The 97360-nt window shown below is 71.1% G+C and carries 79 protein-coding genes; 41 read left to right on the top strand and 38 right to left on the bottom strand.

Annotated elements, in window-relative coordinates; genetic code table 11:
* Window positions 1-330 precede the first annotated feature (330 nt).
* Window positions 331-603, bottom strand: a complete 273-nt coding sequence (locus AB0I59_RS38155; protein ID WP_061260186.1) for a TFIIB-type zinc ribbon-containing protein — start codon at window positions 601-603, stop codon at window positions 331-333.
* Window positions 604-700: 97 nt separating this feature from the next.
* The gene (locus AB0I59_RS38150) at window positions 701-1840 is read right to left on the bottom strand and encodes a phosphotransferase family protein (RefSeq protein ID WP_358141057.1); all 1140 of its coding nucleotides are present in this window, start codon (window positions 1838-1840) and stop codon (window positions 701-703) included.
* A 22-nt stretch (window positions 1841-1862) separates the two neighbouring features.
* Between AB0I59_RS38150 and AB0I59_RS38145 the strand changes: the two genes are divergently transcribed.
* On the top strand, window positions 1863-2762 hold the full coding sequence (locus tag AB0I59_RS38145; RefSeq protein WP_358141054.1) for a TIGR03619 family F420-dependent LLM class oxidoreductase: 900 nt from the start codon (window positions 1863-1865) through the stop codon (window positions 2760-2762).
* A 37-nt stretch (window positions 2763-2799) separates the two neighbouring features.
* On the opposite strand, the gene AB0I59_RS38140 is transcribed toward AB0I59_RS38145, so the two are convergent.
* From AB0I59_RS38140 to AB0I59_RS38125, 4 genes are all read right to left on the bottom strand, one after another.
* Window positions 2800-3846 carry an LLM class flavin-dependent oxidoreductase gene (locus tag AB0I59_RS38140; protein ID WP_358141051.1) on the bottom strand — a complete coding sequence of 349 codons (1047 nt, stop codon included), beginning with the start codon at window positions 3844-3846 and terminating at the stop codon, window positions 2800-2802.
* Between the two features lie 155 nt (window positions 3847-4001).
* On the bottom strand, window positions 4002-4772 hold the full coding sequence (locus AB0I59_RS38135; RefSeq protein ID WP_435831175.1) for an amino acid ABC transporter ATP-binding protein: 771 nt from the start codon (window positions 4770-4772) through the stop codon (window positions 4002-4004).
* Window positions 4773-4786: 14 nt separating this feature from the next.
* Entirely contained in the window at window positions 4787-5641 is an 855-nt protein-coding gene (locus AB0I59_RS38130) for an amino acid ABC transporter permease (protein WP_061260191.1), read from the bottom strand.
* Window positions 5642-5644: 3 nt separating this feature from the next.
* Entirely contained in the window at window positions 5645-6556 is a 912-nt protein-coding gene (locus AB0I59_RS38125) for an ABC transporter substrate-binding protein (RefSeq protein WP_061260252.1), read from the bottom strand.
* A 315-nt stretch (window positions 6557-6871) separates the two neighbouring features.
* Between AB0I59_RS38125 and AB0I59_RS38120 the strand changes: the two genes are divergently transcribed.
* Both AB0I59_RS38120 and AB0I59_RS38115 read left to right on the top strand, forming a co-directional pair.
* Window positions 6872-7651 carry an HAD-IIA family hydrolase gene (locus AB0I59_RS38120; RefSeq protein WP_061260192.1) on the top strand — a complete coding sequence of 260 codons (780 nt, stop codon included), beginning with the start codon at window positions 6872-6874 and terminating at the stop codon, window positions 7649-7651.
* A gap of 54 nt (window positions 7652-7705) precedes the next feature.
* Window positions 7706-8347, top strand: a complete 642-nt coding sequence (locus AB0I59_RS38115) for a hypothetical protein (RefSeq protein WP_061260193.1) — start codon at window positions 7706-7708, stop codon at window positions 8345-8347.
* A gap of 6 nt (window positions 8348-8353) precedes the next feature.
* On the opposite strand, the gene AB0I59_RS38110 is transcribed toward AB0I59_RS38115, so the two are convergent.
* Both AB0I59_RS38110 and arfB read right to left on the bottom strand, forming a co-directional pair.
* Window positions 8354-8809: an NUDIX hydrolase gene (locus AB0I59_RS38110; RefSeq protein WP_358141047.1), complete on the bottom strand. Its 456-nt coding sequence runs from the start codon at window positions 8807-8809 to the stop codon at window positions 8354-8356.
* 17 nt (window positions 8810-8826) lie between these two features.
* Window positions 8827-9249, bottom strand: coding sequence for an alternative ribosome rescue aminoacyl-tRNA hydrolase ArfB (gene arfB, locus AB0I59_RS38105; RefSeq protein WP_358141044.1), 423 nt, complete (start codon window positions 9247-9249; stop codon window positions 8827-8829).
* Between the two features lie 285 nt (window positions 9250-9534).
* Between arfB and AB0I59_RS38100 the strand changes: the two genes are divergently transcribed.
* Entirely contained in the window at window positions 9535-10368 is an 834-nt protein-coding gene (locus AB0I59_RS38100; RefSeq protein WP_358141041.1) for a hypothetical protein, read from the top strand.
* A 90-nt stretch (window positions 10369-10458) separates the two neighbouring features.
* A complete protein-coding gene (locus AB0I59_RS38095; RefSeq protein WP_358141038.1) occupies window positions 10459-12012 on the top strand; it encodes an alkaline phosphatase D family protein in 1554 nt (517 codons plus the stop codon).
* A 73-nt stretch (window positions 12013-12085) separates the two neighbouring features.
* On the opposite strand, the gene AB0I59_RS38090 is transcribed toward AB0I59_RS38095, so the two are convergent.
* From AB0I59_RS38090 to AB0I59_RS38080, 3 genes are all read right to left on the bottom strand, one after another.
* Window positions 12086-13543 (bottom strand): FG-GAP repeat protein, encoded by a 1458-nt coding sequence (locus AB0I59_RS38090; RefSeq protein ID WP_358141035.1) that lies wholly within the window; start codon window positions 13541-13543, stop codon window positions 12086-12088.
* 138 nt (window positions 13544-13681) lie between these two features.
* Entirely contained in the window at window positions 13682-15112 is a 1431-nt protein-coding gene (locus AB0I59_RS38085) for an FG-GAP and VCBS repeat-containing protein (protein WP_358141032.1), read from the bottom strand.
* Window positions 15113-15288: 176 nt separating this feature from the next.
* Complete coding sequence (locus tag AB0I59_RS38080; RefSeq protein WP_358141072.1) at window positions 15289-16746, bottom strand: MFS transporter; 1458 nt, start codon at window positions 16744-16746, stop codon at window positions 15289-15291.
* A gap of 106 nt (window positions 16747-16852) precedes the next feature.
* Here AB0I59_RS38080 and AB0I59_RS38075 point away from each other — a divergent pair, with 106 nt between their 5' ends.
* From AB0I59_RS38075 to AB0I59_RS38055, 5 genes are all read left to right on the top strand, one after another.
* The gene (locus tag AB0I59_RS38075) at window positions 16853-17824 is read left to right on the top strand and encodes an STM4015 family protein (protein ID WP_358141029.1); all 972 of its coding nucleotides are present in this window, start codon (window positions 16853-16855) and stop codon (window positions 17822-17824) included.
* Between the two features lie 30 nt (window positions 17825-17854).
* Complete coding sequence (locus tag AB0I59_RS38070) at window positions 17855-19018, top strand: STM4014 family protein (RefSeq protein WP_358141026.1); 1164 nt, start codon at window positions 17855-17857, stop codon at window positions 19016-19018.
* Window positions 19015-19836 carry an STM4013/SEN3800 family hydrolase gene (locus AB0I59_RS38065; protein WP_358141069.1) on the top strand — a complete coding sequence of 274 codons (822 nt, stop codon included), beginning with the start codon at window positions 19015-19017 and terminating at the stop codon, window positions 19834-19836. Before AB0I59_RS38070 ends, AB0I59_RS38065 begins: the two co-directional genes overlap by 4 nt.
* 1 nt (window position 19837) lies before the next feature.
* On the top strand, window positions 19838-21154 hold the full coding sequence (locus AB0I59_RS38060) for an STM4012 family radical SAM protein (RefSeq protein WP_358141023.1): 1317 nt from the start codon (window positions 19838-19840) through the stop codon (window positions 21152-21154).
* A 95-nt stretch (window positions 21155-21249) separates the two neighbouring features.
* Entirely contained in the window at window positions 21250-22098 is an 849-nt protein-coding gene (locus AB0I59_RS38055; RefSeq protein WP_358141066.1) for an STM4011 family radical SAM protein, read from the top strand.
* 21 nt (window positions 22099-22119) lie between these two features.
* Here AB0I59_RS38055 and AB0I59_RS38050 read toward each other — a convergent pair whose 3' ends face one another.
* Together AB0I59_RS38050 and AB0I59_RS38045 are read right to left on the bottom strand one after the other, a co-directional pair.
* Window positions 22120-23274 (bottom strand): DUF6745 domain-containing protein, encoded by a 1155-nt coding sequence (locus AB0I59_RS38050; protein WP_358141020.1) that lies wholly within the window; start codon window positions 23272-23274, stop codon window positions 22120-22122.
* Window positions 23274-23600, bottom strand: a complete 327-nt coding sequence (locus AB0I59_RS38045; RefSeq protein ID WP_358141017.1) for a DUF8820 family protein — start codon at window positions 23598-23600, stop codon at window positions 23274-23276. The genes AB0I59_RS38050 and AB0I59_RS38045 overlap by 1 nt, the downstream gene beginning before the upstream one ends.
* A gap of 136 nt (window positions 23601-23736) precedes the next feature.
* On the opposite strand from AB0I59_RS38045, the gene AB0I59_RS38040 reads away from it, so the two are divergent.
* Window positions 23737-24225, top strand: a complete 489-nt coding sequence (locus tag AB0I59_RS38040) for an Lrp/AsnC family transcriptional regulator (protein ID WP_061260204.1) — start codon at window positions 23737-23739, stop codon at window positions 24223-24225.
* On the opposite strand, the gene AB0I59_RS38035 is transcribed toward AB0I59_RS38040, so the two are convergent.
* Window positions 24194-24679 (bottom strand): Lrp/AsnC family transcriptional regulator, encoded by a 486-nt coding sequence (locus tag AB0I59_RS38035; protein ID WP_063818963.1) that lies wholly within the window; start codon window positions 24677-24679, stop codon window positions 24194-24196. The two genes, AB0I59_RS38040 and AB0I59_RS38035, sit on opposite strands and share 32 nt — an antisense overlap.
* A 241-nt stretch (window positions 24680-24920) precedes the next feature.
* Here AB0I59_RS38035 and AB0I59_RS38030 point away from each other — a divergent pair, with 241 nt between their 5' ends.
* From AB0I59_RS38030 to AB0I59_RS37960, 15 genes are all read left to right on the top strand, one after another.
* Complete coding sequence (locus AB0I59_RS38030) at window positions 24921-25808, top strand: ABC transporter permease (protein WP_358141013.1); 888 nt, start codon at window positions 24921-24923, stop codon at window positions 25806-25808.
* Window positions 25805-26626, top strand: a complete 822-nt coding sequence (locus AB0I59_RS38025; RefSeq protein WP_358141010.1) for an ABC transporter permease — start codon at window positions 25805-25807, stop codon at window positions 26624-26626. Before AB0I59_RS38030 ends, AB0I59_RS38025 begins: the two co-directional genes overlap by 4 nt.
* Before the next feature lie 21 nt (window positions 26627-26647).
* Window positions 26648-27718, top strand: a complete 1071-nt coding sequence (locus tag AB0I59_RS38020) for an ABC transporter substrate-binding protein (protein WP_061260206.1) — start codon at window positions 26648-26650, stop codon at window positions 27716-27718.
* Window positions 27718-28800: an ABC transporter ATP-binding protein gene (locus tag AB0I59_RS38015; RefSeq protein WP_358141007.1), complete on the top strand. Its 1083-nt coding sequence runs from the start codon at window positions 27718-27720 to the stop codon at window positions 28798-28800. The genes AB0I59_RS38020 and AB0I59_RS38015 overlap by 1 nt, the downstream gene beginning before the upstream one ends.
* 40 nt (window positions 28801-28840) lie before the next feature.
* Window positions 28841-29629 (top strand): carbon-nitrogen hydrolase family protein, encoded by a 789-nt coding sequence (locus AB0I59_RS38010; protein WP_358141005.1) that lies wholly within the window; start codon window positions 28841-28843, stop codon window positions 29627-29629.
* Window positions 29630-29634: 5 nt separating this feature from the next.
* Entirely contained in the window at window positions 29635-30306 is a 672-nt protein-coding gene (locus tag AB0I59_RS38005; protein WP_082777517.1) for an RraA family protein, read from the top strand.
* A gap of 2 nt (window positions 30307-30308) precedes the next feature.
* A complete protein-coding gene (locus AB0I59_RS38000; RefSeq protein ID WP_358141002.1) occupies window positions 30309-31022 on the top strand; it encodes a 3-keto-5-aminohexanoate cleavage protein in 714 nt (237 codons plus the stop codon).
* Window positions 31023-31140: 118 nt separating this feature from the next.
* Window positions 31141-33516, top strand: coding sequence for an endopeptidase La (gene lon, locus AB0I59_RS37995; RefSeq protein ID WP_061260210.1), 2376 nt, complete (start codon window positions 31141-31143; stop codon window positions 33514-33516).
* A gap of 314 nt (window positions 33517-33830) precedes the next feature.
* On the top strand, window positions 33831-33956 hold the full coding sequence (locus AB0I59_RS37990) for a hypothetical protein (protein WP_358140998.1): 126 nt from the start codon (window positions 33831-33833) through the stop codon (window positions 33954-33956).
* Window positions 33953-34918, top strand: a complete 966-nt coding sequence (locus tag AB0I59_RS37985; protein WP_358140995.1) for a methionine ABC transporter ATP-binding protein — start codon at window positions 33953-33955, stop codon at window positions 34916-34918. The genes AB0I59_RS37990 and AB0I59_RS37985 overlap by 4 nt, the downstream gene beginning before the upstream one ends.
* On the top strand, window positions 34915-35571 hold the full coding sequence (locus tag AB0I59_RS37980) for a methionine ABC transporter permease (protein ID WP_061260212.1): 657 nt from the start codon (window positions 34915-34917) through the stop codon (window positions 35569-35571). Before AB0I59_RS37985 ends, AB0I59_RS37980 begins: the two co-directional genes overlap by 4 nt.
* A 90-nt stretch (window positions 35572-35661) precedes the next feature.
* A complete protein-coding gene (locus AB0I59_RS37975; protein ID WP_358140992.1) occupies window positions 35662-36513 on the top strand; it encodes a MetQ/NlpA family ABC transporter substrate-binding protein in 852 nt (283 codons plus the stop codon).
* A gap of 328 nt (window positions 36514-36841) precedes the next feature.
* Window positions 36842-37045, top strand: a complete 204-nt coding sequence (locus AB0I59_RS37970; RefSeq protein ID WP_061260214.1) for a hypothetical protein — start codon at window positions 36842-36844, stop codon at window positions 37043-37045.
* A gap of 45 nt (window positions 37046-37090) precedes the next feature.
* Complete coding sequence (locus tag AB0I59_RS37965; RefSeq protein WP_358140989.1) at window positions 37091-38698, top strand: acyl-CoA synthetase; 1608 nt, start codon at window positions 37091-37093, stop codon at window positions 38696-38698.
* A gap of 77 nt (window positions 38699-38775) precedes the next feature.
* Window positions 38776-40062, top strand: coding sequence for a S1C family serine protease (locus AB0I59_RS37960; RefSeq protein WP_358140986.1), 1287 nt, complete (start codon window positions 38776-38778; stop codon window positions 40060-40062).
* A 121-nt stretch (window positions 40063-40183) separates the two neighbouring features.
* On the opposite strand, the gene cydC is transcribed toward AB0I59_RS37960, so the two are convergent.
* From cydC to ctaD, 4 genes are all read right to left on the bottom strand, one after another.
* The gene (cydC, locus tag AB0I59_RS37955) at window positions 40184-41917 is read right to left on the bottom strand and encodes a thiol reductant ABC exporter subunit CydC (protein ID WP_358140983.1); all 1734 of its coding nucleotides are present in this window, start codon (window positions 41915-41917) and stop codon (window positions 40184-40186) included.
* Window positions 41914-43707 carry a thiol reductant ABC exporter subunit CydD gene (gene cydD / locus AB0I59_RS37950; protein ID WP_358140980.1) on the bottom strand — a complete coding sequence of 598 codons (1794 nt, stop codon included), beginning with the start codon at window positions 43705-43707 and terminating at the stop codon, window positions 41914-41916. The genes cydC and cydD overlap by 4 nt, the downstream gene beginning before the upstream one ends.
* A gap of 246 nt (window positions 43708-43953) precedes the next feature.
* Window positions 43954-45513, bottom strand: a complete 1560-nt coding sequence (locus AB0I59_RS37945; RefSeq protein WP_358140977.1) for a pentapeptide repeat-containing protein — start codon at window positions 45511-45513, stop codon at window positions 43954-43956.
* 19 nt (window positions 45514-45532) lie between these two features.
* On the bottom strand, window positions 45533-47218 hold the full coding sequence (gene ctaD, locus AB0I59_RS37940) for an aa3-type cytochrome oxidase subunit I (RefSeq protein ID WP_061260220.1): 1686 nt from the start codon (window positions 47216-47218) through the stop codon (window positions 45533-45535).
* A gap of 121 nt (window positions 47219-47339) precedes the next feature.
* Between ctaD and AB0I59_RS37935 the strand changes: the two genes are divergently transcribed.
* Window positions 47340-47705 (top strand): thioredoxin family protein, encoded by a 366-nt coding sequence (locus AB0I59_RS37935; protein WP_061260221.1) that lies wholly within the window; start codon window positions 47340-47342, stop codon window positions 47703-47705.
* Between the two features lie 181 nt (window positions 47706-47886).
* Here the strand turns inward: AB0I59_RS37935 and AB0I59_RS37930 are convergent, their stop codons facing one another.
* From AB0I59_RS37930 to AB0I59_RS37920, 3 genes are all read right to left on the bottom strand, one after another.
* Window positions 47887-49224, bottom strand: a complete 1338-nt coding sequence (locus AB0I59_RS37930; protein WP_228643013.1) for a class II 3-deoxy-7-phosphoheptulonate synthase — start codon at window positions 49222-49224, stop codon at window positions 47887-47889.
* A 394-nt stretch (window positions 49225-49618) separates the two neighbouring features.
* Entirely contained in the window at window positions 49619-50641 is a 1023-nt protein-coding gene (locus AB0I59_RS37925; protein ID WP_358140973.1) for a phosphotransferase family protein, read from the bottom strand.
* A gap of 20 nt (window positions 50642-50661) precedes the next feature.
* Window positions 50662-51540, bottom strand: a complete 879-nt coding sequence (locus tag AB0I59_RS37920; RefSeq protein WP_358140970.1) for an aldose 1-epimerase family protein — start codon at window positions 51538-51540, stop codon at window positions 50662-50664.
* Window positions 51541-51729: 189 nt separating this feature from the next.
* On the opposite strand from AB0I59_RS37920, the gene AB0I59_RS37915 reads away from it, so the two are divergent.
* Complete coding sequence (locus AB0I59_RS37915) at window positions 51730-52119, top strand: VOC family protein (RefSeq protein WP_061260225.1); 390 nt, start codon at window positions 51730-51732, stop codon at window positions 52117-52119.
* 15 nt (window positions 52120-52134) lie between these two features.
* Here the strand turns inward: AB0I59_RS37915 and AB0I59_RS37910 are convergent, their stop codons facing one another.
* From AB0I59_RS37910 to AB0I59_RS37895, 4 genes are read right to left on the bottom strand one after another with little or no spacing between them, the layout of a single operon-like run.
* Complete coding sequence (locus AB0I59_RS37910) at window positions 52135-53457, bottom strand: GH1 family beta-glucosidase (RefSeq protein WP_358140964.1); 1323 nt, start codon at window positions 53455-53457, stop codon at window positions 52135-52137.
* A 16-nt stretch (window positions 53458-53473) separates the two neighbouring features.
* The gene (locus AB0I59_RS37905) at window positions 53474-54634 is read right to left on the bottom strand and encodes a 2-oxo acid dehydrogenase subunit E2 (protein WP_358140961.1); all 1161 of its coding nucleotides are present in this window, start codon (window positions 54632-54634) and stop codon (window positions 53474-53476) included.
* Window positions 54631-55608: an alpha-ketoacid dehydrogenase subunit beta gene (locus AB0I59_RS37900; protein ID WP_358140958.1), complete on the bottom strand. Its 978-nt coding sequence runs from the start codon at window positions 55606-55608 to the stop codon at window positions 54631-54633. The genes AB0I59_RS37905 and AB0I59_RS37900 overlap by 4 nt, the downstream gene beginning before the upstream one ends.
* A complete protein-coding gene (locus AB0I59_RS37895) occupies window positions 55605-56540 on the bottom strand; it encodes a thiamine pyrophosphate-dependent dehydrogenase E1 component subunit alpha (protein WP_358140955.1) in 936 nt (311 codons plus the stop codon). The genes AB0I59_RS37900 and AB0I59_RS37895 overlap by 4 nt, the downstream gene beginning before the upstream one ends.
* Window positions 56541-57217: 677 nt before the next feature.
* On the opposite strand from AB0I59_RS37895, the gene AB0I59_RS37890 reads away from it, so the two are divergent.
* From AB0I59_RS37890 to AB0I59_RS37850, 9 genes are all read left to right on the top strand, one after another.
* Complete coding sequence (locus AB0I59_RS37890; RefSeq protein WP_358140952.1) at window positions 57218-62797, top strand: non-ribosomal peptide synthetase/MFS transporter; 5580 nt, start codon at window positions 57218-57220, stop codon at window positions 62795-62797.
* A complete protein-coding gene (locus AB0I59_RS37885) occupies window positions 62794-64305 on the top strand; it encodes a class I adenylate-forming enzyme family protein (protein ID WP_358140949.1) in 1512 nt (503 codons plus the stop codon). The genes AB0I59_RS37890 and AB0I59_RS37885 overlap by 4 nt, the downstream gene beginning before the upstream one ends.
* Before the next feature lies 1 nt (window position 64306).
* Complete coding sequence (locus tag AB0I59_RS37880) at window positions 64307-65887, top strand: condensation domain-containing protein (RefSeq protein ID WP_358140946.1); 1581 nt, start codon at window positions 64307-64309, stop codon at window positions 65885-65887.
* Complete coding sequence (locus AB0I59_RS37875) at window positions 65881-66120, top strand: acyl carrier protein (protein WP_061260233.1); 240 nt, start codon at window positions 65881-65883, stop codon at window positions 66118-66120. Before AB0I59_RS37880 ends, AB0I59_RS37875 begins: the two co-directional genes overlap by 7 nt.
* Window positions 66117-67646, top strand: a complete 1530-nt coding sequence (locus AB0I59_RS37870; protein WP_358140943.1) for a condensation domain-containing protein — start codon at window positions 66117-66119, stop codon at window positions 67644-67646. The genes AB0I59_RS37875 and AB0I59_RS37870 overlap by 4 nt, the downstream gene beginning before the upstream one ends.
* Entirely contained in the window at window positions 67643-67831 is a 189-nt protein-coding gene (locus tag AB0I59_RS37865) for an MbtH family protein (RefSeq protein ID WP_061260235.1), read from the top strand. The genes AB0I59_RS37870 and AB0I59_RS37865 overlap by 4 nt, the downstream gene beginning before the upstream one ends.
* On the top strand, window positions 67828-69255 hold the full coding sequence (locus tag AB0I59_RS37860) for a condensation domain-containing protein (protein WP_358140939.1): 1428 nt from the start codon (window positions 67828-67830) through the stop codon (window positions 69253-69255). The genes AB0I59_RS37865 and AB0I59_RS37860 overlap by 4 nt, the downstream gene beginning before the upstream one ends.
* Window positions 69256-69318: 63 nt before the next feature.
* Window positions 69319-71223, top strand: a complete 1905-nt coding sequence (locus tag AB0I59_RS37855) for a non-ribosomal peptide synthetase (protein ID WP_358140937.1) — start codon at window positions 69319-69321, stop codon at window positions 71221-71223.
* Complete coding sequence (locus AB0I59_RS37850; protein ID WP_358140934.1) at window positions 71220-74363, top strand: non-ribosomal peptide synthetase; 3144 nt, start codon at window positions 71220-71222, stop codon at window positions 74361-74363. The genes AB0I59_RS37855 and AB0I59_RS37850 overlap by 4 nt, the downstream gene beginning before the upstream one ends.
* A gap of 107 nt (window positions 74364-74470) precedes the next feature.
* Here AB0I59_RS37850 and AB0I59_RS37845 read toward each other — a convergent pair whose 3' ends face one another.
* Together AB0I59_RS37845 and AB0I59_RS37840 are read right to left on the bottom strand one after the other, a co-directional pair.
* Window positions 74471-75610 (bottom strand): acyl-CoA dehydrogenase family protein, encoded by a 1140-nt coding sequence (locus AB0I59_RS37845; protein ID WP_358140931.1) that lies wholly within the window; start codon window positions 75608-75610, stop codon window positions 74471-74473.
* Between the two features lie 36 nt (window positions 75611-75646).
* Window positions 75647-79138, bottom strand: a complete 3492-nt coding sequence (locus tag AB0I59_RS37840; protein WP_358140928.1) for an indolepyruvate ferredoxin oxidoreductase family protein — start codon at window positions 79136-79138, stop codon at window positions 75647-75649.
* A 175-nt stretch (window positions 79139-79313) separates the two neighbouring features.
* Between AB0I59_RS37840 and AB0I59_RS37835 the strand changes: the two genes are divergently transcribed.
* Together AB0I59_RS37835 and AB0I59_RS37830 are read left to right on the top strand one after the other, a co-directional pair.
* Entirely contained in the window at window positions 79314-79784 is a 471-nt protein-coding gene (locus tag AB0I59_RS37835; RefSeq protein WP_061260240.1) for an Lrp/AsnC family transcriptional regulator, read from the top strand.
* A 183-nt stretch (window positions 79785-79967) separates the two neighbouring features.
* The gene (locus tag AB0I59_RS37830) at window positions 79968-80612 is read left to right on the top strand and encodes a DNA alkylation repair protein (RefSeq protein WP_358141063.1); all 645 of its coding nucleotides are present in this window, start codon (window positions 79968-79970) and stop codon (window positions 80610-80612) included.
* 60 nt (window positions 80613-80672) lie between these two features.
* On the opposite strand, the gene AB0I59_RS37825 is transcribed toward AB0I59_RS37830, so the two are convergent.
* The 10 genes from AB0I59_RS37825 to AB0I59_RS37780 form a co-directional block, all read right to left on the bottom strand.
* Window positions 80673-80957, bottom strand: a complete 285-nt coding sequence (locus AB0I59_RS37825; protein ID WP_061260242.1) for a hypothetical protein — start codon at window positions 80955-80957, stop codon at window positions 80673-80675.
* 23 nt (window positions 80958-80980) lie between these two features.
* The gene (locus AB0I59_RS37820) at window positions 80981-82000 is read right to left on the bottom strand and encodes a LacI family DNA-binding transcriptional regulator (protein WP_358140924.1); all 1020 of its coding nucleotides are present in this window, start codon (window positions 81998-82000) and stop codon (window positions 80981-80983) included.
* Between the two features lie 49 nt (window positions 82001-82049).
* The gene (locus AB0I59_RS37815; RefSeq protein WP_435831174.1) at window positions 82050-83441 is read right to left on the bottom strand and encodes a GH1 family beta-glucosidase; all 1392 of its coding nucleotides are present in this window, start codon (window positions 83439-83441) and stop codon (window positions 82050-82052) included.
* Between the two features lie 41 nt (window positions 83442-83482).
* On the bottom strand, window positions 83483-84367 hold the full coding sequence (locus tag AB0I59_RS37810; RefSeq protein ID WP_061260244.1) for a carbohydrate ABC transporter permease: 885 nt from the start codon (window positions 84365-84367) through the stop codon (window positions 83483-83485).
* A complete protein-coding gene (locus AB0I59_RS37805) occupies window positions 84364-85338 on the bottom strand; it encodes a carbohydrate ABC transporter permease (RefSeq protein ID WP_061260245.1) in 975 nt (324 codons plus the stop codon). Before AB0I59_RS37805 ends, AB0I59_RS37810 begins: the two co-directional genes overlap by 4 nt.
* A gap of 85 nt (window positions 85339-85423) precedes the next feature.
* Window positions 85424-86770, bottom strand: coding sequence for an ABC transporter substrate-binding protein (locus tag AB0I59_RS37800; RefSeq protein WP_061260246.1), 1347 nt, complete (start codon window positions 86768-86770; stop codon window positions 85424-85426).
* A gap of 700 nt (window positions 86771-87470) precedes the next feature.
* A complete protein-coding gene (locus AB0I59_RS37795; protein WP_358140916.1) occupies window positions 87471-88934 on the bottom strand; it encodes a sulfatase family protein in 1464 nt (487 codons plus the stop codon).
* Window positions 88935-89031: 97 nt separating this feature from the next.
* On the bottom strand, window positions 89032-89850 hold the full coding sequence (locus tag AB0I59_RS37790) for an aldo/keto reductase (RefSeq protein ID WP_061260248.1): 819 nt from the start codon (window positions 89848-89850) through the stop codon (window positions 89032-89034).
* The gene (locus tag AB0I59_RS37785) at window positions 89847-90446 is read right to left on the bottom strand and encodes a TetR/AcrR family transcriptional regulator (RefSeq protein ID WP_358140913.1); all 600 of its coding nucleotides are present in this window, start codon (window positions 90444-90446) and stop codon (window positions 89847-89849) included. Before AB0I59_RS37785 ends, AB0I59_RS37790 begins: the two co-directional genes overlap by 4 nt.
* A gap of 94 nt (window positions 90447-90540) precedes the next feature.
* Window positions 90541-91419, bottom strand: a complete 879-nt coding sequence (locus tag AB0I59_RS37780; protein ID WP_358140911.1) for an oxidoreductase — start codon at window positions 91417-91419, stop codon at window positions 90541-90543.
* Between the two features lie 189 nt (window positions 91420-91608).
* Here AB0I59_RS37780 and AB0I59_RS37775 point away from each other — a divergent pair, with 189 nt between their 5' ends.
* Both AB0I59_RS37775 and AB0I59_RS37770 read left to right on the top strand, forming a co-directional pair.
* Complete coding sequence (locus tag AB0I59_RS37775) at window positions 91609-92748, top strand: hypothetical protein (protein WP_358140908.1); 1140 nt, start codon at window positions 91609-91611, stop codon at window positions 92746-92748.
* A gap of 5 nt (window positions 92749-92753) precedes the next feature.
* A complete protein-coding gene (locus AB0I59_RS37770) occupies window positions 92754-94172 on the top strand; it encodes a DUF6716 putative glycosyltransferase (protein ID WP_358141060.1) in 1419 nt (472 codons plus the stop codon).
* Window positions 94173-94976: 804 nt separating this feature from the next.
* Here AB0I59_RS37770 and AB0I59_RS37765 read toward each other — a convergent pair.
* A complete protein-coding gene (locus AB0I59_RS37765) occupies window positions 94977-97022 on the bottom strand; it encodes an HNH endonuclease signature motif containing protein (RefSeq protein WP_358140905.1) in 2046 nt (681 codons plus the stop codon).
* Between the last annotated feature and the right edge of the window lie 338 nt (window positions 97023-97360).

Raw genomic sequence — 97360 nt, 5'->3', positions numbered from 1 at the left:
ATGTCCTCGACGTACGATCCCGCCACCTTCACCCCCGAACGCGCCGGGCGCGCCGTCCGGGCCGGTGCCGCGGCCGTGCTCAACGGCTTGACCGGCATCGTGATCTGGCTCGACTAGGGAGTGTCCGACAACGCTGCCCGTCGCGAGGCGGCGGAGGAGGTCGGAGCGGAGCCTCCGGCCGAAAGCGCGATGAAGCGCGGCGAGAGGAAACGACAAGGGCCGCGATCCCTGAGAATCGCGGCCCTCGGGCTCCAGGAGCCAGGCTTCGCACCCATCGGCTCCGGGCGGTCCGGCTTCGGCCCGCCGGTTCGGCCTGCCGCTCCCGGTCGTTCAGCTTGAGAACAGCATGCCCACCCAGCTGCGGTCGCGGCGGTGGCCGTAGTGGCCGCCGTGACCGCCGTGCGGAGCGCCCCACCCCGGGGCTCCGTGCGCGGGCGGCGGTGGCGGCGCGTAGCTCTGCTGCGCCCACTGGGTCTCCAGGCGGGTCAGCGTCTCCAGCTCGCCGTAGTCGAGGAAGATGCCGCGGCAGTTGTCACACTGCTCGATGTGGATCCCGTTGCGGTCGAACGTCCGCATGTTGCCGCGGCACTTGGGGCACTGCATCAGGAATCGTCTCCTTGATCGCGTTGCTGCTCCGTACTGCTTTGTATTGCATCGTGCTGCTTTGTGTTGCTTTGGACCGCCCGGCGACCGCTTCGCCTCATGCGGGCGCGGCCGCGAGGATCCTCCGGCAGGAGGAGACCAGCGCCCGCGCCGCGTCGTCGAGTGGTCGCCCGGCGCGGCTCGCCGTCGCGACCGCTGTCGCGGCCAGTTGGACGGTCAACGCCCGGGCCGGCAGGTCGAGTTCCCTCCACGGATCGTCGGCACCGACCGCGCGCCCGCCTGCGGCGATGTAGGCCCCGAGGAACCGGTCCCATGCCGAGGTGGCGAGCAGTCCGGCCGCGAACCAGGCGGCGGGCCGGGCCAGATCCCACGCGGGATCGCCGACGCCGAGATCGTCCGGGTCGATCAGCGTCCACGTCCCGCCGATCCTGACGAGCTGGCCGAGGTGCCAGTCTCCGTGCACCAGCGCGCTCCGTCCGGCCGGGTCCCGGCCTTCCGGCGGCATCGGACGGCCCGGACGCGCCGCGTGTCCCAGCCCTTCCAGCTCTCCAGGTCCGCCCGTGGCGCTGTGGCTCCAGGGGAGCGTTCCGTACGCGCCGCGGATCTCGGGCGGGGCGTCGTCCAGCCCGTCGAGTGCGGCGACCGCGCGCACGAGGCGTGCGTGACCGCCGTCCGGGGGGAGCCCCGCGGGCAGGGGGTGGTCGTGCAGCCGGGCCAGCAGCCGCGCCCCCTCCTCCCACGGGGCGTGGTCGTCGCCGGCCTCCAGATCCGCCGGGGTCAGCGGCTCGCCCGCCGGCCAGATCGTGACGAGCCGGGTGCCCAGCCGCTCCAGGCGGAGAGGGGCGAGCATCAGGCCGGGCAGTCGCCCGGCGGCATCCAGCCGGACGCGTAGGTCCGCCTCGGAGGTCCTCTCGGGATGCGCCTTCAGCACCACATCGCCCACCCGGACCACCACGACTCCGGTGGCGTCGCCCCGCGCGGCGGCGCCGGACCCCTGCTTGAGCACCGTCACCGGGCCCTCGTGAGGTGCGAGCCGGACGAGATCGCTGATCAGCTCGGCGGTGGTCCGTCCGAGTCCTCCGGGGGACCGCCCGCCGGCCGCCCCCGCCGTCTGTGCCTCGCCCGGGTCCGGGGGGCCGGCCGGGTCTCCGTCCGGGGGTGCCGCGTCCGCCGCTCCGGCGGTGGGGGACGCTCCGTCGCGCGAGGCGATCGGAGCCGGTGCCGACAGTTCGATCACGCGTTCAGCCTATGGTGCCTGTATGAAGATTGGCTTCGCCGTACCGGTCTCGGGTTCGTGGGCGACACCGGGGAACATGAAGCGCATCGCGCGCCGTGCCGAGGAACTGGGCTACCACGAGGTGTGGACCTTCCAGCGGTTGCTCTATCCGGTCGGCCACCCGATGGGGCCGGTGTACCGGAGCGTCCAGGATCCGATCGTCAGCCTGTCCTACCTGGCGGGCCTCACCGACCGCATCCGGCTCGGCGTCGCGGTGCTGAACCTGCCGTTCGTCTCTCCCGCTCTGATGGCCAAGCAGCTCGCCACACTCCAGGACGTGTCGGGAGGGCGGCTCGACGTCGGGCTCGGCCTCGGCTGGCTTCCGGAGGAGTTCCTGGCGTCCGGCGTGCCGATGGAACGCCGTGGCAGGCGAGGGGAGGAGTACGTCGAGATCCTCCGCCGCCTCTGGACGGAGGACGTGGTGGAGCACAAGGGCGAGTTCTACGAACTGCCGCCCATTCATCAGGATCCGAAGCCCGTCCCGGCGCCGCCGATCCTGATGGGGGGCACGGCCGCCGTGGCGCTCCGGAGGGCGGGGAGGATCGCCGACGGGTGGATCAGTTCCAGCCGCGCCGATCTGGGCGCGATCGACGAGCAGATCGCCGTCGTCAAGGACGCGGCACGCGAGGCGGGGCGTGATCCCGGCAGGCTGCGCTTCGTCTGCCGGGGAGTCACCCGGGTACGCGCGACCGACGAGGGGCCGCTCGCCGGTTCCTACGAGAAGATCCGCGCCGATGTGGCGGCCCTCGGGGCGAAGGGCGTGACGGAGGTCTTCCACGATCTCAACTTCGACCCGGAGATCGGCAACCCGGACGCGGATCCCGCCGAGTCGATGCGCCGGGCCGAGGAGGCGCTCGAAGCGCTCGCCCCCACTCCGTCCTGACCTGCGCCCCGGCGGGCGCGTCGCCTCGCCCGCCGGGCTATGCCGTCATGCCGTGGGCCCGGGCGATGAGCTCGTAGGAACGCAGCCGTGCCTCGGCGCCGTGCACCATCGTGGTGATCATGAGTTCGTCGGCGCCGGTGCGCTTGCGCAGCTCGTCCAGACCCGCGCGGACGCCCTCGGCGTCTCCGTGCACCACGTTGGACAGCCGCTCGCGGACGAAGTCCGTCTCCATCGGGGTGAACGGGTACGCCTCGGCGGTCTCCGGTGAGGGGAACAGGCCCGGCTTGCCGCGGCGCATGCGCAGCCACGACAGCGCGCCCGGCATGGCCTGGCGGAGCGCCTCCGCCTCCGTGTCCGCCGCGACGGCCGCCACACCGATCAGCGCGTACGGCTCCGCGAGCACCTCGGACGGCCGGAACGAGGACCGGTAGAGGTCGAGCGCGGGCTCGGTGTTCTCCGCGCTGAAGTGGTGGGCGAAGGCGAACGGCAGCCCGAGCAGCCCGGCCAGCCTGGCGCTGAATCCGCTGGATCCGAGCAGCCAGATGGGCGGCCGGTCGTCGGTCCTGGGGATCGCCTGGATCCGCGCGTACGGATGGTCCTCGGGGAACGCGCCGTCGAGGAAGGCGGTCAGCTCGGCCACCTGCTGGGGGAACTCGTTCGGATCGATGTCGGCGGAGCGGCGCAGGGCGTTCGCGGTCGCCATGTCGGTGCCCGGCGCGCGGCCGAGGCCGAGGTCGATCCGGCCGGGGTGCAGCGCGTGCAGCGTGCCGAACTGTTCGGCGACGACCAGCGGAGCGTGGTTGGGCAGCATGACGCCGCCGGAGCCGACCCTGATCGTGCGCGTCGCCGCCGCCAGATGGGCGATGATCACGGCGGGGGAGGAGCTGGCCACGCCGGGCATGCCGTGGTGTTCGGCGACCCAGATGCGGTGGTAGCCCCACTCCTCGGCGCGTCGGGCCAACTCGGTGCTCGCCCGGAGCGAGTCGGCGGGAGTGCTTCCCTCGCCGACGGTCGCGAGTTCGAGGATCGACAAGGGGGCGTCGGCCGTCCCGCGCGGGACGCCGCGAATGATGTCCGTGGTCACGCCCCGAACAACCGGAGCGGTTTTCCGTTTATTTCGGATATCTCGGTCTTTTTGCTGTCACGGTGTGTCCGCGATCCGCCGACGCGGCCGCCGACGCCGTGATCACACGAAGCCCTCGGAGGGACCCCGCGTGATCACGGCCGGCTCGGACCGGTTCAGAGGACCTTGGACAGGAACGCCTGCGTACGGGCGTGCTGGGGATTGGCCAGCACCTCGCGCGGGACGCCCTGCTCGACCACCACGCCGCCGTCCATGAAGACCAGCGAGTCGCCGACCTCCCTGGCGAAGCCCATCTCGTGGGTGACGACCACCATGGTCATGCCCTCTCGGGCCAGGTCGCGCATGACGTCCAGGACCTCGCCGACGAGCTCCGGGTCCAGGGCGGAGGTGGGCTCGTCGAACAGCATGAGCTTGGGCTGCATCGCGAGCGCCCGCGCGATGGCGACGCGCTGCTGCTGGCCGCCGGACAGCTGGGAGGGATAGTTGCCCATCCGGTCGGACAGGCCCACCCGCTCCATCAGCTGCTCGGCCCTGGCCTTGGCCGCGTCCCGGCTCTCGCCCTTGACCAGGATCGGCGCCTCCATGACGTTCTGCAGCGCGGTCATGTGAGGGAAGAGGTTGAACCGCTGGAACACCATGCCGATGTCCCTGCGCTGCGCGGCGACCTCCTTCTCGCGGAGCTCGTACAGCTTGTCGCCGCGCTGGCGGTAGCCGACGAGGTGCCCGTCGACCCACAGCCGGCCCGCGTCGATCTTCTCCAGGTGGTTGATGCAGCGCAGGAAGGTGGACTTCCCCGAGCCGGAAGGACCGACGACGCACATCACCTCGCCCTGCCGTACCTGCAGGTCGATGCCCTTGAGGACCTCCACGTGGCCGAAGTTCTTGCAGACCTGCTCGGCCTTCACCATCAGGTCGCCCATCGGCATGTCCGTCTGTTCGCTCACCGGGAGTACCCCTTGCCGTAGTAGCGCTCGAGGTAGTGCTGCCCGATCATCATGATCGACGAAAGGAACAGGTACCAGAGGCAGGCCATGACCAGCATGGGGATGATCTGGTAGGTGTGCGAGTAGATGTTCTGCACGGTGAACGTCAGTTCCAGGTACGGGATGGCCGCGACCAGGGCGGTGTTCTTCAGCATCGAGATCGCCTCGTTGCCGGTGGGTGGTGCGATCACTCGCATGGCCTGGGGCAGGATGATCCGGCGCAGCGTCTGCGGCCTGGTCAGGCCGAGCGCGCTGGCCGCCTCCTGCTGGCCCTCGTCCACCGACTGTATGCCACCGCGCACGATCTCGGCCATGTAGGCCGCCTCGTTGAAGATCAGACCGAGCGCCGCCGCCGCGGCCGCGCTGTACAGCGCGTTGGTCTGCGCGGTGACGAACTCCGGGCCGAACGGGATGCCGAGGCCGAGAGTGGGGAAGAGGGCTCCGATGTTGCCCCAGATCAGCAACTGCGTGAACAGCGGCGTGCCGCGGAAGACCCAGATGTACAGCCAGGCCGCGCCGCGCAGCAGCGGGTTGGCGGACAGCCGCATCAGCGCGAGCATGATGCCGAGGACGACACCGCCGACCATGGCGGCGACGGTCAGCCAGATCGTGTTGCGCACACCACCGAGGACCGCGGGCGAGAACAGGTACTTGAGCTGCTCGGCCCAGTTGTACGCCTCGTTGGTGACCAGATTGTTGATCAGCATCGCGGCCAGCACCGCGACCGCCACCCCGGCCACCCAGCGGCCGGGGTGACGCACCGGTACGGCTTTGACCGCCGCGGGACGCGGCTCTGTTTCGCCGACCGACATGGATCAGCCGCCGGCGCCGTTGATCACCGGGGTGGTGATGGCGCCGTCCTGGACGCCCCACTTCTCAAGGATCTTCGTGTAGGTACCGTCCGCGATGAGCTCCTTGAGCGCGCCGAGGACCGCGTCCTTCATCGTGCCCGAGTTCTTCCCGATGGCGAAGCCGTAGGGGGCCGCGTCGTAGACCTGCCCGATGACCTCGAGCTTGTCACCGGTCTCCTTGACGGCGTAGCCGACGATGGGGGAGTCGGCGAGCATGCCGTCGATCTTGCCGGAGACCAGGTCCGCGTTGACCTCGGTCTGCCCCTTGCGCACGACCTGCTCGATCGCGGGCTTGCCGTCCTTGACGCACTTCTCGCTGCGGGCCTTGATGTCGTCGACCTCGACCGTGCCCTGCTGGACGCCGATCTTCTTGCCGCAGGCGTCGTCGGGGTTGACACCCTTGGGGTTGCCCTTCAGCGCGGCCCACGAGACACCGGCCGAGTAGTACGTCACGAAGTCGACGACCTTCTCGCGCTCGGGGTTGTCGGTGAACGACGAGACGCCGAGCTCGTACTTGCCGGACTGGATGCCCGGAATGATCGTGTCGAAGCCGGCGTTCTGGAAGTCGGCCTTGAGACCGAGCTTGGCGGCGAGCGCCTCGCCCAGCTCGACCTCCCAGCCGACGATCTTCTGGGTGGCCGGGTCGACGGACTCGTTGGGCGGGTAGGAGGCGTCGCTGCCGATGAGGATCTTTCCGTCCGCCGCGATGTTCTCCGGTACGAGCTTGGCGAGCGTGCTCTGGGCGCTGGGTGCCGGAGCGGCGGTGTCAGTGCCGGCGGTGTCGTCGCCGCCGCACGCCGAGAGGGTGAGCCCCGCGGCGATGGCCAGCGCGCCGACCGCCGCGATACGGCGCCGCGTGATTGATCGTGGAAGCACGAGGCACTCCTTGGTTCCTTCGGCCGGCTCGCGCCCGGCCGTGCGTGGGGATTCGGCCTGGTGGTGCCGGTAACCGGTGCCCGGAGCGATGGTGACGCCTCGGTCTCTGGAAACGGACACCAGGGTGAACTCTCCTCGAATGGTTTTTCGGGATGGGACACGTTATCCCAGATGTAGGAAACGTCCGCAACCCTTCCGGTGGGTCAGTCGTGTTAACGACGATCTTCCGGACCCCGTGGCGTCCGGCCGCCGGCCCCCGCCCCCTTGCCCGCACGCGTCTCGCGGGCCCGGCACGCTCCCTGACATGCTGGAGGCATGAGTGAGGGTAAAGCGATCGAATGCTGGCTGTCGGACATGGACGGTGTGCTGGTTCACGAGGGGCATCCGGTGCCGGGTGCCGACGAGTTCATCACCAAACTGCGCGAGACGGGACGACGCTTTCTCGTGCTCACCAACAACTCCATCTACACCCCCCGTGATCTGTCCGTACGGCTTCGCGCCGCCGGCCTTGACGTCCCGCCGGAGTCCATCTGGACATCGGCCCTCGCGACCGCGGCGTTCCTGGCAAGCCAGCGTCCCGAGGGCTCCGCGTACGTCATCGGCGAGGCGGGGCTGACCACCGCGCTGCACCAGTCGGGGTACGTGCTGACCGACCTCGACCCCGACTACGTGGTGCTCGGGGAGACCCGGACCTACAGTTTCACGTCGATAACGCGGGCGATCCGGCTGATCGAGAACGGCGCCAGGTTCATCGCCACGAACCCGGACCCGGTCGGGCCGTCGAACGAGGGCTCTCTTCCGGCCTGCGGCGCCGTCGCCGCCCTGATCACCAAGGCCACCGGTGTCGAGCCGTACTTCGTGGGCAAGCCGAACCCCATGATGATGCGCAGCGCGCTGAACCGGATCGACGCGCACAGCGAGAACACCGCCATGATCGGCGACCGGATGGACACCGACGTGGTCTGCGGCATGGAGGCGGGCCTGCACACGATCCTGGTGCTGACCGGAGTGACGCAGAAGGACCAGATCGACCGGTTCCCCTTCCGCCCGTCACAGGTGGTCAACTCGGTCGCCGACCTGATCGATGCCGTCTGAGTTGCCGTTCGATTCCTGCCACGGCCTGGCAGGATCGGCTGCGAAGCTGGCCCCATGAACCACGTTTACCTGGAGCTGGGACCGAAGAAGGTCTTCGCCTGCTCGCTCGACTGGCCCGGCTGGTGCCGGATCGGCCGATCGGAGGAGTCGGCGCTGGACGCCCTGACCGACTACGCGCCGCGCTATCGCGTGATCGCCGAGAGGGCGGGGCTGGCGTTCTCGCCCGGGGACCCGGTCGTGGTCGAGCGGGTTCCGGGGACCTCGACCACGGACTTCGGCGCCCCGGACGCGGTTCCCGAGGCCGACGCCGCCCCCTTGGACGCGGCGGAGGCCGGGCGCGGGGTCGCGCTGATGCGGGCCGCCTGGGAGATCTTCGACGAGGTGACCGCGGTCTCACCCGAGGAACTGCGCAAGGGCCCGAGGGGCGGCGGCCGGGACCGCGACCCGATGGTCGCCCACGTGGTCGAGGCGGAGCGCGCCTACGCCCGCAAGGTCGGTGTACGGCACAAGCCGTTCCACGGCGACCGGGAGGCCAGGGACGCCATGCGCGCCGAACTGGCGGACACCCTCGTCCGTCCGGGTGACGCCGTGACGGGCCCGGCCGTGCCGGGCGGCTGGCCGGTCCGTTACGCGGTCCGCCGCATCACCTGGCACGTCATCGACCACATCTGGGAGATGGAGGACCGCCGGTACTGACCCCGGTCAGCCGATCAGTTCGGGCAGCCGGGAGATGTGCTCGCCGAGGTAGGTCCCCAGCTCCTCGGGGATCAGGTTGATCGCGCTGATCTCCTCGGGCCGCAGCGGCAGCCGCACCACCTCGTAGTGGCCGCGGGCGGGGTCGGAGAACTCGGGCCCGCAGCGCAGCGCCACGTCCATCGTGACGAGGCGGCAGCCGTACACGTGCTGGGTCTTGACGCCGTTCTCCTGGAGGCAGCTCAGCGTGGTGAGCGGGGTGATCGCGTCGACGGTCGCGCCGAGCTCCTCCAGCATCTCCCGCCGGAGCGTGTCCTCCAGCGTGGCGTCCTCGGGCTCGACGTGGCCGCCGGGAACGGACCAGTAGAGGTCGCGGCCCGGCACGGTGCGCCGGAAGAGGATCAGCCGGTCCTCATCGCCGTCGTTATCGAGGAGCACGGCCCGCACGCTCGGGGGGAGTTCCATCTCCTCAGCCTACGTGGTCACTCCTCGCCCCGACGGAGGCGCTTGACATCGGAGCGGTGTCGTTTGGCCGTCAGGCGGCGCTCGACCGACGCCCGGGAGGGCTTGGTGGCGCGGCGTCGCCTGGGCGGCGGCGCGATCGCCTCGCGGATCAGGTGCGCCAGCCGTATCTCGGCGGCCTCCCGGTTGCGCAGCTGGGAGCGGTGCTCGGATGCCGCGACCGTGAGAACGCCGTCGTGGAGCCGGGAGGCGAGCCGTTCGAGCGCCCGGGTCCGCAGGGTGGGGCCGAGCGCGGTCGTGGTCTCCACGTTGAAGCTCAGCTCGACCCGGCTGTCGGTGGTGTTGACCCCCTGGCCGCCGGGGCCGGACGAGCGTGAGAACCGCCAGCCGAGCTCCGCCTCCGGGATCACGACCGAGCCGCGGACGTGCAACGGGCCTGGCATGGTCTCCTCTTTCTCATTCTCAGTCGTCTTATGTCGTCATATGTCGGCGTATCTCGGCGTCGTGTCGCGTACATCCGGTGCCGGAGATGGTTTCGAGATGGCCTCGGCATGGTGACGGGATGGCGTCGAGAGTGGTTCAGCGTAGCGATCCCGCCCATGGCACGATCAACTGGTTTATCCCAGTGAACCAGGCGGAGTGCGCCTCGGCGATCCCCGGGCGCCCGCGGATCACGTTCGGCGGACCACGTTCGGCGGGGTACGGAGTGTGGAGGCGGGGGCACGAGCATGACGACGATCGTCGGAGTCCACGGGATCGGCAAATACCACTACTACCAGGAGGCCGGAGGGTCACCGGGCAGGGCCGCCGAGACCATGCGGCTCAAGTGGAACGGCTACCTCGACAAGGGGCTGCGCGGCGGAGCGCCGTACGGCGGCGCCGATTACTTCTCCGAGATCGCGTACTACGCCCACCATCTGCGCCGGACCGCTCCGGCACCGGTCAGGCAGATGGCGCCGGACGCGAAGCTGGTGTTCTCCGACTGGGCGAAGCAGCTCGACGGGCGGCTGCCGAGCCAGGCGGGTGAGACGCTCACCGGGATCGCCCACCGGCTCGCCGAATGGCTGCTCGGCAGGCTGGGCGACCAGGCGGTGCGGTTCGCCGAGGACTTCTGCCCCGAGGTGGCGGCCTACCTCGGCGGCGGCGACCCGAGGACGAAGGCCAGGGACACCGTCGCGGACGTCATCCGGCGCAGGCAGCCGCGGGTCGTCGTCGCCCACTCGCTCGGCAGCGTCGTCGCCTACGAGGCGTTCTGGGCCCACCCCGACCTGTCCACCGAGCTGCTCGTCACGCTGGGCAGCCCGCTCGCGATGCGGAACGTCGTCTTCGAACGCCTGCTTCCGGTGCCCGTCCACGGCAGGGGAGCCCGGCCGCCCGGCGTGGGCCGCTGGATCAACATCGCCGACAAGGACGACATCGCCGCGATCCCGCCGGGGCTGCGCGACCACTTCGAGGGGATCGAACGCGACGTCGCCTGCAACATCGACTGGCTGGACTTCCACACCGTACGGAACTATCTGGGCTGCGGCTCGGCCAACGACTACCTGCGGCCGTACGTCTGACGCGGGCCGCACCGCACTGTTCATCAGGGGTTCCCGCGCAGGTCACAGGGCCAGCCGCGGCGTGTAAACCCGCTGGGTTGCACTCCGGGTGTGCAGACGAACACGTCACGAAGAGCGTTCCTGTCAGTGGTGACCGCCGGCGCGGGCGGCCTGATGCTCACCGGGTCGGCCCGGCCCACGCGTGGCCGTACATTGCGGGCGGATCCGTTCGCGCTCGGCATCGCCTCGGGAGACCCGACGGCGGACGGCGTCGTGCTGTGGACCCGGCTCGCCCTGGACCCTCTCGCGCCCGACGGGCTCGCCGGGATGCCCGGACGCGCCGTCGAGGTCGAGTGGCAGCTCGCCGCCGACGAGCGGTTCTCCACCCTCGTCACGTCGGGCACGGCCGTGGCCCGGCCGGAATCCGCGCACAGCGTGCACGTCGAGGCCGCCGGACTCGAACCCGGCCGGGAGTACTTCTACCGCTTCCGCGCGGACGGCCACCTGTCGCCCGTCGGCCGTACGCGCACGGCGCCCGCGTCAGGTTCCGCGGCCGGGAACCTGACCTTCGCGGTGGCGGCGTGCGCGCACTGGGAGCACGGCTACTTCACGACCTACCGGCGGCTCGCCGAGCAGGAGCCGGACCTGGTCGTGCACCTCGGCGACTACATGTACGAGTACCGGCCCGACGGGTACACGGCGGTGAGCGGCGCGGTGCGTTCCTTCGCGGGCACCACCTGCCTGACGCTCGCCGACTACCGGTTGCGGCACGCGCAGTACAAGAGCGACCCCGACCTGCGGGCCGCACACCGCGTCGCCCCGTGGCTGGTGGCCTTCGACGACCATGAGATCGAGAACAACTGGGCGGGACCGGTCTCCAGCACCGGCGCGCCGGCGTTCTCCGACCGGGTCGCCCATGCCTTCCAGGCGTACTACGAGAACATGCCGCTGCGCCGGGCGAGCGTGCCGCGAGGCGCCCGGATGCGGATCAACCGCCGCGTCTCCTGGGGCGCGCTGGCCGACTTCCACCTGCTCGACACCCGCCAGTTCCGCGACGACCAGGCGTGCGACGACGGCGACCGGGCCGGATGCGACGAACGGCTGAACGAACGCCGCACGATCCTCGGCGCGGACCAGCGCCGCTGGCTCCTGGACGGCCTCGGCCGGTCGGACGCCCGCTGGAACCTCATCGGCCAGCAGGTCCTGATGGCGCAGCGCGACTTCAAGGAAGGACCGGGCAAGGAGCTCAACATGGACAGCTGGGACGGGTACGCGGCCGACCGGACCCGGCTGCTCACCGGAATCAGGGACGCGGGCGCGGCCAACCCCGTCGTCCTCACCGGGGACGCGCACATGCACCACGCGGCGTCGCTGCGTCCCGACTTCGACGACACGTCGTCCGCCCCGGTCGCGGTCGAGCTCGTCACCTCGTCGGTCTCCAGCGACGGCGACGGCTACCGCGACGAGGCCCGTGTCGCCGAGTTGCTGCGGGAGAACCCGCACATCTCCTACATCGACCAGCGGCGCGGCTACATCGTGTGCCGGGTGACGCCCGAGGAACTGCGGGCCGAGTTCCGCACGCTGGAGTACGTCTCGCGGCGCGGCGCTCCCGCGCGGACGTCGGCCCGGTTCACCGTCCCCTCCGGCCACGGCGAGCTCACCTGACCCCGTTCCATTCGCGCGGAGCCTGCCGGGACCTCGGGACCAGGACGCCAGGCGAGGGCGTCAGGCCAGGACCTCAGGCGAAGGCGTAGCCGAAGAGGTCACCGTCACCGCCCGCGCCGGCCCCGTCGGTGTGGGCGGCGTCCTCGTACCTGGCTCCGGCGCCGCCGGTGAGCACTCGCGCGGTCGTGGGCAGCAGGCCGGTGAAGGGGCCCTTCTTCCGTTCCGTGCCGATCAGCGTCACCGTGCCCGTCGCCGCGGACCCGACCAGCAGACCGCCGTCGCCGACCCCGACCGAGAAGCCGAAGCCGCTGCCCTTCTGGCCGGTCACCAGCACGTCGTTCTCGCGGGTCAGCCCACCGGACCGCGTACCCGCGAGCACCTGGACGGCGTCCTCGCCGGGAACGCCCACGATCAGTTCGTCGTCCCCGTCACCGTTCAGATCGCCCGCCGCGAGCGACGTGCCGAACCTGTCGTAGTAGTGCGGTGTCCCCTTGAGGGTGTTCCGCGACCAGAGCTCGCTGCCGACGGCGGTCAGACCGCGGCCGGAGCCGTACAGGACGTTGACCGCCCCGTCGCCGTAGTCCATGCCGCGCACCACCGTGGACAGGTCCTCGCCGGGCATGCCGATCGCCAGGTCGTCCCGCCCGTCGCCGTTGAAGTCGCCGGAGGCGAGCGCGGCGCCGAAGGCGTCCCACTTCTCGCCGTCGCCCTTCACACCCGGGCTTTCCTGCGTGTAGACCCCCGCGTACCGCTTGCGCGGGTCGATGACCGTGACCACCCCCGAGCCGGACCGCGTGCCGCCGTCCCCGGGAGCGCCCACCGCGAGCTCGTCGTCCCCGTCGCCGTCGAAGTCCCCGGTCGCCAGCGCCACTCCGAACTGGTCCGTCTCCCCGGGTTCCTGGCCCACCCAGCTCGTCGCCTGCGTGATGAGCCGGCCCTTCCCGTACGGCTCGGCGCCCCCTGAGCCGAAGATCCCGACACCGCCGCCCCCGTCGAGGCCGGGGACGCCCACGACCAGCTCGTCGTCGCCGTCCCCGTCGAGGTCACCGGCGGCGAGGGCCGCCCCGAACCGGTCGGAGCCGTACTTCCGGCCGAGAAGGGTGACATCGACCGTCCCGACCTCCTTCAGGCCGTGCGGCGTGCCGTACAGGATGTGCACGACGCCGTTCCCGTCCGCCCCGGGCACGCGGTCACCGGAGAACTCCTCGGACGCGCCGATCGCCAGGTCGGCGCACCCGTCGCCGTCGAAGTCCCCCTTGACCAGAGCCGATCCGAACGCGTCGTCGCGTTCCGGTGTGCCGGAGACCCCGGCCGCGCCCTGGTGCAGCGTCGCGACCTTCTTCGAGCCGTGGAACAGGGTGACCGTCCCGGCGCGCGGCTGCCCGTCCACGGTGGCGTACGGCGCGGCGACCGCGAGGAACGCGGGGCACGACGCGGCGGTCGCGGGCACCGCGAGTGACGGGCCGACGACCCAGGGAGCGGTCAGGGCGGTGACCAGCGGAATCAGGACGGTGCGGCGAGTGACGCTCATGGCCGGATCGTCCCCAGTGAATCGGACATCCGGCCCACCACGATATGAACCCCCTGGGTCGGCTACTTGAACTCGGCCGCGTGTTCGCGACATCCTGAGGCGGGCAGCGGTCGGCGGTCGGCACAGACGGGGGCGCGTTCAGTTCAGCGGACGGCCGAACCCCTCACCCTGCTGCTCGGGGGCGAACTGCGTGCCGGGCTTCCCCACCCCGCCCGCGCCGCTCCGCTCCGGACCTCCTGCGGGAGAGAGCACGGTCACGCGTTCCTCGGCGCGGGTGGAGACGATGAGCTCGGCCCCGCCGTTCCCGTCGAGGTCGGCCAGGGCCACCTCCTGGCCGAACCCCTGGAGGAAGTCACCCCGGACTCCGGCGGACCGGAGGTCGAACACCTGGGCGCCCCGCGTCGACAACCCGTCCTCGCCGCCGTACAGGACGAAGGCCGCCCCGGCTCCGCCGCTCGCGCCGACCGCGACGTCGGCGTACCCGTCGCCGTTGACGTCGCCGACCGCGACCGCCCCTCCGAAGCCGCTCGTGTCCGCGGGCGGCCGCGGCATGCCGGGAGACGTCAGCGTCCACAGCGCGCGCGTGCCCCGCAGGCCCTCGGCGGAGCCACGGCTGACGTAGATCTGGCCTCCCTCGTCCTCGGCGTCGGCGTAGGCGTTGCCCGCGACCACGTCGCCGTAGCCGTCGCCGTCGAGGTCGCCGATCGCCACGTCGCCCACGCCCCAGCCCGGGAACGTTCCGGGCAGGCGGCCCGCCAGTCCCGACCGCGACCCCCGGTACACCACACCGGTGCCCTCGTCGGCCGGGTCGTCCTCGGAGTAGACCACGGCGAGGTCGGCGTACCCGTCCCCGTCGACGTCACCGGCCGCGAGAGTGGCGACGCGGGCGGTGGGGCCCATGACGGTCTTCCAGGTCGCCGTTCCCTCGCGGACCGCCTTCCCTCCGGAGGTCACCCATACCGTGTCGAAGGTGGCCACCGCCAGGTCGTCGTGGCCGTCGTGGTCGAAGTCGCCGACGGCCAGCGCGGCGCCGAATCCGATGGTGCCCTCGGGCTGCGCCGGCGTGACGGTCTGGTCGGTGAGTCCCCGTCCGCCGCCGAAGGCGATCGCCACGGATCCCGTCCGCCCGCCCTTGCCCGGTGCGCCGATCACCAGATCGGCGTATCCGTCGCCGTCGATGTCTCCGGAGGCGAGGGTCGCGCCGAATCCCTCGCCCTTCACGGCCGCGCCGCCCCTGCCGATGACGTGCCGGTCCGCGCCGGTCACGCCGGTCGTGGAGCCGTACACCACGTTCACGTGACCGGCGCCCTTCGCACCGTTCACCGTTCCATCCGGTGCGCCGATGACCAGGTCGGCGTACCCGTCGCCGTTGTAGTCATGGGCCTTCGCGGCCTTCCGCGCGCTCGCCGCCGGTGTCGCCGTGGGAGCGCCGATAACCGGCCCCGGGCCCGCGGGCGAGGCGGCCACCGGCGTGGGAGGCGCGGAGGCGCCCGCGCCGGAGTTCGCCGCACAGGCCGCCGTCGTGGCGGCGAGGACACCGGCGAGGAGGCGGGGCGCGAATCTGCCCATGACAAACCTGCCCATGGCAAATCTGCTCGTGACAGACCTGCCCATGACAAATCCGCTCAGAATGGTCGCGCGCACCAGATCACGATAGGAGCCCGTGCGGCTCCGCGTCGCCGTACCGGAACATCGGCTTCTTCGGGACGGCGCACGTGCGCTCTCCCGCCGCCCCGGTCGCCTGATCAGTCGGTGCGCTCGAGCGGCGGCGCCGCGATCCCGCAGTGTGTACGGCCGGCGGGCGCGGGAGCCACCACCAGCACGTTCGTCCTGATCGTGGAGAACGCGAGCGCGGCGGAGACGGCCAGCATGGCGGCGCTGACCAGCATCGCCGTGTGGAAGCCGGCGGTGAACTCCTCCGGAGAGTTGTACGCGCTCCCGGTCAGGCCGACGAGCGGGGGGATCGCCGCGACCGCGAGCAGGCTGCCGGTGCGGGCCACGGCGTTGTTGATGCCGCTGGCGAGGCCCGCGTACCGCTCCCTGGCCGACGCCAGGACCGTCGCGGTCAGCGGGGCGACCGCCGCCGAAAGGCCGAGGCCGTACAGCGTCGCCGCCGGGAACACGTCCACGAGATAGGTGGAGCCGGGGCCGATGCGGCTCATCAGCAGGATCCCCGCGGCGCACGCCAGGATGCCCACGGTCATCGGGATCCGGGGGCCCACCCGCCTGGCCAGGTCTCCGGCGCGGGCCGACAGCAGCAGCATGAGGATCGTGACGGGCAGCATCGCCGATCCCGCGGCGATCGGTGAGAAGCCGGAGGAGACCTGGAGCTGGACCACGAGCAGGAAGAAGACCACGCCCATCGCCGCGTACATGATCATCGTGACGATGTTGATGGAGGTGAAGACCCGGGAGGAGAAGATCTGCACCGGGACCAGGGCCTCCGGTGAGCGCCGGACCTCCAGGACGGCGAAGCAGGCGGCCAGCACCAACCCGGCGACCAGCGCGACCCTCCCGGCGCCCGGTTCGATCAGGCCGTACGTGACGCCCGCGAGGGCCAGGGCGGCGAGCGCCGATCCCAGGACGTCGAAACGCCCCGAGGCCGCGGTGTCCCGGCTCTCCGGCACGTGCCGGACGGTGACCAGGACGGTGACGGCCGCGATCGGGACATTGATCAGGAAGACCCAGTGCCAGCCTGCCGCCTCCACCAGCCAGCCGCCGACCAGCGGCCCGACGGCGGCGGCGACCCCGCCCAGGCCGGACCACAGGCCGATCGCGCGGGGGCGGTCGTCGTGCGGGAAGCTCGCCTGGATGATCGCCAATGATCCGGGGGTGAGGAGCGCGCCGCCGATGCCCTGGAGCGCACGGGCGATCACGAGCACCGGGACGTTGGGAGCCACGCCGCACAGGGCCGAGGCCAACGCGAACCAGACGATGCCGACGAGGAAGATCCTTCGCCTGCCGAACCGGTCGCCGAGCGAGCCGCCGAGCAGGATCAGGGCCGCCAGGGTGAGCGTGTAGGCGTTGATCGTCCACTGGAGATCGGACATGCCCGCCCTGAGATCCCGGCCGAGCGTGGGAAGGGCGACGTTGACCACGGTGCTGTCGAGCATCGCCATCCCGGATCCGAGCACGGTCGCGAGGATGGTCCATCGCCCCGTGGCGGACCGGAGCCGGATCTGGTCAGGTTCCACACGGCCCATCATGGTCCGTGGCCGCGGCCCGCGTGAGGGGGAGGTCTCCGATTCGGGAAGTGTCGGCGCGCTCTGGTAGGACAGTCCCGCAGCTTTCCCCGGCGAGGAGTTCGGCATGGCGGAGTACGACGAGAACGAGGGCTACACCCGGGACTACCGGGATCGGTACGCGGGCCTTCAGGTCACGCAGTTTGATCCGGATGACGAGACCGGTGACCTTCCGGCTCCGGATTCGGTGGCCTGGCGGCTGTCGGCCGAGGTCTACGATTCCAACCGCGACTATGCCGACATGTTCGCCCGGTTCATGGAGCGGGTGGACACGACGAAGGTCTCCGCCGTCGTGATCGGCTCCTGGCAGGAGGCGTACGACACCTCCTCCGAGGAGGTGGTTCGTCTCCTGGTCGACAACGCCGCACGCTTTCCGGCGTTGCGTTCCCTCTTCCTTGGCGCGATGCCGATGGAGGAGTGTGAGATCTCCTGGATCCACCAGTCCGACGTGACGCCGCTGCTTGAGGCGTTCCCACTGCTTGAGCGGCTGGATGTGCGGGGTGGCACGGGGCTCGGGCTGCGCCCGGTCCGGCACGAGTCGCTGAGGACGCTCCGGCTGGAGACCGGTGGCCTGCCGGGTGCCGTCGTCCGCGCGGTGGGCAATTGCGATCTTCCTGCTCTGGAGCATCTGGAGCTGTGGCTCGGTGTCGAGCAGTACGGCGGCGACGCCACTCTTGGCGACATGGAGGAGATCCTTTCCGGCGTGCGGTTGCCCGCGCTGCGCTACCTGGGGCTGCAGGACAGCGAGATCGAGGACGAGATCGCCGCCGCCGTGGCGACCGCTCCGGTCGTCGCCCGGCTGGAGACGCTCAGCCTGTCCATGGGCATGCTCACCGACGCCGGTGCCGAGGCGTTGCTCACCGGCCAGCCGCTCACGCACCTGCGGCGGCTGGACCTGCACCACCACTACCTGAGCGACGAGATGATCAAGCGCGTCCAGGAGGCGCTGCCCGGCGTCGAGGTCGATCTCTCCGATCAGGAGCAGGGCGAGGACGACGGCGACGGCGAGGTCTGGCGCTACGTCGCGGTGGACGAGTGAGCGGTCTGGACGAGTGAGCGGTCCGAACGAATGAGCGGTGGACCGGCGCGGTTCGCCGTCGTCGGCACACCCGGCGACCGCAGGGTGACGATGTTCGGCGACGCGGTGGTCCGCCACGGCCTGCCCACGCCGATCGTGATCCCCTGGTGCGATGTCCTCGCGGCGGGTGAGGCGCTCATCCCGCCCGGCGCTCTGGTACGGATCGACTCGCCCGGGGAGGACGCGCGGGCCGACGCCCTGCTGCGCGGCCCCGGCGATCCGAGCCGGGTCGCGGGCGGCGCCCGGTGGTACCGCACCTTCACGGCGGGCCTGGCGCGGGTCCGCGATCTCACCGAGGCCACGCCGTCGGCACACCTGCTCGGCGACCCCGGCGAGATCGCGGTGATGTTCGACAAGCGACTGACCCACCGGCGGCTCCAGGCCGCGGGCGTCCCCGTCCCGGACGCCCTGCCCGGCCCGATCTCCTCGTACGGCGAGCTGCGGGAGGCGATGGCGCGGCGGCGCTGGGCGCGGGTCTTCGTCAAGCCCGCCCACGGCTCGTCGGCCTCCGGCGTGATCGCCTTCCAGGCGCACGGAGCCCGGGTCAAGGCGGTGACCTCGGCGGACCTCGGCCCCGGCCCGTCGCTGCACAACTCGCTGCGGATCCGGACGTACGAGACCGAGGACGACGTCGCGGCGATCGTCGGCGCGCTGGCTCCCGACGGGCTGCACGTCGAGCGCTGGTTTCCCAAGGCGTCCATCGCGGGCCGGGCGTTCGACCTGCGCGTGGTGTGCGTGGCCGGGACGCCGACGCACGCCGTGGTGCGCGCCAGTCGCAGCCCCATGACGAACCTGCACCTCGGCGGTGTCCGCGGCGATCTCGACGCCGTCGCGGGCAGGCTCGGGGACGCGGGATGGGACCACGCCATGGACGTGTGCGCGCGGGCCGCCGCCTGCTTCCCGCGCAGCCTGGCCGTCGGCGTCGACCTCCTGGTCGCGACCGGCTTCCGCTCCGTGGCCGTCGCCGAGGTCAACGCCTTCGGTGACCTGCTGCCCGGCCTGCCCGGTCTCCCCGGCACTCCGGGCGCGGGCCTCGACACGTACGCCACGCAGGTCGCGGCCGTGCTCGGAGGACGGTTCGCGGCGTCATCGGTGCCGGAGCCGCGGCAGGAGCCGGGCGAGCGGGGCGAGGAGGAGACGGCGTGCGTGACATGAACACGGTCGTGGGCAGCCACGACATCCTGCTGGTGACACTCGACACGCTGCGGTACGACGTCGCGGCGGAGCTGGCCGAGGCGGGACGGCTGCCCAATCTCGCCCGCGTCCTTCCCGGAGGGCGCTGGGAACGCCGCCACAGCCCCGGAAACTTCACCTACGCCGCGCACGCCGCGATGCTCGCCGGATTCCTGCCCACACCGGCCGAACCGGGGCCGCATCCCCGGCCGTTCGCCGCCGTGTTCCCGGGCAGCGAGACGACCGCGTCCGGCACCTGGGTCTTCGACGCGCCCGATCTGCCGTCGGGCCTGGCCGCGGCGGGCTACCACACCGTGTGCGTCGGGGGAGTGGGTTTCTTCAACAAGCTGACCCCGCTCGGCTCGACCCTGCCGGGGTTGTTCGCGGAGAGCCACTGGGCGCCCGAGTTCGGCGTGACCTCGGAGCGCTCCTTCGAGCGGCAGATCGACTGCGCGGAAAGGGCGCTGCGCGATGCCGGGCGGCCGGTGTTCCTGCTGCTCAACGTGTCGGCGCTGCACCAGCCGAACTGGTTCCACCTGGCCGGGGCGACCCGCGAGCACGGTGACACCCGGGAGAGCCACGCCGCCGCCCTGGAGTACGTGGACCGGCACGTCGGGCGGCTGTTCGCCCTGATGACGGCGCGCCGACCGTGTTTCGCGATCGTCTGCTCCGACCACGGCACCGCCTACGGCGAGGACGGCCACACCGGCCATCGGATCGGGCACGAGGTGGTGTGGACCGTCCCCTACGCGGAGTTCGTACTTGACCGGGCCACACCGCCCGCGCCGACCGGAGAGTGATGTGAACCAGACCGAGGACGGCACCGGCCGTCCGTACCAGGGCTATGTGTACGCCTACCCGCACAAGACGGCCTACCGGGAGCTCGACCCGCGCCCCCGGCTCCGTGACGTGTGGGCGGGGGAGCGGACGGACGCCCTCTTCCTCTACCTGCACATCCCCTTCTGCGAGATGCGGTGCGGGTTCTGCAACCTGTTCACCCGGACCGGCGCGCCCGAGGAGCTGACCTCGGCCTACCTGGCCGCCCTCGAACGGCAGGCGGAAGCCGTACGCGACGCGCTCGGGGAGAACCCCCGGTTCGTCACGGCCGCGATCGGCGGCGGTACGCCGACCTATCTCAGCGCGGCGGAGCTGACCCGGCTGTTCGACCTGACCGAACGCATCATGGGGGCTGACCTGCGGGCCGTCCCGCTGGCGGTGGAGACCTCGCCCGCGACCGCCACTCCCGACCGGTTGGCCGTCCTGGCCGAACGGGGCACCACCCGCGTGTCGATCGGCGTGCAGAGCTTCGTCGACGCCGAGGCCCGCGCCGCCGTACGACCGCAGCGGCGCGCCGAGGTGGAGGCGGCCCTGTCCGCGATCCGCGCGCAGGGGTTCGAGGCGCTGAACATCGACCTGATCTACGGGATCGACGGTCAGACCACGGACTCCTGGCGGTACTCGCTCGACGCCGCGCTCGCCTGGCGGCCGGAGGAGCTGTACCTCTACCCCCTGTACGTCCGGCCGCTGACCGGGCTCGGGAGGCAGGGGCGGGCCTGGGACGACCAGCGGCTGGAGCTGTACCGCGCCGGTCGCGACCACCTGCTGGCGGCCGGATACGAGCAGGTCTCGATGCGCATGTTCCGCCTTCCCGGCCACGGCGGCGCCACGGAATACAGCTGCCAGACCGACGGCATGGTGGGTCTCGGCTGCGGCGCCCGCTCCTACACCCGTGACCTGCACTACTCCTACGAGTACGCCGTGGGCGCCGGTCACGTCCGGGCGATCATCGACGAGTACGTCCGGCTGCCGCGCGAGGAGTTCGAGGTGGCGAACGTCGGATTCCGTCTGGACGACGAGGAGCGGCGGCGCCGGCATCTGATCCAGTCGCTGCTCCAGGCGGAGGGGCTCTCCCGTTCCGACTACCTGAAACGGTTCGACGCCGACGTGCTCGTGGACTTCGGCGGGGAGCTCGCACGCTTCGCCGAGCGGGGATGGCTGGAGGCGGACGCCGTCCGGCTGCGGCTCACCGCCGAGGGGCTGGCCTACTCCGACGCCATCGGGCCCGCGCTGTTCTCGGGCCGGGTCGTGGCGCTGATGGACGGTTACGAGGAACGGTGAACGACAGGATCCGGCTCCCGCTCGTGCTCTCGGACCCCGGTCTCCGCTGCCGGTCGGAGACCCGGCCCACAGGGGGTCGTGACCAGGATGGGCATCTGTCGATCCTGTACCGGGGCCCGCTGGCGAGTTGCGACTACGACTGCGCGTACTGCCCCTTCGCCAAGCGGCGGGACAGTCCGGAGCGGCTGCGTGCCGACCGGGCGGCGCTGGAGCGCTTCACGGCGTGGGTGGCCGGGCGCGATCATCCGGTCTCCGTGCTCTTCACGCCATGGGGCGAGGGCCTGGTCCGCTCCTGGTACCGGAAGGCCATGGTCGAGCTCAGCCACCTCTCCCACGTGCGGAGGGTGGTCATCCAGACGAACCTGAGCTGCCGCACCGGCTGGCTCGACGAGGCCGATCTCACCCGGCTGGCGCTGTGGGTGACCTGTCACCCGAGCCAGGTGGCCTACGACCGGTTCCTCGCCAAGTGCCGCGACCTGACCGGACACGGCGTACGGCACAGCGTGGGCATCGTCGGCCACCCCGACCACCTCGGCACCGCCCGCAGACTGCGGGCCGACCTGCCCGCGAGCACCTACCTGTGGGTGAACGCCGAGGAGGGGCGCGTGTACACCGACGACGAGGCGGCGGAGTGGGCCGTGATCGACCCGCTGTTCGGCTACAGCCGACTCGCGCACGCGAGCGCCGGGCTGGCCTGCCGTACCGGTGAGACCGTGGTCTCGGTGATCGGCGACGGCACGGTCCGGCGGTGCCACTTCGTCCCCGAGGTGATCGGCAACCTCTACGACGGGTCGTTCGACCGGGCGCTGCGGCCCCGGCCGTGTCCCGCGGCCACCTGCGACTGCCACATCGGGTACGTCCACCTGGAGCCGCTCGGCCTGTACGACGTGTTCGCCGGCGGGATCCTCGAACGGATCCCGGCCGGGCGGCCCGCCCGGGCCTGAACGCGCGTCGCGAGGCGGTGGTCAGGTCTCGCGCTCGGGGCGGTACTCCTCCTCCGTGACACCGAAGGTCCAGGCCACGCCTTGCCGCGCCCGTACGACCCATGGGGGCACGCGCAGGAAGTAGGTGCGGCGGGTGCCGTCCGGCTCGGGGGTGGAGTTGACCACCTCGACCATGAGGACGTCCTCGTCGTCGGGCAGGGCGATCCGCCACAGCACGCCCGTCTCGTCGGCGTGGATCGGGGACGCGCCGGAGTCGGCGAGGTAGCGGTCATAGCCGAAGTGCTCCAGCATGACCCGGCGCAGCTCGGCGTTGCTCTCGGAGCGGATGCGCCCGGCGTCCAGCGTGGCCATGGTCGCGCCGAAATCGGCGGGGACGGGCATCCCGTGCCACGCCTGCAGCGCGAAGCCGTCGGCGAAGAGCATCGCGGGGCCGTCGGCCCGGTGGAGGCGTCCGAGGTCGTCGAGGTGCAGCTCCACGGGCCGCTCGCACAGCAGCGCGACGCGTTCGAACGGCCACCACCATCCGGCCGCCCGCGCGACCTGGCAGAGGGCGCCGAGCGCGGACCGCTCCGTCTCAGCGACTCCGGACAGGATCTCGCGGACCACTCCGGCGTCGGGCGCGAAGACGCAGAGCCACGCGGCGTCGTGCTGGCCGAGGACGGCGTCGAGCGTCACCCGGCGCAGCAACTCGTCCGTCTCAGCGATCGCCCGCCGGATCTCGAGGACCAGCCGGTTCACCGGGGGCCACAGCTCGCCGCCGCTCGACGCCCAGGCGCCCGACCAGCCGGCCGGGCCGAGCGCCTCGTGGACGGCGCGGCGCGCGCGTTCCCACGGCCCGGTGCGTACGGAGTCACGGACGCTCCGGCCGGCGGGAGCCGTACCGACCTGGGCCAGGACCTGGTCGGCGGCCCGGTCGAGCCCTGCGGCGATGATCGCCGCGCGCGCTTCCGGGCCGCCGGACAGCGCGGCGGCCGCGACGGCTCCGGCCGCCGGGGAGTCGAACCAGAGGATGTGCTCGGGCTCGGACAGCCCGGCGTCGCGGTAGGCGCGCCGTACGCCGTCTTCGGCGGCGGCACGGTCGGCGGGGCCGGTGGCGAGCGCGGCCTCGCGCCAGGTGACGGTCACCTCGGCCGTGGTGAGGGACGTGGTGAGGGACGTGGTGAGATCGGTCGTCATCAGTCGGCCACCACGCGGAACGCTCCGGGGACGTACTCGCGCTGCCTGATCACGCGGTACCACCCCTTCGGGAGGGAGATCGCGTCGTGCTCCTCGTGCACGAGCCGCCCGCCCGAGGGCAGGTGCAGGAAGCCGGGGTTACGCGGGCTCGGATCGAGCAGCAGGGTGCCGGGACCGGGGATCGCATGGGCATGGCCTGTCGCCTCTCCCAGGGCGAGGACGAGGCGGCCACGCGCGTCTCGCGGCTGCGGTGGCAGCGTCCGCGCCTCCGTGGGCACGGCCTCCTCGGCCACAGGAACGATCAGGATGTCTCCCTGCCGGTACACGACGGCCCCTTTCGGTTGCTGATCGCGAAGATAGGGGACACGGCTGACATTCCGCACACTGTCCGGCCATTGCCGTACGGCTCGTAGGCTGACATGCCGATACGTGACGGGACGGGACGGCCACCGGGAGGCACACGTGATCGACGATCTGGATCGCCGGATCATCCAGACGCTCACCCGTGACGGGCGCGCCCCGTACACGGCTCTGGCCCGTGAGCTGGGCATCGCCGAGGCCACGGTCCGCCAGCGGGTCGGCCGCCTGCAGGAGAGCGGTCTGCTGCGCATCGTCGCGCTGTGCAACCCGCTCACGCTCGGCCATCAGTCCGTCCGCCTGATGATCCGGGTGCGCGATCTCACGCCCCGGGCGGTGGCCAAGAGCCTGACGGACATGGCGATGATCAACCACGTCGCCCTGTGCGCGGGCAGCCAGGACATCTTCGTGGAGGCGACCTGCCGGGACCAGGCGCAGCTCGTCCGCCTGCTCGATGAGATCCGCATGCTGCCCGGAGTGTCCGGCGTCCAGGTGCTCCTCCTGCTGGAGCTGTTCAAGGACTACTCGTGGAACGGGCTCTCCTCGGCGGTGGGCCGGGGCGTCACCGCGGAAGAATCTGATCACCTGGCCTGACCGGCACCTCGCGGAACCCGGCCCAGAGATAGGTGTCCTTGAGCACTTCGAGGACCGTCAGCGCCTCCGCGTGCTCGACGCCGTTGATCCGTCTGACCCGCTCGGTGAGCAGCTCCGCGAGGTGGCTGATGTCCTGGCACCGCACGTCCGCGATCAGGTCGTAGGGCCCCACGCAGGAGGCCACGTACTGCACCTCCGCCATCCGGGACAGCTCGCGGGCGACCAGCGCGACGGGGATGTGCTGGACCCTGACCGCGAGGTGGACCTCCAGCTGGCCCATCTTCACCGCGTCCGTCATGCCGACGACCTGGACGACGCCGCGGCGGTTCAGGCGCCGGAACCTGGCCCGTACGGCGGCCTCGGACAGTCCGATGGAACGGCCGATCTCGCCGAACGAGCGGCGTCCGTCGACGCGCAACTGGTCGATGATGTGCCGATCAAGGTCGTCGATCATCACATGCCCCTTCGGCGGCTGATTTCCCAGGCGTTAACCCGCCCTTAGCGCGATTTTCGTCAGAATAGCGGTCCCTTTCCGCTGATATCGCACCTGCCGCCTATGGTGACAAGGACCACTCAGGGCCAGCATTGGTGCCCATCCGCTCCAGGTCGTCCCCGCCCGACCGCCGGTGTTCCTCCCGGGAGCGTAGAAAGGACTGATTCATGTATCCGACGTCGCCTGCCCCGGTGGGCGTCTCGTGACGTCCACGGCCGTGCCGGGCACGACCGGCGCCCCGGGCGTGCGGCGCCTGGCGCTCTCCGCCGCGATGCTGGCACCCGCGGGTGTCGTCACCCTGGCCCTCGTGGTGGCGCCGCTGGTCCTCGTGATCCGCAACAGCTTCGCGCGGACCGACGCGTACGGGAACGTCCAGGGCGGTTTCACGCTCGACAACTACGGCCGGCTCGCCGACCCCGTCTTCCTGAAGGTCCTCGGCTACAGCCTGGGCGTCGCCGCGGCCACCACCGTCGCCTGCCTCGTGCTCGGGTACGTGGTCTCGTACTACGTGGCGAGCCGGCCCCCGCAGCGGCAGCTCGGGCTGCTCCTCCTGATCATCGTTCCCTTCTGGACGGACTTCCTCGTCCGGACCTTCGCCTGGATCAACCTGCTCAGCCCGGGCGGGCCGGTGAACAGCGTCACCGACGCGATCGGCCTGACGAGCGGCCCGGCCGGATGGATCCCCAGCCAGGGCGCCTCCTTCATCGGCCTCGTCTACGCGTTCCTGCCGACCGCGATCTTCCCGATCTACGCCTCACTGCGCGGCATCGACCCCTCGCTGAGCGAGGCCGCCCGCGACCTCGGCTGCGGGTGGTGGCGGGTGCACGGCAAGGTGCTGCTGCCCATCGCGCGGCCCGGACTGCTCGCCGCGTTCCTGCTGGTGTTCGTGCCGACCCTCGGCGTCTTCGTCATCCCCGTGCTGCTCGGCGGAGGCAAGGACCAGCTGGTCGGCAACCTGATCGTCACGCTCTACACGGAGTTCCGCGACCAGCCGATGGGGGCCGCGGTCTCCGTCCTGCTCCTGGTGCTCCTCCTGGCGTGCCTGGCGGCGGCCGGCGTGGTCACCCGGCGGTTGAGGAGGAAGGCATGACGCGCGGCAAGCCACGGGTCCACGTGATGGACCGGATCTCGGCCTGGCTGGCGCGCGGGGTCATCGCGTTCCTGTACGTGCCGATCGTCGCGGTCGTGGTCCTCTCCTTCAACGCCTCCGACGTCACCTACCGGTGGACCGGCTTCAGCACCAAGTGGTACGCCGAGCTCGCCGGGGACACCGACCTGCTGGCGACCCTGCTGACCAGCGTGGAGGTCGCGGTGCTCGCCGCGACGCTGGCCACGGTGTGCGGCCTGCTGGCGGCAATGGGGCTGAACCGGCTCCGGTCGAGGTTCCGCGGCGTGTTCATGGCCGGGCTGTTCCTCCCGCTGGTGGTGCCGGAGATCGTGCTCGGCGTGGCGCTGCTGTCGATCTTCGGCGCGCTCCACGTCGGCCTGGGGATGGGCACGCTCGTCCTCGGCCACCTGGTGGTGACCCTCCCGTACGCGGCGCTGATCGTCTTCGGCGCGTACGGATCGCTGGACCCGTCGCTCGGGGAGGCCGCGGCCGATCTCGGCTGCCGCGGCTGGACGGCGTTCCGCAAGGTCACGTTCCCGCTGCTGCGCCAGGCTCTCGCGGCCGCCTGGCTGCTGAGCTTCACGATCTCCTTCGGGAACATCGTGATGTCCACCTTCACCAACGGGGTGGGCTCGACCACTCTGCCGCTGCGCGTCTACTCGCTGCTCAAGGGCGGACTGACCCCTGAGATCAACGCGCTGGGCACGCTCCTCGTCCTGTTCACCTTCCTGATCATTGTCTGCGTCGGGGTTCGGCAGATGCGTCAGGTCCTCACCGGCGGCAACCGCTCGCCGCAGTGACGTACTCCGAAAGGGACCATCATGCGTAGAAGCATCCTCGCCACCGCGGTGGCCGCGACCTTCCTCCTCGCCACCGGCTGCGGGGCGAGCGGGTCGGACTCCTCCTCGGGGGGCTCCTCCGGTGGCGGCACGCTGCACGTGTACGCCTGGGCGGGGGAGATCCCCGACTCCGTCGTGAAGGGCTTCGAGCAGGAGACCGGCATCAAGGTCACCCTCGACACCTTCGACAGCAACGAGACGATGACCGCCAAGCTGAGCACCGGCGCGTCCGGATACGACGTCGTCGAGCCCAGCCAGTACTCCGTCCAGCAGTTGATCGGGCAGCAGCTCATCGAGCCGCTCGACCACTCGCGGATCCAGGGCCTGGACAACCTCGCCGAGAAGTTCCGGAACCCGAGCTACGATCCCGGCCTCAAGTACAGCGTGCCGTGGATCTGGGGCACGACCGGTCTCGCCTACACCGACGCGTGCGTCAAGGAGCCCGTGACGAGCTGGAAGATCCTCTTCGACCAGAAGTACAAGGGCAAGGTCTACATGCTCGACAACATGCTGGCCAGCTACATCGCCGCGCTCCAGGTCACCGGATCGCGGGCCACCACCACGGACGAGGCGCAGATCGCCAGGGCGACGGACGCCCTGCTCGCGCAAAAGCCCGTCCTCGCCGGGTACAACTCGACGAACTACGCCCAGCTCCTGTCGACGGGCCAGGCGTGCGCCACACAGGCGTGGAGCGGCACCTCCATGGCCAAGGCCGTGCAGTCCGACTCCAACGTGCACTACGTCCTCCCCGAGGAGGGCGGCTCGATCTGGACCGACGGCCTGGCCATCGCCAAGGGCGCCAAGAACGTCGACGCCGCGTACGCGTTCATCAACTACCTGCTCCGCCCGGAGGTCGCGGCGAAGGCCACCGACGACGGCGCGTCGGCCAGCGCCAATGAGAAGGCCCGCGAGCACATCAAGAACACCGACGCGCTGAAGAACGCGGCGGTGTACGCGCCCGACGAGAGCATCGCGAAGGCGGACTTCCTGCTCGACCCGGGTCCGGCGATCCGCCACTTCCAGCAGGGCTGGACGAAGGTCAGGGCGTCCTGATGGCACGGGCGACGGCGCCGGCCGTACGGCTGACCGGTGTGGCCAAGTCCTTCGGCGAGGGATACGCGGTCTCCCGCGTCGACCTGTCGATCGCGCAGAACGAGTTCTTCTCGATCCTCGGTCCCTCCGGCTGCGGGAAGACCACGCTCATGCGGATGATCACGGGTTTCGAGACGCCGACCGAGGGCGAGATCGAGCTGAACGGAGTGCCCGCGTCGGGCCTGCCGGCCCACAAGCGCGACCTCAACATGCTCTTCCAGAGCTACGCGTTGTTCCCGCACCTCGATGTCTACGAGAACGTCGCGTTCGAGCTGAAGGTGCGCAAGAAGGCGCGTGACTCCGTGCCGCGTGCCGTCCGGGACGCGCTGGCCCTGGTCCGGCTGGAAGGCTACGAGAAGCGCAGGATCAGCCAGCTCTCCGGAGGCCAGCGGCAGCGGGTCGCCCTGGCGCGGGCCCTGGTGTCGCACCCTTCGCTGATCCTCCTCGACGAGCCGCTCGGCGCGCTCGACCAGAAGCTCAGGGCCGACATGCAGCTGGAGCTGAAGCGGCTCCAGCGGGAGGTCGGGGTGACCTTCGTCTACGTCACCCACGACCAGGAGGAGGCCCTCACCATGTCCGACAGGATCGCGGTCATGGAGGCGGGGCGGATCCTGCAGGTCGACACGCCGAGGGCGATCTACGAGTCGCCCGCCACCCGCTTCGTGGCGAACTTCATCGGCACGTCCAACTTCCTGTCCGGGCGGCTGGCCCGGGGCGGCACCGCGCTGGCGGTGGACGGGCTCGGCGAGATACCGGTGCCGCGCACGGACCTGCCTGACGGCACCGGCGTCCACCTCGCCGTGCGGCCGGAGAACGTCCGTGTCACCGCCGCGGGCACGCCGGTGGAGAGCGGCGCCGTGTCGCTGCGGGCGACTCTCCGGCAGGAGGTCTACCTGGGCAGCGGCGTCCGCTACCACTGCGCGCTTCCCGGCGAGCTGCCCTTCGTCGCCGAAGTGGCGGGCGCCCAGGGTGACGCCGTCGCGGTCGGTGACGAGGTCGTCGTCAGCTGGTCGCCCCAGCGGTCCCGGGTCCTGGCCGAATAGCGCGGCAGCGCCGCACACGAACGATCAAGGAGAAACCAGAGTGAAGGTCGCCGTCGCCCAGTTCGAACCGAGCGGGGATGTCGCAGCGAATCAGGCCGTAATCGAGGACATGGCCCGCCAGGCCGCCGAGGCGGGAGCGCAGGTCGTGATCTTCCCCGAGGAGGCGATGATCCCGTCCGACGCGGTGGCGTCGCTGCCGGAGGCCGCCGCCGCGTACTGGTCCGGGTTCCTCGGCCACCTGCGCACCACCGCGGCCGGTCTCGGCGTCGCGCTGATCGCCGGAGGCTTCGAGGACAGCGGAGCGGCCCTGCCGTACAACAGCGTCGCGGCCGTGGACGCGGACGGCCAGGTGCTCGGCGTCTACCGCAAGATGCACCTGTACGACGCGTTCGCCTACCAGGAGTCGCGGTACGTGATGCGCGGGGACGACGGGCCCTGCGTCGTGCGCATCGGTGACTTCAACGTCGGGCTGGTCAACTGCTACGACGTCCGCTTCCCGGAGTTCACCCGCTCACTCGTGGAGATGGGGGCCGACGTGCTCGCGGTCTCCGCCGCCTGGGTACGCGGGCCCCTCAAGGAGGACCACTGGCGCACCCTCGTGCGCTGCCGGGCGATCGAGAACACCTGCTGGGTGCTGGCCTCCTCGCGCAGCGGTCCGGACTGCGTCGGCCAGAGCCTCGTCGTGGACCCGCTGGGCGTGGTCCGGGGCGCTCTGGGCGAGGAGCGGCAGGCGCTGATGACCGTCGAGATCACCAAGGAGCGGCTGGACCACGCCCGCGCCACGGTGCCCGTGCTGCGCAACCGCCGCATCATCGTGGGAAAGGTGTGAGCTCCGTGCCCCTCATCATGCGCGACCTGCCCGGACGGATCGACCCCTCGCTGCTCGAACGCGCCGGCGCGGTGGACTTCGCCACGCTCGGCCACTATCTGGAGGACGGCTTCACCGGTCCTGAGCTGCGCCGCCTCGCCGGGGACCGCCGCGTGGTCGGCCGCGCGGTCACGGTACGGATCACGCCGACGGACTCCACGATGCTGCACCACGCGGCGGGCATCGTGGAACCCGGAGACGTGGTCGTCGTGGACTGCGGCGGCGGCCTGCGGCACGCGCCCCTGGGCGAGGTGGTCGTGAACGCGCTCGCCGCCAGGGGTGCCGCCGGCGCGGTCGTCGACGGGACGTGCACCGACATCGACGCCCTGCGCGCCCTCGGCCTCCCCGTCTACGCCCGAGGCACGTCGCTGCTCACGACCAAGCTGCACGGCATCCCCGACGGGGGCCTGAACATCCCCGTGAGCTGCGCCGGCGTCACCGTGCGTCCGGGCGACGTCGTCCTCGGCGACGCGAACGGGCTCCTGATCACCCCGGCCGACCGGCTCGTGGCGGTCCTCGACGAGGCGCTGGCCGACGACAAGGAGGAGCCCGCCCTGGTGGCGGAACTCTGGCAGGGCAGACCACTCGGAGAGCTGACCGGCGCCACCACCACCCTGCACGACCTCATGAAAGGCTGATCGTGTTCATCAAAGCCGCCATCAACGGCGGGCGCGCCACCTCCGAGCACGCCGCGACCCCTGTCACCGCCGAGGAGATCGCCGCCGAGACCCGGCAGGTGATCGAGGCCGGGGCCGACGTGGTCCACCTGCACCCGCGTGACTCCCGCGGCGAGCAGTCCATCGCACCCGAGGACGTGGACGCCGTCATCGCGGAGGTGCGGCGGGTCGCCGGCGGTGCGGTGGTGGGCATCACCACCGGCCTGTGGACCTGCCCCGGCGGCCACCCGGAGAGGTACGACCGCGTCAAGGCGTGGAACGTGCTGCCGGACTTCGCGTCGGTCGCGTTCTGCGAGGAGGGGGCGGCGGAGACGGCGGAGTTGGTCGTCGCGCGCGGCATGATCCTGGAGAGCGCGGTGTGGAGCGTGGAGGACGTGCCCGCCCTGCTCGCCTCCCCGACCCTGCGGGACAACGTCCGTGTCCTCATCGAGCCGATGGACGAGGACCCCGAGACCGCGGTCGAGCACGCCCGCGCCATGGCCGCGCTCCTGAAGGAGGGCGGCGTCGAGTGCCCGCTGCTCTACCACGGCGACGGGCCGACCGTCTGGCCGGTGCTGCGGGCCGCGCTCGCCGACGGGCATCAGGTGCGCATCGGCCTGGAGGACGGCCTGACCCTTCCGGACGGCCGCCTGGCGGCGGGCAACGTGGAACTCGTTAAGGCGGTGCTCTCGCTGTAGGCGGCAGCGGGCCGATTACACAATTACGATCGCTCACAGCGAACTCGCGCAAGCAAGGGAACACAGGAAGGCTCTCGTTAGTTGAGTCGGCACAACTCAACCTTTTGGGAGCGACCAGATGACAGAGATCCTTCCCGTCCTTCCCCTCGACGACGAGGTCGTCCTGCCCGGCATGGTGGTCCCGCTCGACCTGTCGGACGCCGAGGTCCGCGCGGCCATCGACGCGGCACGGGCAGGGAGCGGCGAGAGCAAGGTGCTGCTGGTGCCGCGCGTCGACGGCCGGTACGGCGCGGTCGGCGTCACCGCCGTGGTCGAACAGGTCGGCCGGTTGCCCGGCGGCGAGCCCGCCGCCGTCGTGCGCGGCGTGAGCCGGATGCGCGTGGGCACCGGGACCACCGGCCCCGGCGCGGCGCTCTGGGTCGAGGCCACGGTGCTGGAGCCGGTCGCCGCCGGTCCCCTGGCCGACGAGCTGGCCAAGGAGTACAAGGCGCTCACCACCACGATCCTGCAGAAGCGCGGCGCCTGGCAGGTCGTCGACGCGGTCAACCAGATCGAGGACCCCTCCGTGCTCGCCGACAGCTCGGGATACGCCCCTTGGCTGACCACGCCGCAGAAGCTGCTCCTCCTGGAGAGCCCGGACCCGGTCGAGCGGCTGGAGAGGCTCGTCGGCTGGGCGCGCGACCACCTCGCCGAGATGGACGTCGCGGAGACCATCCGCAAGGACGTCCAGGAGGGCATGGAGAAGCAGCAGCGCGAGTTCCTGCTGCGCCAGCAACTCGCCGCCGTACGCAAGGAACTGGCCGAGCTGAACGGCGACCCCGCGGACGAGGAGGAGGACTACCGGGCCAGGATCGAGGCGGCAGATCTGCCGGAGAAGGTCCGCGAGGCCGCGCTGAAGGAGGTCGCCAAGCTCGAACGCACCTCCGACCAGTCGCCGGAGACCGGCTGGATCCGCACCTGGCTGGACACCGTCCTGGACATCCCGTGGAGCACCCACACCACGGACGCGTACGACATCGCGGGCGCGAGGGCGGTGCTCGACGCCGACCACACCGGGCTCGACGACGTGAAGGACCGCATCGTCGAGTACCTCGCGGTGCGCAAGCGCCGGGCCGACCAGGGCCTCGGCGTGGTCGGCGGCCGCCGCAGCGGCGCGGTGCTCGCGCTGGCCGGACCGCCCGGAGTGGGCAAGACCTCGCTCGGTGAGTCGGTCGCGCGGGCCATGGGCAGGAAGTTCGTCCGGGTCGCGCTCGGCGGTGTCCGGGACGAGGCGGAGATCCGCGGCCACCGGCGCACCTACGTCGGCGCGCTGCCCGGCCGGATCGTCCGCGCGATCCGCGAGGCCGGGTCGATGAACCCGGTCGTGTTGCTCGACGAGATCGACAAGGTGGGCTCCGACTACCGCGGCGACCCGACCGCGGCGCTGCTCGAGGTGCTCGACCCGGCGCAGAACCACACGTTCCGCGACCACTACCTCGAAGTCGAGCTGGATCTCAGCGACGTGCTCTTCCTCGCGACGGCCAACGTCCTGGAGCAGGTCCCCGGCCCGCTGCTGGACCGCATGGAGATCGTCACGCTCGACGGCTACACCGAGGACGAGAAGGTGGCGATCGCCCGGGACCACCTGCTGCCCCGCCAGCTGGAGAAGGCCGGGCTGACGCCGGACGACGTGGCGATCGACGACGACGCGCTGCGCGGGCTCGCGGGCGAGTACACGCGGGAGGCAGGCGTCCGGTCGCTCGAACGGTCGATCGCCCGCATCCTGCGCAAGGTCACGGCCACGGTGGCGCTCGGCGAGGCCGAGCTCCCGGTCGCGGTGTCCGGCGACGGCCTCGTGCCCTACCTCGGCCGGCCGCGGCACGTCCCCGAGTCGTCCCTCCCCGAGTCCCGGCAGCGTACGGCGGTGCCCGGCGTGGCGACCGGCCTCGCGGTCACCGGCGCGGGCGGCGACGTCCTGTACGTCGAGGCGTCGCTCGCCGACCCCGAGACCGGCTCGACCGGCGTGACGCTGACCGGCCAGCTCGGCGACGTGATGAAGGAGTCGGCCCAGATCGCGCTGTCCTACCTGCGCTCGCGCGGGGTGGAGCTGGAACTGCCGGTCGGGTCGCTCAAGGACCGGTCCGTGCACATCCACGTCCCGGCGGGCGCCGTGCCCAAGGACGGGCCCTCCGCGGGCGTCACGATGACGACCGCGCTGGCCTCGCTCCTGTCCGGCCGCCCGGTCAGGAACGACGTCGCGATGACCGGTGAGGTGTCGCTCACCGGCCGGGTGCTGCCGATCGGCGGGGTGAAGCAGAAGCTGCTCGCCGCCCATCGGGCCGGGATCACGACGGTCCTGATCCCGGCGCGCAACGAGCCCGACCTGGACGACGTGCCCGCGGACGTGCTGGCGGACCTCACCGTCCACGCGGTCGGCGACGTCCGCGAGGTGCTCGACCTCGCGCTCACGCCCGCCACGGCGACCCAGACGGTGGCCCGGAACGCCGCCGCCTGATCGGCCGCGATCCATCTCGTACGGCTCGCGCTCCGCTCCTGGGGGCGCGAGCCGTACGCGTGCGCGGACGGGAGGCGAGGGAGCGAGGCGAGAAGGCGGGGCCGGCTCACAGGAGGTAGGGTGTGGATGTGAGATAAACCACATTGATTGTCGGGAATTATTGGAATTCACCGCCCTGGTCCTCTGTTGGTGATGACCGTGAACGTGATGTGCGACGGAGCCATGGCCCTGCGGGAGCGGGGCGTCATGATGTGCGGCTGTCGCCCGGCCTGAGCCCCAATTCCTTGATCGTTTCTCGCTCCGAAGGCCTGTTCATGAATTCCCCCACGAACTTCCTCGTCCTGCGCCGTTTCAGCCACCTGCCGTTCCCTCCGGGGACCCGCCGGTCGTGCTCGTCCACCGTCGCCGGCGTCGTCATCGTTCCTGGGGAAGTCTCGTGATCAAAGTGTCCGGTCTGCGCAAGGTCTACGGCTCCGTCGTGGCCCTCGACGGCGTGGACCTCCACGTCCGCAAGGGTGAGATCTTCGGTGTGCTCGGGCAGAGCGGCGCCGGGAAGAGCACCCTGCTGCGCTGCGTCAACCTGCTCGAACGCCCGACGGCGGGGGCCGTCACCGTCGACGGGCGGGAGCTGACCGCCCTGGGCGAGGGGGAGCTGCGCCGGGCGCGGCAGGGCATCGGCATGATCCACCAACACTTCGCCCTGCTGTCCTCGCGCACCGTCGCCGGGAACGTGGCCTTTCCACTGGAGATCATGGGCATGCCCCGCGACCGGCGGGCCAAGCGGGTCGTAGAGCTGCTGGAACTGGTGGGCCTGACCGGAAAGGCGAAGGCGTACCCGGCGCAACTCTCCGGCGGCCAGAAGCAGCGCGTCGGCATCGCCCGTGCGCTCGCGGGCGAGCCGTCGGTGCTGCTGTCGGACGAGGCCACCTCGGCGCTCGACCCGGGGACCACGCAGTCGATCCTGGCCCTGCTCAAGCGGCTCAACCGCGAGCTCGGGCTGACGATCCTGCTGATCACGCACGAGATGGACGTGATCAAGGCGGTCTGCGACTCCGCGGCCATCATGAGCGACGGCCGGATCGAGGAGGCGGGGCCGATCCCCGAGCTCCTGGCCAGGCCGGGGTCCCGGCTCACCCAGGAGCTGTTCCCGCTGCCGCCCGCGGAGCCGGGCAGCGTGACGATCACCTTCACCGGCACCTACACCGGCCGCGCCGACGAACCGGTCGTCTCCCAGGTCGTACGGAAGTTCGACGTGGACGTGAACATCCTCGGCGGCGCGCTGGAGGACGTCGCGGGCGTCTCGGCCGGACGGCTCCGCGTACGGCTGACCGGTGAGGAGTCCGGCGCGGCGCTCGGCTACCTGCGCGACCGCGGTCTGCTCGTGGAGGTGGCTTCCCGATGACCTGGTCGGACATGAGCCCCCTTCTGTGGGAGGCCACGGGGCAGACCGCGCGGATGGTCGTCTGGTCCACGCTGTTCACCGTCCTGTTCGGGCTGCCCCTCGGCGTCGCGCTGGTCGGCACCGACAGGGGCGGGCTGTTCCCCGCTCCGGTCGCCCGCCGGATCCTCGGCCTGGTGGTCAACGTCGGCCGTTCGCTGCCGTTCATCGTGCTGATGATCGCCGTCATCCCGGTGACCCGGTTGATCACCGGCACCACCATCGGCACCGGCGCGGCGGCGGTCCCGCTCACGATCGGCGCCGTGCCGTTCTTCGCGCGACTGGTGGAGACCGCCCTGCGCGAGGTCGGCAGGGACGTCGTCCAGGCCGCGCAGGCCATGGGCGCGAGCCGGGTCACGATCGTGGGCAAGGTCCTGCTGCCCGAGGCGCTGCCGGGCCTGATCGCCGCGCTCACGGTCACCGTCGTCACGCTCATCTCGTACTCGGCGATGGCGGGTGTGATCGGTGGAGGCGGCCTGGGCGACCTCGCGGTCCGCTACGGATACCAGCGGTTCGAGACCGCTCTCATGATCGTCACGGTCGTGGTGCTGATCGTCCTCGTGCAGGCGGTTCAGAGCCTCGGCGACGCCGTCAGCCGTCGGCTCACCCACCGCTGACTTCACGCCCTTTCCCCTTCCCGCCGCCCGGCTCGACGGGGCGGTCCCGTTTCGTCACCCAGATTTCGTCACACAAGGAGTGGTCACACCATGCGCAAGATGTTCGGGCTCCTGCTCGCCGTCGGGCTGTCGCTCGGCCTGGCGGCCTGCGGCTCGTCCTCGTCCTCGTCCTCGTCCTCGGCCGACACGGCGTCGGCCTCGGGCACGGCCGCCGCGAGCGAGCCGCTCAAGATCGGCGTGAGCCCGGTGCCGCACGCGGAGATCGTGAAGTACGTCGCGGACAACCTGGCCTCCGCCGCCGGGCTGAAGCTGGAGATCGTGGAGTTCAGCGACTACGTGCAGCCGAACCTGCAGCTCCAGGACGGCCAGCTCGGGGCCAACTACTTCCAGCACAAGCCGTACCTCGACGACTTCAACGCGTCCAAGGGCACCAAGCTGAGCTACGTCACCTCCGTGCACCTGGAGCCGCTCGGCCTCTACTCCAAGAAGGTCAAGGACGTGGCGTCGCTCGGGCAGGGCGCGACCGTCGCGGTGCCGAACGACGCGACCAACCTCGGCCGGGCGCTCAAGCTGCTGGCCGACAACGGCGTGATCACGCTGAAGGACGGCGTCGGCACCGCCGCGACCGAGCGTGACGTCACCGGCAACCCCAAGGCGATCAAGTTCCAGCCGCTCGAGGCCGCCCAGCTGCCCCGGTCGCTTGAGGACGTCGACGCCGCGGTCATCAACGGCAACTACGCCATGGAGGCGAGCCTGAACCCCGAGAGCGACGCGCTGGTCCTGGAGAAGGCCGAGGGCAACCCGTACGCGAACGGCCTGGTGGTGGCCGAGGGCCAGGAGAGCGACCCGCGGATCGTCACGCTGTCGAAGCTGCTGACCAGTCCCGAGGTGAAGCAGTTCATCGAGCAGAAGTACAAGGGCGCGGTCATCCCCGCCTTCTGATCCCGGCTGATATCTCGGACATAAATGGGCGAATCATTCGGTTGCTTGACTGAATGATTCGCCCATGGTGTCAGCGGACGACGTACGACTACTACGACGTCCTGGGTGAAGTCGGCCGTCAACGTTGGGGCCCGCACGGGGACACACTGCCGTGGGTGCGGTTCGTCCTGCGCTGCCACCATATGCAGGCGCAACGCGTCCAGCGGCGGCTGGCGGAGGCCGGGGAGGTCTGGATGCTCCTTGAGGAGCGGGCCGACGCGGAGAACCTGCACCCTCGCTGCGTCTCGGCCCTTTACCGGGCTTCGTCTCCCGGCGGCTGCGCAGGAGCATGTACCAGTCCGACGAGTCCCTCAGCCAGGGTCAGGCGGCACGCGACCTTCGCGATCTCGTGTCCCGCGACTGGCTGCGGCCGTACGGCGAGACCAAGGGGCGGTTCTACGCGCCGGGGCCGAAGATGCTGGCGATCAGGGAGGATTTCGCCGGCCGGGCCACGCCCCTGCGCGATCCTTATGCGGGTTTCGCGATGAAGTGAGCGGACACTTCCCAGGCTCGATCGTGCAGATTAATGTTCGGTTCTATGCACCCGGGAGCCGTCGCCGCCCTCACCCCCGACAAGCCCGCTGTCATCGTCGTGAGCCCCGAAGCCGGTACGAGCTCACAACCCGCCGGAACCGCCGAGTCCGGACCGGCCACCACCCGCGTGGTCACCTATCGAGAGCTGGACGAGCAGTCCAACCGCCTCGCGCATCTCTTCCGCGCGGCGGGTCTGCGGCCGGGCGACCAGATCGCCTTCATGCTGGAGAACCATCCGCTGTTCCTGGTGGTGGCCTGGGCCGCGCACCGGTCCGGCCTGTACTACACCGCGATCAGTTCCCGGCTGGGGAGCGACGAAGTCGCCTACATCGTGGACAACTGCGACGCCAGGGTCTTCATCTCGTCGGCGCGGCTGGCGGAGGTGGCGACCTCTGTCACGGAGGCCACGCCCAAGGTCGAGATCCGGCTCATGATGGACGGCGTGGCCCCCGGATTCACCTCGTACGAGGAGGCCGTCGCGAGCCGGCCCCCCACCCCGATCGAGGACGAGTGCCAGGGCTCGGACATGCTGTACTCCTCCGGAACGACCGGGCGGCCCAAGGGGGTCAAGCCCGTCCTGACCAAGGCGCCGCTCGACACTCCCGGTCCGCTGCTCCAACTGATCCAGTTCCTGTTCGCTCCCGGCCCGGACAGCGTGTACCTCTCGCCCGCGCCGCTCTATCACGCCGCTCCGCTGCGGTACTGCATGTCCTTCCTGCGCCTCGGGGCGACCGTGGTCGTGATGGAGCGGTTCGATCCCGAGCAGGCCCTGCGGCTCATCGAGGAGTACGGCGTCACGCACGCGCAGTGGGTGCCGACCATGTTCATCAAGATGCTGCGCCTGCCCCCCGAGGTGCGCGGGCGCTACGACATCTCCTCGCTGACCTGCGCGATCCACGCCGCCGCTCCGTGCCCGATCCCGGTCAAGGAGCAGATGATCGAGTGGTGGGGACCGATCGTCCACGAGTACTACGCGGGCACCGAGGGCAACTGCTTCCTCTACGCCGGCTCCGAGGACTGGCTCACGCACAAGGGGACGGTCGGGCGGCCGCTGCTGGGGGTCGCGCACGTCTGCGACGAGGACGGGAACGAACTGCCCGCGGGCAGGCACGGCACGATCTACTTCTCCGACGGCCCGCGGTTCGAGTACCACGGCGACCCCGGCAAGACGCGCTCGGTGCAGGATCCGCAGGGCAGGGGCTGGACCACGCTGGGCGACATCGGCTACCTGGACGAGGAGGGCTTCCTCTACCTCACCGACCGCCGGTCGTACATGATCATCTCCGGCGGCGTGAACATCTATCCGCAGGAAGCGGAGAACGTCCTCGCGCTGCACCCGAAGGTCGCCGACGTGGCGGTCTTCGGCGTGCCGGATCCGCTGATGGGAGAGGCGGTCAAGGCCGTCGTCGAGGCGGCCGACCCCGCGGACGCGGGACCGGCGCTGGAGGCCGAACTGATCGAGTACTGCCGATCGCGGCTCGCGCACTACAAGTGCCCGAAGTCCGTCGACTTCAGGGACGAGCTTCCCCGCCACCCCACGGGCAAGCTCTACAAGCGGTTGCTGCGGGACGAGTACTGGAAGTCCGGGAACGTGGCTGATCGCTTAGCGTGACCTTACAGGGCGTTTGGCATCGTGGACGTGTACCGGCGGGAGAGCCGGAAGACGCAGCGGCCACGAGGGGGAAGACGATGAGCTCCGAGGAGCGGACGCCCGAGAACGAGAACACGACGGGCCACGGATGGAGCCAGTTCGGCAGCACCCCGCCCCAGCACGGGCAGTACGGGGCCTACGGCCAGTACCCCCCGCCGCAGCAGGGTGACACGGCGGCGTTCGCCGCGTCCCCGTTCCAGCAGCCCGTGAAGCGGGCGTGGAGCGGTGGGCAGAAGGCGGTGGCCGGGCTCGCCCTCGCCGCGGTGGCACTGGGCGGCGGGGTCGCGGGGGCCTTCGTCGCGAACAGCTTCGACAACGGCGGGACGGTCATCTCCTCGCCGGTGCTCCCCGTGTCCAACAGCTCGGGGAACACCATCGTGGCGGTGGCCAAGGCCATCCAGCCGTCGGTGGTGTCGGTCAAGGTCAAGACGCGGACCGGCGGCGGTGAGGGGTCGGGGGTCATCCTCTCGGCCGACGGGCTGATCCTCACCAACAACCACGTCGTCTCGGAGGCCGGACAGGACGCGTCGGTCACCGTGAAGTTCAGCGACGGCAAGACCGCGTCGGCCACGGTCAAGGGCACCGACCCGGCGACCGACCTCGCGGTCATCCAGGTCCACGACGTCTCGGGTCTCACCCCCGCCAGCCTCGGCGACAGCGACAAGCTCCAGGTCGGCGACTCCGTGCTCGCGATCGGCAGCCCGCTGGGCCTGGAGGGCTCGGTGACATCCGGCATCGTGAGCGCGCTGGACCGCACGCTCACCGAAAGCAGTCAGGACCAGCAGCAGCAGCCCTTCCCCTGGGGGCAGGAGCAACAGCAGCAGCCGGCCCAGCAGGTCACCATCGGCGGCATGATCCAGACCGACGCGGCGATCAACCCCGGCAACTCCGGCGGCGCGTTGGTCAACGCGGCGGGCCAGGTGATCGGCATCAACACCGCCATCGCCACCTCGGGCTCCAGTGTCGGCAACATCGGCGTGGGCTTCGCCATCCCGATCAACACCGCCAAGATGGTCTCCGAGCAGCTCATCAAGACCGGCAAAGCGACGCACGCCTTCCTCGGTGTGAGCGTCGCGGACGCGACCGGCGACACGCCCGGTGCGGTCATCGCCTCGATCACCAAGGGCAGCCCCGCGGACAAGGCCGGCCTCAAGGAGGCGGACCTCATCACCAAGATCGACGACACGGTCGTCGGCGACGCGGAGACGCTGGTGGGCGTCATCCGCCGGCACCAGCCCGGCGACAAGATCGCCGTGACCTACACCCGCAACGGCCGGCCCTCGACGGCCACCATCGCCCTGACCGAGAACAGCAGCACGAGCTGACACCCCCCCGCCGTCCCCGCCCGGGGACGGCATCCGTACAGGGCGCCCCCGCACGGGGCGCCCGTACTGGTGTCCGGACGGGTGGTGCCCTCAGGCGAGGGCCAGAGGATGCGGGGGCAGATCAGCGGGACGAGGCCCGAGACGACGCGGTCAGGGTCTCCGACTCCCACAGATCCCGGTAGTACCCGGGGGCCGAGACCAGCTCCGCGTGCGTGCCGCGCTGCGCCACCCGGCCGTCCTCCAGGACCACGATCTCGTCCACCTGCTCCAGGCCGCGCAGGCGGTGGGTGACGAGCAGGGTCGTCCGGCCCCGCGTCGCGTCGAGCAGGTCGGCGGTCAGCGCGTCGGCCGTCTCCTCGTCCAGTGCCTCGGCCGGCTCGTCGAGCAGCAGTACGGCCGGATCGAAGAGCAGGGCCCGCGCGAGCGCCAGGCGCTGGAGCTGGCCGCCCGAGACCGTGCGGCCGTCCTCGCCGAGCACCGTGTCCCACCCCGTCCGGTCCGCCCACGTGTCCAGCCGGGCCCGCCGTACTGCCTGGGTGAGCTCGCCGTCCGACGCCTCCGGACCGGCCAGCCGCAGGTTGTCGCGGAACGACGCCTGGAACACGTACGGATCCTGGGTCAGCCCGGTCATCGCCGCCCGGACGTCGTCCGAGGCGTAGGAGCGGATGTCGACCCCATTGATCGTGATATGTCCTGACTCGATGTCCACGGTCCGCATCAGCGCGGACAGCAGCGTGCTCTTCCCCGCGCCGCTCGGCCCGACGATGGCCACCCTACGGCCCGGCGTGAGGGTCAGCCTGACCCCGTCGAGCGCCGGCTCGCGGTCGCCGTGCCGGACGACCAGGTCCTCCACCTCGACGGTCACCGGGGCCTCGGGCGGGGGCGCGGGGCTGGCCGGCTCGGCCACCACGACCGGGGTCGCCTGGATCTCCGCCAGCCTGCGCAGCGCGGCGCCGACCCCCGCGAAGCGCTCCCCGGCCGCGGCGAGCGGCAGCACCGGTTCGAAGGAGACCAGCGCGGTCAGCGCGAGCACGGCGGTCGCCACCTGGCCGAGCCCGGCGGCCTGCGCGATCAGCACCACCGCCGCCACTGTCGATCCCTGGATGAGGACCCCGAGCCCGAGGGCCGCGGCGTTGATCCTCGCCTGGCCCCGCTCCAGCGCGGAGAGACGGCCCTCCGCCGCCATACCGTCCGAAAGTGCCTGTCCCTTCGCGTCGTACGCGGCGAGATCCGCCGCGCCGTGGACCAGGTCGGCCACCCGGGCGGCCAGCTCGGCCCGCGCGGGAGCGATCCTGGCCGACCAGCGGCGGGCGGCGGCGGCCGTACCGGCCGGGAGCAGCACGCCGGCGAGCAGCAGCCCGAGGGCGAGCACCAGCGCGCCCACGGGCAGCAGGAACGCCCCGATGACGATGGCCGCGACCCCGGTGAGCAGAGCGGCGACGGCGGGAAGCAGGCAGCGGACCAGCAGATCCTGGACCGCCTCGGTGTCGTCCACCATCCGGCTGAGCAGGTCGGCGCCCCGCTGGCGGAGCGGCCCTGCGGGGATGAGCGACTCGTACAGCCGCTCGCGGGTGCTCGCCTGCGCCCGCAGCGCCACGTCGTGCCCGGTGAGCCGCTCCGCGTACCGCAACACGCCCTTGCCGGTCGCGAACGCGCGCACTCCGACGATCGCGACCGACAACGCGGCCAGCGGCGGCTGCTCGGCGGCCCGCGTGATCAGCCACGCCGCCGACGCGATCAGCGCGACCCCGGCGAGGTCGGCGGCGGAACCCGCGAGGGCGGCGACGACCAGCCTGCGGGCCATCCCCGGGGCGAGGATCGTCCTGCGGAGCCCGGCTCCATGGGGGGCGCTCATCGGGCATCGCCTCTCTCCGCCGCGAGGGCGTCGGCTTCGCGATCATGTCCGCTGTCGTGCCCGTTACCCCGCCCGTGGTCCTGGGGGCGGTCCGGGACGATCCGGCCCCCGCCGATGCGGACGACCCGGTCGGCCAGGCCGATCATCGCGGGCCGGTGCGCCACCACGATGGCGGTACGGCCCTCGGCCAGCGTGCGGGTGGACTCGACCACAGCGGCCTCGCTGCGGCCGTCCAGGCGGGCGGTGGGCTCGTCGAGCAGCAGGACCTCAGCGGAGGGGCGGCAGAACGCGCGGGCCAGCGCGACCCGCTGGCGCTGTCCCGCCGACAGGTTCACGCCGCGCTCGCCGAGCACCGTCTCGTAGCCATCCGGCAGCGCCTCCACGAACCCGGCCGCCTGCGCCGCGGCGGCGGCCGTACGGATCAGGTCGGGCGAGGCGGAGCCGCCGAGCCCGATGTTGTCCGCGACGGACATGGCGAACAGGTGGGGCCGCTGAGGCACGAAGGCCAGCCTGCGTCGCCATTCGTCCAGGTCGAGGGTGGCGAGGTCTACCCCGTCGACCAGCACCCGGCCCTCGGATGGTGTGACGAATCCGAGGAGCAGGTGCAGCAGCGTGCTCTTCCCGCCGCCGCTCTCCCCGACCAGCGCGACCCGCTCGCCGGGCGCGACGACGAGCGACACGTCGTCGAGCGCGGGCTGGTCGCGGCCGGGATAGCGGACCGTGACGTGCTCCAGCCTGATCTCCGGCGCGCGGGACGCTGAGGGGGTGTGCACACTGTGGTCCGGCACCGGAGAGACACCCGGCCGGGTGGCCGGTGTCCGGTCGGTGGCCGCCTGGTCGGGCTGTTTCTCTTCAGGCTGTTTCTCGTCGGGCGGGGCGAGGAGGGCGAACGCCTCGTCCGCGGCGGCCACGCCCTCGACCGACGCGTGGAACTTGGTGCCCATGGCACGCAGCGGCAGGTACGCCTCCGGAGCGAGCAGGAGGACGAGCAGGGCAGTGTCGAGGTCGAGGGAGCCGGACAGCAACCGGAGGCCGACGGGGACCGCCACCAGGGCCAGCGAGAGCGACGCCACGAGTTCCAGCACGAGCGACGACAGGAAGGCCACCCGGAGCGTCCGCATGGTCGCGGCCCGATGCGCGGCGGCCACGTCGCGGATGACCGAGGACTGGTACCGCGCCCGGCCGAAGGCCCGCAGCGTCGGCAGACCGCGTACGACGTCGAGGAAGTGGCCGCCGAGCCGGGAGAGGGCCCGCCACTGCCGCTCGGTCACCGTCTTGGTGGTCCATCCCACCAGCGCCCCGAAGACCGGGATGAGCGGCAGCGTGAACAGGACGATCAGGCCGGTGGCGAGATCGGCGACGAAGAGCCGGGCCAGAACCGCGACCGGGACGACGGTCGCGACCGCGACGGCGGGCAGGTATCCCGCCAGGTAGGGGTCGAGCGCGTCGAGTCCACGGCCGACGAGGGTGACCAGCTCACCGGAACGCGGGCCCGTGAACACGGTCTCCTGGAAACGCTTCATCAGGCGGGCGCGCAGGACCGACTTGACTCCGGTGGCCGTACGGCCGGCCGAGACGCCCTGGATCCAGCCGAGCAGCCCCCGGAAGAGCACGACCACGACCAGGGGGAGGAGAACCGCCACGGCGAACCGGCCGGACAGTACACCCGCGAGCAGCTCGGCCTGTACGAGCACGAGCAGGCCGGCGAAGACCGCGGCGGCCAGGCAGACGGCCAGATGGCGCCGGACGGCCGGTTCCGCGCGGGCGAGCCGCAGGAGATCCTTGTGCATATATCCCTCAGTATTCCCGAACTCCCGCAGTGCCCCCGACGTGCGCATTGTCGTCGGGCTGACGACACCGCAGGCGATCTCGAGGTCACGAGACCACCTTGGCATCCGGCAGGGCCGGTGCCGGGTTCGGGGCGGGTGTTGGGCGGGCCGGGACGACCCTCGGCCGGTCAGCGGGCGAGCACCAGGGGCGGCACCCGCGTGGGGTCGTCGGCCGGCGCGCTCGACGTCCTCCGCGGATCAGGCGGATCAGGCGGGGGAGCGGCCGGGACGCCCGTCGTCCTCGTCTCGGCGTACGGGCCCCCGCAGCGGGCTCGCGCGCACACCGGCCCGAGCGGTGACACCGGTACGGCCGCCGCGCGTCGCGGGGAAGCCGTGGCGGGTGCCGGGGGACGGCTCCTGCGCGGGAACGCTGGTCCCCGGTCCTGGCGGGCGGCGCGCGGCATGCTGGGGGGCGGAGGAGGACCACAGGAAGCCTCCGGCGGCGACGGCGGCGACGAGAACGAACCAGGCCAGCGCCCGGCCCGTTCGCAGTCCGTAACCGGACACCAGCCAGTACGCGCCCAGCGCCATCCGGGTGGCCGGGCGGGCGGCGGTGATCCGCCGCATCTCCATCGCGCCGAAGGCGAAGTCGGTCGCGGTGCGGTCGTCGTCGACCCTGAGCCCGGCGTACAGATGTTTCAGACGTCCGGGATCGACGGCGCGCCGCGTCGGGCCGAACCGCAGCGTGTGCTCGTCGGCGAGGAGTTGCCGCCTGCTCCACCACCGCACGGGCGGCCAGCTCAGCCGGAGCTGGACCCCGCGCGGGGTGGTGGCGAACACGCAGCCGGTCAGCCGCAACCGCCCGGGGTCGGGCACACCCGCCAGATGGCATCCGGCCAGATCCACGCCCGTCAGGGAGAGCCGGTCGACGTCGAGCCGCTCCAGGGAGAGGACCCGGACCCGTCCGGCGCGGCGGACCACGCTCGCCTGGCCGCGGGAGACGAGCCCGCGCAGGTCCACGTCGGCGTCGTCCAGCCGCAGCACCAGGCGCCCCGTGACCTGGGCGTTGCGCAGGTCGATCAGGCACCCGGACGCGTCGATCTCCAGCTTGCCGTCCGTACGCGCCCCGGCGAGCACAAGGCGCCCGGCGACCGACGAGGGGGACAGGAAGGCGCCGCCGGCGAACCGGGCGCCCTCGAACGCGGCCGCGCCGTCGAAGGCCGACCTGGACAGGGAGACGGCCTTTCGGAATCTGGCGCCACGAAACCGGGCCTCACCGTGGAACCGGGTGCCGTCGAACGAGGTGAACCCGGTGAAATCGGCCTGGTCGAAGGAGGCGGACGACAGGCACGCGTCGCCGAAGAGCGCGTCGCTGCCCACCCTCACCCGGTCGAAGGACGCGTGGCCGTGGACGCGGGCGCCGTGCATCGACAACTCGCGGGCGAACGCGGTCTCCGCGAAGGAGACGTTGCCGGTGAACCTGGACCCGAAGAACGACGCGAGGCCGTCGAAGCGGGCGCGGGCGAACGACGCGTCGCCGAGGAACTCCACCCCGGCGAAACGGGCGGGAGAGGTGAAGCGCGCCAGGTCGAACCGGGCCCGGCCGAGAGATCGGCAGGTCGCGGCGAGCACGAGGTCGAGCAGTTCCGCGCCGACCAGGGTGCCGCGCAGGTCGACGCCCTGCCCGGGAGAGAGGGCCCGAAGGCGCGAATCCAACTCGTCGGGGCCCAGGTGGGCCAGGCAGCGTCCGTACGGCTGATGGGCGGCGCCGGCACATCCGTCGTGGGCGCACGTGATCCAGCCGACGTCGAGGAAGCTCGGGGGCATGGAGGAGTCATACCCACATTCACGGGCGTCCGGGATCGATGACGTCCCGCTTGCCGCGGTCCAGGTGCTCCGTGCCGGGAACCCGCGGATAGCGCAGGTCGAAGACGGGACGCTCGGACCTGATCGGCGGGATGGTGAGGAAGTTGTGACGTGGCGGCGGGCATGACGTGGCCCATTCCAGGGAGTTGCCGAACCCCCATGGGTCGTCCACCCGCACCCGTCTCCCGTGCCGTGCCGTACGCCAGACGTTGTAGAGGAACGGCAGGGTCGAGATGCCCAGGAGGAACGCCCCGCAACTGGAGACGACGTTCAGCGTGGTGAAGCCGTCGGACGCGGCGTAGTCGGCGTAGCGGCGTGGGAAGCCGTCCACGCCGAGCCAGTGCTGGACGAGGAACGTCATCTGGAAGCCGACGAACAGGCTCCAGAAGTGGATCTTTCCGAGCCGGTCGTCCAGCATCTTCCCGGTGAGCTTGGGCCACCAGAAGTAGAAACCGGCGAACATCGCGAAGACCACGGTCCCGAAGACCGTGTAATGGAAGTGGGCCACGACGAAGTAGGTGTCGGTGACGTGGAAGTCCAGCGGCGGTGAGGCGAGGATGACGCCGGTGAGGCCGCCCAGCAGGAACGTCACCAGGAAGCCGACGCAGAAGAGCATCGGCGTCTCGAAGCTCAGGTGGCCGCGCCACATCGTGCCGGTCCAGTTGAAGAACTTGATCCCGGTCGGCACCGCGATCAGGAAGCTCATCAACGAGAAGAACGGCAGAAGCACCTGCCCGGTGGCGAACATGTGGTGCGCCCACACTGTCATGGACAGCAGCGTGATCGAGATCGTCGCGCCCACCATGCCGACGTAGCCGAACAGCGGCTTACGGCTGAACACCGGGATGACCTCGGTGATGATCCCGAAGAACGGCAAGGCGATGATGTAGACCTCGGGATGCCCGAAGAACCAGAACAGGTGCTGCCAGAGGATCGCTCCGCCGGTCTCCGGATGGAAGACGCGGCTGCCCATCTTCCGGTCGATCTCCAAGACGATCAGGGCCGCCGCCAGCACCGGGAACGCCAGGAGCGCCATGACCGAGGTCAGCAGGATGTTCCACGTGAAGATCGGCATCCGGAACATCACCATGCCGGGCGCGCGCAGCCCGATGATCGTGGTGACGAAGTTGACCGCGCCGAGGATCGTCCCGAGACCGGACAGGGCGAGGCCCATGATCCACAGATCGACGCCGTGGGACGGGCTGAACTGGATGAGCGACAGCGGGGCGTAGCCGGTCCATCCGTACGCCGCGGCGCCCCCCGCGGTTCCGAAACCGGCCAGCACCATGATCCCGCCGAACAGGAACAACCAGTACGCCACGGCGTTCAGGCGGGGAAATGCGACGTCCGGCGCCCCGATCTGCAGCGGCATGATCGCGTTGGCGAAACCGGCGAACAACGGTGTCGCGAAGAGCAGCAGCATGATCGTGCCGTGCATGGTGAAGAACTCGTTGTACTGCTGGTTGGTCACGAACTGCAGTCCGGGTGCCGCCAGCTCCGCCCGGATGATCATCGCGAACAGGCCGCCGATCAGGAAGAAGCAGAAAGACGTGATGAGGTAGAGATGCCCGATCACCTTGTGGTCGGTGGTGGCCAGCCAGGAGATGAGCCGGGCCCCGGTCCGGATCCGCTCCTTGGGCGCCGGGCGCGAGGCTTGCGTGGTCATGGCGTCTCCTGTCCCCGAAAAGGAGGCTTCCAGCCGTCATGTACCCGTCCGGCCACGGATGGAATGCTGGGCAGTGGGCAAGGGGTTATGCCCGCTGAGACGCAGACGAAAGGAGTCGCCGATGGCGACCATCGAGGTAACCGAGAAGAACTTCAACGAGATCGCCGACAAGGGCATCGTGCTGCTGGACTTCTGGGCGTCGTGGTGCGGCCCCTGCCGTACGTTCGCCCCGATCTTCGAGAAGGCGTCCGAGCAGCACGACGACATCACGTTCGGCAAGATTGACACGGAGGCTCAGCCCGGTCTGTCCGAGGGGTTCGACATCACGGCGATTCCCACGATCATGGCGATCAGGGACGGCATCGTGGTGTTCGCCCAGCCCGGCGCCCTGCCCGCTCCGGCGCTCGACGACCTGATCAAGCAGCTTCGGGGGCTCGACATGGACGCCATCCGCGCCGAGATCGAAGCGGAGATGAAGCAGAAGTAGGCGCGTCCCGGGCCGCCGACGCGGCCGGGCTCTTCGAACGGCAGGCCTGCCCTGGCCGGCCTGCCACGGCTGATCGCACGGCCCCGCCGAGGGCCGCCGGTTCATGAGTGTGCGCTCGGAACCGGCGGCTCAGTGTCGACCGTTTTCAGCCGCGCGCCCGCCGTTCAGGACCGCCCGCGGTTCAGGACTGCGAGCGGTACAGCTCCGCGACGCGGAAGGCCAGGTCGAGCGACTGGCTGCGGTTGAGGCGCGGGTCGCAGGCGGTCTCGTACCGCAGCGACAGATCCTCTTCCACGATCGGGTGCCCGCCGCCCACGCACTCGGTCACGTCGTCACCCGTGAACTCGATGTGGATGCCGCCCGGGTGCGTGCCCAGCGCGCGGTGCACCTCGAAGAATCCGGCCACCTCGTCGAGCACGTCGTCCAGGTGGCGGGTCTTGTGGCCGCTCGGCGCCTCGAAGGTGTTGCCGTGCATCGGGTCGCAGATCCACGCCACTGTGGCACCGCTCGCGGTGACCTTCTCCACGAGAGTCGGCAGGGCCTCGCGGACCTTGCCCGCGCCCATCCGGCTGATGAAGGTGAGCCGCCCGGGCTCGTTGTCCGGGTTGAGCTTCTCGACCAGCGTGAGCGCCTCCTCGGGCGTCGTCGTCGGCCCGAGCTTCACCCCGATCGGGTTCTGGATGCGGCTGAAGAACTCCACGTGGGCTCCGTCGAGCTGCCGGGTGCGCTCGCCGATCCAGACCATGTGCGCCGACACGTCGTACGGCAGGCCGGTCCGGGAGTCGACCCTGGTGAGCGCGCGGTCGTAGTCGAGGATCAGCGCCTCGTGCGAGGAGTAGAAGTCGACCGTGTGGAACTCGTCGGGCTCCGGGCCGCAGGCCCGCATGAACGCGAGGGCCTGGTCGATCTCACGGGCGAGCTGCTCGTAGCGCCGTCCGGCAGGGGACTCGGCCACGAAGTCCTGGTTCCAGGCGTGCACCTGGCGCAGGTCGGCGTAGCCGCCCTTGGCGAACGCGCGGGCGAGGTTCAGCGTGACGGCCGAGGAGTGGTAGGCGCGCAGCAGGCGGCCCGGATCCGGCGTGCGGGCCTCGGCGGTGAAGTCGAAGCCGTTGACCATGTCGCCCCGATAGGCGGGCAGCTCCAGACCGTCGCGGATCTCCGTGTTCTTGGAGCGCGGCTTGGCGAACTGCCCCGCCAGGCGGCCGATCTTGACGACCGGGATCTTGGCGGCGTACGTGAGCACGATCGCCATCTGCAGCAGCGTCTTGAGCTTGTTCCGTACGTTGTCGGCGGTGGCGCCGGAGAAGGTCTCCGCGCAGTCGCCGCCCTGCAGCACGAAGGCCTCACCGCGGGCCACGGCCGCGAGGCTCGCCTTCAGCTGGTCGCACTCTCCGGCGAACACCAGCGGCGGCAGCCCCTGAAGCTCGGACACGACCTTGTCGAGTTCGCCGCGGTCGGGCCAGTCCGGCTGCTGGGCCGCGGGCAGGTCACGCCAGGAATCGAGATTGATTGCGCTCACGACATACCAGGCTATTGCACACGGTCAGTGAAGACGGACGTCATGTCCACGTAGTGAGATCACGTTGATGACGTCGAGGGGCATTCGCCGGTGGTTTCGCCGCGATATCGATTCGAGATCTCCTCCGGAGTCTCCTGTGGGGTGTTCTGAAGCGTCTGATGTGGAAACGGCGTATGTGGGTAATGAGGGCGAAATGAACGTACTCGTGACCATGAACGCCGGAAGTCCCGGCCAGCTCCGCGACCCGCGTGCCCCGGCCGCGCACCCGGCCCGGCGTCGTGAACTCTCCGGAGACCCGATCAGCCGGGAGGAATCGCGACAGTACGTGCCCGATCTGGAGTATCGGCCGCCATGCGCACGCTGAGACAGGCGTTTCGCATGGCGGCGGAGAACGTCAACGCAGGACGTTCAGGGCGCGGGTGAGGGAGTCCGCCGTGCGCGTGCGGAGAGGCGCGTAGGACTCCTCCGGATACTGGCGGGGGCCGTTCTCCACCAGCATGATCAGGTAGAGGTAGGTCCGGTAGAGGGCGTCGCGGATCCGCGCCTCCGGGCCGGTCGCCAGGGTGCCTCCGGCCTCCCGGTAGCCGGCGAGCAGCGGGTCGTCGTCCCGCAGTTCCGCGAAGATCGTCGGTGTGACGAAGTCGGCGAGGGGATCGCCCCAGAAGGCCCGCTCGTGGTCGATGAGCGCCTGGATCCGCGGCCTGCCCCCCGCGCCACCGTCGTCGCCACCATCGTCGCCACCGTCCACGCCGGACAGGAACACGTTGCCCGGCCAGATGTCGAAGTGGACGAGCGCGGGCCGGGTCACCTGGTCCAGCGCGTACGCGTTGGAGTGGACGAGGCCGGCGATCTCCAGGAGCGAGGCCGGCAGCGGCGTCGCGTACCGTACGGCGTCATCGAGGATCGCCCCCACCATGACGAGGAACGCCTCCCGCCAGCTCGGCCCCGTCAGGCCCGCGTACGGATAGCCGAAGACGCCGTCGCCCGGGATCGTATGCAGCAGGGCGAGGTGGTGGCCGAGCTCGAACCTGAGGGTGTTCTCGTGGTCGGGGCCGAGCGTCGCCCGGTTCCACGGCACGCCGTCGAGAGCCGACAGGATCAGGTAGTCGCCGCCGACGAGGGGATCGTCGTAGCCCGCGTACAGCAGGTCCGGGAGGGGCACGCCGGAGCCGGAGGCCAGGTGGTACACCATGGCCTCGGTCCGCAGCAGATCACGCTCGTAGGTCAGGAGCTCAAGGTCGGGGGGAGGGCCGACCTTGAGTACCACCTGGCGCCCGTCCTCCAGGCCGAGGCGCCACACGGCGTTGGCGAACCCGTCCGGGAGCTCCTGCGCCGACACGATCCCCGTGCCGAGCGCGTCGAGGACCAGGGCGTCGAGCTGGGCGGGGGACAGCCGCCGCTTCGTCTTGCTATCCATTTGTGTTTCCCGCTGTCAGGTCAGAAGGCCGTTATCGTCCACCTGGCCTCGTGCGTGTCCCCCGGCTTGAGCACGACGAGGTCGGTGCCCGAGTTGAAAGCGTCCGGCGGGCAGGTCATCGGCTCCACGGCCACGCCCCGGTGGCCGAGTCCGGTGCCCGTGCAGACCTGCGCCCAGGGCATCACCGCGGGATCCCAGGAGATCTCCACCCCGCCCTCCGGCCCGCGCAGCCGGACCCGGCCCGCGGTCAGGCCGGTGAAGGCGTGGTCGATCGCGGTGGCGCCGAGCGCGCGCGGCTGCCGGAAGTCGTACGGCGTGCCCGAGACGTCCTCCAGGGCACGCGGGCGGAGCAACTCGTCCGTCGTCAGCACCTGCCCGGCGGGGAGGTCGAGTTCGTACGCCTCGACGTCCGGACCGGCGAGCAGCCACGGGTGCGGGCCGCAGCCGTACGGCGCGGCGTTCGTGCCGACGTTCTCCGCGGTGACCGTGGTGACCAGGCCGCTCGCCGACACGTCGTGGCGCACCTGGAGAGCCAGGCGGAACGGGTAACCGGACGTCGGCTCGATGGTGTGCGTGAGCCGGACGAAGCCGTGGTCGTCCTCGGCGGCGAACAGCTCGGCCACGGTCCACGGCACGTCGGCGACGAAACCGTGCAGGGCGTTCCCCCGGTCGGGCTCGTTGACCGGGAGCTCGTGGTGCTCGCCCTCGAAGTCGTACGCCGCGCCCGCGACGCGGTTGGGCCAGGGGGCGAGCAGGGTGCCGCTGTAGTAGGGGATCGGCCCATCCTCAGGCCAGCTCGTCACCAGGTCGCGGCCGTCGTGCCGGAGAACCCGCAGGGCGGCGCCCCGAGGGCTGATCTCGGCCTGGTAGCCGCCACCGAGGATTTCGTACTGGGCCACGGGGGATGTCCTTTCGCCAGGGAACGGTCATATCAGCGTAAGCGAGCCCAATCATCACGTATGGCCGGTGATACGCCGGAGTGGTGGGAGCGCTCCCATAGCGGGTAAGATTAAGCTGCTTTTGGCGGTAGAGTCAACTAACTAATCTCGCCTCACCGACGAAATCGCCGCACCGACGAAGGAGAATCGTTGATCGGTCACCTGCAGTGCGTTGTGCTGGACTGCCCCGAGCCTCTCGCGCTCGCCGGCTTCTATCGTTCGCTGCTCGGCGGCGAGGTGAACCGGCCCGATCCCCGCTGGGTGCTCGACGATGACTGGGCGACGCTGCACACCGGCTCCGGAATGGTTCTCGCGTTTCAGCGCGTGCCCGAGTACCGGCCGCCGCGCTGGCCGGACCCGGCCTTTCCCCAGCAGTTCCACCTGGACATCGATGTCGCGGACGTCGACCGAGCGCACGAGCAGGTCGTCGCGCTCGGCGCCGCGTCGCTGGACCCGGGCGACCTGGACCCGGGCGAGACCTTGGACTGGCGAGTCTATGCCGACCCGGCCGGCCACCCCTTCTGCCTCGTCCGAGGCTGACCGGGTGGCCCGGGGTCAGCGCACCTCGCCGGACTTGATGACGTCCCGGTACCAGAGGGCGCTGTCCTTGGGAGTGCGCTTCTGGGTCTCGTAGTCGACGTGCACGATGCCGAAGCGCTGGCTGTAGCCCTCGGCCCACTCGTAGTTGTCCAGCAGCGACCACACGTGGTACGCCTCGACGCGGGCGCCTGCCGCCATCGCACGGTGCATCGCGGTCAGGTGGTCGCGCAGATAGCCGATCCGCTCCGTGTCGCGTACCCGCCCGTCGGGGCCGGGGGCGTCCACGGTGGCCAGGCCATTCTCGGTGATCACCAGCGGCACGCCGCCGTAGTCCCTCTTGAGGCGGACCAGGATGTCGTGGAAGCCTTCGGGATAGATCTCCAGCCACTCCGCCTGCGCCCTCGGGTGCGTGAAGACCCGCTCGCCCTCGCCGTTCACGAAGATCGGCGTGTAGTACTGCACGCCCAGCAGGTCGATCGGCTCGCTGATCGTGGCGAGGTCGCCCTCCTGGATGTGGTCGCGCATCGGGCCGCGCTCCGCGATCCACGCCATGGTGTCCTCGGGGTAGTGCCCCTTGAAGATCGGGTCGAGGTACAGGCGGTTCTCCAGGCCGTCCCGGTGGCGCGCGGCGGCGAGCGCCTCCGGGCTCTCATCGGCCGGATAGGACGGGTGCAGGTTCAGCGCCGGGCCGATGCGCCGCCCGGGGTGCCCGGCGTGCAGGCGCCGCGAGGCGAGCCCGTGCCCCAGCAGCAGGTGGTGCAGCGCGACGAACGCCCGCGCGTCGTCCTTCACCCCGGGAGCATGGATGCCCTCCCGGTAACCGCAGTCCACGACGGTCTTCGGCTCGTTGATCGTCACCCAGTCCCTGACGTGCAGGGCGCCGAACACGATCTCGGCGTAGTCGGCGAACCGCTCCGCCGTGTCCCTGTTCTCCCAGCCGCCCCGGTCCTGGAGTTCCTGAGGGAGGTCCCAGTGGAACAGCGTGGCCATCGGCCGGATGCCGCGCTCCACCAGCCCCTCGACCAGCCGCCGGTAGAAGTCCAGGCCCTTCTGGTTGGGCACGCCGGAGCCGGACGGCTGGATCCGGGGCCAGGCGATCGAGAACCGGTAGCTCTGCAGGCCGAGCTCCGACATGAGGTCGAGGTCCTCGGCGTAACGGTGGTAATGGTCGGCTCCCGGCTCCCCGGTGTCGCCGTCACGCACGTTCCCCGGGACGGCGCTGAAGGTGTCCCACACGGACACGCCGCGGCCGTCCTCGGTGGTCGCGCCCTCGATCTGGTACGCGGCGGTGGCGGCGCCCCAGACGAAGTCCGATGGAAATCTCGCCGGTGAATTCATCAGGCTGGTCCAATTCTCACGTATTGAAATGTCCGGGGTTTTCCAGTGCTATCCGGAGTGCGCCGAGAAATTCCGCCGCTTCCCGTCCGTTGATGAAACGATGGTCGTAGGAAAGTCCCAATCCGCAGATTTTCCGTACGGCGAAGCCGTCGCCTTCCTGGACCACCTCGGGACGCGGCGCGGTCAGCGCCAGCGCGCACGTCTGGCCGGGGAAGACGATGGGCGCCGCCATGACGATGCCGTCGTACGTGTGCAGGGTGAGCGTGATCGCGCCGCCCCGGAGGTCGCGCTCCCGGAAGCTCCCTTCGAGCGCCGTACGGCGGAAGCCGGTCAGGTCCCGCGCGATCTCGGCGACGGAGCGGCCGGCCGCGTCCCGGACGACCGGGATGAACAGCCCCTTGCCCACGTCGACCGTCACGCCGACGTCCGCGCCGGCCGCACGCCGGGCACGCAGACCGTGCGGGCCGGGGGCCGGCGACGCGAAGAAGAGCGGGAAGACGTCGAGGAGCCCGCCCACGGCCTTGACGACCAGTTCGGGCACCCCGACGAGGACCCGGTGCCGCCGGGTCAGGTCACGGGTGACCGGCAGCGCGTCGGTCACGTCGACGTTCATGAGGGTGAACGCCGACGGGATCTCCCGGCGTGACCGCTCGACGACCTCCGCCGTCCGCCGCTGCGCCCGGGACAGCGCGATCAGCTCGCCCGTGTCGTGCTCATCCCGTACATCCGGCGGCTGCTCGCCCGTCGCCCCGCCGACCGGGCCGGCGACGAGCCCTTCCAGGTCCGCGCGCCTGACGACCTTCCTGCCGAGCGCGCGGATCCGATCCGGTGAGATGCCCAGCTCGTCGATCAGCCTCCGCGCGGGCGCGGTGATGACGATGTCGTCCCCGCCCGTGCCCGCGGGAGGATCACCGCCGGGCGGTTCGTCGCCGGGCGGTTCGTCGCCGGGCGCGAACAGCCGGGCGATGGTCTGACCGGGGGCGCACTCGGCTCCCTCCCGGACGAGCCGCCGCAGCACGCCCGCCTCCTCGGCCGCCAGTTCCTCGACCGTCTTGGAGGTCTCCACCGTGACGAGAGGGTCCCCGGCCCGTACGGCGTCGCCGTCCTTGGCCAGCCACTCCACGAGGACGTACGCCGCATCGTTGTTGTTGAGCTTCGGCACCCGGAAATCGCTCATGAGAGGGCCTCGCGTACGGCGGTCTGGATGTGGCCGGCCTGCACCAGCACGTCACGTTCGAGATGAGGAGCGGCGGGGATGACGCTGTCCGCCGAGTTGACCAGGGTGATCGGGCGGCGCAGCCCGGACCACAGCCGCGGGTAGAGCACACGCGCGACCTCGGCGCCCCACGTGCCGCCCTCGGTGCCGTCGTCGATCACGCAGACGTGCCGCGCCTCCTCCAGGTCGGGGAGGTGCGGAACCGGGTAGAGCTGGGCGGGGACCAGCAGCTCGCAGACCAGCTCGTCCTCCAGGAGCAGCGCCCGCATGGCGTCCAGCGTCCGGTGGACCAGCCCGCCGTGCGTGATGAGTGTGCAGTCGGGCTCCGCCGTACCGTCGAGGAAGACCCGTGCGGTGTCGCCGGCGAGCTCGAACCTGAACAGGTCGTCCAGGCGGTACATGTGCCGGGTGTAGAGCACCTTGTCCTCGAAGAACAGGCACGGCCGGTCCAGGGAGAACATCCGGGCGAACAGCTCGGCCGCGTCGTGGAACGGGGTCATCTCGAACAGCGAGAGGCCGGGCACCCCGATGAAGTGCTTCTGCAGGCTCTGGCTGTGCGTCGGGCCGTAGCCACGGTTGCCGCCGGTCGGGCAGCGCACGATGAGCGGCACGGGCACGGGCCTGCCGTACATGGTGGTGGACTTGGCGGCGAAGTTCGTGATCTGGTCGAACGCCAGCGCCACGAAGTCGGAGAACATGATCTCGACGATGGCCTTGTCCCCGGCGAGCGCCAGTCCGGCGCCGACGCCCGCGATGGCGCCCTCACTCAGCGGCGTGGACCTGACGCGGGAGCCGAACCGGCTGGACAGCCCCCGGGTGACCTTGAACGCCCCGCCGTACGGGTCGGAGATGTCCTCACCGAGCAGGTGCACGGCCGGATCGAACTCCATGAGGTCGTGCAGGGCCTGGTTGAGGTGCTCGGAGACCCGCGTCACGGCCGCTCCTGGAACGCGGGCGGAGGGACCACGAGGGGACGGGCGGTGACCTCGGCGGTGACCTGTCGCACCAGCGCGAGTTGCTCCCGGTCGATCCGGCCGAACCGCTCGGGGTCGGCCTCGGCGTAGCGGGCGTACCAGTCGGACTCGCGTGCCCGCTGGATCTCCGCCGGTGAGCGGGTGTCGTCGCCCTTGCTGTGCGGGCCGATCCGGTGCGTGACGAACTCGACGACCAGCGGCGACGGCTCGGCCCGCACGGCGTGGACCAGCGGGGCGAGGCCGGCCCGGATCTCCTCGACGTCGGCGGAGGTGACCCGGTGATGGCGCACGCCGAACGCGGCCGCCCGGGCGCCGATCGTCCCGGCGAGCTGCGCGGACGTCGGAGTGGACTGGGCGATGCCGTTGTGCTCGACCACGACGAGGAGGGGGAGGCGCCACAGCAGGGCCATGTTCAGCGCCTCGTAGACGGCGCCCTCCCCCCACGTGCCGTCGCCGATGTAGGCGCAGGCGAGCGCTCCGGAGCCGGCGAGCTTCAGCGCCACGCCGGTCGCCACGGGCAGGCTCTCGCCCTGGACCCCGGTGGACAGGAACCGCCGGTGGTAGAGGTGCTGGCTGCCGCCGATCCCGCCGCACACCGCGCCCTCACGTCCCATGATCTCCGCGAGCAGCCCGTACGGCTCCGCGTGACGGGCGAGGAAGTGCCCGTGTCCCCGGTGGTTGCTGAACACGAAGTCGTCGTCCCGGAGCAGCGGCGTCAGCGCGACGGGGATGTACTCCTGCCCCAGACACGTGTGCGTCGTCCCGCTGACCGCTCCCTGCTCGAAAAGCCGGAGCAGCGCCAGCTCGAAGTGCCGGATGAGCAGCAGCGACCGGAGGTCCTGATCCGAGGGGGGTGGCCGCAGGCTCGGAGGCGGTGCAGCGGTGACGATCACGGGTGGTGCGCTCCTGGGCGTCGGCGATCGAAGACGCGCTCAACCACGGCACGGCCGTTCACGGCCACACGTGTTCCTTGGGAGCGCTCCCACCGGAGCGTAGATTCGAGAGGGATCGCTGTCAATCCCCGAAGTGATGAGGTGGGCTCGCTGTTTCACCTGCCCATTCCGTGAACTGCGGAAATATCACCACTTTTAGGCTTTATTCGGTAATAACGGACTGAAACATCCATGACACTTGACGAACCAAAGGCGTAATCTCTAGCCTCCACTGCCGTGGGAGCGTTCCCACTCACATTGCCGACGTCCGGGTCCCACAGCGCGAGCGGCAGCGACCCTCCGTGCCGCGGCGATCGACTCGGTGTCGTCGGTACGGCACAGCACCGCACCACCGCACACAGCACCCGCACGCAGCACTGCCTCGAACGTCTGCCGTCAACGTCGCCGTCAGCATCGTCGCCAGCATCAGTCCATCTGATCAACCGTACTGATCACCGCACCGTTCAGAACGTCGTCAGCGCGTCGTCACCACGCGGCGCCGTCACGCATCGTCGTCGGCATCGTCGTCGGCGTCGGCCGCCGGCACGTTCGCCGCGTCCGCGCGGCAGCACTGGCGGAACCGGTCGCAAGGGGAATGTCATGTCAAGAACGCTGGAATCCGCCGAGGTGGCGGCATCGTGACGCGGACCGGGCTCTCACCGGCGAAACAGGCACTGCTCGCCCAGCGGCTGAAGGTGGCGCAGGCGGCCACCGTGACGGTGCCGCCGCGCCCGCCCGGCACCCTTCCACCGCTCTCGCACGCCCAGGAGCGGCTGTGGTTCCTTGAGCAGTACGCCCCGGGAACCACCGCGTACACCGTCGCCTTCGCCGTCCGGCTGGACGGCGAAATCGACGAGGACGCGTTCGACCGGGCACTCACCGACGTCGCGCGGCGTCACGAGAGCCTCCGCACCCGGTTCGTCACCACGGACGACGGCACACCCGAGATCGTCGTGGACGCGGAGCCGGTGGTCGAGCTGCGGCTGTCGGACGACACCGCCGCGGTACGCGAGGAACTGGACCGGCCCTTCGACCTCGAGACCGGTCCGCTGCTCCGCGCCCTCCTGGTCCGGCTCGGCCCGGCCGAGAACGCGCTGCTGCTCACGATGCACCACACCGTCACCGACGGCTGGTCCTGCGACATCGTGGTGGAGGAGCTCCTCGCCCTGCACGAGGCGTACCGGACCGGGACCGCCGCCGGTCTCGCGCCACCGCCGGCGCAGTACGGCGACTACGCGCTCTGGGAGCGGGGGCGGTCCCACGACGACGACATCCGCTACTGGCGGGAGCGGCTGGCCGGGCTGGCGCCGCTGGAGCTGCCCACCGACCTGCCGCGTCCGCCCGAACAGGGATGGGACGGCGCCGCCCACGGACTGGAACTGGACCGCGAACTCGGCGACGCGCTGGCGGAACTGGGCAGGGCGCACGGCGCGACGCCGTACATGACGCTGCTCGCCGCGTTCCAGGTGCTGCTCTCCCGCTACTCCGGGCAGCACGACTTCGCGGTGGGCTCACCCGTCTCCGGACGCGACCTGCCGGAACTGGAACGGGTGGTCGGGCTCTTCATCAACTCGCTGCCGATGCGGGCCGACCTGTCCGGCGACCCGCCGTTCACCGAGTTGCTCGCCCGGGTGCGGGAGACCGCGCTCGACGCCTACGCGCACCAGGAGCTTCCCTTCGACCGGCTCGTGGGCGAACTCGGCGTCGAGCGCGACGTCAGCAGGTCACCGGTCTTCCAGGTGATGTTCGCGCTGCAGAACTACCGGTCGGCGCCGCTGCGCACCCAGGGGCTGGGCATGTCGGCGTACCCGATCGAGGTGTCCGCCACCCGGTTCGACCTCGCCCTCTACCTGATGGAGACCGGGGAGGGCCTGCGCGGGAACATCACCTACCGCACCGAGTTGTTCACCGCCGAGACGATCCGGCGGATGGCCGCCTGCTTCGAGCGACTGCTCCGGTCGATCGTCGCCGATCCCGGCGCGCGGACGTCCGAACTGGAGATCCTCCCTCCGGAGGAACTCGGCCGAGTGCTGGCGTTCGGCGCGTCCGCGCCGGTCCCACCGGTCCCGCCGTTCGACGGTGTGCTGCTGCATGAGGTGATCGCGGCACAGGCCGCGCGCACCCCCTCGGCCACGGCCGTCGTCTCCGGCGACGTCTCGCTCACGTACGCCGAGCTGGACCTGCGGGCCGAGCGGCTCGCGCGCCGCCTGCGGGGGCTCGGCGCGGGGCCGGACGACCGGGTCGCGATCTGTCTGGAGCAGTCGGCCGGGCTCGCGGTCGCGGTCCTCGGCGTGCTCAAGTCGGGCGCGGCCTACCTGCCGCTCGATCCCGAGCACCCGGCCGAGCGGCTCGCCTACGTCCTGGCCGACGCCGGTGCCGGGATCGTGGTGACCAGCGCCGACCTGCGGGACCGCCTCCCCGACGACGTGATCCCGGTCCTCCACGAATCGGACGGCACGGAGGGTGGCACGGGGAGCGGTGGCGCGCGCGGCATCGCGGACGGAAGCCGGGAGGCCGACGGCGTCCGGGGCGCCCCGGACGACCTGGCGTACGTGATCTACACGTCCGGCACCACCGGGCGGCCCAAGGGGGTGGGGGTCCAGCACCACGAGGTCCTCGTCTACCTCGCGGGCGTCAGGGAACGGCTCGGCGTCGAGCCGGGGTCGTCCTTCGCGCTGCTCCAGTCGCTCGCCTTCGACTTCGGCGTGACGGTGTTCTACCTGTGCCTGATGACCGGCGGCACGCTGCACCTCGTCCCCTCCCGTACGGCGGGGCCCGAGCTGGCGGAGACGTTCCGCCGGGTCGGGGTGGACTACCTCAAGATCACTCCGTCGCACCTGGCCGCGCTGCTCGCGGACGCCGAACCCGCCGAACTGCTGCCCGCGAAGCTCCTGCTCCTCGGCGGTGAGGCGGCGCCGCGCGGATGGGCGGGCGAACTGGCCGCGCTGGGCAGGTGCCGGGTGGTCAACCACTACGGGCCCACCGAGGCTACGGTCGGTGTGACCACCTACGAGGTCACGCCCTCTCCGCCGCCTCCGGCCGTCTCCACGCACCCGGCGGCCTCGGTCTCATCGACGAGCCTTCCGATCGGGTCCCCGCTTCCGGGAGCGCGGGTGCACGTGCTCGACGAGCGGATGCGGCCGGTCCCGGTCGGCGTGCCCGGCGAGATCTACCTCGGCGGCGACCGGCTGGCACGCGGATACCTCGGCAAGCCCGGCCTGACCGCCGACCGTTTCGTCCCCGACCCGTACGGCGGGCCCGGGGCGCGCATGTACCGCACCGGAGATCTCGGCAGGTGGTCACCCTCGGGCGACCTGGAGTTCCTCGGCCGCCGCGACCTCCAGGTGAAGATCCGCGGCTACCGGGTGGAGCTGGGCGAGGTGGAGTCCGTGCTCGCGGACCACCCCGACGTGGCCCAGGCGGTCGTCGAACCCCGTGGCGAGCAGCTCGTCGCCTATCTGGTCGGCCATGCCGTCCCCGACCGTCCCGTCGCGCGGGCCGAGGGACCGGACGCGATCGAGATGCGCGCCTGGCTGGCCGAACGGCTGCCCGCCTACATGATCCCGGTCAGGTACGCGTGGCTCGACGTGCTGCCGCTCAAATCGCACGGCAAGGTCGATCGGGCCCGACTCCCCGAGCTCGGCGCCGAGGCTCCGGCCGCCCTCTTCGTCGCCCCGGCCACGCCGGCCGAGGAGACCGTCGCGGACATCTGGACGGACGTGCTCGACGTGGAGCGGGCAGGCGCGCTCGACGACTTCTTCACGTTGGGCGGCCATTCGCTGCTGGCCATGCGGGTGATCGCCCGGCTGCGCAAGGCGTATCCGGACCGCGCCGTCACCGTGCTCGACCTGTTCAAGCACCGGACCGTCCGCGAGCTCGCGCTGCTCCTCGAAACCGGGGACTCCGGCCCACGCACGCTGCTGCACCGGCTCACTCCCGCCAGGAAGGCCGCCTCCACCCTCGTCTGCGTGCCGTACGGCGGGGGCAGCGCCGTGGTCTACCAGCCGCTCGCCGACGCGCTGCCCGCCGACTGGGCGTTGTACTCGGTCGCCGTACCTGGTCACGAGCTGGGCGAGGAGGCCCGGCCGTTCGACGAGGTCGTACGCGACTGCGTGGCCGAGATCATCGAGATCACGGACGGCGCCTCCGGGCCGCTCGTGCTCTACGGGCACTGCGGGCTCGGCGTCATGCTCATCACCGAGATCGCCCGGCAGGTGGAGGCGACGGGACGCGAGGTGGAGGCGATCTACCTCGGCGGCATCTTCCCCTTCGCCAAGCCCGGTCGTGGTCTCGGCTGGCTCGGCACGCTGATGGACCGGCTGACCAGCGACCAGGGACGGGTCAACGCCCTCACCGCCGCCGGGCTCGACGTCGAGGATCTCGGCCGCGAGCAGATCCGGCTGATCGTCGAGAACCGGCGCGAGGGCACCCGCGCGGCCGAGCGGTACTTCACCCGGCTCTTCGAGGAGGAGGAAGCGGGAGTACGCGCGCCGATCATCTCGGTGGTGGGGGAGCGGGATCCGGCGGCCGAGTTCTACCAGGAGCGCTACCGCGAGTGGCACCGGATCACCGACACGGCGGCCTGCGTGGTGATCGACGAGGCCGGGCACTTCTTCATGCGCTACCGCGCCGCCGAGCTGGCCGAGATCATCACCGGCACGCACGCGGCGATCGCCTCGGGGCGTACGGCGCCGCTGGAAGGGCCGCTGGAACACGACGACGAGCGCACCTGGTGGCTGCAGGGCGTGTCGCGCGCACCGTCCGGTCCGGCGGACGGCCGGGCGGACGACCGGGCGGACGACCCGGTCCACGGTCCGGCGCGGCCGAAGGACGGCGCGGCGGCCCGATCGGGGCCGCCGCCGAGCATGCGCCGGTTTCTCCTGGTCGCGGCGGGCCAGCTCATCTCGATCACCGGCTCCGCGCTGACCGAGTTCGCCATCCCCATCTGGATCTATCTCACCACCGGGTCACTCGCCCGGTTCGCGCTGTTCGCCGTGCTCGGCCTGGTGCCCGGCATGCTGGCCGCGCCGCTCGCGGGCGCGATCGTGGACCGCTACGACCGCAGGAAGGTCATGCTCGCCGGAGACATCGGCGCGGGCGGCACCCAGCTCGTACTGGGCGTCCTGCTCTGGACCGGCAACCTCCAGGTGTGGCACGTCTACCCCCTGCTGGTCGGCCTCTCCGTCGCGCTGACCTTCCAGCGCCTGGCGTACGGCTCCGCCATTCCCCAGCTCGTGCCGAAGCGCTTCCTCGGCCACGCCAACGGCGTCGTGCAGATGGTCACAGGAACCGCGCAGCTCGTGGTGCCGCTGATCGCGGTCGGCCTGATGGCGGCGATCGGGCTTGAGGGCATCCTCGCGATCGACGTGGCGAGCTACGCGGTCGCCACGCTGATCGTGCTCTTCGTCCGCTTCCCGTCGTCGATGGCGTGGCGGCGCCGCGAGAGCATGCTCGCCGAGATGGCGGGCGGCATCCGGCACTCGTGGGGCAACAAGGGTTTCCGCGCGATGCTCGTCTTCTTCGCGGTGCTGAACGTGTTCCTGTCCCCGCTGTTCCTGATGATCTCGCCGCTCGTGTTGTCGTTCGCGTCGCTGGCCGACGTGGGCCGGGTGTCGTTCGCCGGAGGTCTCGGCGTCTTCCTCGGCGGGCTGGCGATGACCGCGTGGGGCGGGCCGCGGCGGCGCCGCCTGTACGGAGTGCTCGTCGCCACGCTCGCGCTGGCGGTGTTCTGCCTGCTGACCGGGCTCCGCGCGGACCTGGTGACGATCGCGGTGGGCGCGTTCGGCATGTCGCTCTGCCTGACCGTGCTGAACGGCGTCTACGCCACGATCATCCAGGTCAAGGTGCCGCAGCGGTTCCACGGCCGGGTCATCGCGCTCAACACGCTGGTCGCCTGGTCCACGCTGCCGATCGGGTTCGGCCTCGTCGCGCCGTACGGCACGGCGGTCTTCGAGCCGCTGCTCGCCCCGGACGGGCCGCTCGCGGGAACGGTCGGCCTGGTGCTCGGCACCGGCGAGGGGCGAGGGATCGGCCTCATGTACGCCTGCTTCGGCCTGGCCATCGCCACGATCGCGCTCGTCGCCATGCGGACCGGAGTGCTGCGGCGGTTCGACGCCGAGGTGCCCGACGCCCTGCCGGACGACCTGGTCGGAGTCCAGGCGCTCGGCGGCCGCGTACCGGGCGGGACCCGGCGCGACTCGAAGGAGGTGCCCGCATGAGGGGCCTGACCGCGTACACCGTTCCGGAGCTGCTGCGCATCCGCGCGGAACAGGAGCCGGACGGCGTGGCGATGATCGTCGACGGCCACGGGACGATGACGTTCGCCGAGTGGGACCGGCGGTCCACGGCGGTCGCCGGCGGGCTGGCCGGGCGCGGCGTCGCGCACGGGGACCGGGTCGCGCTGCTGTTCGGCAGCCGTGACTGGATCGACTTCGCCGTGGCGTTCTGCGGCGTGCTCAAGGCGGGCGCGGTCGCCGTGCCGCTGTCGGACCGCCTCGCGCCCGCCGAGACGCGCTACATGCTGGAACACTGCGCGGCCTCCGCCGTGCTGCACGGCCGGGATCTCGCCCCGCCGGACGGCGGTCACTGGGCCGCCGCCACGGCGGACGTCGAAATCGGTCCCGGAACCGGTCCCGGAACCGGTCCCGGAACCGGTGTCCGGCCCGCGGACCTGGCCCAGATCCTGTACACGTCGGGCACCACCGGGCGGCCGAAGGGGGTCGGCGCCAGCCACGCCAACCTGGCGTACGGATGCGTCACCCAGCCGAACCGCCGCAGGTTCGGGCACTCCCGTCACCTGCTGCACGCCTTCCCGATCGGGACCAACGCCGGTCAGACCATGCTGCTGAACGCCCTCGACGCGCGCCCGGCGGTCCTGACACCCGCCAGGTTCACGCCCGGCCGGTTCGCCCGGATGATCGAGACGTACCGGCCGGGCACCGTGTTCATGGTGCCGTCCATGGCGATCGAACTGCTCAACGCGGGGCTGCACGAGCGGCACGACATGTCCAGCGTGCTGCTGCTCGGCTCCGCCGCCGCCGCGCTGCCGCCCGCGCTCTCGGAGCGGCTGGCGGCGGCGTTCCCCAAGGCGACGGTGACCAACTACTACACGTCCACCGAGGCGGCGCCCGCCCAGACCATCATGATCTTCGATCGGGATCGGCCCGCCGCCCTGGGGCGGCCCGCGTTCGGCGGCGCGCTGCGCGTCACCGACGAGGCGGGAACCCCGCTGCCCGCCGGCGAGGTCGGGGAGGTCTGGATGCGGTCGCCCACCTCCACCCGCTCCTACTACGGCGACGCGGCCGCCAGCGCCCAGGCGTTCAGGAACGGCTGGGTGCGGATGGGCGACCTCGGCTACGTCGACGCCGACGGCTACCTCTATCTGGTGGACCGGGAGAGCGACGTGGTCAAGACCGGCGCCTTCAAGGTCTCCACGCTGCAGGTGGAGGCGGCGCTGTACGAGCACCCGCGGGTCGCGGAGGCGGCGGTGTTCGGCGTCCCGCACCCGGTGCTCGGGACCGCGCTCGCCGCCGCGATCGTGCCCAGGTCCGCCGGGCTGTCCGCGACCGAGGTACGCGCCTTCCTGATGGACCGGGTGGCCAGGCACGAGCTCCCCGAGCGGGTGTTCGTCGTCGACGACCTGCCCCGGAACCGGTCGGGAAAGGTGATCAAGAAGGAGTTGTCCGCGCTGCTCGGCGACTCCAGGCTCCATACGGAAGGCGATTGAGATGTCACTGACGCTCGTGGACGAGGGAGAGCAGGCCTCCCTCGCGCAACACGGCATGTGGATCACCGAGCGGATGGGGGCGGGCGGCCGGGTCTACCACATGCCGCTCGCCGTGTGGTTCGACGGCCCGCTCGACACCGACCGGCTGCTCTCCGCGTGCGGCGCGGTCGTCGAGGCCCACCCCGCGCTCGCGGCCGCCCTGGTCGAACGCGACGGCGCCCTCGGGAGGGTGCCCGCCGCCGTGGTCCCGCCCATCCGGTTCCAGGACGCCTCCGGGAGCGACCCCGCCGGGCTGATCGACCGCGAGACGGGCCTCGGGCTGGACCTGCGCACCGGGCCGCTCGCCCGTTTCACGCTCCTGCGCCTCGCCCCGGAACGGCACGTCCTCGTGTTCGTCGCCCACCACGCCGTCTTCGACGGCATGTCCAAGGACATCCTGGTGCGGGACCTCGCCGCCGCGTACGCGGGCAGGCCCCTGGCACCCCTCCCCATCACGTACGGCGACGCCGTCGCGGAGGAGAACGCGCGGGTGGCGGAGCGGCTCGACGCGGCGGCCGGGTTCTGGCGGAGCCGCTGGCGGGACCGCCAGGACCTGCTGCTCCCCGGGCTCACCACACCCTCGACCCGGGCCGCCGCGGGCGAGGCCGTCGACTTCGCCATCGGGCCGGACCTCGCCGCGACGGCCGAGAGGATCGGGGTCACCCGGTTCGAGCTGGTGCTGGCCGCGCTGCACACCCTGCTCCACGCGTACGGGAACGACGGGGCGGCCGTGGCCGTGGACGTCTCCACCCGCACCGAGCGGACGCGGGACCACATCGGGCTGTTCGTCAACGAGCTGCCGCTGACGGTCACGCCCGAGGGGGCGTTCGCGGGCCCGTTCGCCGGGCTGGCCCGCGCGGTGCGGGACGAGCTGCGCGCCGTCTACCGCTACCGGCAGGTCCCACTCGCCCGCGCGGTGGGCGGGGTGAGCCCGCGCACCGCGCTCACCCCGGTCTCGGTCAGCTACCGCAGGCGCGTCGGGGACGTCCCCGATTTCCCCGGTCTCGGCGTGTCCGTCGACTGGATGATGTTCAACCAGGCGGTCCGGGGCACCCTGCACCTCCAGATGGTGGACGGGCCGGACGGCGTCGCCGCGCGGTTCCAGTTCAATCCGGCGATCCTCGGGCGGGCGCACTGCCAGGCCGTGACCGGTCACCTGCTCACCCTGCTCGACGCGGTCGCGGCCCACCCCGACGCGGAGATCTCCGATCTGCCGCTGCCCGCCCCGGTGGGGGTGTCCGCGGCTTCACCGGCGCCCCAGGCTTCCCCGGTCCAGGCGGCCGGTACGGAGGCGGCAGGTACGGAGGCCGTGCCGTACGTCGAGGAGGTCGGCGAGATCTGGTGCGAGGTGCTCGGACGCACCGGCATCGGCCCGGACGAGGACCTGTTCGACCTCGGCGGCCACTCGCTGTCGATCACACAGATCATCGCGAAGGTCCGCGAGCGGATGGACGTCGAGCTGCCCTTCGACGTGTTCTTCGACGCGCCGACGATCGCCGGGGTCGCCGAGGAGATCGCCCGCATGAAGGAGGAGACATGCTGAGGGAACGCCTGGCCGAGCTGGTGTCCCAGGCCAGTGACGGGGAGCTCGCCGTCGCCGACATCCTCGCGGCGGACAGCGGCCTGCCCGCACTCGGCGTCACCTCGCTCACCTACCTGCGGCTGATCGACGCGATCGAGTCCGAGTTCGGATGCGACATCGACCTGGACGGCCCCTTCCTCGACACCCTCGACGGCCTCGCCGACCACCTGACCCGGCAGCTCGACGGCCGATGACCGGACACCAGGGCCTTCCCGGGCTGACCGAGCTCGCCCCGGAGACGGTCGAGTTCACCGGCGCGCGGGGCGGCGAGTACCCGCTGAGCTGGGGACAGCAGATGATCTGGAGCTCGACCCGGTGGCTGGACGACGGCGACCCGTACTTCAACCTGCCCTGGGCCCTGCCCATCAGTGCTCCGGGCGGAGGCGCGGGCGACCTCGCCGCCGTCCTGCGGGCCGTACGCCGTCTCGTCGAGCGGCACGAGACCCTGCGGACGGCCTACGTGGAGACGCCGGAGGGCATCGTCCAGCGGGTGAACCGCGCCGGACGGCTCACCGTCGGCGTGTACGAGGCCGCCGCCAAGCCGATGAGCGCGGCGCGGGCCCTCGCCGCGGACCTGGCCGCGACGGGATTCGACTACGCCGCCGAGTCGCCGATCCGTTGCGCCGTCGTGCTCGTCCGCGGACGGCCGCGCGCGCTCGCGCTGGCGCTGTCCCATCTGGCGCTGGACGGCTGGTCGCTGAACCTGCTCGCCGCCGAATGGCCGCGGCTCCTCGCCGGTGACGACCTGCCCGAGCCCGTACGGCAGCCGCTCGACCAGGCCGCGTTCGAGAGGGAGGGCGGGGGGGCCGCGCGCGGCGCGCAGGCGCTGCGCCACTGGCGGGCGGGCCTGGCGGCCGCGCCACGCTCCATGTTCGACTTCCCGACGAGGGAGCCCGAGGAGCCGCGGTTCGTCCGGTACGGGATGGAGTCGCTCGCCATGGCGGTCGCCGCCGAGACGCTGGCGGCGCGCTGCTCCGTCACCACCTCCAGCGTGCTGACCGTGGCGAGCGCCGCGCTGCTGGCCGCGCTGACCGGGCATCGGAAGGCGGCTTTGCAGCTCATCGTCTCCAACCGGCACGACCCCCGGATCCGGGACATGGCCGGTCCCGCCGCGCTCGACGGGCTCTTCGTGATCGACCTGGCCGCCGGCACGTTCTCGGACGCCGTACGCCGGGGGCATCGGCAGGCGATGGCCACCTACCGGAACGGGAACTACGACCCGTCCGCGGTGCGGGCCGTCCGGGACGAGGCGGCCGGGCGACGCGGCGCCGAACTCGACCTGGACGTGTTCTTCAACGACATCAGGCCGGACGGCCGCTGGCCGAACCTGCCGCCCGCCGACCCGGATGACCCCGGCACGCTGAGCACGCTGGCGGGACGGACCAGGACGTTCTTCGTCGGCGCCTACCCGAAGGTCAAGGCGCGCGCCTTCTTCGCCACCGGGGCGGCCACGGCGACATGCGAGTTCTTCGTCCTCGTCGACACGGCCTACCTGCCGAGGGAGACGGCAGAACGGATGCTGCTCGGCCTGGAGGCCCTGCTGGTCCGGGCGGCCACCGAGGAGGTGCCGCTCGACCGGGTGGCCGAGGTCTGCGGTGTCGCCCCCGTACGGCGGCCCGCCGGCTGGACCCTGATCGGCGACGACTGGGTGTGCCCGCCCGAGGGCGACGGCCGGCCGACCGGCGCCCCACCACTTGAGATGACTCGGAAGGTGACATGACCGACTCCCAGATGCGCGTGGTCGTCAACGGCGAAGAGCAGTACTCCGTCTGGTGGAGCGACCGCGAGCCGCCCCTCGGCTGGACGGCGACCGGGTTCGAGGGCTCCCGTCAGGAATGCCTGGACCACATCGAGACGGTGTGGACCGACATGCGCCCGTTGAGCGTCAGGGGCCGGGACAGGTGACCACGCCCGCCCGCCGAGAGGCGCTGCTCAGGCGGCTCGCGGACCTGCCACCGGGCCGCCGCGAGGCGCTGCTCCGCTCCCTCGGCCGCTCCTCGGAGGGGGAGTCCGCCGGGAGGGCGTGGCCGCTGTCGCCGGGCCAGGAACGCCTGTGGTTCCTCAGCCGGTTCGACCCGCGGGACACCAGCTACCACACCCCCTGGTGCGTACGGCTGCGCGGGCCGGTGGACGTGGACGCGCTCGGGGCGGCCTTCACCCGGATCGCCGAGCGGCACGAGGTGCTGCGGACCAGGTTCCGGCTGGTCGTCGACACACCCGCGCAGATCGTGCTGCCGCCCTCGCCGGTGCCGGTCGAACGGATCGACGCCCCCGGGACCCCGGATCCGGAACCTGAGGACGTGGACCTCGCGCTGGCCGCGTTCGTCAACCGGCCGTTCGACCTGGAGAACGGGCCGCCGCTGCGCGTCGCGCTGATGCGGCTGGGGGAGGACGACGCGCTGCTGTGCATCGTCCTGCACCACATCGTGGTCGACGGCTGGTCGCTGGACGTGCTGATGCGCGAGCTCGCCGAGTACTACGCGGCGCGGCGCGAGGGACGCGAACCCGAGCTGGAGGAGCTGCCCACGCAGTACACGCGCTTCGCCGTACAGGAAAGGGAGCGGGACCACACGGCGCGTCTGGCCTACTGGACCGGGAAGCTCGCGGGCGTGCCCGCGCTCGACCTCCCGGCCGACCGGCCACGCCCGCCCCGCTGGACGGGAAACGGCGGCCGGGAACACCTCCTGCTCTCCCCTGAGGAGATCGCTCCGCTGGAGCGGCTGGCCAGGGAGCTGCGGTGCACGCCGTTCATGGCCCTGATCTCCGCGTACCAGGCCATGCTGGGACTGGCGGCGGGACAGCATGACTTCTGCGTGGGCGTACCGGTCGCGGGCCGGTCCAGGAGCGAGCTCGCCCCGCTGATCGGCTACTTCGGGAACACGCTGGTGCTGCGCGCCGACCTGTCCGGGGACCCGACCTTCCGCGAGTTCCTCGGCCGTACCCGCGAGACCACGCTGGCGGGCATGCGGCACGCGGACGCGCCGTTCGAGCTCGTCCTCGCCGCGCTCCGGGTGCCGCGCGACATCAGCAGGCCGCCGCTGTGCCAGGCGATGTTCAACCTGCACAACCTGCCGAAGGGCGGCCTGCTCGGGACGGCGATGGGCGATCTTTCGGCGGAGCACCATCCGGCGCCGCCGACCGGCCATACGAAGGCCGAGATCTCCGTGGACATGTGGCGCGGCCCGGAGGGGCTCGGCGGGGTCCTCGACTACAGCGGCGACCTCTTCTCGCCCACGACGGCGCGGAGGTTCGCCCAGGCCCTCGGCGACGTCGTACGGCGGGCCGGAGCGAACCCTGACCTCCGGCTGTCCGAGCTGAGCGCGAAGTGACGAGGAAGTGACGAGTTCGACCGTGGAAGGCGCATGAAGGTGAGCGGTGGAGTGAGCGGTGAAGTGAGCAGTGTCGTAAAGGGTGTCGTAAACGGTGTCGTGACGGCGCTCGGGCTGATCCGCGGATGGCGTGACCTGAGCCCCGACGCCGTCGCGGTGAGCGGCGCGGGAGGCGAGCTGACTTTCCGCGAACTGGACGACAGGGTCGGCCGCCTCGCGGCGGTGCTGCGCGGGCGAGGGGTGGGACCCGAGGTCCCCGTGGGGCTGTGCCTCGACCGGTCTCCCGGCATGATCGTGGCGATGCTCGCCGTGTGGGCGGCCGGAGGCGCGTACGTGCCGCTCGACCCGGCCTTCCCCGAGGAACGGCTCCGCCTCATGCGCGAGGACGCGGGCATGGAACTGGTGCTGACCCAGCCCTCCGTGGACGCCCGGCTGTTCGACGGGATCCGCGACGTCGTGGAACTCTCCCGGGACGGCACCCCGCTCGGCGCGGTATCCGAAGGCCGGCGGGATTCCCACGACCCGAGGGACGGCGACGGGCCGGTGGGCGAGCTCGCCTACCTGATGTACACCTCGGGGTCCACGGGACGGCCCAAGGGGGTCGCCGTGCCGCACCGCGCGGTGGTGAACCTGCTGGAGTCCTTCGCGTCCCTGCTTGAGCTGACCCCGCGGGACGCCTGGCTCGCGGTCACCACGCTGTCCTTCGACATCTCCGTCCTCGAACTGCTGCTTCCCCTGGCCTGCGGCGCCCGGGTGGTCGTGGCCTCCGCCCACGAGACGGCGGACGGCCGCGCGTTGCGGTCCCGCGCCGTCGCCGAGGCGGTCACGGTCATGCAGGCGACACCGGCGAGCTGGCGGATCCTGCTCGACTCCGGAGGCGTACCCGAGGGGATCAGGACCCGCCTCTGCGGCGGGGAGGCCCTTCCCCGCGATCTCGCCGACGCGCTCCTCGGCGACGGCGCGCGGCTGTGGAACGTGTACGGCCCGACCGAGACGACGGTGTGGTCCACCGCCGGGCGGGTCGCGCCGTCGCCCGCGCCGGTGGACCTGGGGGAGCCGATCGGCAGGACGTCCGTGCGCATCCTCGGCCCGGACGGGATTCCCGTACCGGCGGGCGAGGCCGGCGAGCTGCACATCGGCGGCGCGGGAGTGGCCCGGGGATATCGGGGCATGCCCGCCCGGACGGCCGAGCGTTTCCTGCCCGACCCCTTCTCCGACGTGCCCGGTGCCCGCATGTACGCCACCGGCGACCTGGCGAGGATGCGGGACGGAAGGCTGCACTACCTGGGCCGCGCCGACCAGCAGGTGAAGGTCCGCGGCTTCCGTATCGAACTCGGCGAGATCGAGAGCGTCCTGCGCTCCGCGCCCGAGGTCGGGAACGCCGCCGTCGGCGTGTGCGACGGCCCGGACGGCCTGCCCCGCCTGGTCGCGTACGTGGTCCGCGGGGATGGAGGCGCCGAAGAGTTGTGGCCGGTGCTGCGGGACCGGCTGCGCCGGCACGTCCCGGAGTACATGGTGCCCGCCCATCTGGTGGTGCTCGACGCCCTTCCGCTCACTCCCAACGGGAAGCTCGACAGGAACGCGCTGCCGTCGCCCGAGTGGACCCGCGCGCGGACCACTCCGTACCGGCCTCCGGCGACCGCGCTGGAGGAGGAGCTGGTGACGATGTGGGGCGACGTGCTGGGCATCGAGGAGCCGATCGGCGTCGACGACGACTTCTTCGAGCTCGGCGGCCACTCGCTGACCGCCACGCAGATCATCGCCAGGATCCAGGCGCGGTTCACCGTCGCCGTGCCGATCGTGGTGTTGTTCGAGCACCCGACGATCGCGGAACTGGCCGTGGAGATGGACCGCCTCGACGACGACGACCTCGACCTGGCCGAGGTGGCCGCGCTGCGCGACGAGCTCGACGGTCTCGGCGCGCAGGACCTGGCGGCCCTCTTCGACGAACTGGCGCCGGGCGCATGAGGGCCCCGCTGTCCCCGACCCAGGAGCGCCTCTGGCTCCTCCAGCGCCTGTATCCGGACGACGCCTCCTACACCATGTACCTCGTACGGCGGCTGCGCGGCCCGCTCGACCCGGCGGTTCTGGAGGAGGCGTTCGCCCAGGTCGTCGCCCGGCACGAGAGCCTGCGCACGGGATTCACCGAGGAGGACGGCGTGCCCTGGGCGGTCGCCGTCCCCGCCGGTCCGGCCGGTGGCCTGGTCGAGTGGCTCGACGCGGGAAGCCGGGAGGAGGCGGAACGCCTGGTGGCCGGACGCGCCAACGCGCCGTTCGACCTCGCCGCGGGCGTGCCGCTGCGGATCGCGGTGATCGGGATCGGCCCGGACGACCACGTCCTGTGCGTCACGATGCACCACATCATCGGCGACGGCTGGTCCCTGAACGTGCTCCTCGACGATCTGGCCGAGTGCTACACCGCCCGGTCACAGGACCGGGAGCCCCGGCTGCGGCCGTTGCCCGTCCAGCCCACGGACTATGCGCGCTGGCAGCGCCGCCGGGCCGAGCGCGCCGTGCCGTACTGGCAGGAGAGGCTCGCCGACCCGCCGCCGCCCGAGCTGCCCTTCGCCACGTCCTCGGCGCATGGCGTCGCCAGGAACGGCGCGTTCCATCACGTCCGGGTCGGGGAGGACGTGGCGCGCGGCCTCGAACGGCTCGGACGCGAGCACCGGACGACCCTGTTCACCGTGCTCATGGCGGCCTACCAGGTACTGCTGCACCGCCACACCGGACAGACCGACCTCCTCGTCGGAACGGCGGTCGCCGGCCGTGATCGGGTCGAGCTGGAGCCCCTCGTCGGGTACCTCGCCCAGACGGTGGTGCTGCGCGGCGACCTCGACGGCGACCCGGCGTTCACCGACCTGCTCGTGCGCACCAGGACCGAGGCACTGAGCGCGATGAGCCGGCCGTCGGTGCCCTTCGAGCGTCTCGGGCATCCGCCCGAGACGCTGATGCCGACCATGCTGATCCTGCACAACCAGAACGTGGGACCGACCCGGCCCTTCGGTGAGCTGGCCGTGAGCCTGTTCCCGGACGGCTTCGGCCAGGCCAAGCTCGACCTGCTCACCGAGGCGTGGTGGGACGGCCCGGAGCTGGTCGTCTCCTTCTGCTACGACGCGGCGCGGCATGAGGCCGGGGAGGCGGGGCGGGAGACGTTCCGCCGGCTCGCCGACCGGTTCCTGCTCCTGCTGGAATCCGCCGTGGCCGAGCCGACCAGGCGGATCTCGGAGCTGCGGATTTGGACGGACGCCGACCAGGCGGACATCCGCGCGCTGGCCGGTGACGGCGCGGACGCGACCGGCCCCCCCGTCCCGGAGATGATCGCCGAGACGGTACGGCGCACGCCGGAGGCGGCGGCGGTGATCTGCGGCGAGACCGTGCTCAGGTACCGGGAGCTGGACGCGAGGGCGGGAGCCCTCGCCGCCGCTCTCAGGGACGGCGGTGTGCGGCCCGGTGACCGCGTCGGCGTCTGCCTGCCCCGCTCGGTCGAGGCGATCACGGCACTCCTCGCCGTCTGGCGGGCCGGGGCGGCGTACCTGCCGCTCGATCCGGACGATCCGGACGAGCGGCTCGCCTTCTCGCTCGGCGACTGCGCGGTGACGCATGTGATCACCCATCGCCCCCTGCCGGGCACGTTCACCCTGATCGACCCGCGGGCCGTGCCCGGCCCGTCGATCGATCCCCCGATCGACCTCCCGACCGATCCGCCTGTGGGGCCGATGGACGTCGCCTACGTCATCTCCACCTCGGGCTCGACCGGCAGGCCCAAGGGCGTGGCGGTCGAGCACCGCGCCATAGCGGCCCGCGTGCGCTGGATGCGGGAGGAGTACGGCCTGGCGCCGGGCGACCAGGTGGTCCAGTTCGCCTCGCTCAGCTTCGACACCCACCTCGAAGAGGTGTTCCCCACGCTCGCCGCCGGGGCCGCCCTGGTGCTGCTGCCCGAGGGGGCGGCGACACTGCCCGACCTGCTCGCTTCCCCGGCGGGACGCCGGATCAGCGTGCTCGACCTCCCCACCGCCTACTGGCACCACCTGGTCGAGGAGATCGACCAGATCGCCTGGCCGCCGTCGCTGCGCCTAGTGATCATCGGGGGCGAGCAGGCGTCCGGTGGAGCCGTGGCCCGCTGGCACGACAGTGGGTTAGGCGAGCGGGTCCGGCTCGTCAACACGTACGGTCCGACCGAGGCCGCGGTCATCGCGACCGCGACCGGCCTGGGCGGCGCCGACGGTGGTGACGGCGCTGACGCCGGCACGGCCGGCCGGCCTCCCATCGGGCGGCCGGTCGGCGCCACCACGGTCCACCTGCTCGACGGGCGGGGCGGCCCGCTGCCGAAGGGAGCCGTCGGCGAGCTGGTCATCGGCGGAGCCGGAGTGGCCCGGGGCTACCTGGGCCGTCCCGCCCTCACCGCCGCCGGGTTCGTCCCCGACCCCGGCGGCCCGCCGGGAGCCCGCCGCTACCGCACCGGGGACCGGGCCCGCTGGCGGCAGGACGGCAGGCTGGAGTTCCTGGGCCGGATCGACGAGCAGCTCAAGGTACGCGGCTTCCGGATCGAGCCCGGGGAGGTCGAGGCCCGCCTGCTCACCCACCCCGACGTGGGGCAGGCGTTCGTGACGGTCCGCGCCGAGGAGCTCGTGGCGTACGTGACCGGAACCGCCGCGCACGAGGAGCTGCGGGCGCACCTCGCGCGCGTGCTGCCGCGCCATCTCGTCCCGACGGCCTGGATGACCCTCGACGCGCTGCCGCTCACGGCACGCGGCAAGACCGACCGGGCCGCGCTGCCCGAACCGGTGCGGGCGGCCTCCGCCGGGCAGGTCCCCCCGCGCACGGACGCGGAGCGGCTGGTGGCCGGCACCTGGGAGGAACTGCTCGGCGTGGAGGCCGTGAGCGCCTTCGACGACTTCTTCGCGCTGGGCGGCCACTCCCTGCTCGCGACCAGGATCGCGGCCAGGCTGCGCCGTACGACGGGGGTGGAGGTGCCGGTGCGGACGATCTTCGAGAGCAGGACCGTCGCCCAGCTGGCGTCGGCCCTGGAGGACCTGCTGATCGCCGAGCTGGCCGGGATGTCGGACGAGGAGGCCGAGCGCCTGCTCTCCACCTCGGAGGCGTGACAGCGCGGCGGATACATGCCGTCGTGTAGCCGGGGTGTACCAGCGAGTTGCTGGCCGACCGTGTGCTCGCCGTACTCGTCGGAAGCGTCGGTGCCGCCGCCTCGCGGTCAGCGCGCGAGATGGCGGCTGATCACCAGGCGCTGGATCTGGTTGGTGCCCTCGAAGATCTGCATGATCTTGGCCTCGCGCATGTAGCGCTCGACCCGGAACTCCCGCGTGTACCCGTACCCGCCGAAGACCTGCACCGCGTCGGTGGTGACCTTCATGGCGGTGTCGGTGGCGACCAGCTTGGCGACGCTCGCCTGCCTGCTGTACGGGAGGCCGGCGTCGCGGCGGCGGGCGGCGTCGAGGTACATCGCGCGGGCGGAGTCCACGCCGGCCGCCATGTCGGCGAGCAGGAAACCGAGCCCCTGGTGGTCGATGATCTTCTTGCCGAACGCCTGGCGCTCCTTGGCGTAGGCGACGGCCTCGTCGAGCGCGGCCTGGGCGAGGCCGGTGGCGCACGCGGCGATGCCGAGCCGGCCGGAGTCCAGGGCGCTGAAGGCGATCTGCAGGCCCTGCCCCTCCTCGCCGATCAGCCGGTCTGCCTCCAGAAGCGCGCCGTCCCAGTGCGCGCTGGTCGTGGGGACGGCGTGCAGGCCCATCTTCTCCTCGGGGCGGCCGAAGGCCAGGCCGTCGGCGGCACCGGGCGCGAGGAAGCAGGAGATGCCCCGGCCGCCCTCGCCCGTCCGCGCGAACAGGGCGTAGAAGTCCGCGATGCCCCCGTGGGTGATCCACGCCTTGTTGCCGGTGATCCGGTACCCGCTCTCGGTCCTTTCCGCCTTGCAGGCGAGCGCGGCGGCGTCCGACCCCGCCTGCGGCTCCGAAAGGCTGTAGCCGCCGACGATCCGCCCGGCCAGCATGTCGGGCAGCCAGCGCTCCCGCTGGCGCTGCGTGCCGAAGGAGGCCACGGGGAAGCAGGCCAACGTGTGCACGCTGGTCGCGACGGCGACCGCCGCCCAGCGGGCCGCCAGTTCCTCGATCACCTGCAGGTACACCTCGTACGGCCGGCCGCCGCCGCCGAACTCCTCGGGGTAGGGCAGGCCGAGCAGCCCGGCCGCGCCGAGTGTGCCGAACAGGCCCTCGGGATAGGTCTCGGCGCGCTCGTGCTCGTCGACCCGGCGGGCGAGTTCCTTGTCGGCGATCTCACGCGTGAGCTCGATGAGATCGCGGGCGTCCTGGTCGGGCAGCAGGCGTTCGACGGGCACGGTCACTCCTGGGGGATGAAATGTCGGTCTTATGGATCAGACGGTATGCGAAGCGGGCTCGTCCAGCCGTGCGAGGGCGGTCCTCGCGCTCTCGCGGAACTCGGCGACACGAGCGAGCTTGATGTCCTCGTAGCCGCGGATCGCCTCCGGCAGGGCCGCGATCCCGGCGACGGCGTCGGCGGTGCCGGGGGTGAGCCGGGTGAGGGCGTCGCGCATCAGCTCGCGGTACTCGCCGACGAGCTCCCGTTCGACGCGGCGCACCCTGGCGTAGCCGAACACGTCGAGCGCGGTGCCGCGCAGGACGCGGGCGGCGCGCAGCCCGCGGAACAGCACCCCCGCCGACCGGCGCACCCGGATCTTGCGCTTCATGCCCAGCGCCCGGAGCAGCGGCGGATGCAGCAGCACGGACACGACGGCGTCCGGACCGAACTCCTTCTCCCGCCTGGCCTTCTCGACCGGGTCCAGGTGCAGCCGGGCGACCTCGTACTCGTCCTTGTACGCCATGAGCTTGTGCAGCCCCCTGGCGTAGGCGAGGGCGATCCGCGTCCCGGCCTCGTCACCCGCGCGTTCGGTCGCCAGGGCCGCCACGCGGCGCACGTCGTCGGCGTACCCGCGGGCGTAGGCCGCGTTCTGGTAGCCGGTCAGATCGGCGGTCCGGGTGGCGAGCGCCCGCTCAAGATCGCCGGTTGCCGGGGCGTCGACGTCCACCGCGGGCGCGGCCGCGGGCGCCGCGGCCGCGAGTACGGCCTCGCGGTCCACGACGGCCGCCCGTCCCCAGCGGAAGGCCGCGAGATTCTGCTCGACGGCGGCCCGGTTGAGCCGGATGGCCTGCTCGATGGACTCGGCGGACACCGGGACGCAGCCGTGCTGGAACGCCGCGCCGACGAGCAGCATGTTGGCGGGCATGTGGTCGCCGAACAGCGCCTCGGACAGCCCGTGGGCGTCGAGGTAGACGTTGTCGGCGCCGCGCGTGGCCGACTCGACCCGGACGATCGCGTCGGCGGGCGAGCCGGGCACGGCGGCGCGTCCGGTGACCATGGCGGCGGTCGGCACGACGGCCGTGCTCACCACGGCGATCGTGCGCTCGGGCGACGCGACGGCCAGGTTGCCGTCGGCGGCGGCGCCGAGCAGGTCGAAGCCGATCAGCACGTCGGCGGTGCCGGTGGAGGCGCGCAGCGCGCCGGTGACCGGCCGCGGTGAGATGCGGACGTCGCTGACGACGGGGCCGCCCTTCTGCGCCAGCCCGGTCTGCTCCAGCCCGGCCGCGTACAGGCCGTCGAGGTGGGCGGCCATCTGCAGGATCTGCGAGACCGTGACGACGCCCGTGCCGCCGATGCCCGGCATCCTGATCAGGACCGGCCCGCCGTCGAGCCTGCTGACCGGCTCGGGCAGCGCCACCGGCGGGGACGGCACCTTCGCGGACGGCATGTTCGGGGAGGGAGTGGGCCGCGTACGCCGCTTCCCGGGCTCGACGAGCAGGAACGAGGGGCAGTCGCCCTTGAGGCAGCTCAGGTCGGAGTTGCAGGACGGCTGATGGATCCGGGTCTTGCGGCCGAACTCGGTGTCGACGGGCTGGACGGACAGGCAGGTCGACACGTCCCCGCAGTCGCCGCAGCCCTCGCAGACCCGCTCGTTCACCACGACCTTCGCCGTCGGCGTGGGCAGCTTGCCGCGCTTGCGCAGCCGGCGTTCCTCGGCGGCGCACCGGTCGTCGTGGATCAGCACGGTCACCCCGTCCACGGCGGCGAGTTCGCGCTCGGCCGCGGTGAGGTCGTCGCGGTGCCGGACGCTCGCGATCGGCGCCAGCCGCACCCCACGGTAGGTCTCCGGCTCCGGCGTGGTGATCACAATCTGGCGGACCCCTTCGGCGGCCAGCGACCTCGTGAGCGCGGGGACGTCCAGGCGGCCCTCGGCGCGCTGGCCTCCGGTCATGGCGACGGCGTCGTTGTAGAGCAGCTTGTACGTCATGGACACGCCGGCGGCGACGGCGGCGCGGACGGCCAGCGAGCCGGAGTGGTGGAAGGTGCCGTCGCCGAGGTTCTGCACGAAGTGCGGGTCGTCGGTAAAGGGGGCCAGGCCGAACCACTGGGCGCCCTCGCCGCCCATCTGGGTGATGCCGACCCGGGCGCCGCGCCCGTCGCCGTCCAGGGCGATCATGGCGTGGCAGCCGATGCCGACGCCGACCAGCGTGGTGTCGGACGTACGGGTGGAGGTGTTGTGCGGGCATCCCGAGCAGAAGTACGGCGTGCGCGCGGCGATCAACGGCAGCGTGCGGCGTGCCCGCGTGGCGGGGGTGAGGGACCGCAGGCGGACGGCCGCCGCCCGGGGCAGCCGGTCCCCGCCGACGCACGTGGCGAGCGCCCTCGCCACGTCCTCGGCGCCGAGGGTGCCGCGGGCGGTGAGCAACTCGCGGCCGACCACGGCGGGGGTGCGCTCGCCGCCGTAGAGCGCCTGCTTGAGCTGCCCCTCCAGGAACGGCACCTTGTCCTCCACCACGAGCACCCGGTCGAGGTCGGCGGTCATGGCGGCGAGTTCGTCGTGGGCCAGCGGGAACGGCATCGCGAGCCGGATGAGGCGCAGGCCCAGGTCCTCCATCGCGCTCTCGTCCAGGCCGAGGTCCGCCAACGCCCGCCGTACCACCGCGAAGGCGGTGCCGGAGGCGAGGACGCCCAGGGTTGCGCGGCGGGCGCCGAACATCACCCGGTTCAGGCCGTGCGCACGGGCGTAGTCGCGGGCCAGCTCCAGCCTGCGGGTCAGCATGTCGTGCTCGGCGTCCAGGGAGGCGGGGCCGACCAGGATGGGCGACCCGCCGCGATCGGGGTGATCCGGCGCCGGGACGCCGTCCCGGATCGGGCCGAGGTCCACGGTGGCGGACGCGTCGGCGACGTCGGCGACGATCTTGAGGCCGGTCCACAGGCCGGTGACGCGGGACAGGGCGACCGCGTGCAGCCCGAACTCGATGATCTCCGCCACCGAGCCGGGCGCGAGCAGCGGCATGGACAGGCTCTGGCACATCGGCTCGCACGAGCTGGGCACGGTCGAGGACTTGCTGCCCGGGTCGTCGCCGATCCAGGCGACCGCGCCGCCGAGCGCGGCGGTGCCCGCCACCGTGCCGTGCCGGATGGCGTCGGCGGCCCGGTCCAGCCCGGGGTTCTTGCCGTACCAGAAGCCCGTCACCCCGTCGTAGCGCCGCCCCGGCACCTGGCCGAGGAGCTGCGTTCCGGCCACCGCCGTGGCCGCGAGCTCCTCGTTGAGCCCGGGCCGGAACACCACGCCCGCGGGTTCGAGGAACCGCGCGGCACGTCCCATCTCCAGGTCGACCCCGCCCAGCGGTGAGCCCTGGTATCCCGACACGAAGACACGCGTGTTCAGGCCGCGCTCGCGGTCCAGGCGGCGCTGCTCCAGCGTCAGGCGGACCAGGGCCTGGATGCCCGACATGACCACCCGGCCGTCAACGGACGTGTACCTGTCCTCGAGTGACACAGTCGTCTGCACGGTGGCCGGCGCCTCGGCGGGATTGGGGCTCACGCGAACCTCCTGGTCGTCGTCCGGAGGACGGTCGTCGTTCGGGGGAGCCCCAAGCACAGCAACGCGTCCTGGTGCTGCGCAAGTATCAGCCGACCAGAAGCCATAAAGACGCAAACTCTTTGCGGCAGGAGCCTCTTTCGCTAAGGTTCCTTTCGCCGACCCGAGGAGTTTTCGCATGTCCGAGATCGATGACATCGACCACCGCATCCTGCGGTTGCTGCGCGAGGACGGGCGCAGGACCTTCTCGGAGATGGCGGTCGAGGTCGGGCTCTCGGTTGCCGCGGTCAAGCGGCGGGTGGACCGGCTGCGGGAGATCGGCGTCATCACCGGCTTCAGCGTCCAGATCGACTACGCCAAGCTCGGCTGGGGGATCGAGGCGTTCACCGAGCTGCGCTACCCCGGCACGACCCCGGTGAGCGAGATCGTCCGTACGGCGACCGACGTGCCGGAGGTCCAGGCGGTGTTCACCATCGCCGGCGATCCCGACGCGCTGATCCACGTCCGGGTCCGCGACCTCGGGCACCTCCAGCAGGTCATCGACCGCCTGCGCCGGGCCGGCAACGTCACCGGCACCAAGACGCTGATGGTGCTGGGCTCGTGGACCCGCGACGCCCTCGCCCGCGACGACCGGCGGCCGGTGTTCTGAAACCGGTGGTTCTCACCACTTCACGGCTGATCACGCTGTCAGGTGGCCAAGATAGCGGCATGGCCGACTTTGAGAAGACTGAGCTGACATGCGAGTGCTCGTAGGCTGAATTTCTCGCACGTGACGGACAGGAGCGCTGAGGTGGCCGAGACGACGCCGACCGAGACGATGGTGGCCGAGGTGATGGCCGAGCTGACCGAGCTCGAGGACCCGAGGGCACGCGAGGTCAACGAGAAACACGGTGACGATCACGGTGTGAACCTCGGCAAGCTGCGCGCGCTCGCGAAGCGGCTGAAGACGCAGCAGGAACTCGCGTGTCGTCTCTGGGAGACGGATGACACCGCGGCGAGACTGCTGGCGATCCTGATCTGCCGCCCGAAGGCGTTCGAGCGTGACGAGCTGGACGTCATGGTGCGCGAGGCGCGCACACCCAAGGTGCACGACTGGCTCGTGAACTACGTGGTGAAGAAGAACCCGCATTCCGAAGAGTTGCGCCTGTCCTGGTCCGCCGATCCGGATCCGGTGGTTGCGAGCGCCGGTTGGGCGCTGACCACCGAACGCGTGGCAAAGAGGCCCGAGGGCATCGACCTCGCAGGACTGCTCGACGTCATCGAGGCGGAGATGAAGGACGCCCCGGATCGCCTGCAGTGGGCGATGAACCACTGCCTGGCGCAGATCGGGATCGACCACGCCGAGCACCGAACCCGTGCGATCGACATCGGTGAGCGCCTGGAGGTGCTCAAGGACTACCCGACTTCCCCTGGCTGCACGTCTCCGTTCGCGCCCATCTGGATCACCGAGATGGTGAGCCGACAGCACCATAAGTAGGAAGCTTCGCCACCAAAGATGCCGTGTATCGCGGTGGTATGTCGATTGTCGCGGGGGCTCCTACTCCCGCGCGTACAGGCGGGTGAGGCCATCGACCCGATAGCGGTCGGGCGCGACCGGTTCGACGAGGCGCATGTCCGCGAGACGGCCGAGCAGCTCGCACGCCGCCGCGCCGTCCAACGGTGCCAGGGGCACATGCTCGACGTTGTCGAGCGCGGCGAGCACCCTCCGGCCGGTGATCAGGAACCGGCACTCGCGGGTCACGCCGAGCAGGGGCGCACCCGGGACGAGCCTGCCGTCACGCCGCACCTGGACCGGACCGAGGACGCCGAACCGCAGACTCATCCAACCTCCGGTACTCGCTGCCGCTACGCCGACGCGCGGATCACCAGATGGGTGTCCAGTATCACCACGGGCTGCTCCAGCGGGTCGCCGTTGATCCTGGCGACCAGCAGCTGCACCATCTGGCGGCCCATCGCCTCGGTCGGCTGGTGGACGCTGGTCAGCGGCGGCTCCGTGTGGAGCGCCACCCGGGAGTCCTCGAACCCGATCAGCGCCACGTCGCCCGGCACGCTCAGGCCGCGCTCCTTGAGCACGTGCAGCGCGCCGACCGCCATCGCGTCGGACGCAGCGAAGACGGCGTCCAGGTCCGGATGCCGTTCGAGGAGCTCCTGCATCGCCGTGGCGCCGCTCGCCTCGGAGAAGTCGCCGTACGCGACGCGCTCGCCGATGCCGGTCGCCAGCAGGGCGTCGCGGTATCCGGCGAGACGGTCGACACCCACGCCCATGTCCTGCGGGCCGGCGATCGTGGCGATCCTGCTGCGGCCCTTGCCGAGCAGGTACTTCGCCGCCTGCCGGGCGCCGGCCCGGTTGTCCATGTCGACGTAGCTGTACGGCGTGAGCCCGACCGGGCGGCCGCCCAGCACCGTCGGGACGCCCATGGCCTCCAGCCGCTCCGGCAGCGTGTCGGCCCCGTGCACGGACGTGAGCAGGACGCCGTCCACGTGCTGGCCGGTGAGGTAGTCCTCCAGCCGGTCGTGCTCCGCGCGGTTCTGCGCCATCGTCAGGATGAGCTGCAGCCCCGTCTCGGAGAGGGCCGAGCCGATCCCGCGGATGATGCCCGCGAAGAACGGCTCGTCGAAGATCCGCTGCTCTGACTCCGACACCACCAGCGCGATGGTGTCGGTCCGGTTGGTGACCAGAGCCCGCGCCGCGCGGTTGGGCACGTAGCCCAGATCCTTGATCGCCAGAAGCACGGCGTCCCGGGCCTTCTCGCTCACCTTCGGCGAGCCGTTGATCACCCGTGACACCGTGCCGCGTCCGACTCCGGCACGGGCGGCGACTGCCTCCAGAGTCGGGCGCGCCCCCTGTCGGCGGTCCCCGTTCATCGTTGCCCCCTCCTGAATTTCCCGGCCCTGTCCTGTGGGTCCTGTGGGCCTATTCTGCTGGGCCCAGGAGCCCGCCGTGACGCGCCGTCTCCGCGTACCACAGGGCGCTGTCCTTCAGGATCCGCCGCTGCGTCGGATAGTCCACGTACACCAGGCCGAAGCGCTTGTCGTAACCCCATGCCCACTCGAAGTTGTCCATCAGCGACCAGGCGAAGTAGCCCTGCAGCGGGATGCCCGCCTCGATGGCAGCATGACATGTCCGCAGATGGGCGTCGATGTACGCGAGGCGATCCGGATCATGAACTCGGTCGTCGGCCGTGAGCTCGTCCTCGAAGGCCGCGCCGTTCTCCGAGATGATCAAGGGGATGGGAGGGTATTCCCGCGTCAGCCGGACCAGCAGTTCGTTCAGGCCCGAGTCGTCGATCTCCCAGCCCATGGCGGTGACGGGACGGCCGCCGTTGACGAAACCGACGTGCTCGCTGCCGACCCACGGCGATCCCGAGTCGGTCGGCGCCGCGGCGGCCGACTGCGCGCCGCCCGGAGCGCCCGACACGGTGAACCGGCTGTAGTAGTTGATCAGCAGCATGTCGATCGGCGCGGCGATCGTGCCGAGGTCGCCGTCCTGGATGAACCCGGTGTCGGTGATCTCGCGCAGGTCCTCCAGCACGTCCTCCGGGTACGCGCCGGTGAGCAGCGCGTCAAGGAAGAAGCGGTTCTGCAGGCCGTCGATGCGCCGGGCGGCGTCCCTGTCGGCCTCGCTGTCGCTCGCCGGGGTGATCGCGTAGAGGTTCACGCACCCGCCGATGAGGGAGTCGGCCCGCTGCGCGCGCATCGCCTGTACGGCGAGCCCGTGGGCGAGGTTCAGGTGGTGCGCGGCGCGCACGGCCGCCGCCGGCTCGCGCCGTCCCGGCGCGTGCTCGCCCGAGGCATACCCCAGGAACGCGGCGCACCACGGCTCGTTGACCGTGCTCCAGTTCCTGACCCGGTCGCCGAGCCCGTCGTGCACGACCGCCGCGAAGTCGGCGAAGCGCTTCGACGTGTCGCGCGCGGGCCAGCCGCCCGCGTCTTCCAGCGCCTGGGGGAGATCCCAGTGGTAGAGCGTCACCCAGGGGTCGATGCCGTAGCTGAGCAGCTCGTCGACGAGCCGCTTGTAGAAATCGAGACCCTTGGCGTTGATCTCCCCGGCCCCGTCGGGCTGGATCCGCGGCCAGGACACGGAGAAGCGGTACGCCGTCAGGCCCAGGTCGGCCATGAGCCGCACGTCGTCCCGGTAGCGGTTGTAGTGGTCGATCGCGACGTCGGCGTTCTCGCCGCCCACGACGCTCCCCGGCCTGCTGACGAAGGTGTCCCAGACGGACGTCCCCCGCCCGTCCGCGGTGACCGCGCCCTCGATCTGGTAGGCCGAGGTCGCGGCGCCCCAGACGAACCCCGTGGGGAACATCAGCCCGGGGAGCCGGGTCTCGGCCTGAGTCTCCTGCGTGGTCACGCTTTGACCGCACCTTCCATGAGTCCGCCGATGATCTGGCGGCCGAACAGGACGAATACCAGGATGAGCGGGAGGATGGACATGGCCGTTCCGCTGAAGATGAGCACGTAGTCGGTGCCGTACTTCGCGTTCAGCGAGTTGATCGCGACCTGGACCGTCGGGTTGTCCGGAGTCAGGGCGATGAGCGGCCACATGAAGTCGTTCCAGGTGAGCATGAAGGTGTTGATGCCGAGCACCGCCATGCCCGGCCGTACGGCCGGCAGGATGACGTTCCACCAGATCCGCAGCGTCGACGCGCCGTCGACGCGGGCCGCCTCCACCAGCTCGTTGGGCACGGCCTGCTCGGTGTACTGCGTCATCAGGAAGACCCCGAAGCCGTTCAGCAGGTACGGCAGGATCACCGCCTTCAGCGTGCCGATCCACTCCAGGTTGACCATGAGCCGGTACAGGGGCACGATGCCCATCTGCTGCAGCGGGACCATCATGGTCACGAGCACGAGCAGCAGGAGCACCTTGCCGCCCTTGAACCGCAGCCGCGCGAAGGCGAAACCGGCGAAGGTCGAGATCAGCACGACCGAGATCGTCACCGTGGTGGCGATGATCAGCGAGTTGGTCAGACCGGCCAGGTAGTGCGCGTCCTCGTTGGAGAGCACCCGCTGGATGTTCTGCCCCAGATTGCCGCCGGGCAGGAACGGCGGCGGGATGTCGGTCGCCTCCTTGTTGGTACGCGAGGCGATGACGAGCATCCAGTAGATCGGGAAGGCCGAGATGACGATGGTGACGGCCAGTACGATCTTCGTCCACGGCGTGGCCGACCACAGGTCGGCCTTCTTGCGCCCCTGCTGGGTGCGGGGCCGGTTCCCCGCGGTGAGCGTGGTCACTTTTTGCCCCCGATCCGGCGGACGAGCAGGAAGTTGATGAGCGACCCGATGAGGATCATCAGGAAGAGGAGCCACGCGGCGCCGGACGCGTACCCGTAGTCGAACTCGCGGAAGCCCTGCTCGACGATGAACATCGACACGGTCTGGAACTGGCTGTTCGTGCCGCCGTGGACGTTGCCGCCGTAGAACGTGGTCGGCTCGGCGAAGAGCGTGAGACCGCCGATGGTGGAGTTGAGCACCACGAAGATCATGGTCGGCCGCAGCATGGGCACGGTGATCTGCCAGAACTGGCGGCGGCGGGAGGCCCCGTCGATGGACGCCGCCTCGTAGAGGTCCTTCGGGATGGTCTGCATCGCGGCCAGGAAGATGATCGCGTTGTAGCCGGTCCACCGCCAGTCGATCATGGTGGAGATGGCGATCCACGAGGGGATCCGCTGGGCCTTCCAGTCGATCGGATCGACGCCGAACCAGTCGAGCATCCAGTTGATGAAGCCCCAGTCGCGGCCGTAGAGCTGGGTGAAGACCACGGCGACCGCGACGACGGAGGTGACCAGGGGGAGCAGCACGCCCATGCGGACGAACAGCTGGCCCTTGATCCGCTTGTTCAGGGCGTTCGCGAGCAGCAGCGCCAGCAGGATCTGCGGCACGGTCGCGATGAAGAACATGCCCAGCGTGTTGACGACGGCGTTCCAGAACGCGCTGTCGGACAGGAGCGCGGTGTAGTTCCCGAGCCCCGTCCACTCCTCAGTTCCCGTGAGGTCGAACTTGAAGAGCGAGTACCACAGGGTGAAGCCGAGCGGGAAGATCCCGAAGATCAGGAAGAGCAGGAAGTACGGCGAGACCAGGAGGTACGGCGCGGCCTTCAGGTCCAGCCAGGACAGGAAGCCGCGGCCCTGCGGCCGCCGCGCGTGCCCCCTCCGTGGCGGGAGCGGTGCCTGGGTGGACCGTCCCGCGTCGACGTTTACGCTCATGGGTTACCTTTCAGGCGGAAGCAGGCGACCGGCCCGCCGGCGGGGTGCCGCTGCGGCGGGCCGGTGCTGATTCAGCGAGCGGGGATCAGCCCGCCGCCTTCACGGCGTCGTCGACGAGCTTCTGCCAGCCCTGGGCGTAAGGGACGGAGCCGTCGTCGATCGCCGACACGACCGACTCGATCGCGTTCTTCACCTGGGCGTGCTTGACCCCGAGGAAGACCGGCTGCAGCGACGAGGCCGACTTGGCGAAGATGTCGCCGACCGGCGCGTCGTTGAAGTACTCGTTCTTGGCGCTCTGGACCGCCGGGTCCTGCTGGGCGAGGGAGTTGCTCGGCATGTTGCCGGCGTAGGTGAAGACGCTGACCTCACCCTCCTGGCCGGTCAGGTAGTCGAGGACGGCCGCGGCCTCCTTCGGGTGCTTGCTCTGCTTGGGCACCGCGAGCCACGAACCGCCCCAGTTGCCGCCGCCGCCCGGGACCGCCGCGACGTCCCACTTGCCCTTGAAGTCGGGGCCGGCCGCGTCGTCGCCGCTGACCACGCCGAGCATCCACGCCGGGCAGCCGAGCGTCGCGAACTGCGACTTCTTCATGCCCGTCTTCCACTCGTCGGTGAAGTTGCGCAGCTTGGCCGTCAGGCCCTCCTGGCTGATCTTCGCGGCGAAGTCGTAGGCCGTCTTGACCGCCGGGTTCTTGTCGACGATCAGGTTGTTGTCCTTGTCGAAGTAGGTGACGTTGCCGCTCTTGGCGGCTTCCTGCACCGCGACCACGTTGAAGAGCGTGTTGGTGCCGTCGACGAACTTCGTGTCCTTGACCTTGGCCTGGAACTCCTTGCCGACCTTGACGAAGTCGTCCCACGTCGGCCAGAGCTTGCTGACCTCGTCACGGTCGGCCGGGAGGCCGGCCTTCTCGAAGAGGTCGCGGCGGTAGCAGAGGCTCATGCCGCCGATGTCGGTGCCGAGGGCGAACACCTTGCCGTCCGCGGCCACGCCGCCGTCCCACTTCCAGGAGGCGAAGTTGGCCTGGCGGTCCTTGAGGCCGTACTCGCCCAGGTCGGCCCACCACTCGGGGTGCGCCTTGGCGAGGCCCATGCCGCCCTCGTCGATGCCGACCACGTCACCGGCGCCGGTGCCGGACTGCAGCCACTGGATCATCTGCGGCCAGTACACCTGCTCGAACTGGTCGGTGAGGTGCTCTTCCTTGATGATGATGTCCTTGTGGGAGGCGTTCCACTTGTCGATCGCCTCCTTGTAGCCGAAGTTCTTGCCACCGCCGAAGGTCTGAACCTTGATGGTGACAGGCTCCGCCGCGGCGGCGCTGCCGCCGCCGTTGTCGGCCGGCTTGTCGTCGCTGCCGCAGGCCGCGGTGACGCCCAGGGCGAGCGTCGTCACAGCGGCGAGCGCGAGCAGCCTGCCGCGGCGGGAGTTGTGCATCATTCCGGACCCCTCTCAGGTGGTATCCCGAAGTCATGGGAGGTGCATCCCGGGCCGGTCCCCGACTACAGGCCCGCGATCGGTGTGCTGGATCCAACGGGTGGAATCCCGCGTGAACGGTTCGTGCTCGCTGTCGCAGAAGCACGTTGGGAGCGCTCCCACGAAGGTTGCTCCATGAGCAATGTCAGCGTCAATATGCCGAAACCTAACTGTTACTCCAGGCGCCATTTGATCCCTGGAACGCGACAATAGACCACAAACGGTGCATACTGCGGTTTGGGAGCGCTCCCATCACATACGACCCAAACGGCTCACGGAGTGTGACCTTGTGGAAGCGCTCTCTCGCGCCCGGAAGGCGTACCGTGGGCGGACCGAAAAAGGGCCTCTCGACGGCGTCGGCGCGGTCGGCGAGAGCCGCCCCGCCCCCGGGAGGCGGGGGTGGGGCGGCGACTGGAGTGAGCCGACGTCTCCAGAGGTGGAGGCGGCCGTGTCAACGCCCCAGAAAACCGGCATGGCGCAGGTGAACGCCGCTGCGGGTGTGGCCGGCCTGAGCGTCGGAACGACTCATGCCGTCAACGCCGCCGGAGGCGGTTTCAGGCGCGGCCTGACAGCAGGATTCACGCTGGGTGACCATCGGGCCGTCTGGCTCGCGGCGCGTGGTTTGTGGCGACCCGAAACCCGGCGCGGCCGTGCCGTGCGCCCCCTAGCGCGGCACCGCTCTGAGTAGGGAGCGGGTTTCCGCGTCCGCCACCCGGCACGTCGCGCCGACACAGTTCCGTAACAGCGCGAGCCGCGTCGAGAACGAGCCCACCAGGAAGGGATCCGCCGTCTCCACGATGTTCCGCAGCTCGTACGGATCACCGGCCAGGTCGTAGAGCTGCCGCTCGCCGGTGCCGTACTCGACGTAGCTGTACCTGTCCGTGCGTAACACGCTGTAGCTCGGCGCCGCGTACGGCGCGTACGGCGGCTGGTAGAACTCCACCAGGACGGCGTCCCGCCACGCGACGTCACGGCCCTGCAGCAGCGGGACCAGCGAGCGCCCCTCGGCGAACGACGGAGGAAGCACACCGCCCAGCTCGGCGAACGTGGGCCCGAGGTCCACGGTCGAGCACAGCCGGTCGATCGTGGATCCCGGGGCGATCCCCGGTCCCCGCACGACCATGGGGATCCGGATGTCCTCCTCGAACGGCGTCGTCTTGCCGGGCCGGAGGCGATGCTGTCCGAGATGGAAGCCGTTGTCGGAGGTGAAGAAGATGTAGGTGTTGTCGAGCTGGCCGGAGCGCTCCAGGGACCAGACGAGCGAGCCGACCATGTCGTCCACCCCGAGCATGGCGCGCAACCGGTTCCGGTGGAGCTCGTCGATCCGCCGCACCACCTTGGGGGACAGCGGAGGTTTCTCCCGCAGCCAGGACGGCTCGGCCGACATGTCGAGCTGGTCGAACGAGGGTGTTCGCGGCGCCTGTTCGTCGAGGAAGGCGTTCGCGTGCCGTGGCGCGTAGTTGGCCGGCTGGTGCGGCGCCACGGGGGCGAGGTAGAGGAAGAACGGCTGGTCACCCGACGATGTCACGAAGTCGTCGGCCTTCCGGCTCAGCACGTCTTCCAGGTAGTCCTCGGGGGCGTAACCGTGTCGGACGACCACCCCGTCGTCGTTGAGCGCGTAGCCGTACTCCTGGTAGAGCCGGGTGACCGGGACGGCCCACCGGTCCCAGCCGGGCGGTATGTAGTCCTGCGACGCGTCTAAGGGGTATTTGTTGAGATATTTCCCGAGAAGTCCGGTGCGATAGCCGGCCGACTGCATCCACACGCCGACCGTGGACTCCTCCAGGGGGCGGAACTTCGGGAAGCCGCCCGTCGGCGGGCGGTTGCTCTCCACCTGGTGGCTGTGCATGTACTGCGACCGCAGGATGGACGACCGTGACGGGCAACACCACGGGTTGGTCGCGAAGAACCGCGAGAACACGGCGCCCTGCTGTACGAGCAGGTTCCAGATGTTGGGGAACCGCTGGAGGTCGGTCGTGTCCAGGTCGTCGGTGAGGATGAACACGATGTTCGGGGCGCGCGAGGACGTCTGCTGTCCCTGGGCGGCGGCACCCGAGAACGCCGTGCACATGAGGAGCGCCACGGCGAGCCAAGGGCACCACCTGCGGGCTTTTCTGGGGACCGGCATGGGACAGATCATTACCTTGTCGCTACCTGCGGAAACGTACGGCCTGTGCCCGGTGGGGCGCAGACCGTGACGAATTTCCCCAAGTCGGCTGGCCGGCTCAGCCGAAGGTCGCCGGGTCCGGGCCGAGACGGCGGCCCGCGTCCAGCGCGTCGATCGCGGTCATGTCACCCGGGTCCAGCTCGAAGCCGAAGACGTCGATGTTCTCGCGGATCCGCTCCGGGGTCACCGACTTCGGGATGACGATGTTGCCGAGCTGGATGTGCCACCGCAGCACCACCTGGGCCGGGCTCCGATCGTGCTTGGCCGCGATCCGGGCCAGCACCGGGTCGTCGAGCAGGCCCTTGCCCTGGCCCAGCGGGCTCCACGCCTCGGTCGCGATGCCGTGCGCGGAGTTGTAGGCGCGCAGCGCGTCCTGCGCGAACTGCGGATGCAGCTCGATCTGGTTGACCGCGGGCACCACATCCGTGTCGTCGAGGAGCCGGTCCAACGCCTGGACGGTGAAGTTGGAGACGCCGATCGCGCGCACCCGGCCGTCGGCGTACAGCTTCTCCAGGGCCTTCCACGCCTCGACGTACTTGTTCTGCGAAGGGGCGGGCCAGTGGATCAGGTAGAGGTCGAGCACGTCCAGTCCGAGCCGGTCCATGCTGGCGTCGAAGGCCCGCAGCGCCTGGTCGTAGCCGTGCTCGTCGTTCCACAGTTTGGTCGTGATGAACAACTCGTCACGGGGGATCCCCGACTCCCGTAGGGCCCGGCCGACGCCCGCCTCGTTGTGGTAGAGCTTCGCCGTGTCGATGCTGCGGTAACCGGCGGAAAGCGCGGTGGACACGGCCCTTTCCGCCTCGTCGTCCGCCACCTGCCAGACTCCGAAACCGAGCTGCGGCATGGTGACGCCGTTGTTGAGGGTGATGGTGTTCATGTCCCCATGCTGCCCGACCAGGTTTTGGCCAGCGGCAGCAGGACCCGGTCGACGGCCTCGGCCATGAAGGCGTCGTCGACCGGCTCGCCCAGGACGATCAGCCGGCGCCAGACCAGGGCCTCCACGACCGAGAACAGCGCGCGCGGATCCACCGGCCCCGTCAGCTCGCCCCGCTCGACGGCGTTGCCCAGCAGGTACGCCAGTCCGGAGAGATCCCGGCCCGGCATGTGGTCCCGCACCGCTCCGGCGAGCTCGGGGCTGGACAACATCGCGGAGACCAGCCCGATGATCAGCTGCTGCCTGCGCCCGATCGCGTCGCAGATCGCGCCGAGCGCCGCGAGCAGGTCACCGCGCAGCGACCCGGTGTCCGGGGCGGGTGGGATGTCGATCTCCACCCGGTTGCAGATGAGATCGACGACGAGGTCCGCCTTGCCCGCCCAGCGCCGGTAGATCGTCGCCTTGCTGGCCCCGGCCCGCTTGGCGATCTGGTCGACGGACATGCGGTCGAAGCCCGTCTCGGTGAGCAGTTCCAGTGTGGCGTCCAGGATCGCCTGCTCGCGGGCGGGGTCGAGTCGGCGCGAGTTGGCGGTTCCCATGATCTCCCTGTCTGCTGCCGCGTCTCGTGCTCCCGGTCCGTGCCCCAGGATCGGTATCCCAGGGTCCGTGTGCCTGGACCGTGTTCCCGGGGGGTCATCGCGAGACGAGATCCCGGAATTCTACGCCGGTGAGCTCCTCCGACACCGTCCAGAGCCGCCGGGCCAGCGCCTCGTCCCGCGCGGCGGCGCTGATCGCGGGTTTCTTCAGCTTGGGGCCGACGAACTCCCCGCCCCGGATGTCCGGCGACGTCGCGGCGTACAGCGAGGGCACGGCTCCCGCCTCCGCCGGCTGTACGGCGACGCGCAGCAGCGCGTTGAGCACCCCCGTCAGCGGGCCCAGCTTCATGATGTTCGTCGCGGTCACGCCGGGATGCGTGGCCACGCTGAGCAGCCGGGAACCGGCCCTCCGCTGCAACTCGAACGCGAACAGCAGGTTGGCCAGCTTGGACCTCCCGTACGCGCTCATCCGCCCGTAGCCCTCGCGCAGTTCCAGATCGCCGAAGTCGAGCCTGCCGAACTTGTGGGCGTCGCTCGCCACCGTGACGACCCGCGCGCCCGGCCGGACCAGCAGCAGGGGCATCAGGAGGCCGGTCAGCGCGAAGTGCCCGAAATGGTTGGTGCCGAGCTGCATCTCGAACCCGTCGGCGGTCGTCTGCCGGGGGATCATGCCGATGCCGGCGTTGTTGATCAGCAGGTCCAGCCCGTCCAGGCGGGACCTCATCGTGTCGGCGAAGGCGCGTACAGAACCGAGGTCGGCGAGGTCGAGCCGTTCGAACTCGGCGTGCCCGCCGGGCGCCTGGTCGAGGATCCGCGCGGCGGCCGCCCGTCCCTTGTCCTGGTCACGGCTCGCGACGATCACGCGGGCCCCGTGCCGAGCCAGTTCGAGCGCGGTCGGGAAGCCGATGCCCGCGTTGGCTCCCGTGACCACCGCGGTGCGGCCGGCCAGGTCCGGCATCGCGTCAACGGTCCACATGATGGCCCCTTTCCACTGTACGAAACGGTTTCGTACACCATTGGGGTACACCATATGGCGCGGAGATCGAATCCGCGATCCCCAATTTCACGTCCCCGGTTCCCGTGCGGCTTCGTCCGCACCTGTTCACCTGACGTTCGCGGGCGTGTCGGTGAGGCGAAGCCTGCCGCGGCTAGCTTCGTGGGCGTCGTGAACGTGTCTTCACCGGACGTGGGCAACGCGGGTCGGCGCCACGCCATCGAGCGGGAACCGGCCGTCGCGTGGGTTGAATCCCCGTTGCAACTGCTGTGCGTCGCCGAGGCCCAGCACGCAGGCCTCCTCGCCGAGGACACCCTCGTCGTGCCCAGGGCCGGCCAGCGCGCGCTGCGGCTCACCGGGCGCGAACTCGACCGGCTCGGACTCCCCGACGGCCTGCGGCTCGCCGAACCGTCGGCGGGAATGCCGCGTCCCGGCAAGGTGTGGGCCGTCGGCGACGCCTTCTCCGGCCGCGTCCAGATGCGCGTCCTCACCACCCGGCCCCGCCGGGTCGTGCTGGTCGACGACGGTCTCGCCACGATCCGCCTCCTCGAACTGCTCACCACGCGCCGGCCACTGCTGCGCGCCCGCGCCTCGGCCGGCATCGCCCGTACGGTGCTGGGGGCCGCCGCCGGTATGCGGCTACGCGGCCGCGGGCTGACCGTGTTCACCGCGCTCCCGGTCCCGGAGACGCTGGCGGGCGCCGTACGGGATCTGGGAGCCGATCTCGTCGGGCACGACTTCGCCTGGCTGCGTTCCCGGCCCGCCTGCCCCGCGCCCGCCGAACGCACGGTGGTGCTCGGGACGTCCCTCGTCCGCAACGGGCTCGTCCACCGTGACCGGTACCTGCGCTGGCTCCAGGAGATCGGCGAGCCCGTGGCGTACTACCCGCACCGCAGGGAGGACCCGCGCGACCTGGACCGCGTCCGCCGGATCGCGGATCTCACCGTCTACGAGTCCGGGGCCCCCGTCGAGATGACGCTCCGTGACCTCGGCCCCGGTCACCGGGTGCTCAGCCTGCCGTCCACGGCGGTGACCTCGCTTCGCGTCCTGTTGTCGGGTCGTGGTGTCTGCGTGGAAGCCGTCGGCGTGCCGGACGACTGGTGGACCTCGGCCGCCGACCCCGCGCTCCGCGCGCATCTGCAGATCTTCACCGACGTTCCCGCGACGGCCGGTGGCCCCGTTCCCGACGGCGCCGATGCCGTACAGACGCGTGGCGGAGCCGGTGCCCGCCACGTCGTCCCGGGGGAGACCCCGGACCTCAATGGTGCCGCTCCGGGGGAGACCCCGGTCCCTGGAAAGGTTGCTCCTTGACCCGCGTGCTCGCCGTGGCCGACTCCGACTCGTACCTGAAGTGGGCCGCCGGCCTCCTCGACGCCATGCCCCCGAACTGGGTCACCGAGTTGCTGGTCGTGCGCTCGCCGATCGCGCCGTCAGAAGGCCAGATCCGGGCGGCGGTGAGCGGTACGCGGATCGACCGGCGAGCGGGGAGACCAGCCGATTCCCCGGCACCCACGGCGCCCGCCTTCCGCTGGGACGGGACTGGCACCGCTTGCGCGGACGGGACTGGCACCGCTTGCGCGGAGGGGGCTGGCACCGCGCTCGCGCGCGGGGCCGCCGCGAGGCCTACGGAAACCGCGCCGCCGGACCAGGCGGGCAGGGGCGGGGACGACGACGAGGGCACGGACGGGGCGGCGGGCGCCCTCCTTCCCCCGGTGCTCTCGGCGCGGCGGCTACGCCGTACGGCCGAGCGGTTCCGCCCGGACGTCGTGCTGCTGGCCTGCACCGGCCCCGTGGTCGACGTCCTCGCCGCCGACATCCTCTCCGACCTGCGGCCACGCCCGGTGTTCGTGTCCGGCCTGCCCGGCATCTCCGTACCGGCGACGGAGAAGGCGTGGCTGTACCGCAGCGGATGCGAACTGTTCGTCGTGCACAGCGGCCGCGAGGTGCGGGAGTTCTCCGCCCTCGGTCGCGAACTCGGCGGTGGCGGCGGGGTGGCCCTGGCCCGGCTCCCGTACCTGGACCTCGGGGTCGTCGGGACGGCCGAACGGGACAAGGTGATCTTCGCGACCCAGGCCAAGGTGCCGAGACGCCGGGAGGAACGCGAGAACGTGCTGCTCGCCCTCGCCGCGCTGGCCGACACCCGTCCCGACCTGGAGGTCGTGGTCAAGCTCAGGGCACGCGACTCCGAACGGCAGACCCACAACGAGCGGCATCATTACGAGCGACTCTGGCTGGCGATGGCCGGAGAAGGACGCGTCCGGGCCGACGCGATAACGTTCGCCGCCGGGCCGATGCACGAGCACCTGACCCGCGCTGCCGGATTCGTCACGGTCAGCTCCACCGCCGCTCTGGAGGCCATCGCCAGGAAGGTGCCTCTCCTCGTGCTGTCGGATTTCGGGGTGAGCGCCGAGATGATCAACTTGGTCTTCGAGGGCAGCGGTTGCCTCGGGACACTCGACGACCTCGCCAAGGGTGACTTCCGTACACCTGACGGGGACTGGTGCCGTGCCAATTACTTCCACGACGACACAGAGAGTGACTGGCTCAGCCGGATCTCCGAACTGGTCACGACCGCCGAGGAAGGACGCCTCGTTCCCGCCCGGTCGCTGCTCGACGGGGCGGAGCATGCCTCCGCACGACGCCGCGCCCGGCTCCGGCTGGAGGTCCCGCCTCGGGTGCTTCGATACGGCTACCGCGCCAAGCGCCGGATGCGCCGCTACCTGAAGGTTTTCTGATGGTTCTCCGGTGGCCTGCGACCATATCGGGTCGGGGGACCGGTGACAGGACCCGGTGAGCCGCGATATGGACAGGATTCGGCGGCGGGACCCGATGGCAGAGGCGATGACAGGTGATGGTTGCCGAGTGACGTGTTATGGGTGACCGGACTTGGTCAACGGTCAACGGTGAGCGGTGAGCGGTGAACGGCGACGGCTGACAGGTGCTGCTCGGGTTCCTGGGTGGACTGCGGTGGCTGGTCTGATGTACATGCGGCCGCTGCGCTGCGGCGGGCAGTTGTTCCGGCGCGCCGTGATAGTGGCGTTCCAGTGAGCCGCTGGCGCGGCGTTGCGCGGGCGCGGTGGTTGCTGGCACGGTCTTACGCGCGCCTCCACAACCACCCGCACTCCGCTCCGCTCCCGACCGCTCTCCCGCATCGCCATCTCCCGCATCGCCATCTCCTGCATCGCCATCTCCTGCCTTGGGATTCAGCACGGCCATACTCCTGACGCGCGCTTCCGGATCGTTGGAGGCGTGATCACGCCGTGAACGACCGAGGGGGCTGCTGCGCCGTAGGGCGGGGGCAGCTGTGCGGCGGCGGCCACCTGATCCGTCGTAGCGACGGGGCCACTTCGCTCCAGCAGGCTGTCTGCGAATGAGTGCGTACGCCCGCTTCCCGCTTCCGATGAACCCCGACAGTTCGTGCTCAGTCTCATCGGTCCCCTGAGTCCCACCCCCGGGAGCGGGGAACCCCGCCGGATGACCGAGACCTGCTGGTCAGCTGATCGGAGGCCAGCTGACCAGCCGCTCGGGCGTGGGCATGTTCAGAAGGGAGGGATGTCGTTGGCCGGGTCAGGTCGCAGGCCGGACGGAGTGACAGGTCCCCGTTCTGCCGACGGCGGTTCGGGAGTGGGTTCTTCCCACCAGGCGGGTTCGTAGGTCCATGTCGGCAGGAACGGGAGTTCGTCATTGGCGGGGTCGGTGATGCTGCCCGCGCCGTACCCGCTGACCGCAAGCCCGTGTGCTCCGCTTTCGCCTCCGAACCCGCCCACGATCTCCCTGCGGCCTCCGCCGCCGACCTCGCTGCCGACGTGGCCGCCGCTCCCGCTGCCGCCTCCGCCGCCGATCTCCCTGCCGACGTGGCCGCCGCCCCCGCTGGCCACCTCCCTGCCGACCTGGCGGCCGCCCTCACTGTCCCCGTCGTCCCCGTCATGGCCAGCGGTTGAGAGGTCTGGCGTGCCGACCACCCGTTCCTCCGCACCGCTGCCATCCGTTGTGGACGCACCCGCCTGCGACCTACCCGCCGTGGGCACGTCTGCCTCGGGTCCTCTTGTCTCGGGCTCGCCTGTCTCGGGCTCGCTCGCTGTGAACGAGCCGGGCTCGACCCCGCCCGCTGTGAACGAGCCGGGCTTGGGCCTACTCGCTGTGGACGCGCTTGCCTTGGGTGCTCTTGTCTCGGAACCGCCTGCCTCGGAACCGCATGTCTGGGCCCCGTTTGCCGTGGCACGTACCTCGCATCCGCACGCCTTGGGCCCGCTCGCCGGGTGGGTGTTGGCCGCTCCGCGCTCGTTGGGGCCGGTCCAGCCGTTGGGGGCGAAGGGTTCGGGCATGGGTTCGATGATCGGCGGCGGCTCGGCCGGGTAGCGGTGGCCGGTCCGGCTGATCCAGGTCACATGTCCGGGGCTGGTCTGTACGACCTGCCAGCCGTTGTCGCGCAGGTCGTGGTCGTGCGCGCACGCGGCGGCGAGGTTGTGTTCGGTGGTGGGGCCGCCGTGGGCGTATTGGCGGGTGTGGTCCATCTCCGACCGGGCGGCTGGTGCACGGCATCCGGGGTGGGAGCAGACCCTGTCGCGGATCTCGATCCGTCGCCGCAGCCCGGCTGTGGGGAACCGCCGCCGCTCATCCCCAGCAGCCTTCTCGCCGCCGGTGACCGTATCCCGCGCAGCATGGGCTGTAGCACCATGAGCCGTAACATCGCGAGCCGTAGCACCGCGAGCTCCAGGATCAGCGGACCGGGCGTCAGCGGACCGGGCAGTGCCGAGGCCGCTGGTGCTGCCGCCTTCGGCGGCCGGGGTGACGAGACTCGTGCTCCCACCGCCGCTGTCGCTCCCGCCGCCATCATCATCACCATCGCCGTGGACGCTTCCGCTGCCGTCGGAGTTTCCATCCCCGTGGACGCTTCGAGTGATGGGTGGGGAGTCCTGCCCTGTGGCTTGGCCGTATTGGCGCATGATGTCGGCGATGACGGCGGCCCAGCCGCCCTGGGCGTAGATGTCGGCGTACAGCTCGCGCAGCAGCGACAGCGGAAGCTGGAGCTCGACGATCCCGCGACGGCGAACCGACGTCGGCCTCGCGCGAAGAGCCCCGCCCGGCCGGTCGCCGTCTTCCTGCCCGGCAGCCGGTGTGCGGGCAGGCGTCATCCCTACCCTGGCCGTGCCCGCCGGATCGCTCCCGTCCCCACAGGGTTGGGAGGGTAGGCCGGGTGTGAGACCGAGACCGAGACCGCGGCCGTGCGCAGGGCCGGGTGCGGGGTGGCGGGGCCACCCTGCGGGGCGGCGTCGGGTGATCCCGGCGTGCAGGAGCTGTCCTTGTTCGTCGCAGATGGCGAACCGCCACTCGCCGCCGATCTGACGTTTGGCGAGCCGGCGTGCCAGGTGGGCGTGGATGGGTCCCCATCCGGCGAGTTCGGCGGGCAGGTCGTCCAGGTGCATCAGCGTGGAGACCTGGACCCGTAGCTCACCGGCCGCGAACCCGACCGACCACGCCGCACCGGCGGCACCGGCCGCAGTGTCGTTCTTGAGGTCCGCGCTGCGGTTCTTGAGGTCCGCGCTGCCGTCGCGGCTGCCGACCACCCTACCCGCCAGGCTCACGTTCGGACTAGGGCTCGCGCTCGGGCTGACGCTCGCGTTCGCGCCGAGGTTACCGCCCCGGACACCCGCAACACTTCCGGCACTGGCTCCAGTGCGGCCGGCAGGACCAGCCGGCCCAGAACCGGTGCCGGAGACAGGACCGGTGGGGCCACCACTGTTGGGACCGTCACCATGGGCGGAGCCTGAGCATCCCGTATCAGGGTCAGTGTCACCGGGATCGCCGTACGCGTTACAGGGGTCGGTGCCGTCGCCGTGATCGGCAGAGCCGGAAGTGCCCGCTCCGGTGACGGTGTCGTCAACGTCGCCGTCCTTCTCGCCGTTGACGTGCTGGACGTCGT

This window comes from Microtetraspora glauca, from assembly GCF_040656155.1.
GTDB lineage: Bacteria > Actinomycetota > Actinomycetes > Streptosporangiales > Streptosporangiaceae > Microtetraspora > Microtetraspora glauca.
This window is presented reverse-complemented; position numbering and strand designations above follow the sequence as displayed.

Coding starts and splice junctions, on each gene's coding strand:
- AB0I59_RS38155 (WP_061260186.1), bottom strand. CDS start 603: ATGCAGTGCCCCAAGTGCCGCGGCAACATGCGGACGTTCGACCGCAAC.
- AB0I59_RS38145 (WP_358141054.1), top strand. CDS start 1,863: ATGAAGATTGGCTTCGCCGTACCGGTCTCGGGTTCGTGGGCGACACCG.
- AB0I59_RS38135 (WP_435831175.1), bottom strand. CDS start 4,772: ATGCCGATGGGCGACCTGATGGTGAAGGCCGAGCAGGTCTGCAAGAAC.
- AB0I59_RS38130 (WP_061260191.1), bottom strand. CDS start 5,641: ATGTCGGTCGGCGAAACAGAGCCGCGTCCCGCGGCGGTCAAAGCCGTA.
- AB0I59_RS38120 (WP_061260192.1), top strand. CDS start 6,872: ATGAGTGAGGGTAAAGCGATCGAATGCTGGCTGTCGGACATGGACGGT.
- AB0I59_RS38115 (WP_061260193.1), top strand. CDS start 7,706: ATGAACCACGTTTACCTGGAGCTGGGACCGAAGAAGGTCTTCGCCTGC.
- AB0I59_RS38110 (WP_358141047.1), bottom strand. CDS start 8,809: ATGGAACTCCCCCCGAGCGTGCGGGCCGTGCTCCTCGATAACGACGGC.
- arfB (WP_358141044.1), bottom strand. CDS start 9,249: ATGCCAGGCCCGTTGCACGTCCGCGGCTCGGTCGTGATCCCGGAGGCG.
- AB0I59_RS38100 (WP_358141041.1), top strand. CDS start 9,535: ATGACGACGATCGTCGGAGTCCACGGGATCGGCAAATACCACTACTAC.
- AB0I59_RS38090 (WP_358141035.1), bottom strand. CDS start 13,543: ATGAGCGTCACTCGCCGCACCGTCCTGATTCCGCTGGTCACCGCCCTG.
- AB0I59_RS38085 (WP_358141032.1), bottom strand. CDS start 15,112: ATGGGCAGATTCGCGCCCCGCCTCCTCGCCGGTGTCCTCGCCGCCACG.
- AB0I59_RS38080 (WP_358141072.1), bottom strand. CDS start 16,746: ATGGGCCGTGTGGAACCTGACCAGATCCGGCTCCGGTCCGCCACGGGG.
- AB0I59_RS38075 (WP_358141029.1), top strand. CDS start 16,853: ATGGCGGAGTACGACGAGAACGAGGGCTACACCCGGGACTACCGGGAT.
- AB0I59_RS38070 (WP_358141026.1), top strand. CDS start 17,855: ATGAGCGGTGGACCGGCGCGGTTCGCCGTCGTCGGCACACCCGGCGAC.
- AB0I59_RS38065 (WP_358141069.1), top strand. CDS start 19,015: ATGAACACGGTCGTGGGCAGCCACGACATCCTGCTGGTGACACTCGAC.
- AB0I59_RS38050 (WP_358141020.1), bottom strand. CDS start 23,274: ATGACGACCGATCTCACCACGTCCCTCACCACGTCCCTCACCACGGCC.
- AB0I59_RS38035 (WP_063818963.1), bottom strand. CDS start 24,679: ATGATCGACGACCTTGATCGGCACATCATCGACCAGTTGCGCGTCGAC.
- AB0I59_RS38025 (WP_358141010.1), top strand. CDS start 25,805: ATGACGCGCGGCAAGCCACGGGTCCACGTGATGGACCGGATCTCGGCC.
- AB0I59_RS38020 (WP_061260206.1), top strand. CDS start 26,648: ATGCGTAGAAGCATCCTCGCCACCGCGGTGGCCGCGACCTTCCTCCTC.
- AB0I59_RS38015 (WP_358141007.1), top strand. CDS start 27,718: ATGGCACGGGCGACGGCGCCGGCCGTACGGCTGACCGGTGTGGCCAAG.
- lon (WP_061260210.1), top strand. CDS start 31,141: ATGACAGAGATCCTTCCCGTCCTTCCCCTCGACGACGAGGTCGTCCTG.
- AB0I59_RS37990 (WP_358140998.1), top strand. CDS start 33,831: ATGAATTCCCCCACGAACTTCCTCGTCCTGCGCCGTTTCAGCCACCTG.
- AB0I59_RS37980 (WP_061260212.1), top strand. CDS start 34,915: ATGACCTGGTCGGACATGAGCCCCCTTCTGTGGGAGGCCACGGGGCAG.
- AB0I59_RS37975 (WP_358140992.1), top strand. CDS start 35,662: ATGCGCAAGATGTTCGGGCTCCTGCTCGCCGTCGGGCTGTCGCTCGGC.
- AB0I59_RS37970 (WP_061260214.1), top strand. CDS start 36,842: ATGTACCAGTCCGACGAGTCCCTCAGCCAGGGTCAGGCGGCACGCGAC.
- AB0I59_RS37965 (WP_358140989.1), top strand. CDS start 37,091: ATGCACCCGGGAGCCGTCGCCGCCCTCACCCCCGACAAGCCCGCTGTC.
- AB0I59_RS37960 (WP_358140986.1), top strand. CDS start 38,776: ATGAGCTCCGAGGAGCGGACGCCCGAGAACGAGAACACGACGGGCCAC.
- cydC (WP_358140983.1), bottom strand. CDS start 41,917: ATGAGCGCCCCCCATGGAGCCGGGCTCCGCAGGACGATCCTCGCCCCG.
- cydD (WP_358140980.1), bottom strand. CDS start 43,707: ATGCACAAGGATCTCCTGCGGCTCGCCCGCGCGGAACCGGCCGTCCGG.
- AB0I59_RS37945 (WP_358140977.1), bottom strand. CDS start 45,513: ATGCCCCCGAGCTTCCTCGACGTCGGCTGGATCACGTGCGCCCACGAC.
- ctaD (WP_061260220.1), bottom strand. CDS start 47,218: ATGACCACGCAAGCCTCGCGCCCGGCGCCCAAGGAGCGGATCCGGACC.
- AB0I59_RS37935 (WP_061260221.1), top strand. CDS start 47,340: ATGGCGACCATCGAGGTAACCGAGAAGAACTTCAACGAGATCGCCGAC.
- AB0I59_RS37925 (WP_358140973.1), bottom strand. CDS start 50,641: ATGGATAGCAAGACGAAGCGGCGGCTGTCCCCCGCCCAGCTCGACGCC.
- AB0I59_RS37910 (WP_358140964.1), bottom strand. CDS start 53,457: ATGAATTCACCGGCGAGATTTCCATCGGACTTCGTCTGGGGCGCCGCC.
- AB0I59_RS37905 (WP_358140961.1), bottom strand. CDS start 54,634: ATGAGCGATTTCCGGGTGCCGAAGCTCAACAACAACGATGCGGCGTAC.
- AB0I59_RS37885 (WP_358140949.1), top strand. CDS start 62,794: ATGAGGGGCCTGACCGCGTACACCGTTCCGGAGCTGCTGCGCATCCGC.
- AB0I59_RS37880 (WP_358140946.1), top strand. CDS start 64,307: ATGTCACTGACGCTCGTGGACGAGGGAGAGCAGGCCTCCCTCGCGCAA.
- AB0I59_RS37875 (WP_061260233.1), top strand. CDS start 65,881: ATGCTGAGGGAACGCCTGGCCGAGCTGGTGTCCCAGGCCAGTGACGGG.
- AB0I59_RS37870 (WP_358140943.1), top strand. CDS start 66,117: ATGACCGGACACCAGGGCCTTCCCGGGCTGACCGAGCTCGCCCCGGAG.
- AB0I59_RS37865 (WP_061260235.1), top strand. CDS start 67,643: ATGACCGACTCCCAGATGCGCGTGGTCGTCAACGGCGAAGAGCAGTAC.
- AB0I59_RS37850 (WP_358140934.1), top strand. CDS start 71,220: ATGAGGGCCCCGCTGTCCCCGACCCAGGAGCGCCTCTGGCTCCTCCAG.
- AB0I59_RS37835 (WP_061260240.1), top strand. CDS start 79,314: ATGTCCGAGATCGATGACATCGACCACCGCATCCTGCGGTTGCTGCGC.
- AB0I59_RS37830 (WP_358141063.1), top strand. CDS start 79,968: ATGGCCGAGCTGACCGAGCTCGAGGACCCGAGGGCACGCGAGGTCAAC.
- AB0I59_RS37825 (WP_061260242.1), bottom strand. CDS start 80,957: ATGAGTCTGCGGTTCGGCGTCCTCGGTCCGGTCCAGGTGCGGCGTGAC.
- AB0I59_RS37820 (WP_358140924.1), bottom strand. CDS start 82,000: ATGAACGGGGACCGCCGACAGGGGGCGCGCCCGACTCTGGAGGCAGTC.
- AB0I59_RS37815 (WP_435831174.1), bottom strand. CDS start 83,441: ATGTTCCCCACGGGGTTCGTCTGGGGCGCCGCGACCTCGGCCTACCAG.
- AB0I59_RS37805 (WP_061260245.1), bottom strand. CDS start 85,338: ATGAGCGTAAACGTCGACGCGGGACGGTCCACCCAGGCACCGCTCCCG.
- AB0I59_RS37800 (WP_061260246.1), bottom strand. CDS start 86,770: ATGATGCACAACTCCCGCCGCGGCAGGCTGCTCGCGCTCGCCGCTGTG.
- AB0I59_RS37795 (WP_358140916.1), bottom strand. CDS start 88,934: ATGCCGGTCCCCAGAAAAGCCCGCAGGTGGTGCCCTTGGCTCGCCGTG.
- AB0I59_RS37790 (WP_061260248.1), bottom strand. CDS start 89,850: ATGAACACCATCACCCTCAACAACGGCGTCACCATGCCGCAGCTCGGT.
- AB0I59_RS37785 (WP_358140913.1), bottom strand. CDS start 90,446: ATGGGAACCGCCAACTCGCGCCGACTCGACCCCGCCCGCGAGCAGGCG.
- AB0I59_RS37780 (WP_358140911.1), bottom strand. CDS start 91,419: ATGTGGACCGTTGACGCGATGCCGGACCTGGCCGGCCGCACCGCGGTG.